Source organism: Pseudomonas sp. FA-1 (assembly GCF_056856075.1).
The window spans coordinates 57,672-172,449 of the sequence record NZ_JBWXTH010000009.1 but is presented as its reverse complement, the minus strand read 5'-3'; the positions used below and the strand labels follow the sequence as shown (position 1 = coordinate 172,449).

Below are 114,778 nucleotides of genomic sequence, written 5' to 3'. Positions count from 1 at the left end.
GGGTGGTGGACACATAGAGCTTGTCCAGCACGGCCTGGGGCGGGTAGACCTCGGGGTTGTTCACCAGCGCCGTGTCCATGTGCGCCTGGGCGTCGGGGTTGGCATTGGCGTAGCCTACGGTGGCACTGACCTTGGCGATCACCTGCGGGTCGAGCAGGTAGTTGATGAAGGCCAGGGCCTGTTCCGGGTTGGCCGCGTCCTTGGGGATCGCCAGCAGGTCGAACCACAGGTTGCTGCCTTCCTTGGGAATGCTGTAGGCGATCTTCACGCCATTGCCGGCCTCTTCGGCGCGCTGGGCGGCCTGGAACACATCGCCGGAGTAACCGAAGGCCACGCAAATGTTGCCGTTAGCCAGGTCCGAAACGTACTTGGACGAATGGAAGTAGGTCACGTAGGGGCGTACCGCCATCAGCTTGGCCTTGGCCTTGGCGTAGTCGCCAGGGGTTTCGCTGCGCGGGTCCAGGCCCATGTAGTTGAGCACGGCGGGGAACAGCTCGTCGGGCGAGTCCATGAAGGCGACGCCGCACTGCTTGAGCTTTTCGAGGTTCTGCGGCTCGAACAGGACCGCCCAGGAGTCGACATGGTCGATGCCCAGTGCCGCCTTGACCTTGTCGACGTTGTAGCCGATGCCGTTGGTACCCCACAGGTAGGGCACAGCGTACTGGTTACCGGGGTCGTTCTGCTCCAGTTGCTTGAGCAACGTCGGGTCCAGGTGCTTCCAGTTCGGCAGCTTGGCGCGGTCGAGCGGCATGAAGGCGCCGGCCTTGGCCTGGCGGGCGAGGAAATGGTTGGAGGGCACCACCACGTCGTAGCCGGTGCGCCCGGCGAGCAGCTTGCCCTCCAGGGTTTCGTTGGAGTCGAACACGTCGTACACCACCTTGATGCCGGTGCTGGCCTGGAAGTCGGCCAAGGTGGTGCTGCCGATGTAGTCGGTCCAGTTGTAGACCTTGACCTCGGGCTGGGCCTGGGCGGCCGCGCCGAACAGCAGGGTGAGCGCGGCGGGAATCAGGGTTTGCAGATGACGCATGTCGACACCTCGTTTGGCTTTGTTGTTTACGGTGTTGTTTCGGAGCTGGCGGGCAAAGACCCCGTGGGAGCGGGTTCTCTGGCGAATAGGCCGCTTATCGACCCATGCCTTGGCGGGTAGACCCGCTCCCACAGGCGCCCCGAAGCTCAGACGCTCAGCAGCAGGAATTCACGCTCCCATGAGCTGATCACGCGCTTGAAGTTCTCGTGTTCGGCGCGCTTGACCGCCACGTAGCCCTGGACGAACTGCCGGCCCAGGTACTGGTGCAGGATCTGGCAGTCTTCCATGTGCTGCAGCGCATCCTCGATGGTGATCGGCAGGCGCAGGTTGCGCCGCTCATAGGCGCGGCCCTGTACCGGCGCGCTCGGCTCGATCCGCTCGACCATGCCCAGGTAGCCACACAACAGGCTCGCGGCGATCGCCAGGTACGGGTTGGCGTCGGCGCCGGGCAGGCGGTTCTCCACGCGCATGGCCTCGGGGCTGGAGGTCGGCACGCGCAGGCCGGCGGTGCGGTTTTCCTCGCCCCACTCGACGTTCACCGGTGCCGAGGTGTCCGGCAGGAAGCGGCGGAACGAGTTGACGTTCGGTGCGAACATCGGCAGCACCTTGGGGATGTATTTCTGCAGGCCGCCGATGTGGTACAGGAACAGCTCGCTCTTGCTGCCGTCGTCGTTGACGAAGATCGGCTTGCCGGTGGCAATGTCGACCACGCTCTGGTGCAGGTGCATGGCGCTGCCCGGTTCGTCGGTAATCGGCTTGGCCATGAAGGTGGCCGTGACGTTGTGCTTGAGCGCCGCCTCGCGCAGGGTGCGCTTGAACACGGTGATCTGGTCGGCCAGGTCCAGGGCGTCACCGTGGCGGAAGTTGATCTCCATCTGCGCCGGGCCGTCTTCGTGGATCAACGTGTCCAGGTCCAGGCCCTGGAGTTCGCACCAGTCGTAGACGTCTTCGAACAGCGGGTCGAATTCGTTGGCCGCATCGATGGAGAACGACTGCCGGCCGCTCTCGGCACGGCCCGAGCGCCCCAGCGGCACCTGCAGGGGCAGGTCCGGGTCTTCGCAGCGCTGGGTCAGATAGAACTCCATTTCCGGGGCCACGATCGGCTGCCAGCCTTTGTCGGCATACAGCTTGAGCACCTTCTTGAGCACGTTGCGTGGCGACAGCTCGATCGGGTTGCCATGCTTGTCGAAGGTGTCGTGGATGACGATGGCGGTGGGCTCGATCGCCCAGGGAATCTGGTACACCGCCGCAGGGTCGGGGCGGCAGACCATATCGATGTCGGCGGCATCGAGCAGGTCGTAGTAAATGTCGTCGTCGACATAGTCGCCGGTGACTGTCTGCAGCAGCACGCTTTCCGGCAGACGCATGCCGCGCTCATGGAGGAACTTGGCGGTAGGGGCGATCTTGCCGCGGGCAATGCCGGTCAGGTCGCTGATCACACATTCGACTTCGGTGATCCGGTGTTCTTTCAGCCAGGCGGACAGCTGATCGAAGGGGGCGTTCATACAGACCTCTTGGTTGGGTTTTGTGGGCGAGTCCGCGTTGGAATCTTCCCAGGCGACGCGCTGAGGTCTATCTTGGTCGCAGCCCCTCGGGGCGATCTATCCACTTTCTTCGCGAACAAATGCACCAAAAGAGTGCATAAGGGGCGAGCGCGTGACAACGGCCAATGCCTTGCAGGTCCAGGCTTTCCATACTCATGACGTGACCGAACAGGTGCGCGCCACCCCGGGGTGGCAGCAACAATACCGGCAGATGTCCCCCGGGCATTTCAACGGCCAGCTGCGTTGTCTGGGGCTCGATGGGGTGGAGGTTTACGAAGAGAGCCTGAACACGCGGGTCGAACAGTTCTTCCGCGCGCCGAGCGGGTCGTTGGCGTTCTGCTTCGACCGCAGCGACAACAGCCTCTACCTGCTCAACGAAGACAGCCGCAATATCTGGATCACCCCGGAGAACTACCAGGAAGTGGCGGTGGTCTTCGACCAGGCGTTCATGGTGCGCCATGGGTTGAACCTGGAGCGGCTGGACGGGTTGTTCATGGTGCCCCTCGGCAGTGGGCAGAACGCCTTGTTCGGCAGCTGGCTGAGCGCGACCCTCACGCGGCTGGGCGATGCCGATTACCCGCTGGAGGGCAAGGCGCTGGCCGAGCAACTGTTGGAAGACTGCCTGTTCATCCTCGACAACGCCTGCCAGCGCCTGCAGGGCGATGCCCTGGGGCGGCGTGACGAAGCGCGGGCGATCATGCGCCGGGTCAGCGAATGGGCGGCCGATTGCCCAGAAGAAACCCTCAACTTGATGGAGCTGGCCGATGTGGCCGGGGTGTCGTTGCGTCAGTTGCAGCAGGCGTTCAAGGCGTTCACCGACATGCCGCCGGGGCAGTGGCTGCGGTTGCGCAGGCTCAATGGGGCCAGGCGTGACTTGCTGCGCCATGGCGCCGGGGACGTGACCGTGGCCGAGGTGGCGATGCGCTGGTCGTTCTGGCACCTGGGGCGGTTTTCCGAAAGCTATCGGGAGCTGTTCAAGGAGTTGCCGAGCGAGACCCTCAAGCGTTCGCCATAGCCGCTCCGCTGCCTATGAGATCGAACGCCGCGCGGGCGGCGCTCGATTCCACAGGCGCCAAAGCTACCCCGGCGAACCTATGCCGTACCCGCACAGAATCAGTTGCGATCCAGCCACACGGTCTGCACGTTGCAGAACTCTCGTACGCCGAAATGCGAAAGCTCCCGCCCGAAGCCGCTCTTCTTCACACCGCCAAAGGCCACACGGGGGTCGGAGGCGCAGTAGCCGTTGATGAACACGCCACCGGTATCCAGCGCCGCGGTCATGCGCTCGGCCAAAGCCAGGTCGGCGGTGTAGAGGGTCGAGGCCAGGCCGAACTCGCTGTCGTTGGCCAGTTCGACGGCATGGTCTGCATCCCGAGCGGTGATGATCGCCGCCACCGGGCCGAACAGTTCCTGCTTGAAGGCGGTCATGTGCGGGGTAACGTCGCCGAACACGGTGGGTTCGTAGTAGTTGCCCACGCCTTCGGCCTTCTTGCCGCCCAACAGCAGGGTCGCGCCTTCGGCCAGGGTTGCCTGGACCTGGCCGTCGAGTTCGTCGCGCAGGTCGAAACGGGCCATCGGGCCGATGTAGGTGTCGTCGTCCAGCGGGTTGCCGATCTTGAGCTGGCGGGTGGCTTCGACGAACTTTTGCGTGAACGCTTCGACGATGCCTTGCTCGACGATCATGCGCTTGGCGGCCGCGCAGACCTGGCCGGTGTTTTGGTAGCGACCGATGACCGCTGCCTTGACTGCAGCGTCGAGGTCAGCGTCAGCCAGGACGATGAACGGGTCGGAACCGCCCAGTTCGAGTACGCACTTTTTCAGCGCGGCACCGGCCTGGGCGCCGATGGCCATGCCGGCCCGCACGCTGCCGGTGAGGGTGACCGCGGCGATGCGCGGGTCATTGATGGCACGGGTGACCCCCTCCGGGGTGACATTGATCACCTCGAACACCCCTTCTGGTAGGCCGGCTTGCTTGAACAGCTCCAGCAGCAGGTAGGCGCTGCCCATCACGTTCGGTGCGTGCTTGAGCACATAGGTGTTGCCGGCCAGCAGCGCCGGTACGGCGCCCCTCAGCACCTGCCAGATCGGGAAGTTCCACGGCATCACGGCGAGGATCGGGCCCATCGGGCGGTACTCGATGCGGGCCTTTTCGATCTGGGTCGGCTCCGGCGCGAGCATGGCCGGGCCGTGTTCGGCGTACCACTGGCACAAGCCTACGCACTTGCTGACTTCGCCACGGGCCTGGGTGATCGGCTTGCCGATCTCGCGGCTGATCATCTGCGCGAAGGTTTCATGCCGGGCCTGCAGGGCAGAGGCCAGGGCGAGCAGGTATTCGCTGCGCTGACCCGGCGACACCTGACGCCAGTGGCCGAAGCCTGCCTTGGCGCGTTGCAGCGCCGCTTCCAGTGCGGCGTCGGTATCGAAGGGGTAGTGGCCGATCCGCTCGCCACTGTGTGGGTCGATGGAAATGGCGTGGGTCAGGCTGCTGATCTCGCTCATGGCGGGCTCCTCATTGTTGTGTCCAGCGAGCGCCCAGACTAGTGGCGTGCAGCGTTAATGAAAACTGAATAATAATGAGCGAAACATTCACGAATGGAGAAAGCCTGTGGACCTGGTGCAACTGGAAATCTTCAAGGCCGTCGCCGAGCACGGCAGCATCAGCGCCGCTGCCCAGCAGATCCACCGGGTGCCGTCGAACCTCACCACGCGGATCAAGCAATTGGAGGAAGACCTGGGCGTCGACCTGTTCATCCGCGAGAAAAGCCGCCTGCGCCTGTCACCGACCGGGTGGAACTTCCTCGAGTACACCCGGCGCATCCTCGACCTTGTGCACGAGGCGCGCCTGACCGTGGCGGGAGAGGACCCCCAGGGCACCTTCGCCCTGGGCTCGCTGGAAAGTACCGCGGCGGTGCGCATTCCCGGGCTGCTGGCGGCCTACAACCAGCGCTACCCCAAGGTCGACCTGGACCTGTCCACCGGGCCGTCGGGGACCATGCTCGAAGGCGTGTTGTCTGGGCGCTTGGTGGCAGCATTCGTCGATGGCCCGGTGTTGCACCCCACCCTGGAGGGCATGCCGGTTTTCCAGGAGGAAATGGTCATCATCGCACCGCTCAACCATGCCCCGGTGGGCCGTGCCCGCGATGTGAACGGCGAGAGCATCTATGCCTTTCGCGCCAACTGCTCCTACCGCCACCATTTCGAGAACTGGTTCGTCCAGGACCAGGCGGTGCCGGGCAAGATCCATGAAATGGAGTCCTACCACGGCATGCTGGCCTGCGTGAGCGCCGGTGCCGGCCTTGCCTTGATGCCACGCAGCATGCTCGACAGCATGCCCGGTTGCAGCACGGTGAGCGTTTGGCCGCTGTCGGAGGATTTTCGCTACCTCAGGACTTGGCTGGTCTGGCGCCGGGGCACGGTGTCGCGCAGCCTGAGCACGTTCATCAAGCTGCTCGAGGAACGCCGCGCGGCCTGACGGGCGGCCCTGTCTGGCTCGAACGCCACTGCTGGCACGGCGTCGAACATTGTGTAGACCATCCCTCGAGGGAGGAATGCACCATGCGCAACCATCATTTCGGCTTGTGCGCGGCGCTGCTGGTGGCCCTGGTCATGCCCTGGACCTTGGCCGCCGCGGCCGACCTGAACGCACCGATCGATCCGCAAGGCGTGCACCTGCAGCCGCAGGAACAGAACGGCGTGCGCTATCTGCAGGGTGGTATCGGCCAGGACGAAGCCAATGCCCTGCGTCGCACCCCGGGCTATGACCTGCACGTTACCCTGTCGATCGGCCCGGAAGGCAAGTTCCAGAGCGGCGCCGCCGTGGACATCCAGAATGCCCAGGGCCAGCCGGTACTGGCATTGCAGGATGTCGGCCCATTGCTGTTCGTGCAGTTGCCGCCGGGGCAGTACCGCGTGACCGGTACCGCCGATGGCGAAACCGTGCAGCAGCAAGTGACAGTGGACGGCAAGGCGCCGGCCAATGTGAACCTGCACTGGCGTTAGGGCTCGCCAGAAAAAGGCTGGAGTACACATGTACTCCATGGGTTCAGCAGCCAAGGCTCGGTCCGTCGTCACACGGCGCCACGGATCGGGCCTATATTTTTTGAACGATCCTGAATCCTCGCCCTTCTGATACTTCAGAGCGTGCCTGCCGGAGCATGGCCATGAACCTGGACGTCCAGTTGCAATCCCTGCATGACCGCGGATACATACTGATTCCGGGCGTACTCGACCCGCTGCGCATTGCCTTGCTGCGTTGCGCCATCGACGACCTGCAACCGCTGCACTGGGACTACCAGGGCTTGCTCGAACACTACAAGTGCGTATTCAACCGCGACCCGTTGTGGCTGTCGTTTCTCGACCTGCCACCGCTGATCGAGCTGGCTGAAGCGGTGCTGGGCGCCGATTGCCATGTGATCGGCCAGACAGCCTGGCGCAGCCATCCGGGGTACCCCGGCATGGGGCTGCACCTGGACTATCTGCCGATGGAGATGCCTGACTGGATACGTGCCCGTGAGGACTTCAGCCAACCGGCGCAGATCCTTACCGCCCAGGTGTACCTGTGCGATATCGACGATGCCGTGGGGCCGACCTGGATCGTGCCCGGCAGCCACCGGGCCGGCCGCCCGCCCCGTGATGGCGAGGATAGTTGGCTGGGGCAGGGCGCACGGGCGGTGCTGTGCCAGGCGGGTGACGCACTGGTATTTCGCAGCGATGTCTGGCATAGCGGCGGGGCCAACAGCAGTGGCGGGCGAGACCGCGACATGCTTCAGGTGCACTATGGCCGGCGCATGGTCGCGCAGAAGTTTTCGCCTTACTTGACGTGGCGGTTCAATCCCGAAGTCGTGGAAGAGGCGACACCGCGGCAACGAAGGTTGTTGGGAGAACACCAGGAATCGGTCTATGACTGAAAATGCATTGCTGACAAAACTGCAACAGTCTGTTGTCGACCTTAGTGGCAAATGAGTTTCAACTTTTTGTTTAACTGGTCGATAATCGAAAAAGTATTACGCCTTGTTACTTGGTTGGATGCACCAGGTTCGACAAGCAAGAACGAGGGGCACGAGCCCCCGACTGGCAACAAGCCGGCAGGCAATGCACCGGCTTGTCCGTGAAGACCATCAGGAGATGTCATTGATGAAAACCCGTCTCGCCGCTTCGCTGGCCGCCGCCGTCCTGGCCTTGGCCGGCGCCAACATGGCCCAGGCCGCACAAGTGTCCGGCGCCGTTGGTGCCACTGGCCAAGGCGACATGACCTACCGCATCGGCCTTTCGTTCGACTGGGACAAGAAGTGGTTCGAAAGCAACACGGGCCACCTGACTGGCTATTGGGATGCGGCCTATACGTACTGGGAGGGCGGTGAAGCCAGTGGTGCCCACTCGCTGTCGTTCAGCCCGGTGTTCGTCTATGAATTCAGCGGCTTCACCTATACCCCGTTCATCGAGGCGGGTATCGGCCTTGCCGCGTTCTCCAAGACCGATGTCGGCGACCAGCGCCTGGGCTCTTCGGTCAACTTCGAAGACCGCATCGGCTTTGGTCTCAAGTTGCCGCAAGAGCAGAAGATCGGTATTCGCGCGATGCACTATTCCAATGCCGGCCTGAAGCAACCCAACGACGGTATCGAATCCTACTCGCTGTACTACAGCAAAGGCTTCTGATCGCCAATACGGCCCAGGCTCCGCTTGTTTCGTGGGAGATTACCCAGCCCTTCGGGCTGCTGCGCTGTCGCGCAGAGAACAAGCGGCCAATGCAGCCCCTGTGGGAGCGGCGGTGCGGCGGTCCCACAGGGTGCCGCAAATCAAATGGTCATGCGTTGTTCTATGAGAGCGGGCTTGCCTCGCGCTTGGGCCCCATGCCTCACCGCACCGCCTTGATCGCCAGCACGTTGCACAGCGGGTGTTCCACCACATGGGCCGTGGTCCCGCCGAGGAAGGTACGCATCGCATCGTGCCGGTGGCTGCCCATGACGATCACGTCCGCCCGGCTGTGGCTGACGAACTGGGCGATTTCCCGTATGGCCGGCCCTTCGAGAAAATGCCTGCGCTCCAGGTCGATCTGGTGATGGTCGCCCAGGCGGTTGAAGGCTGCCCGCTGGGCGGTGCGCACGCTGCCATCGAAGCCTGGCATGGTCACGGTACCGGCACCGAAGTCGGCAATATGCGTCTTGGCCGCATCGCAGACGTGCAGCAGGTGCAGTTCGGCGTTGCACTGCAAGGCCAGGGCGTGGGCGCATCGGATTACCTGTTCGTCCAAATGCTCGGCACCTTCGTGGCAGTTCAGATCTACCGCAGCGGCGATCTGCCGGGGCAGCGGCAGGCGGATATCGCTGACCAGGTGCACGGCGATGGGGCTGTCCTTGAGCAGTTGCCAGTCCAGGGGCGTCACCAGCAGGCGCTTGAGCACCGGCTCATGCTGCACATCCTTGACCAGCAGGTCGCAGCCCAGGCGTTCGACCTGCTCCAGCACGCTGCCCAACGGGTCGCGGGTGAGCAGCAGCTCGGTGGACACATCCAGCCCGGCATTGCGTAGTTGCTCGGCCTCGTCGGCCAACCATTGGCGGTTGTGTTCGAGCAGGCGCTCACGTTCGCGACTGTCGCTCATCAGACCGAAGGTGTCGACATCGTCGACGAACACGTTGATATCCAGCAGTGCACCGCTGGACTCGGCCAGCGCCGCCGCCCGCTGCAGGGCAGGGGTGTGGCGCATCTGCGGTCCGAGCATGACGAACAATCGCTTGAACTGGCTCATCTCATACCTCCACGTGCGGCAGCCCCCATTCCTGCCAGCGCTGGTTGTCCGGGCCAAATGGCCGAATCCCTCATTCAGTCTAGACCCTACCGGCCGACCAGCCGACGCGCCGGACCTGGGGTATGATGCGAGCCCTTTCTCCACATCGAGGCCCGATCCATGTCCCTGAGCGTTGAACAGATTGGCGAATTCCGCGCCTTCGCCGAGCAGCTGGCCGATGTCGCCGCCGCGGCGATCCAGCCGTATTTCCGTGCAAGCCTGGACGTCGAGGACAAGGGCGGGCGCTTGTACGACCCGGTGACCGTGGCCGACAAGGCCGCCGAAGATGCCATGCGCGGGCAGATCCTGGCCCGTTACCCGGAGCATGGCATTCTCGGCGAGGAACACGGCGCGGCCGTCGGCAGCAGCCCGCTGACCTGGGTCCTGGACCCGATCGATGGCACCCGCGCCTTCATCACCGGCCTGCCGCTGTGGGGCACGCTGATCGCCCTGAATGACGGCACCCGCCCGGTCGTGGGGGTGATGAACCAGCCCTTCACCGGCGAACGTTTCGTCGGCACCCCCGGCGGCGCCTGGCGCAGCGGTACGCCGCTCAAGACCCGGGCCTGCGCTGACCTGGCCGCGGCCACATTGATGTGCACCACCCCTGACATGTTCGACACGCCCGAGCGCAAGGCAGCCTTCGAAGCCGTGGCGCAGAAGGCGCGGCTGATGCGCTACGGTGGCGACTGCTATGCGTACTGCATGCTGGCCTCGGGCTTCGTCGATGTGATCGTCGAGGCCAGCCTGCAGCCGTACGATGTGCAGGCGCTGATGCCGATCATCGAAGGCGCCGGCGGAGTGATCACTGCCTGGGATGGCAGCTCGGCGCAAAATGGCGGTTGCGTGGTGGCGTGTGGCGACCCGGCGCTGCATGCGCAGGTGGTGGAGATGTTGCGTCACGCCATGTAGCAGCGGGGGCGCTTTGCACCCCAATCGCGGGGCAAGCCCACTCCCACAGGGCCTGGAGGGCGTCTTGCGTCGCGATTGGGCCGCAATGCAGTCCCGGAGTGTTGCCCACCATCGCACTTTTTCGCATTTACGGGCTCTATCCATGGCCAGGCTGGGCCGATGTCCGCCCCAGCCGTTGACCTCAGATCCCGGTGCCGATGGTTGTATCACTGCTGAAATCTTCCTCGCGCCTGCTCTTGGCAGGCGCCACGCTCGCGCTGTGCGCCTGTACCCAGGAGCAGGGCCGCGACATCATCACCCAGTTCGGTGACGGCAAGCCCAGCGAGCTGTTCCAGACCAGCGTCGATCGCATGGCGACCCTGTCCATGCGTGACAACCTGCAGAGCTTGTATCTGCTGATGAACAAGCTCTACCAGCGCAACCCCAGCCAATGGAAACTGTCCGGCTACCTCGACGCCGCCACCGCCGAGCGGCAGATTCGTCTGGCCATCGAGCAGCGTCAGCCCTTGCCGCAATTGGGCAACCGTCGCGACCTTGCGGCCCTGAGCTACGCCTTGAGCCCGGAGTTTCGCGGCGACCGGGTCGGGGCGTTCATCTACGCCATCGGCAGCATGGTGATCACCGCCCATGGCGGGCGCACCGAGTTCTACATGACCGACACCATCGACCCGCTGTTCGTCAACAACGCTGCGCGCAACATCGAGAAGGCCACCTGGATGCTCAGCCAGCGCCAGGATGCCAACGGGGTGTTGCTGCTGTTCTCCAACGAGATATCCGAAGAAGGCAGCAACCTGAGCTTCGCCGTGGAGTTCGGCAAGATCGTGGCGCGGCTGGACCTGCTGGCCCAGATGCTCGACGAACGCTACCGGCGCATCGGCCTGAACTACGCCCAGAGCCTGTTGCTGATGAACTTCCTGCCGGTGCAGTAGCACCTTTGGACAATCGACGGTGATATCGGGCCCGGCCTGATCACGGGGCAAGCCGCTCCACAGTGCCCCGTTCTACAGATGACGCGGCCGTCCGATCATCGAACAGGTCTGATCGTCGATCGTTCGCTGTTCGCACAGCCTTTGCTTTGGTCCCATTGCCTGCTCGCCGGCTTTTTGCTTAGCCTGTGCCGGGCACCGCCGGTGGTCGCCTGCCCGTATCCTTGCACCACCGGCTCGATAGACTGACCGTGAGCGACCGTGGCCACGGGCCTTGAGTGCCCGTAGGGCGCGGCGACCAGAACAATAACGAAGCCGAGTGCCTTGCCTATGGAAAGCCGCCTGTTGAGCGAGCGCAGCAGCGTGTTCCACCACGCCGACCCCTATGCCGTGTCCGACTACGTCAACCGGCATGTGGGTCAGCATTGCATCGGTTTGTCCCGCACCACCCACCCCCAGGCCAGCCTGAGCCATCGCAAGTTCGCCGAGCTGGACCTGTGTCGTATCAGCTACGGCGGCAGCGTGCGGGTCACCTCACCGGCGCTGGAAACCATCTACCACCTGCAGATCCTGCTCAACGGCCATTGCCTGTGGCGTGGGCACCAGCGCGAACACTACCTGGTGCCAGGGGAGTTGTTGCTGATCAACCCCGACGACCCGGTGGACCTCACCTATTCCCAGGACTGCGAGAAATTCATCCTCAAGGTGCCCACGCGCCTGCTCGAGTCGATCTGCGACGAACAGCGCTGGCAACGGCCCAGCGGCGGTGTGCGCTTCTTGCGCAATCACTACCGGCTCGAAGAACTGGATGGTTTCGTCAACCTGCTGGCCATGGTCTGTCACGAAGCCGAGGTGAGCGATGCGTTACCGCGGGTGCAGGGGCACTACAGCCAGATCGTCGCCAGCAAGCTGTTGACGCTGATGCACACCAATGTCCTGCGTGAAGCCCTCGGCTCGCCAGGGGCGGGCCTGGAACGGATCCTCGAGCATATCGACCGCAACCTGAAGCTGGAGCTCTCGGCCGAAGGCCTGGCCGAGCAGGCCTGCATGAGCGTGCGCTCGCTCTATGCACTGTTCGACCGGCACCTGGGCATCACACCCAGGCAGTACATTCGCCAGCGCAAGCTCGAACAGGTGCACGCCTGCCTGAGCGATGCCAGTTGCCCGGTGCGCAATGTCACCGAGCTGGCCCTGGACTACGGCTTCCTGCACCTGGGCCGATTCTCGGACAGCTACCGGCAACAGTTCGGTGAGCTGCCCTCCGAGACGCTCAAGCGCCGCGTGTAGCGCTCTTTCGTGGGCGCGGCCCTGCGAACGTGAACCTGCACAATTCGGATAGCACTCTGCACGATCCGGATATTGCCCCTGCCGACCCCGCCCTAACCTGACATGGCCTGAACAATAACAAATGGAGACCCTGGCCATGTCCCTGGGATTCGACTACCTCAATGCCATGCTCGAGGACGATCGGGAAAAAGGTGTCTACCGCTGCAAGCGGGAGATGTTCACCGACCCGCGCCTGTTCGACCTGGAGATGAAACACATCTTCGAGGGCAACTGGATCTACCTGGCCCATGAAAGCCAGATCCCCGAGAAGAACGACTTCCTGACCCTGAACATGGGGCGTCAGCCGATCTTCATCGCGCGCAACAAGGACGGGGAACTCAACGCCTTCCTCAATGCCTGCAGCCACCGTGGCGCGATGCTCTGCCGCCACAAGCGCGGCAACCGTGCCAGCTACACCTGCCCGTTCCATGGCTGGACCTTCAACAACAGCGGCAAGCTGCTCAAGGTCAAGGACCCGGCCAATGCCGGCTACCCTGACAGCTTCAACTGCGATGGCTCCCATGACCTGACCAAGGTGGCACGCTTCGAGTCCTACCGTGGCTTCCTGTTCGGCAGCCTGAATGCCGACGTCAAGCCGCTGGTCGAGCACCTGGGCGAGTCGGCGAAGATCATCGACATGATCGTCGACCAGTCGCCCGAGGGCCTGGAGGTGCTGCGCGGTGCCAGTTCCTATATCTACGAAGGCAACTGGAAGCTCACCGCCGAGAACGGTGCAGACGGCTACCACGTCAGCTCCGTGCACTGGAACTACGCCGCCACCCAGAACCAACGCAAGCAGCGCGAGGCTGGCGACGAGATCAAGACCATGAGCGCCGGCGCCTGGGCCAAGCAGGGCGGGGGCTTCTATTCCTTCGACCATGGCCACCTGCTGCTCTGGACTCGCTGGGCCAACCCTGAGGACCGCCCGGCCTACGAGCGGCGCGACCAGCTGGCGGCCGATTTCGGCCAGGCCCGCGCCGACTGGATGATCGAGAACTCGCGCAACCTGTGCCTGTATCCCAACGTCTACCTGATGGATCAGTTCAGCTCGCAGATCCGTGTCGCCCGGCCGATCTCGGTGAACAAGACCGAAATCACCATCTATTGCATCGCACCCAAGGGCGAGAGCGCCGAGGCGCGGGCCAAGCGTATCCGCCAGTACGAGGACTTCTTCAACGTCAGCGGCATGGCCACCCCGGACGACCTTGAGGAGTTTCGCTCCTGCCAGACCGGTTACGGCGCAGGCAGCGGTTGGAACGACATGTCCCGTGGCGCTGCGCACTGGGTCGAGGGCGCCGACGATGCGGCGCGGCAGATCGAGCTCCGGCCACTGCTCTCGGGCGTGCGCACCGAGGACGAAGGCCTGTTCGTGCTGCAGCACAAGTACTGGCAGCAGACCCTGCTCCAGGCCCTGGAACAGGAACAGCGGTTGATTCCCGTGGAGGCCGTGCAATGAGTATCCATGACACCGTGCGGGACTTTCTCTACCGCGAAGCGCGTTACCTGGACGATGCCCAGTGGGACCAATGGCTGGAGCTGTACGCCGCCGATGCGACCTTCTGGATGCCGTCCTGGGACGATGACGACACCCTCACCGAAGACCCTCAGCGCGAGATCTCGCTGATCTGGTACGGCAACCGCGGTGGCCTGGAGGACCGGGTGTTCCGCATCAAGACCGAGCGCTCCAGCGCCACGGTGCCGGATACCCGCACCTCCCACAACATCAGCAACATCGAGATCGTCGAGCACGGCGAAGGGCAATGCCAGGTGCGCTTCAACTGGCACACCTTGAGCTTTCGCTACAAGACCACCGACAGCTACTTCGGTACCAGCTTCTATACCCTCGACCTGCGCGGCGAGCAGCCGCTGATCCTGGCCAAGAAGGTGGTGCTCAAGAACGACTACGTGCGTCAGGTCATCGACATCTACCACATCTGATCCGAGGTCACGCGAGCCGCTCGGTGTGCCAACGGGTGCACCGTGGCCAGGCTCGCCCGCGAGGTGCAACATGAGTTTCCAGATCGCGCTTAATTTCGAAGACGGAGTCACCCGCTTCATCGAGGCCAGCGGCCATGAAACCGTGGCCGACGCCGCCTACCGCCAGGGCATCAACATTCCGCTGGACTGCCGCGATGGCGCCTGTGGTACCTGCAAGTGCAAGGCCGAATCCGGGCGTTACGACCTGGGCGACAACTTCATCGAAGACGCCCTGAGCGAAGACGAAATTGCCGAGGGCTATGTGCTCACCTGCCAGATGCGCGCCGAGAGCGATTGCGTGGTACGTATCCCGGCCTCGTCGCAACTGTGCAAGACCGAACAGGCCAGTTTCGAAGCGGCCATCAGCGAGGTGCGCCAGCTTTCGGCCAGCACCATTGCCTTGTCGATCAAGGGGGAGGCACTGAGCCGCCTGGCGTTCCTGCCGGGGCAGTACGTCAACCTCAAGGTGCCGGGCAGCGACCAGAGCCGGGCCTACTCCTTCAGCTCGCTGCAGAAGGACGGCGAGGTCAGCTTCCTGATCCGCAACGTGCCAGGTGGCCTGATGAGCAGCTTCCTCACCAGCCTGGCCAAGGCCGGCGACAGCATGACCCTGGCAGGGCCCCTGGGCAGTTTCTACCTGCGCCCGATCCAGCGCCCTTTGCTGCTGCTGGCCGGCGGCACGGGCCTGGCACCGTTCACGGCGATGCTGGAAAAAATCGCCGAGCAGGGCAGCGAGCACCCTCTGCATTTGATCTACGGGGTGACCAACGACTTCGACCTGGTCGAACTCGACCGCCTCCAGGCCCTGGCCGCGCAGATTCCCAATTTCAGTTTCAGCGCCTGCGTGGCCAATCCCGACAGCCAATACCCGCACAAGGGCTATGTAACCCAGCACATCGAGCCACGCCACCTCAACGATGGCGATGTGGACGTTTATCTGTGCGGCCCGCCACCGATGGTCGAGGCGGTCAGCCAGTACATCCGCGAGCAGGGCATCACCCCGGCGAACTTCTATTACGAGAAGTTCGCGGCGGCGGCCTGATTCTTTTTATTGCCTGCCCCCGCCTCCTGTGGGGGCGGGGCAGCGGAGATTTGCATATGAACAACAGATTCCAAGGCAAGGTCGCCCTGGTCACCGGCGCCGCCCAGGGCATTGGCCGGGGCGTGTGCTGGCGGCTCAAGGCTGAAGGCGCACAGGTGGTGGCGGTGGACCGCTCTGAGCTGGTCCATGAACTGGCCGGGGAGGGCGTGCTGACCGTGATCGCTGACCTCGAGCAGCACACCGACTGCGCACGTGTCATGGCCACGGCCGTAGAAATCTTCGGCCACCTGGACATCCTGGTCAACAACGTCGGCGGCACCCTCTGGGCCAAGCCCTTCGAGCACTACGAAGTCGCGCAGATCGAGGCCGAAGTGCGCCGCTCGCTGTTCCCGACCCTGTGGTGTTGCCATGCCGCGCTGCCCTACATGCTCGAGCAGGGCCGTGGCGCCATCGTCAACGTCTCGTCCATCGCCACTCGCGGCGTCAACCGTGTGCCCTATGGCGCGGCCAAAGGCGGGGTGAATGCGCTGACCGCCTGCCTGGCCTTCGAAACCGCCGGGCGTGGGATCCGCGTCAACGCCACCGCGCCTGGTGGCACCGAGGCACCGCCTCGGCGCATCCCGCGCAATAGCAGCGAACAGAGTGAGCTGGAGAAAGGCTGGTACCAGCAGATCGTCGACCAGACCGTCTCCAGCAGCCTGATGAAACGCTACGGGACCATCGACGAACAGGTCGGCGCGATCCTTTTCCTGGCCAGCGACGAGGCCTCTTACATCACTGGCGTCACACTGCCGGTCGGTGGCGGCGACCTCGGCTGAGGCTGCTCAGGCATGACCCTTTCCAATGACCTGACTGGAGACCTGGCATGACAAGCCCAACCATCGACCGGCTGGACGCCCTCATCGTCGACCTGCCGACCATTCGCCCGCACAAGCTGGCGATGCATACCCTGCAGCAGCAAACCCTGGTGATCCTGCGCCTGCGTTGCAGCGACGGTGTCGAGGGCATCGGCGAAGCCACCACCATCGGTGGCCTGGCCTATGGCTATGAAAGCCCCGAGGGCATCAAAGCCAACATCGACGCGCACCTGGCCCCGGCCCTGGTCGGGATGGCGGCGGACAACATCAACGCCGCCATGCTCAGGCTCGACAAGCTGGCCAAAGGCAATACCTTCGCCAAGTCCGGCATCGAGAGCGCGCTGCTCGATGCCCAGGGCAAGCGCCTCGGCCTGCCGGTCAGTGAGTTGCTCGGCGGGCGGGTACGCGACAGCCTCAAAGTGGCCTGGACCTTGGCCAGCGGCGACACCGCCCGCGACATCGCCGAGGCCGAGCACATGCTCGAGGTACGTCGCCACCGGGTGTTCAAGCTCAAGATCGGCGCCAACCCACTGGCGCAGGACCTCAAGCATGTGCTGGCGATCAAGCGCGAACTTGGCGAGCGTGCCAGCGTGCGGGTCGACGTCAACCAGTACTGGGACGAATCCCAAGCCATCCGGGCCTGCCAGGTGCTGGGCGACAACGGCATCGACCTGGTCGAGCAGCCTATCTCGCGGATCAACCGTGCCGGCCAGGTGCGCCTGAACCAGCGCAGCCCGGCGCCGATCATGGCCGACGAGTCCATCGAAAGCGTCGAAGACGCCTTCAGCCTGGCGGCCGACGGCGCCGCCAGTATCTTCGCTCTGAAAATCGCCAAGAACGGCGGGCCTCGTGCTGTGCTTCGCACCGCGCAGATCGCCGAAGCCGCCGGTATCGCCCTGTACGGCGGGACCATGCTCGAAGGGTCGGTCGGCACCCTGGCCTCGGCCCATGCCTTCCTGACCTTGCGTCAACTGACCTGGGGCACCGAGCTGTTCGGCCCGTTGCTGCTGACCGAGGAAATCGTCACCGAGCCACCCCGTTACCACGACTTCCAGCTGCACGTGCCGCGTACGCCCGGGCTGGGCCTGACCCTGGACGAGACGCGCCTGGCGCGCTTCGCCCGCCGCTGAACCTGACTGCCTCTGAAGGAGAGCCCCCATGCTGTTCCACGTGAAGATGACGGTGAAACTGCCGCTGGATATGGACCCTGCCCAGGCCGAGCGCTTGAAGGCTGACGAAAAGGCACTGGCCCAGCGTCTGCAACGCGAGGGTTCCTGGCGCCACTTGTGGCGCATCGCCGGGCAGTACGCCAACTACAGCGTGTTCGACGTGCCCAGCGTCGAGGCCTTGCACGACATCCTGATGCAACTGCCGCTGTTCCCCTACATGGACATCGAGGTGCACGGCCTGTGTCGCCACCCCTCATCGATCCATGCCGACGACCGTTGATTCGAACCCTTGCACAAGAACAAGACGAGGTACGCCACCATGACCGTGAAGATCTCCCACACCGCCGATGTCCAGGCATTCTTCGAACAGGCCTCAGGCTTCGGTAACGACGAGGGCAACCCGCGCCTCAAGCGCGTCGTGCAGCGGGTCCTGCAGGATACCGCCAGGCTGATTGAGGACCTCGAGATCAGCGAAGACGAGTTCTGGCATGCCGTCGACTACCTGAACCGCCTGGGCGGTCGCGGCGAGGCTGGGCTGCTGGTGGCAGGGGTGGGCCTGGAGCATTTCCTCGACCTGCTGCAGGACGCCAAGGACGCCCAGGCCGGCCTCACCGGCGGCACCCCGCGCACCATCGAAGGCCCGCTGTACGTTGCCGGTGCACCGCTGGCCCAGGGCGAAACACGCATGGACGACGGCAGCGAGGACGGCGTCGCCACGGTGATGTTCCTCGAAGGGCAGGTGCTTGATCCCCAGGGCCGCCCCTTGGCCGGCGCTACGGTCGACCTGTGGCATGCCAATACCCGAGGCACCTATTCGTTCTTCGACCAGAGCCAGTCGGCCTACAACCTGCGTCGACGCATTGTTACCGACGCTGAAGGTCGCTACCGCGCCCGCACCATCGTGCCGTCGGGCTATGGCTGCGACCCGCAGGGACCCACCCAGGAATGCCTTGACCTGCTCGGCCGCCACGGCCAGCGCCCGGCCCATGTGCACTTCTTCATCTCGGCGCCGGGGCACCGACACCTGACCACCCAGATCAACCTCGCCGGCGACCGCTACCTGTGGGATGACTTCGCCTATGCCACCCGTGATGGCCTGGTGGGCGAGATCACCTTCCGTGAGGACGGCGCGCGGGGTGTTCAAGGGCGCTACGCGGAACTTGCATTCGATTTCCAACTGCAGAAGGCCACAGACAAGGAGGCCGAGCAGCGCAGCGGGCGACCACGGGCCTTGCAGCAAGCCTGACCGTCGGGTAAACCCGTTCCCACCGCCATGGCTGTGCTTTGCAGGATGTCGGAAAGCCTGTGGCAGCGGATTTGTCGGCGATAGGGTTTGCACTGCCCGCCAGGATGCAGGTAGCTTCCTGAAAACGACTTTTCATGGATTTCTACCTTGGACTCACTGACCCAAGCCGTCCTCGGCGCCGCGCTGCAAGGCGCGGTGCTGGGGCGCATCCAGGGCCGCCGCTCACTGCTGTATGGCGCAGCCCTCGGCACGCTTCCAGACCTGGACGTGGTCATCCGCTACGCCGACCCGGTGTCGCAGATGACCTTCCACCGAGGTTTTTCCCATTCGATCTTCGTCCTCACCGGCCTGGCCCTGCTGCTGGCCTGGCTGGTGAGCGCAATCGGCCGAAGGCGCTGGCCAGAGAAGGGCTACCGCTGGCCCAGGCTGTTCCTGGCGTTCTGGCTGGCCCTGGTGACCCACCCGATCCTCGATGCCTTCACGGTTTATGGCACCCAGCTGTTCTGGCCGTTGCACCTGACCCCGGAAAGCTGGGCGGCGGTGTTCATCATCGACCCGGTGTACACGGTGCCGCTGCTCGGCGCCGTGCTGTACGCGGCATTCAAGGGTATGCAGGGCAGGGCGATCCCGCTGTTGGCCTTGGCGCTGGTGTTCAGCACCGCCTACCTGGGCTTTGGCCTGGCCGGGCGCATGGCGGCCGAGCAGCGCTTCCAGTTCGCACTGGACCAGCAAGGCATCGCCGTCACCGAGGTGCGCGCTGTGCCGATCGCCTTCAACAGCCTGGTATGGCGCGTGCTGGCCAAGACCCCCGATGGGCATTACTACGAAGGCGTCAGCAGCCTGTTCGACCGCGAACCACCGGAGATGCAGCGCCAGTCGTTGAACCTGGAGGCGGCCAAGGTGCTCGACGGCGTGCCGCTGCACGAACGCCTGCGCTGGTTCACCGATGGCTGGCTGCGCTATGACGTGGTGGGCGATGCCCTGGTGGTGACCGACCTGCGCATGGGCATACCGGGCAACTACACCTTCCGCTTTACCATGGCCCGCCGTGACGACACAGGCCACTGGACCGCCGGCACTCCCATGCTGTGGCTGGGCGATGGCATGGGTTCGATGTTCAATGCCCAGGACCTGATGCTGATCTGGCGACGCATCGTCGAGCAGCAACCACCGCTGCCGCTGGCGGCCTGGACCCAGAAGTACCTAGGGCCGGCGCAGGCGGCCGAAGTCGGGCGCTGATGGGCGCAATATTCCTCGCCCGGCCCAGGCTCCGCTTGGCCAATGCAGCCCTGTGGGAGCGGCGGTGCGGCGGTCCGACTTGTCCCGCGATCAAGGGCGAAGCCCTTGCCAGGCGACGGTGATATCGGGCCCGGCCAGCCCGCTCCCACAGGGTGCCGCAAATCAAATGGCCATGCGTTGTTCTATGAGCGCAGGCTGTCGCCAGCTCCCACCGAGATCGCGCCGCTCTCAAGATCAGGCGCGTGGCAACCGCCCGGTAACGAAATGCGCCACATCGTTGAAGCCCGGTGTCGAGGCATGCCCCGGGGTCACCAGCGAATCGATGAAGGCTTCGTCCTCGGCGCTGATCTTCACATCCAGCGCACCCGCATAGGTGTCCCACTGGGCCTCGGTACGCGGGCCGACGATCGCCGAGCTGACCAGGCGGTTGTTCAGCACCCAGGCGATGGCGAATTCGACGATGCCCACACCCTTGGCGTCGGTATAGGCGTGGATCTTCTGGGCGATGGCCAGCGATTCCTGACGCCATTCGACCTCCATGATGCGCTTGTCCTGGCGCCCGGCGCGGCTGCCGGCATCGGGTGTGGAGCCTGGCGCATACTTGCCGCTGAGCACACCACGGGCCAGCGGGCTGAACGGCACTACGCCCAAGCCGTGGTAGGCCGCAGCGGTCAATTGTTCGGGCTCGGCCTGGCGATTGACGATGTTGTACAGCGGCTGGCTGACCACAGGCTTGGCCACGCCCAGGCGTTCGGCCAGGTTGCAGATCTCGGCGATGCGCCAGCCACGGAAATTGGACACCCCCCAATAGCGGATCTTGCCCTGCTGCAGCAGGTCGCCGACCGCGCGCACGGTCTCTTCCAGCGGCACGTTGTGGTCTTCGCGGTGCAGGTAGTAGATGTCCAGGTAGTCCAGGCCCATGCGCGTCAGCGAGGCGTCGAGGGCATTGAACAAGTGCTTGCGCGACAGCCCGCTGCGATTGGGCACGCCGTCCACCGGGCCATAGCCGGCCTTGGAAGCGACGATCCAGTCCTGGCGATGGCGCGCCACGGCTTCACCGACGATCTCTTCGGAACGGCCACCGTTGTAGACGTCGGCGGTGTCGATGAAGTTGATGCCCTGGTCCCAAGCCTTGTCGATGATGCGCAGCGAGTCCTCGGTGCTGGTCTGCTCGCCGAACATCATGCTGCCCAGGGTGAGCGCAGAGACCTGGAGGCCGCTATGGCCGAGGGGACGGTAGATCATTGCTGAAGGCCTTTTGTCTGGGAATGTTGGGCTGTTTTACACATATCCCCCGGGCATTGAAAGGCTTTGGCTGGCAACGATAAGGCGCTCTCGCAAGAATGTTGGGCGCTCGTGCGTAGGGCAAATCGGATTCTCAATCCGGCCAGGCATCGATCAATTCCCGCGCCTCGCGGCTGGTCAGGGGGCGCTTCATCCGCTGCGACAAGGCGGCCATGGCCCTGGAGTAACCTTTGGCGATCACCGCTTCGACCTGGTCGTTGACACACTGCAGGGCGATGAAGTTGCCTTGTTCTGGTTCGCCGACGTACTCGATGCGGTTCCAGTGACGCCCGTGGCCGAGCACTTCCAGGGTACGCCCATGCTGGTAGGTCCAGAAGAACGGTACGTCATCGTAGCGGCGCTGCTCGCCGAGCATATTGGCGGCAGCGATGACGCCATGCTGCTGGGCCAGGCGCCAATGCTCGATGCGCGTCGGGCGGCCGGTCAGCGGGAAGGTGGCGATGTCCCCGGCGGCCCACAGGCCTTCGGCAGCCTGCATCTGGGCGTTCACGGCCAGCGAATGGTCATCGGCCAGGTCCAGACCATGCACGAAGGCAGTCGCCGGTTTGACCCCGACGCCCAGCAGGACCAACGGGGTTTCCAGGCGCTCGCCGTTGGCCAGCAGCACTGCCTGGACCCTGTCCGTGCCTTCGAAGCGCAGCACCTCGGTGGGGCCATGGAACACCACGCCCTTGCGTTCGTGCAGCTCGCGTAGGCTGCGGCCGATGCGCTCGCCCAACTGCTTGGCCAGGGGGATGTCATGGCGGGCCACCACATGCACGTTCAAGCCCTGCTTGCGCAACGCCGAGGCGGCCTCCAGGCCGATGAATCCATCGCCGACGATGACCACCGATTGCCCCGGTTCGGCCGCGTCGAGCAGGTGGGCGGCGTCGTCCCGGGAGCGCAGCAGGCAGATGCCCGGCAATTGTGCCCCTGGGATGTCGAGGCGCCTGGGTTTGCCGCCGGTGGCCAGCAGGGCGGCGTCGTAGTCAAGGCGCTTGCCATCGGCCAGTACCACCTGGCGTTTGTCGACATCGAGGAGGCGCACCTTGCCGTGCACGCGTTCCAGGTGGCCGCGGCGCAGGGCGTCGGGCGCCAGCAGGGCGGGGACCTCGTCGGGCGGCATCTGCCCGGCGATGACGAATTTGCTCAGGGCGGTACGGTCGTAGGATGGCCGACGTTCCTGGTCCACCCACACCAGGCGACCACCGAAACCATGGGCCAACAACGTGGCCACGGCCGCAGTGCCTGCGGCGCCGGCACCGATCACCACGAAGCAGCGGGCGTCGCTGTGACGGGGTGGGTCGTCTACGGGCAGGGCCTGGTCATCGACCCAGATCTGCTCGTCTTTGATCTGCACCGGGTAGCGGCGCAGGTCCGCCAGGGCCGGGGGCTCGCATACCGCGCCTTCGTCCACGGCGAAGGCGGCTTTGTGCCAAGGACAGACCAGCAGGCCGCCGCACAAGGCGCCTTCTTCGAGTGGCGCGCCGGCATGGGGGCAGTTGCCCTGATAGGCGTGGACCTGGTCGCCTTGACGAATGAGGATGATTTCTTCGTTGCCGGCCTGGGCTCGTAGGGGCTTGTGTTCGTCGAGCTGGTCGAGGCGGGCCACGCTGTGCTGGGTCATGGGGCGTCTCCAAGGAACCGTTCAGGTCCATTTGACGCCCTTGTCGCACGAGGGATGCAGGCAACCGACGATCGGAGGGGCCAGTCAGTCGGCGCGCACGGCCTTCAGAGCACCGGCACGGGTCGCCCGCAGCGCTACCAGGCTGCCGAACACGATCAACGCCGCCAGCGAATACAGCGCGGCATCGGTCGAGCCGGTCTGGTCCTTGATGAATCCGACCAGGTAAGGGCTCAGGAAGCCCGCCATCTGGCCGACCGAGTTGATGATCGCCAGGCCCGCCACAGCGGCGCTGGCGCTGAGCAGGGCAGTCGGCATCGGCCAGAACATCGGCAGGCCGGTGAGTGCGCCCATGGTGGCGATGGACAGGCCGAGCAGAGCGATGGTCGGGTTCTGGGCGAAGTTCACTGCGATCAGCAGGCCGATGGCGCCCATCAGCATCGGTACCACCAGGTGCCAGCGGCGTTCGTTGCGCAGGTCTGCCGAGCGGCCGACGATGATCATGAACACCCCGGCCAGCAGGTATGGGATGGCGCTCAGCCAACCGATCAGCAGCGGGCTGTCGAAGCCCAGGTTCTTGATGATGGACGGCAGCCAGAAGTTGATCGCGTACACACCGCTCTGGATGCAGAAGTAGACGAAGCCAAAGGTCCAGATCAGTGGGTTACCCAGCACGGCGAGCACGCCATCACCGCGCGCGGCTGGCTTGGAGGCAGCGTCGGCCTTGAGGTCGACCTCGATCAGCTGGCGTTCGGCTGGGCTCAGCCAGGCCGCTTTCTGGTAGCCGTCGCTGAGCAGCATGATCGCCAGGATACCCAGGGCTACGGTGGGCAGGCCCTGGATCAGGAACATCCACTGCCAGCCGGCCAGGCCATGCTGGCCGGCGGCGAAGTGGTCGAGGATCCAGCCGGAGAATGGGCCACCGAGCAGGCCCGAGACCGGGATCGCCGACATGAACAGCGCCATGATGCGACCACGACGGTCGGCCGGGAACCAGCGCGAAAGGTACAGTACCACACCCGGGAAGAAGCCTGCCTCGGCGGCGCCGGTGAGCAGGCGCAGGGCGTAGAACTCGGTGGGGGTGGTGACGAACAGCAGGCAAGTCGAAAGGCTACCCCAGGCGATCATCATCACCGCGATCCAGCGCCGCGGGCCGAAGCGGTTGAGCGCCAGGTTGCTGGGCAGGCCGCACAGCACGTAGCCGATGAAGAAGATCCCGGCACCGAGGCCATAGACGGTTTCGCTGAACTGCAGCGCATCGAGCATCTGCAGTTTGGCGAAGCCGACGTTGACGCGGTCCAGGTAGTTGAATAGGTAGCAGATGAAAATGAACGGAATCAGCCGCAGGGTGATGCGCCGGTAGAGCGCATCGCGGGTGATGTCTTTGCCTTGGTCAGGGGCGGGGCTGTATGCCATGATCGGGTTCTCTTTTGTTATGGTTGTCGCCGCGTCGCCTGTTCCGGCGCTCGCCCTGACGAGTCTCGGTGAGCGCAGCGCGGCTGTCTTTGTGCTTTTGCACAGCCTCCGGCACGGCCTGCTGTGCCGGCGACCAAAGCCTACCAAGGATCCCTGCATGTTCGAACTGGACCACGACCTGGCACAGGACATCGTCGACCGGGCGATGGCCATCCTTCCGTGCAACGTCAATGTCATGGACAGCCAGGGCCTGATCCTCGGCAGTGGCGAGCCGGAGCGGATCAACACCCGCCACGAGGGCGCGCAACTGGTACTGGCCAACGGCCGGATCGTCGAGCTGGACGTGGACGCGGCCAAGTGCCTGAAGGGTGTGCAACCGGGGGTGAACCTGCCCTTGATGCTCGATGGCCGGTTGATCGGGGTGCTGGGCCTGACGGGTGACCCACAGCAGTTGCGCACCTATGGCGAACTGGTGCGCATGACCGCCGAGATGCTCCTGGCCCAGCGCCACCTGCAAGTGGAGCAGCAATGGCGGCGCCAGCGCTGCGATGATCTGCTGGCCTTGCTGTTGGGCAGCAGCGGCGACTCGCCACGTTTGCTCGACGAGGCCCAACAGCTGGGGCTCAAACCCCAGTTGGCACGGGTGCCTTGCCTGTTCGAACTCGAGTCTGGGCCACCGGCGGAAACCTTGGCCGGCTGGTTGATGAGCCGCTTCCCGGACAGCTGGTGCGTCAGCCCCGCACGGCATTCGCTGCTCTGGTGCCGCCCGGCGAGCGTGGCCTTGGACGAGCAGCGCCTGGTGGAGCGCCTGGCACGCCATGGCTGGAAGGTCGAACGCCTGGCCCTGGGTAACGTGGCCCACAGCCTGGAGCAGTTGCGCCGCGGCTATCGGCGGATTCGCGACTTGCTGGCCTATGGCCGCGAAGTGCTGCCAGGCGAGCGCCTGCTCAGCCTTGGCCGTTACCGGTTGCCGGCCTTGCTCTGGCGCCACCGCAACGATGACGCCCTGGACGAACTGCTCGAGCCGTTGCAGCGCATCCGCGCCAAGGACACCAGCGGGCAATTGCTGGCGACCCTGCGCGCCTGGTGCGCCCACGACGGGCAGAGCCAGGCCTGTGCCGACGCGCTGGGCATTCACCGCAACAGCCTGCGCTACCGCCTGGAACGCATTGCCGAAGTCGGCGAGGTGGACCCATTACGGCTGGAGGGCATGCTGAGCTTGTATCTGGGGTTGCAGTTGCTGCCGGCGGAATAGGCCTGGCTGTGTAGCGCTTGGTCCGGTCCTATCGCCGGCAAGCCGGCTCCCACAACGGTACCGCTCACCGACCCTGTGGGAGCCGTGCCCTTGGGAAGTCTGGCGCGAAGGCATTCGCCCAAACACCACCACCACGCTTTTGTGCATTCGCCAGAGGCCACCTTGCGCTACACCTGTCAGCATGCGGGCTATCTGGATCAGGAGAATCCCCATGAAAATCGTCATCGCCCCCGATTCGTTCAAGGACAGCCTCGACGCTGCCGGTGTCGCCCGTGCCATCGGCACCGGCCTGGCCGAAGTCTGGCCGGACGCGGAGCTGGTCGAATGCCCCATGGCTGACGGTGGCGAAGGCACCATGGAGGCGATCCTCGCCGCCAGCCAGGGCGAACTGCGCCGCCAGAGGGTGCGTGGCCCGCTGGGTGCGCCGGTCGAAGCCGGTTGGGGATGGCTGGCATCCAGCCGCACGGCGATCATCGAAATGGCCCAGGCCAGCGGCCTGCAACTGGTGCCCACCGGCCAGCGCGACGCCTGCCGCAGCAGCACCTGGGGCACCGGCGAGCTGATCGCCGCCGCCCTGGCCGCCGGTGCCACGCGTATCGTCCTGGCCATCGGCGGCAGCGCCACCAACGACGGCGGCAGCGGTATGCTGCGTGCGCTGGGCTTGCGCTTGCTGGATGCAAACGGCCAACCGCTGGCAGAAGGCGGGCAGGCCTTGGCCGGCTTGGCGCACATCGATGCCAGTGACCTGGACCCACGTTTGGCTGAAGTCCAGGTGGAAGTGGCTGCCGATGTCGACAACCCCCTGTGTGGCCCCCATGGCGCTTCGGCGATCTTTGGCCCGCAAAAAGGTGCAAGCCCAGAGCAGGTGCAGGCGCTGGACCAGGCCCTGGGCCATTTCGCCGACCATTGCGCGCAACTGCTGGGCGAAGATGTACGCGATTTCCCAGGCTGCGGTGCGGCGGGAGGTATGGGTTTTGCCGCCAAGGCGTTCATGGGCGCTCGCTTCCGCCCTGGCGTCGAGGTGGTCGCGGACCTTGCCGGCCTCGACGCGCTGGTGCAAGGCGCCGACCTGGTGATCACCGGGGAAGGGCGCTTCGACGCCCAGACCCTGCGCGGCAAGACGCCCATGGGCGTTGCTCGCGTCGCCAAGCGCCATGGCGTACCCGTGGTGGTGCTGGCCGGTACCCTCGGCGAGGGTTACCAGCAACTTTACGCCCACGGTATCGATGCCGCGTTTGCCCTGGCCAGCGGGCCGATGACCCTGGAGCGAGCCTGTGCCGAGGCCGGGGTACTGCTCAAGGCGCGGGCGACCGACATTGCCAGGCTTTGGCAGGTGGCGCGCCGCTGAGGCGCGAGGCATCCTCATCCAGTGCAACAGCACGAGCAGCTTGTCGCGGGGCTAGACTGCCTGGTTGGCGTCAACGGAATTGGGGGAAAACCCTCATTGTCGCCGGCCAACCAGGCACCTAGCATGGACTTCGCCAATCCAACCCAGCTGGAGAACACCATGACGAGCCCCCAGGACGACAAGCGCCCCACACCTGACCCAGCCGAAGATAACGCGTTCTTCCCTTCCCCTTATTCGCTCAGCCAGTTCACCGCGCCCAAGTCCGACCTCAGTGGCGCCGACTACCCCAAACCCTACACCGGCGGTCGCTGGAAGGTGCTGATGATCGGTGCCGACGAGCGCTATCTGCTGACCGACAACGGGACCATGTTCTCTACCGGCAACCATCCCGTGGAAACCCTGCTGCCGATGTATCACCTGGACAAGGCCGGTTTCACCTTCGACGTGGCGACCTTATCGGGCAACCCGGTGAAGTTCGAATTCTGGGCGATGCCTTCGCAGGACGTTGAGGTCAAGGGCCTGTATGCCCGCTACCGGGATGCGTTCAAGCAGCCGCTCAAGCTTGCCGATGTGATCGAGCGGGCACTGGGCCCGGATTCGGACTATATCGGTGTGTTCATCCCCGGCGGCCATGGTGCGTTGATCGGCCTGCCCGAAAGCCAGGACGTCAAGCGGGTGTTGCAATGGGCGGCCGCGCAGGACAAGTTTGTGATCTCCCTGTGCCACGGGCCTGCTGCGCTGCTGGCTGCGGGGCTCGATGAAAGCCGTGAAAGCTGCATCTACAACGGTTACCGTATTTGCGCATTCCCCGATGACCTGGACGCCAAGACCCCCGACATCGGCTACATGCCCGGCCACCTGACCTGGAAGTTCGGCGAGCGGCTCAAGGCCCTGGGCGTGGAAATCGTCAACCAGGACATCTCGGGTGCAACCCTGCGCGACCGCAAGCTGCTCACCGGTGACAGCCCATTGGCCGGCAACGCACTCGGCAAGCTGGCGGCGGCTGCGCTGCTCGAGGAGGTCGGCGCAGAATGAGCCGCCTTTGCGTCGAGCGTATGTTCGCCACCGCCTTGGCGATCGAGGGCGCCACGGCGCTCACGGTCGTTCAGGACGCCGTGCGTAGCTACGCCAGCCCACTGGGGTACGACCGCTTCGTGCTGTTCTCCGCTACAGCAGCGCGAGACGAGGTGGTCGAGCGCATCCACTGGGTGGAGGGCAACTGGTTCGGCGACCAGTCGCCGGTGGATGCCGAAAGCTATGTGCGCCATTGCCCGGTGACCCGCCATATCCTGCACGCACGTGCACCGTTCTACTGGAGCAAGGTGTCGGTGGACGGCAACGAACGCTATCGGGTGGTGCGCGCGCCCAGTGTCCCTGGCGTCCATGGCCTGCAGGTTCCGGTGTTCGGCCCGGCAGGGCTGGAGGGGGCGATGAGCCTGGGCGGTGAGCGGATCGCCGCGTCTGCGCGTGAGCGGCTGGCCTTGACCATGCTGGCGACAGCGGCGTTCTGGGCCGCCCGTCGTTTGCTGGAGGCGCCGGTCGACAGCGATGTGCGCCAGCTCTCCGAGCGTGAGCGGGAGGTGCTGGCCTGGACAGCTGCCGGGCGACGCCAGGCCGACATCGCCGCGACCCTTGGCCTGTCGCCGCGCACGGTGGAGAACCACCTGCGCTCGGCACGCCGTCGGCTTGGCGTCGATACGACCGCACAAGCGGTCAGGGTCGCCTTGCGCAACGGCGAGCTGGCGGACATGGGCGATTGAACTCAAGCGTCGACGGTGAGCACCACCTTGCCCATGTGCTGACCACTTTCCATCAAGGCATGGGCCTTGCCTGCCTCGGTGAGGTCGAAGGTACGGAAGATCAGGGGTTTGACTGCGCCGCTGCGAACATGAGGCCAGACCTGTTCTTGCAACTGGGCGATGATCTGCGCCTTGTCGTCGGCGCTGCGCGAGCGCAGGGTCGAGCCGACAAGGGTCAGGCGCTTGGTCAGCAACGGGAACAGGTCCAGCTGCGGCGCGGGGCCCTTGAGCACGCCGATCTGCACGATCCGGCCGTTCAAGGCGGCGGCCTGGAGGTTACGTGCCACGTAATCACCGGCGATGATGTCGACGATCACATCCACGCCTTGGCCGTCGGTATGGTGCAGCACTTCACGGGCAAAATCCTGGCGGTTGTAGTCGATCGCCACATCGGCGCCCAGGGCCCGGCTGGCCGCCTGCTGTTCAGGGTTGGCCACGGTGGTGAAGATCCGCGAGGCGCCGAGTGTCTTGGCCAGCATGGTCGCGGTGGTACCGATGCCGGAGACGCCACCATGGATCAGCACCGATTCGCCGGCCTTGAAGGCGCCACGCTGGAACAGGTTGACCCAGACGGTCATGAAGGTTTCCGGCAGGGCGGCGGCCTCCACCATTGTCAGGCCTTCCGGCAGGTGCAGGGTGGTGCGCTCATCGGCGACTGCGTACTCGGCGTAGCCCCCGCCGGTCACCAAGGCGATCACCGGGTCGCCAATGGCAAAATGCCGAACCTCGTGGCCCAAGGCGACGACCTCGCCGGCGATTTCCAGGCCGGGAATGTCCGAAGCGCCGGCGGGCGGGTCGTACAGGCCCTTGCGTTGAAGCAGGTCCGGGCCGTTGACGCCGGCTGCCCGTACCTTGATCAGCACCTCCCGTGCGCCAGGCCTGGGCACGGTCCGGCGAGTGGGCTTGAGGACATCGGGGGCGCCTGGTTGGCTGATTTCGATGGCCATCATGTCGAAGCGTTTGTTCATGGGTTCCAGCCTTTTCGTGTAGGAGACTGCATGAAAGGGTACGGAACTGCGTTGTTGAGGGCGCGCGGCGATTTTGCGGCGCCTTGTTGCAGATGTGCTGCGAGGAAGAACATCGATGAATTGGGATGACGCCAGGATCCTGCTGGCCCTGGGCCGCGAACTGACATTGCGCCGTGCCGCACGGGTGTTGCGGATCGACCAGGCCACCGTGGGGCGGCGTATTGCCGCGCTGGAGGCGGACCTGGGCTCGACCCTGTTCCTGCGAACCCCGGGGGGTTACCAGCTGACCAGCATCGGCGAAGAAGCATTCGCGCTTGCACAAAAGGTCGAAAGTGCCGCACTGGAGCTGACCCGACGTATCGGCGGGGTCGACAGTGAAGGCGCGGGCGAGGTACGGATCTCCACCACCGACTCGCTGGCCTGCGACTTCGTGTTGCCGGCGCTGCGCGCGCTTCCTGCGTCCGGACAACCCGGACCTGATCCTGCGCAAACTCGCCAGTTGGCCGATGGGGCTGTATGCCAGCGCCGAGTACCTGCAGCAGCATGGCGAGCCGGTGCCGGGCAGCGGTTTTGCCGGGCACGATCTGGTGATGTACGAGCCGTATTGGCGCGACCGGCCGGTACCGACATTGGTCGATGAAGCGATCGACCAGGGGCGGGTAGTGGCGGCTGTGAATTCGAGCCTGATGGTGCGCCGCGCCATTGCCGAAGGGCTGGGTATCGGCGAGATTCCCATCGACATGGGCGAGCGCGACGGCCTGGTACGCCTATGGCCGGAACGCCAGCGCAAGGATCTCTACGAGGTGTGGATGGTCACCCACAAGGACCTTCGCCACACGGCCCGGATACGCCTGATCATCGAGCAATTGGCCCGGGCCTTCGCGCGCTGAGGCTCAGTCCTTGATCAACGCCCGCAACGCAGCCTTCGCCTCGGCACTCTGCAACCGCTCGACGAACAACTGGTTTTCACGCTCCACCGTGGCCTCCAGCTGCGCACGGTAACCGTCCTTGAGCAGCCGCTTGCTGATGCGCAGGGCCTCCTGGGGCATGGCCTGCAGCTTGCGCGCCAGCTGCCGGGCGGCGGCCAGGCACTGCTCGCCATCCTCATGCAGCTCATTGGCCAGGCCCCAGGACACAGCCTGTTCACCCGTGAGCAGTTCGTTGGCCAGCAGCAACCGCGCGGCCCGGGCGTGGCCAAGCAGCCGGGGCAGCAACAGGCTCGAACCGAACTCCGGGCACACCCCCAACGGGGCGAAAGGCATGCGCAGCTTGGCCGAGCGGCTTACCAGCACCTGGTCGCAGTGCAGCAGCAGGGTGGTGCCGATGCCGATGGCCGGGCCATTGACGGCGGCGATCAGCGGCTTGGCCAAGCCCATGACCACCCGCATCAGGCGGAACACAGGGCTGTCGCGGTCGCGGGGCGGGTTGTCGAGGAAATCGCGCAGATCGTTGCCGGCGCTGAAGGCCTGCGCGCCGCCGGTGATCAGGATGACCTCGACCAGTGGGTCTTCGTCGGCTGCGCGCAGCAGGTCGCCCAGCTGGCGATACATGGCGACGTTCAGGGCGTTGAGCTTGTCGGGGCGGTTGAGGGTCAGGGTCAGCAGGCCCTGGTCCAGCGCGTAGGTGATCAGGTCGTTCATGGCAGCCGCTTTTGTTGTTGTGGTCGGGGCCCGGGGCATGGACGCCGGGCCGGTGGCAGGGAGGGTTTATCACGGTGCTCGGCTTGTTGTACAGTCGTTCAGCCAGACTAGTCCCGATGAGAACCACGATGAGCCAGGAAGCCCGCTACAACCGCATGCTGCCGGAACTGCGCAAGGCCAACCTGGTCGAGGCGACCCTTGCCTGCCTGAAACGGCACGGCTTCCAGGGCGCCTCGATCCGCAAGATCTCGGCCGAGGCCGGGGTGTCGGTGGGGCTGATCAGCCACCACTATTCGGGTAAGGACGAACTGGTCGCCGACGCCTACATGGCAGTGACCGGGCGGGTCATGGGCCTGCTGCGCGAAGCCATGGCCCAGGCAGCGCCCAATGCCCGCGAGCGGTTGTCGGCGTTCTTTCGCGCCTCGTTCTGTGCTGAGCTGCTCGACCCGCAACTGCTCGATGCCTGGCTGGCGTTCTGGGGCGCGGTGAAAACGGCTGACGCCATCAACCAGGTGCACGACCATTCCTACGGCGAATACCGCAACGAACTGAGCCGCCTGCTGGGCGCGCTGGCCAGCGAGGAAGGCTGGCAGGGCTTCGACGCGGACCTTGCCGCCATCAGCCTGAGCGCCTTGCTCGACGGCTTGTGGCTCGAATCCGGGCTCAACCCCGGAACCTTCTCGCCGGAGCAGGGGGTGTTGATCTGCGAAGCCTGGGTAGACGGCCTGCAGGCAGGGGGGCGGCGGCGCTTCAGTGTGACCGAGGGCTGTTGATCGCCTGTTCAGTAACGGGTACGCTGCCGTCGCGGGTTCGAAAAACAACACCAATAAGAAAAGAGACAACACGCAATGACGCCTCGGGTACTGGTCGTCGATGACGATCCGCTTATTCGCGACTTGCTGCATGCCTACCTGTCCCAGGAAGGCTACGACGTCCACAGCGCCGCCACCGCCGAGCAGGCCGATGCCTTCCTCACCAGCCAGGATGTCGACCTGGTGCTGCTGGACATCCGCCTGCCGGGCAAGGACGGCCTGACCCTGACCCGTGAACTGCGGGTGCGTTCGGAGGTCGGGATCATCCTCATCACCGGCCGCAACGACGACATCGACCGCATCGTCGGCCTGGAATGCGGCGCCGACGACTACGTGATCAAGCCGCTCAACCCCCGTGAACTGGTATCGCGCGCCAAGAACCTGATCCGCCGCGTGCGCCATGCCCGTGTCGCCCAGCCAGCACCGCCATGCACCCAATCGCTCAAGCAGTTCGCCGACTGGTCGCTCGATACCGACCGGCGCCGGCTGATCGACCCCGACGGCGGCGAAACCCTGCTCACCCATGGCGAATTCCAGCTGCTCAGCGTGTTCCTGCGCAACAGTGGCCATACCCTGACCCGCGACCAGTTAATGGACCAGATCCGCAACCGCGAATGGGTGCCCAACGATCGCTCCATCGACGTGCTGGTCGGCCGCCTGCGGCGCAAGCTGCACGACGACCCGGCCGAGCCGCACCTGATCATCACCATCCACGGCACCGGCTACCTGTTCACCGCCAGCGTGGCGGCCTGAACCCCATGGCCCGCCTGCTGGTGCTGGCCCTGGTGCTGCTGAGCCTGCAGGCCGGGGCCGGGGAGCGCATCCGTTATTGCGATTACCCGGTCTACCCGCCGATTTCCTGGAGCGACGGGCGCCAGGTACGTGGCCTGGCGCCGACCGTGGTACGTGAGCTGCTCGGGCGCCTGGGCTACGAGATGCAGATCGTGGTGCTGGGCAACTGGAAGCGCTGCCTGATGGACGCTGCTGCCGGGCGGGTCGACGTGGTGCTGGCCTACAACACCGACCAGCGTGACCAGAGCATGCGCTTTTCCACGGTGCCGGTGCTGCGCGAGGAAGTGGCAGTGTTCTATAACCGGCGTCGGCCGGTGCATTTCGAGCGCATCGAAGACCTGGCCGGCTATCGCGGCGGGCTGCTGTTCGGCGAGAGCTATGGTGCCGAGTTCGACCGTTTCGTGGCACGGCACCAGAACATCGAATGGGTGTCCTCCAGCCAGCAGAACTTCGGCAAGCTGATCCGGGGGCGCATCGATTTCGTCATCCAGGAGCGGCGCACCGGCGAGCTGTTCATCGAGCACCTGCCCGGTGCCGAGGACATCCAGGCCCTGCCCAAGGCCCTGAGCGTGGACTACTTGCGTGTCGCGGTGTCGCGCCACTCACCCCTGAGCCAGAAGATGGACGCCATCGACGCGCAACTGCAGCGCATGACCGACAGCGGCGAAATCGACGGCTGGCTGGGGCAGAGCGAGGTGACCTACCGCGACATGATCGACCTGCCGGCGAACGCACGATGATCCGCCTGCACACCGATGGCCTGCTGCGCCGCCTGCTGCTGTTCATCTTCCTGTTCAGCCTGTGCTTCACCGTGCTGGCAAGCTCCGTGCAGCTGTATTTCGAGTACCGCCGGGAAATGCGCGACATCGAGGCGCGCATGGACCTGATCCGCGCCGGCTACCTGGCCAGCCTGGAACGCAGCCTGTGGGACCTGGACGAGGCGCAGCTGGACGTGCAGTTACGCGGCCTGGTGGACTTTTCCGATGTGGCCCGGGTGCGCTTGCAGAGCGAGGACTTCCGATTGCTGCGCGGCGAGGCCGAGCCCAAGGGGCCGCTGCGCATCGAGCGCTTCCCGTTGAACTACCAGCCGCCTTCGGGGCCGTTGCGCCACCTGGGCGAGCTGGAAGTCAGCATCGACCTGGGAGCGGTGCACCGGCGCCTGTTCGCCACCGGGCTCACCAGCCTTTTATGGATGGGCGTGTTCCTGTGCGGCCTGGCGGTGGCGCTGTCGGGATTGTTCTACCGCCTGGTGACGCGCCACCTGCAGGTGATGGCCGAGTTTGCCCGGCGTATCGGCGCCGGGCAGTGGCAGGAGCCTCTGCGCCTGGGCCGGCGTCGCTCGGCGCGCCCTGACGAGATCGACACCGTGGCCCATGCCCTGGATGACATGCGCCGGGCGATTCTCAGCGACATCGAGCGCCGCGAGCTGGACCGGCTGGCCTTGCAGGACAAACGCGACGAGCTGCAGGCCATGGTCGAGCGGCGTACCGAGAGCCTGGCGCGGGCCAAGGACGAGGCCGAGGCGGCGAACCTGGCCAAGTCACGTTTTCTGGCCACCATGAGCCATGAGCTGCGCACGCCCCTGAACGGCATCCTCGGCATGGCTGAACTACTGCGCGGCGGGCACCTGGACGACCTCGACCGGCAACGCCTGGACGCGTTGTACAAGGCCGGGGAAGGGTTGCTCACGATCCTCAACGAAGTGCTGTATTTCGCACGCTTGGAGGAGGGTGAGAGCCGCCCGGACCGGGTCGACTTCTCCCTGCGTCAGCTGTGCGAGGAGGTCATGACCCTGCTCGAGCCCCGGGCCGTGGGTAACGGTAACAGCCTGCATTGCCAGGTCGACCCGCAACTGGCCCCCTTCCAGTACGGTGCCGAGCAGTACCTGCGCCAGGTGCTGAGCAACCTGCTGGCCAACGCCATCAAGTTCACCGAGCACGGGCAGGTCAGCGTCCAGGTCCAGGTGCTGGGCAACCAGGGCGCGGGCCAGTGGGTGAGGGTAGAAGTCAGTGATGACGGCATTGGCATCGCCCCGGCCATGCAATCCAGGATCTTCGAACGCTTCACCCAGGCCAGCGACGCCGTGGCCCGGCGCTATGGCGGCACGGGCCTGGGGCTGGCGATCTGCAAGCACCTGGTGGAAAAGCTGGGCGGTCGCATCGGCCTGGACAGCGCCGAGGGGCAGGGCAGTTGCTTCTGGTTCGAGCTGGAGCTTGCCCGCGGCCGGCAGCCACAGGCCCAGGCGCCCATTCGCCAGGCTTCCCAGGCGCTGGATATCCTGGTGGTCGAGGACGTGCCGCTCAACCGCGACGTGGCCGGCGGCCTGCTCACCCGCGATGGCCACCAGGTGAGCTTTGCCGAAGACGCAGGGCAAGCCCTGGCGATGTGCGCGCGCCACCGCTTCGACCTGATCCTGCTGGATGTGCACCTGCCGGGCATGAACGGCGTGGAGTTGTGCCGGCAATTGCGCGCCACGGCGGGGCCCAATCGCGATACCCGGATCCTGGCCTTGACCGCCGGTGTTCAGCCTGCACAGGTACCTGGCTACCTGGAAGCGGGCATGCAGGGCGTGCTGGCCAAGCCGCTGCGCCTGGACAGCCTGCGCCAGGCCCTGGCCGAGGCGGCGCCGACGATGCCGGCCAAGGCGCCGGAGCAAAGCCTGGACTGGGCATTGCTGCAGACCCACCGCACGCTGCTCGGCGAGCAGAAGGTGCAGGGCTTGCTGGTGGGCCTGCGCCAGGCCATCGAGCAGCACCAGGCGGCCCTGGCCCAGGCCCTGCAGGCCAGGGACTGCACCGAGGTCGCGCACCTGGCCCATCGCCTGGCGGGCAGCAGCGACTCCCTGGGCTTTCGTGGCCTGGCGGCGGTGCTGCGGCGCCTGGAGGATGCCGCCTCGGCCGATGACCTGGCGGCACTCGAAGACCTCGGGGATCCCTTGGCCGAGCAGCTTGCCGCAGCGCATGACACCCTGGAACGCCTGATCCAGGGCTGACGTACAAAAAAGTTACGACTTTTTACATCTTCGATCCTTTCGTACAACGGCACCTTACATCCGTTTCCAATAATCGATCGCAACCGTGCTCCACACGGTCCATGAGGCTTATTGGAGATAACAATAATGAACTGCCGTAAAGCTGATGCCCGCCTGAATCCACTGCTTTTGCAGCGTACCTGCCCAGCCGAGGTGCGCCATGTCTGACACCACCGAACGCAAAGGTATCCAGCTGACCCGCGCGCTCAAGAGCCGCCACATCTTCATGCTGTCGTTGGGCGGTGTGATCGGCACCGGCCTGTTCATGGGTTCGGGAGTCACCATCAACCAGGGCGGCCCGATGGGCGCGATCCTGGCCTACCTGGTGGCAGGTTTGCTGATGTACCTGGTGATGGTCTGCCTGGGCGAACTGTCGGTACAGATGCCGGTGTCCGGCTCGTTCCAGGCCCACGCCACGAAGTTCATCGGCCCGGCCACCGGCTTCATGATCGGCTGGGTGTACTGGATGAGCTGGGCCACCACCGTGGGCCTGGAGTTCACTGCCGCAGGCATGCTCATGACCCGCTGGTTCCCCGACGTGCCGATCTGGTACTGGTCGGCCCTGTTCGTCGGCGTGCTGTTCGGCCTCAACGCCCTGGCTACCCGGGCCTTCGGTGAGGCCGAGTACTGGTTCTCCGGCATCAAGGTGGCGACCATCCTGGGCTTCATCGTCATTGGCCTGCTGGTGATCTTCGGCGGCATCCCGCTGAACAACGGGGCACCGGCACCGATGCTGGACAACCTGGTCGGCGACGCGGTATTCCCCCATGGCCTGTCGGCGGTGTTCGCGGTGATGATGACCGTGGTCTATGCCTTCCAGGGCTGCGAGATCATGGGCGTGGCCGCCGGCGAGACCGAGCACCCGGAAAAGAGCATCCCGCGTGCCGTGCGCAACGTGGTGTTCCGCGTGCTGATCTTCTATGTCCTGGCGATCGCCGTGCTCTCGGCCATCGTGCCCCATGAGCAGGCCGGCCTGATGGAAAGCCCGTTCGTGCAGGTGTTCGACATGGTCGGCATCCCCTACGCGGCGGACTTGATGAACTTCGTCATCCTCACCGCCATTCTGTCGGTGGGTAACTCTGGGCTGTACGCCTCCACCCGCATCCTCTGGGCCATGTCCAAGACCGGCATGGCGCCCAGGAGCCTGTCGCCGTTGAGCAAGCGTGGCGTACCGCTGCGTGCCTTGAGCATCACCCTGTGCTTCGCGCTGGTGTCGCTGATGACCAGCTTCGTCGCCGCGGACACGCTGTTCATGGTGCTGATGGCGGTGAGCGGGATGTCCGGCACCGTGACCTGGATCGTCATCGCCCTGGCGCAGTACCGCTTCCGCAAGGCGTACCTGCGTGACGGCGGCAAGCTTGAGGACCTGAAGTACCGTGCACCGCTGTACCCTCTGGTGCCGCTGCTGTGCATCACCCTGTGCAGCTCGCTGTTCGTGTTCCTGGCCATGGACGAGACCCAGCGGCCGTCGTTGTACTGGGGCTTTGGCTTCATTGCCCTGTGCTATGCGGCGTATTTCCTGGTCAACCGTCGTCGCCAGGGTGCTTTCGCGCCGAGCGCCCCTGGGGTTTGAGCCGCGCCCTCAACTGAAGGCTCAAATCGCGGGACAAGCCCGCTCCTACAGGAAAAGAAGCACCTGTAGGGGCGGGCTTGTCCCGCGATTGCGTTGGGGCAGGCACTGCAAAAACCTCAGTTGTACAAAGTTGTAACAAGGCACCGATCGAATTCGTTTGTCGTCAATTCAAATCAATAAAAAACAATGAGTTATATGCGTAACTTCATTTGTTACACGCAATATAGCCTCGATTGCCGCCTTGCTGAACACTCGTTTAGTATCTCTTCAAACCAGATCCCTCATACCACTCAAACAACATCGAGGCCTCCCATGACTAGCCCGTCGCCACTGCTGAGCAAGGTCGAAGCCGGCGTTGCCTGGATCACCCTAAACCGCCCCGAGCAGCGCAACGCCCTGGACATCCCCAGCCTGAAACAACTGCACACGCTGCTGGAGGCCTTCAACACCGACCCTGTAGTACGGGTAGTGGTACTCACCGGCACCGGCCGCAGCTTCTGCGCAGGCGCAGACCTCGCCGAATGGGCCGAAGCCGAAGCGCGCGGCGCCCTGGAAAGCTACGGCTGGACCGAGACCGCCCACGCCCTGATGCAGCGCCTGCACAGCCTGGACAAGCCCACCATCGCCGCCATCAACGGCACCGCGGTCGGCGCCGGCATGGACCTGAGCCTGTGCTGCGACCTGCGCATCGCCGCTGCCTCGGCACGCTTCAAGGCCGGCTACACCAGCATGGCCTACAGCCCCGATGCCGGGGCCAGCTGGCACCTGCCACGGCTGATCGGCAGCGAACAGGCCAAGCGCCTGCTGTTCCTCGACGAGCTCTGGAGCGCCGAACGTGCCCTGGCCGCCGGGCTGGTGGGCGAGGTTTGCGCTGACGACCAGTTGCCTGCGGTAGCCGCCGAGCTGGCCGGACGCCTGGCCAATGGCCCGACCTTCGCCCATGCCCAGACCAAGCGCCTGATCCGCGACGGTGCCCAGCGCACCCTGGCCGAGCAGTTGCAGGCGGAGCTCGCTGCCGGCCTGCTGTGCGGGCGTAGCCAGGACGGCGCCGAGGCACTGCGTGCTTCGATCGAGAAACGTGCACCACATTTCGTTGGCAAATAACCACTTACACGACCTTCTTCAGGACCATTCCAGATGAATTTCCAACTGACCCAAGAACAAGAAATGTTGGTGGAAGCGGTACGCAGCTTCGTTAACAAGGAGCTGCTGCCCTACGAGGAAGAGGTGGACCGCGCCGATGCCGTGTCACCCGAGCTTGCCGCGCAGATCCGCGGCAAGGCGATCGCCGCCGGCTTCTACGCCTTCAACATGCCTGAGGAGGTCGGCGGTGGTGGCCTGGACTACCTGTCCCAGGCGCTGATCGAACGCGAGCTGTCCAAGGTGTCCTGGGCCCTGCATGTCTTTGTCGCACGCCCCTCGAAGATCCTCATGGCCTGTAAGGACGAGCAGATCAACGACTACCTGCTGCCGTGCGTGCAAGGCGAGAAGATCGACTGCTTCGCCCTCACCGAGCCAGGCGCCGGCTCCGACGCCAACGCCATCAAGACCCGCGCCGTGCGCGACGGTGATGACTTCGTGATCAACGGCAGCAAGCACTTCATCAGCCATGCCGGCCATGCCGACTTCGCCATCGTCTTCGCCGTCACCGACACCTACGAGCACAACGGGCGCAAGCGCAACGCCGTGACCGCCTTCCTGGTCGACCGCGGTACCCCTGGCATGACCGTGCGCCGTGGGCCCAAGTGCGTGAGCAACCGGGGCTACCACACCTACGAGCTGTTCTTCGACGACTGCCGCGTGCCGGCCAGCAAGGTGCTGGGCGAAGTGGACAAGGGCTGGGAAGTGGCCAACGCCTGGCTCACCGCCGGCCGGGTGATGGTCGCCGCCAACTGCGTCGGCCAGGCACAGCGTGCCTTGGACCTGTCGCTGCAGTGGTCGGCCGACCGCAAGCAGTTCGGCCAGGCGATCGGCAGCTACCAGGGGGTGTCGTTCAAGCTCGCCGACATGGCCACGCAGATCCGCGCCGCGGAGCTGCTGACCCTGCACACCGCCTGGAAGATGGACCAGGGCAGCATGACCGACGGTGAGGCCGGCATGGCCAAGCTGTTCGCCAGCGAAGTGCTGGGCAAGGTCGCCGACGAGGCGGTGCAGATCTTCGGCGGCATGGGCCTGATGGATGAAGGGCCGGTGGAACGCATCTGGCGCAACGCGCGCATCGAGCGGATCTGGGAGGGCACCTCGGAGATCCAGCGGCACATCATTTCCCGCGAACTGCTGCGCCCCTTGCTGCGCTGATCGGCCTGGAGAACCCCCATGTCGCATTCGATTCGTGACAACCTCAAGCGCCTATTGGCACCCAGGCACCTGGCCTTCGTCGGCGGCCGCAGCATGGCACGGGCGCTCAAGCGCTGCGCCGAAGGTGGCTTCGCCGGCCAGATGTGGCTGGTCAACCCGCAGCACGAAAGCCTGGACGGCGTGCCATGCGTGGCGAGCGTCGCCGACCTGCCGTGTGCACCGGACGCCGTGTTCATCGCCACCAACAAGGACCTGACCCTGCAATGCGTCCAGGCCCTGGCCGATCGTGGTGCCGGCGGTGCCATCTGCTACGCCTCGGGTTTCGCCGAGAGCGGCGAGCAAGGGCGTCTGTTGCAACAGCGCCTGCTCGAGGCCGCCGGCTCCATGGCCTTGCTTGGCCCCAACTGCTACGGCCTGCTCGACTACCTGCATGGCGCTGCCTTGTGGCCGGTCGCCCACGGCGGCAAGCAGGTGGAGAGGGGCGTAGCGATCCTGACCCAGAGCGGCAACTTCGCCTACAACCTGTCGATGAGCGACCGCTCGCTGCCGGTGGCCTACATGGCCTCGGTCGGCAACCAGGCACAGCTGGGCGTGGCCGAGCTGATGGACGTGCTGCTGGACGACCCACGGGTCACGGCCATCGGCCTGCACCTGGAAGGCCTGAAGAACGTGCCCGGCTTTGCCCGCGCCGCGCACAAGGCTCTGGAGCGCGGCATCCCGGTCATTGCCTTGAAGACAGGTGTCTCGCAGATCGGCGCGGAACTGGCGCTGAGCCACACCAGTTCGCTGTCGGGCTCCGACGCGCTGTACGACAGCCTGTTCCAGCGCCTGGGCGTGATCCGTGTGAGCGGCCCGGTGAGCTTCGTCGAAACCCTCAAGGCCGCTGCCTGCGGGCAACTGCCCAAGGATGGCCGCCTGATCGCCTTGGCATGTTCCGGTGGCGACGCCGGGCTGATCGCCGACTATGCCGAACGCAATCACCTGACCTTGCCCAAGCTCGAACCCGGGCAGGTGGATGAACTGGCCCAGGTGCTTCCGGCCTACGCCAACCTGGTCAACCCACTGGATTTCACCACGGCGATCTGGGGCGATGCCGCCGCGCTCGAGCGCATGCTCGACAGTGCCCTGCGCGGCGATGCCGACGCAGCCATGTTGGTGCTGGACTACCCGGCGCAGTTCACCGGCGAGCGCAAGGAGTGCGACCTGCTGTTGGGGCTTTACTGCGACGCCCTGGCGCGCCACGGCAAGGTCGGCTTCGTCACCTCGGCCTTCCCGGAGCTGCTGCCGGCCTATGCCCGCGAGCGCCTGCACGCCCATGGCATCGCCGCCTTGCAAGGCGTGGAGGACGGTCTGGCGGCCTGGGGGCGGATCGTCGCCTACCAACGTAACCGCCCGCGCTTGCTGGCACTGGGCGAGTCGGCCTTGGTGCCGCTGTGCCCTCAGGCGCTGGATGGCCAGGCGAACGTGCTCGACGAGTGGCAATCCAAGCAGGCGCTGCGTGCGTTCGGCCTGCCGGTACCAGCCGGTGTGCTGAGCACGCCCGGGCAGGCTGTCACGGATGCCGTCGGGGTGGGCTTCCCCCTGGTGCTCAAGGCAGTCAGTGCGCAGTTGCCGCACAAGACCGAAGCCGGCGCCGTGGCGCTCAATCTGCGTGATGCCAACGCCCTGGCGGCAGCGCTCGAGCAGATGCGCGAGCGTATTGCGGCCTACGCGCCGAATGTGCTGTTCGACCAGGTGCTGCTCGAGCCCATGGCCGAGGCGCCACTGGCCGAACTGATCGTTGGCATCAAGCGCGAGAACGACTTCGCCCTGGCCCTGGTGATCGGCGCCGGCGGGGTGCTGGTCGAGCTGCTCAAGGACAGCGTCAACCTGTTGTTGCCCACCACCGACGGTGCCATCCGTAATGCCGTGCTGGGCCTGCGTAGCGCCGGCCTGTTGCAAGGCTTCCGGGGGCGCCCGGCGGCCGATCTGGACGCCTTGGTGGCGGCGATCCGCGCCGTGGCCGACTACGCCTGCGAGAATGCAGGCCGCTTGCTGGAGTTGGACGTGAACCCATTGATGGTCGGTGCCCAGGGCACCACCGCGGTCGATGCGCTGATCCGCCTCGGCCAGCCGCAAGGAGAACGATAATGCGTGAACCCTCCATGACCGCCGGCCAGGCCTTGGTGCGGCTGCTGGGCAACTATGGCGTCGATACCGTGTTCGGCATCCCCGGGGTGCATACCCTGGAGTTGTATCGTGGGCTGCCGGGCAGTGGCATCCGCCATGTGCTGACCCGCCACGAGCAGGGCGCCGGCTTCATGGCCGACGGCTATGCCCGGGTCAGCGGCAAGCCGGGCGTGTGTTTCGTCATCACCGGCCCCGGCGTGACCAACGCGGCCACCGCCATCGGCCAGGCCTACGCCGACTCCATCCCGATGCTGGTGATCTCCAGCGTCAACCACACCGCAAGCCTGGGCAAAGGTTGGGGTTGCCTGCACGAGACCCAGGACCAGCGCGCCATGACCGCGCCGATCACCGCGTTCTCCGCCGTGGCCCTGTGCGCCGAAGACCTGCCAGAGCTGATCGCCCGCGCCTGGGCTGTGTTCGACAGCGAGCGCCCACGCCCGGTGCACATCTCCGTGCCGCTGGACGTGCTGGCGGCCCCGGTCGCTCGGGACTGGAGCGCCGAGGTGGTGCGCCGCCCCGGGCGAGGCCTGCCCGATCGCGACAGCCTGGACCAGGCGGCCTTGAAGCTCGCCACCGCCAAGCGGCCGATGATCATCGCCGGTGGCGGCGCCTTGCAGGCGGCCGACGAACTGCGCCAGCTCAGCGAGCGCCTGGCGGCGCCGGTGTTCACCAGCGTGGCCGGCAAGGGCCTGTTGCCGCCGGAGTCGCCTTTGAATGCCGGTGCCAGCCTGTGCGTGGAAGCTGGCTGGCAACTGATCGGCGAAGCCGACGTGGTGCTGGCGGTGGGCACGGAAATGGCCGACACCGATTTCTGGCGTGAGCGCCTGCCGCTTCGTGGCGAACTGTTGCGGGTGGACATCGACCCGCGCAAGTTCAATGACTTCTACCCCTGTGCCCTGGCCTTGCATGGCGATGCCCGGCAGACCCTCGCCGGCCTGCTGGAACACTTGCCGCACATCCAGCGCGACGCCGGCGCCGCCATCGAGGCGGTGGCCAACTTGCGTCAGGCGATCCGCGCAGGCCATGGCCCGCTGCAAGGCATCCACCAGGCGATCCTCGACCGTATAGCCGCCGTGCTGCCGGAAAACGCCTTCATCAGCAGCGACATGACCCAGCTGGCCTACACCGGCAACTATGCCTTCACCAGCCGCGCCCCACGCAGCTGGCTGCACCCCACCGGCTACGGCACCCTCGGCTATGGCCTGCCAGCGGGTATCGGCGGCATGTTCGCCAGCGATGACCGTCCGGGCCTGGTGCTGGTGGGCGATGGCGGCTTCCTCTATACCGCGCAGGAGCTGGCCACCGCGGTCGAGGAGCTGGACCGCCCGCTGGTGGTGCTGTTGTGGAACAACGACGCCCTGGGCCAGATCCGCGACGACATGCTCGGCCTGGACATCGAACCCATCGGCGTGTTGCCGCGCAACCCGGACTTCGCCGCGCTCGGCCGGGCGTTCGGCTGCACCGTGGCGCAACCGCGCAGCCTCGACGAGCTGCAACGGGCGCTGCAGGCGGGCTTTGCCCGCAACGGTGTGACCCTGGTCGAACTCAAGCACGCCTGTGCCCATTGACGGAGGATTGCCATGCGCTTTTCCAAGCTGACCCAACGCATCGCCGGCGACGGTGCCGCCGCCTGGGACATTCACTACCGCGCCCTGGCGATGCAGGCCGAGGGCAGGGACATCCTGTTGCTGTCGGTGGGCGACCCCGATTTCGACACACCGGCACCCATCGTCGAGGCAGCTATCGACAGCCTGCGCAACGGCCACACCCATTATTCGGACGTACGCGGCAAGCTGGCCCTGCGCCAGGCCATCGCCCGTCGCCACCAGCAACGCAGCGGCCAGAAGGTGGATGCCGACCAGGTCACCGTGTTGGCCGGCGCCCAGTGCGCGCTGTTCTGCGTGGCCCAGTGCGTGCTGGAACCGGGCGACGAGGTGATCGTCGCCGAGCCGATGTACGTCACCTACGAAGCCGTGTTCGGCGCCTGTGGGGCTACCGTGGTGCCGGTACCGGTCAAGCCGGAGAACGGTTTTCGCGTATGCCCCGCGGATGTGGCGGCACGCATCACCCCCCGTACCCGTGCCCTGGCCCTGAACAGCCCGCACAACCCTTCGGGGGCGAGCCTGCCACGCGCTACCTGGGAGGCCCTGGCCGAGCTGTGCATCGCCCATGACCTGTGGCTGATTTCCGACGAGGTCTACAGCGAGCTGCTGTACGACGGCGAGCACATCAGCCCCGGCAGCCTGCCGGGCATGGCCGAGCGCACCGCGACACTGAACAGCCTGTCCAAGTCCCATGCCATGACCGGCTGGCGAGTCGGTTGGGTGGTGGGTTCGGCCGAGCTGGCCGGCCATCTGGAGAACCTCGCCCTGTGCATGCTCTACGGCTCGCCCGACTTCATCCAGGATGCCGCGGTGGTGGCCTTGGAGCAGCCGTTGGCGGAGCTCGAGGCGATGCGCAACGCCTATCGTCAGCGACGCGACCTGGTCTGCGAGCGCCTGGCCGGCTGCCCGGGCATCAAGGCGCTCAAGCCCGATGGCGGGATGTTCGTGATGGTCGATATCCGTGAAACCGGCCTGAGCGCCCAGGCCTTCGCCGACCGCCTGCTGGACCGTGAAGGCGTCTCGGTGCTGGCAGGGGAGGCCTTCGGGCCTAGCGCTGCCGGGCATATCCGCCTGGGCCTGGTGCTCGGCGCCGAGGCGCTGGACGACGCCTGCCGGCGCATAGCCCGTTGTGCGCGGGCCCTGATGCAGGAGCAGGCCCATGCGTGAGTACCCGCGGCTGTATATCGACGGCGCCTGGCAATTGCCGAGCGGGCAGGGCATGGCCGAGGTCATCGACCCGGCCAGCGAGGCTGCCATCGGCCGTGTCCCGCTGGGCAACGAGCAGGATGTAGATCGGGCGGTGACTGCCGCCCGGCGTGCGTTCGGCGCCTGGTCGCGCACGCCCTCCAGTGTGCGGGCCGGGTACATTCGTGCCCTGGCCGGGCAACTGAAGGCCAAGGCCGGGGAAATGGCCGATGTGATCACCGCCGAGCTGGGCATGCCGGTGCAGTGGTGCCAGATGGTCCAGGTCGACGGCCCCATCGAAGGCCTGGAGCAGTACAGTGAGCTGGCCGGGCTGATGGACGAGGTGCGCGAGGTCGGCAATTCGCTGGTGTACCGCGAGGCGGTGGGGGTGTGCGCCTTCATCAACCCCTGGAACTACCCGCTGCACCAGATGATCGGCAAGTTGGCCCCGGCCTTGGCCGCCGGCTGCACGGTGGTGGTCAAGCCCAGTCAGGAGACACCCTTGCACGCCTTCCTGCTGGCCGAGATGATCGACGCCATCGGCCTGCCTGCGGGCGTGTTCAACCTGGTCAGCGGGCCGGGGGCGAAGGTGGGCGAGGCCCTGGCTCGGCACCCGCAGGTGGACATGGTGTCGTTCACCGGCTCCACCGGTGCCGGAGTACGGGTCTCCCAGGCCGCCGCGCCGACGGTCAAGCGCGTGTGCCTGGAGCTGGGCGGCAAGTCGCCGCTGTTGATCACCGCCGATGCCGACCTGGAAGCGGCCGTGCGCCATGGCGTGCAGGACGTGATGATCAACTCGGGGCAGACCTGCACGGCGCTCACCCGCATGCTGCTGCCGGCCGAGCGCTATGCGCAGGCCCTGGAAATCGCGGTGGCGCAAACCCAGGCGCTGGCCATGGGCGACCCGCGAAACCCACGCAGCTTCCTCGGCCCCATGTGCTCGGCCGGGCAGCGGCGCACCGTGCTGGACTATATTCGCCTGGGCCAGGAGGAGGGCGCGCGGCTGCTGTGCGGCGGCGACACCGCCACGGGCTTCGAGCGGGGCTACTATGTGGCGCCTACGTTGTTCGCCGACGTCGACAACCGCATGCGCATCGCCCAGGAGGAAATCTTCGGGCCGGTGCTGTGCCTGATCCCTTATGCCGACGAGGCCGAGGCAGTCGAAATGGCCAACGATTCGCCGTTCGGCCTGTCCAGCGCGGTCTGGGCCGGTAGCCGCGAGCGCGGCCTGGACCTGGCGCGACAGATGCGCGCCGGGCAGTGCTTCGTCAACGGGGCCGGGTTCAACTACCGGGCGCCGTTTGGCGGGTACAAGCAATCCGGCAATGGCCGGGAATGGGGCGAGGAGGGGCTGGGCGAGTTCGTCGAGGTCAAGGCGGTGCAGCTCTGAACGAGCAGGGCCATGATCTTGCACAACCCTGCGCTTGCTCCGCGATCCACGGCGCGGCCCTTGCCATGCAACCGCGATGGCAGGGCCGCGCCAATCGTCGGCGAACCGGGTTCATCCTGCGGCCGCATCGTCCACCGGCCTGTCGAACGCCACGAACAACTGGTCTGCGGTGATCGATCCCAGGTCCAGGCGCATGTTCGCCTCGAGCATGGCGAACAGCCGGGTGAACACTTCATACACCTTGCAGTGGTCTTCCATCCCGGAGAACGGGTTGTCGATCTTCTCGGCAATCAATGAACTCTCCTGCACGGCGTCATACACATCGCGCAGGGTGATCTCGCTGGGTGGGCGCGCCAGGGTCAGGCCGCCATGGGCGCCGCGCCAGGATTTGAGGATATTGGCCTTGACCAGCTGCGAGGCCAGGCTGCGCACCCGTGCAGGGTGAACCTTGACCCACTTGGAGATGGTGTCGGTGCGAAGCTTCTGCGGGGCGTTGGCGGCCACGAACGAGAGGATATAGGAGGCGGTGATCAGACGCGTCGACTGGCTCATCGGCGAAGGTTCCTGGGTCGAAAATCGAAGTCTACACCCCTGTGAAAATCCACTTGGCAGAGGCACGGCATAGAGTCTAATGTATTTATCACGATGACAATTACAATTATGAGTCATCGAAGTGCGCGACCTTTCTCTTAGCGGTTCAAAAAGGCGATGCCATGAGCGATAACAAGAACAAGATCACTCAAGCGATACCCGAAGCTGGCCTGCCGCGTCGGGATTTTCTCAAGTACGGGGCCGCTGCGACCGTCGCCGGCGCCTTCTCTCTGGGCCTGCCGTTGCCGAGCTGGGCCGGGCAGGCCACACCCAAGGCCGGCGGTATCCTGAGCTTAGGGCTGGCCGGCGGCAGCAGCACCGACTCTGGCGACCCTGGCTCGTGGAGCGACACCTTCACCTTTGTCGGCTTCTCGGCGGTGTATAACACCCTCAGCGAGATCGGCGTGGATGGCACGGCGATCCCTGAACTGGCAGAACGCTGGGAGTCCAGCCCCGATGCCAGGGTCTGGACCTTCTTCCTGCGCCAGGGCGTCACCTTTCACGACGGCAAGACCCTCGATGCCCAGGACGTGGTCGCCTCGATCCAGCACCACCTGGGCGAGAAGTCCACCTCGGCGGCCAAGGCCGTGCTGGGCGACGTAGCCCAGGTGCGCGCTCAGGGCAATGATACGGTCGTATTCGAGCTGCACGCGGGTAACGCCGACTTTGCCTATGTAGTCGCCGACTACCACCTGGTGATCATGCCGGCCAAGGACGGCGTGGCCGACTGGCGCCATAGCATCGGCACGGGTGGTTATCGCCTCAAGCGCTTCGAGCCGGGGGTGCGTATGGACCTGGAGCGCAACCCGGACTACTGGAAACCCGGCCGAGCACACTTCGCTGGCGCGCAGTTGCTGGCCATCTCCGATGGTACGGCGCGGGTCAACGCCCTGGTCACCGGCCAGGTGGACGTGATCAACAAGGTCGACCTCAAGATCGTGGCGCTGCTCAAGCGCAGCCCGCAGCTGGTCATCGAGGAAACCAAGGGCGCGCAGCACTACACCTTTCCCATGCTTTGCGACAGCCCTCAGTTTCGCAACAACGACGTGCGCCTGGCGCTCAAGTACGCCATCGATCGCAAGGCCCTGCTGGCTTCGGTGCTGCATGGCTACGGCCAGATCGGCAATGACCATCCGATCCAGCCCGGCAGCCGCTTCATCAACGCCGCCCTGGAACAGCGCAGCTACGACCCGGACAAGGCGCGCTTTCACCTGCGCCAGGCCGGCATGGACGGGCTCAAGGTACGCTTGCAGGCGTCGGAAGCTGCCTACACCGGCGCGGTCGATGCCTCGGTGTTGTTCAAGGAGCAGGCACGGCGTGCCGGTATCGACATCGAGGTCGTACGCGAGCCGGTCGATGGTTTTTTCACCAACGTGTGGATGAAACAGCCCTTCACCACCTCGTTCTGGTACAGCAGCTTGACCGCCGACCGCATGTTCAGCATCGGCTACGCCAAGGGCGCGGCCTGGAACGAGACGCATTGGGACAATGCCCGCTTCAACCAGTTGCTGGCCGCCGCCCGGGGAGAGATGAACGCACCGTTGCGCCAGGAGATGTACGACGAAATGCAGAGCCTGTGCCGCGATGATGGCGGGGCCATCGTGCCCTTGTTCGCCAGCTCCGTGGCGGCGCGTTCGCGCCGAGTCACCCATGGCGGCGTCACCGCACCCTATGGCGAGCTGGACGGCCTGCGCTTGATCGAGCGCTGGTGGTTGGCGTGACCCTTTGGTTGTTCCTGGAGAAGCTCAATGATGAATAGCCTTGGTTCATTGCTTGCACGGCGTCTGGCCTTGGGGCTGCTGTCGCTGCTGGCGGTTTCGGTCATCGTCTTCCTGGCCGTCGGCATGCTGCCCGGCGATGTCGCCCAGGCCATGCTCGGCCAGTCCGCCACCCCTGAAACCGTGGCCGCGCTGAGGGCCCAGCTGGGCCTGGACATGCCAGCGCCGAGCCGCTTCGGCCACTGGGCCTGGCAATTGCTGCACGGCGACCTGGGGGTGTCCCTGGCGAACCAGCGGCCTATCGCCGAACTGATCGGCGCGCGCCTGGGCAACACCTTCAGCCTGGCGTTGCTGGCCGCATTGGTATCAGTGCCCCTGGCGTTGCTGCTGGGTATGCTCGCGGCGCTGTACCGCAACAGTTGGTTCGACCGGTTGCTCAACACCAGTGCCCTGACCGCTGTTTCGTTTCCCGAGTTCTTCGTGGCCTACATTTTGATCTTGCTGTTCGCGGTGAGCCTGGGCTGGCTGCCGAGCATCTCGATTCTGCCACCGGACGCCTCCTTGGGCGAGGTTCTGCAGCGTTCGTTGCTACCGGTGCTGACGCTGGCCTTGGTGGTGATCGCGCAGATGATGCGCATGACCCGCGCCTCGTTGGTGAACCTGCTGGCCAGTCCCTACATTGAAATGGCCCGGCTCAAGGGCATTTCGCCGGGGCGGATCATCTTCCGCCATGCCTTGCCCAACGCTTTGGCTCCGATCATCAACGTAGTGGCGCTGAACCTGGCCTACCTGGTGGTCGGCGTTGTGGTGGTCGAAGTGGTGTTCGTCTACCCGGGGCTTGGCCAACTGCTGGTGGACTCGGTCGCCAAGCGCGACATCCCCGTGGTGCAGGCCTGCAGCCTGATCTTCGCCGCCACCTACGTCCTGCTCAATACCACTGCCGATGTGCTGTCGATCGCCAGCAATCCGCGCCTGATGCATCCCAAGGGGTAGCCGATGAGCTTGTTCAAGCAATTGCAACGTGCGCCGTTGAGCGCCAAGTTCGGTGTACTGGTGATCCTGCTCTACGTGCTGGTGGCGCTGTTCGCACCGGTGTTGGCGCCGTTCGGCGAGACCGAAGTGGTCGGCGAGGGTTTCGCGCCCTGGGGCGGGCAGTTCTTGCTGGGCACCGACAACCTGGGCCGTGACATGTTCAGCCGCCTGATCTACGGTGCGCGCAACACCCTGGGCATCGCCTTCCTGACCACCGCACTGGCCTTCGCGGTGGGCGGTTTCTGCGGCCTGATGGCGGCGGTCAAGGGCGGCTTGGTCGACCAGGGGTTATCGCGCCTGGTGGATATCTTGATGGCCATCCCGCAGTTGATCTTCGCCTTGTTGATCCTCAGCGTGGTCGGCACCACTGCGACTTCGCTGGTGCTGGTGATCGCGCTGCTCGATGCCACCCGGGTGTTCCGCCTGGCACGGGCGGTGGCGATGAACGTGGTGGTGCAGGACTTCGTCGAGGCCGCGCGCCTGCGTGGGGAAGGGTTGTGGTGGCTGGTCAGCCGCGAGGTGCTGCCCAATGCCGCAGCCCCCTTGATCGCCGAGTTCGGCCTGCGCTTCTGTTTCGTATTCCTGTTCATCAGTGCCTTGTCGTTCCTGGGCCTTGGCATTCAGCCACCGACCGCCGACTGGGGCAGCATGGTGCGCGACAATGCGGTGCTGATCACCTTCGGTGAACTCAGCCCGTTGCTGCCGGCGCTGGCCGTGGCGCTGATCACCGTCAGCGTGAATTTCGTCGTGGACTGGGTACTGCATACTTCCAGTGGCCTGAAGGAGTGCTGAGCATGAATACACCGTTGCTGGAAATACGGAACCTGCGCATCGACGGACACCATGACGACGCCTGGCACCCGTTGATCAAGGGCATCGACCTGACCCTCGCGCGAGGCGAGGTGCTGGGGCTGATCGGCGAGTCGGGGGCGGGCAAGTCGACCCTGGGCCTGGCGGCCATGGGCTATGTGCGTGACGGTTGCCGCATCAGCGGCGGCTCGGTGCGTTTCGACGGCCAAGAGTTGGTGGGCGCTGCGTCCGAGACTTTGCGCCGCCTGCGCGGCCTTCGCATTGCCTATGTAGCGCAAAGCGCCGCTGCCTCGTTCAACCCGGCCCATCGGCTGATCGACCAGCACATCGAGACCGCCGTGAAGAACGGCGGCATCGACCGTGTCCGCGCCGAGGCCGAGGCGGTGGAGCTGTACCGGATACTGCGCCTGCCGGATCCGGAACGCATCGGCCAACGCTACCCGCACCAGGTTTCCGGTGGCCAGTTGCAGCGGGTGATGACCGCCATGGCCATGGCGTGCCATCCAGATTTGATCGTCTTCGACGAGCCGACCACCGCTCTGGACGTCACCACCCAGATCGAAGTACTGACCGCCATTCGCGATGCGATACGCACCTACGGCAGCGCGGCCTTGTACATCAGTCATGACCTGGCGCTGGTGGCGCAGATCGCCGATCGCATCATGGTGCTGCGCCATGGCAGCCTGGTGGAGGAGGCCCATACCCGCACCATGCTGGAAAGCCCGCGCCAGGACTACACCCGGTCGCTGTGGGCCGTGCGCAGCTTCCATACCGAGGTCAAGCCGTGCCCGGCCCACGCCCGGCCCTTGCTGGAAGTCCGCCGGGCCAATGCCAGCTATGGCGCCCAGCCGGTGCTGCACGATGTCTCGCTCACGCTGCACCGTGGCCAGACCCTGGCGGTGATCGGCGAGTCCGGCAGCGGCAAGAGCACTACCGCACGCTTGATCACAGGCCTGTTGCCGGCCAGCAGCGGCCAGGTGCTGTACGACGGCGAGGCACTGCCGGCGGACTATCGTCAGCGCAGCAAGGAGCAGTTGCGGCGGATCCAGATGATCTACCAGATCCCCGATACCGCACTGAACCCACGCCAGCGTATCGTCGATATCATCGGTCGACCGCTGACCCTCTACCTGGGGCTCAAGGGCAAGGCGCTGCATCAACGTGTGGCCGAGTTGCTGGAGATGATAGAACTCGACCCGGGCAAGTACATGCACCGCCAGCCTCGCGAACTTTCCGGCGGCCAGAAGCAGCGCATCTGCATCGCTCGGGCGCTGGCCGCCGAGCCTGAGCTGATCATCTGCGACGAAGTCACCTCGGCCCTGGACCAACTGGTGGCCGAGGGCGTCCTCAAGCTGCTTGACCGTATTCAACGCCAGTTGGGCGTTTCCTACCTGTTCATCACCCACGACGTGGCCACGGTACGCGCCATCGCCGATGAAGTGATGGTGATGCAGCGCGGGCGAGTGGTCGACCATGGCAGCCGAGAAGCCATCTTCGCGCCGCCGTACCACGACTACACCGGGCTGCTGTTTTCCTCCGAACCGGAAATGGACCCCGACTGGCTCAACCGCCTGCTGGCCCGCCGGGCCGGGCAATCCAACCTGCAAACTGTGCAAGGACAACCTTCATGAACGTACTGATCGTCCACGCTCACCCCGAGCCGAAATCCTTCACCGCCGCCCTGCGCGACCAGGCGGTCGAGACCTTCACGGCCCAGGGGCACCAGGTGCAGGTCAGCGACCTGTACGCCATGGGCTGGAACCCGGTGGCCAGCGCCGAGGATTTCGGCACGCGTGAGAACCCTGACTACCTGGTGTATGCCCTGGAGCAGCGCCTGGGGGTCAAGAGCGGCTCCATCGCCGCGGATATCCAGGCCGAGCTGGACAAGCTGCTGTGGGCCGACCTGCTGGTACTCAACTTCCCGATCTTCTGGTTCTCCACCCCGGCCATGCTCAAGGGCTGGATCGACCGCGTACTCGTCTCCGGCGTGTGCTACGGCGGCAAGCGCTTCTACGACCAGGGCGGGTTGGTGGGCAAGAAGGCACTGGTGACCGTGACCCTGGGCGGACGCGAGCACATGTTCGGCGAGGGCGCGATCCATGGGCCACTGGAGGACATGCTGCGGCCGATCCTGCGCGGCACCCTGGCCTATGTCGGCTTCGAGGTGCTGCCGCCGTTCGTGGCCTGGCATGTGCCGTACATCAGCGATGAGGCGCGCAAAAGCTTCCTGCACGACTACCAGCAACGCCTGACCCACCTCTCGGACGACCTGCCACTGGAATTCCCCAAGCTGTCGCAGTTCGACGAGGCGCTGTACCCACTGCCCAGGTGATTGCGACCGATTGTCGCTCAGCAGACACCGGAACGGGCGCCAGACCGCGCCCGCCCGGGTTTGTTGCCCGAGGCGCAACACTTATTCTTCACGTCAAGACTGGTCAGTGGCGGCCCTACGACTTATGGTGGCGGGTAGCAAAACTTGTCTGGAGCTCCAATGTCGAACTTCCCCATCGTCCGCCCACGTCGCCTGCGCCAGAACCCGTCGTTGCGCAACCTGTTCCAAGAGACCGAATTCCGCCTCGACGACCTGATCCTGCCGATCTTCGTCGAAGAAGGCATCGACGATTTCGTGCCCATCACCAGCATGCCCGGGGTCAATCGCATCCCCGAGAAGAGGCTCGCCAGCGAAATCGAGCGCTACGCCCGCGCCGGCATCAAGTCGGTGATGACCTTCGGCGTCTCGCACAACCTGGACGCGACCGGTAGCGACACCTGGAACGAAAACGGCCTGGTGGCGCGCATGGCGCGTATCTGCAAGGACACCGTGCCGGAAATGGTGGTGATGTCCGACACCTGCTTCTGCGAGTACACCAGCCACGGCCATTGCGGCGTGCTGCACGACCATGGCGTGGACAACGACGCCACCCTGGCCAACCTGGGCAAGCAGGCCGTGGTGGCCGCTGCCGCCGGTGCCGACTTCATTGCCCCGTCGGCGGCGATGGACGGCCAGGTCCAGGCCATCCGCAGCGCCCTGGACGGTGCAGGCTTCCATGACACGGCGATCATGGCCTACTCGACCAAGTTCGCCTCTTCGCTCTACGGCCCGTTCCGCGAAGCCGGCGGCACCGCCCTCAAGGGCGACCGCAAGAGCTACCAGATGAACCCGATGAACCGCCGCGAAGCCGTGCGCGAGTCGCTGCTCGACGAGCAGGAAGGGGCCGATGTGCTGATGGTCAAGCCAGCCGGCGCCTACCTCGACGTGATCGCCGACATCCGCGCCGCCTCGCGCCTGCCGCTGGCGGCGTACCAGGTCAGTGGCGAGTACGCGATGATCAAGTTCGGTGGCCTGGCCGGCGCCATCGACGAGGCACGGGTGGTGCGCGAGAGCATCGGCTCGATCAAGCGTGCCGGCGCCGACCTGATCCTGACCTACTTCGCGATGGACCTGGCCCGCGACGGGATCTGATGGGTGCATAATGCAGCACCGCTGGCGCGGTGCACATCGCGAGCAGCGCGTTGCCGGACAAGCGCCTGTATCGGCGCCATCGTACTGAGATAGCGGCGGATTGGCCGCACTCAGCGTATCGGGGGCAGATGCCCGGTCTTGAGATACACGACGGCGCCGCGTTCCCCGGCCAACATGTCCGGGTACACGCCTTGCGGCAGGCGCATCCAGCTGCCTTGGTCAAATGCCCCGTCAGCGGTTTCCAGCCGGCCGGAGACGACCAGCCATTCGGCGCTTGCCACCCCTCCATCGAACAACGGTGCGCCTGGCCGCAGGCGTTGCAAACTCACGCGCTCGGTGTCGTTGGCAAACAAGGGGCAGACTTCTCGGCCGCCTTGCATTTGCCAATTGGCGGCGTCTCGGGTGTCGGTTCGCACGGGCGTTCTTTCATCCGGCTGCATCTGCCAGAGCTTGACGAAGATGATCGCGCCTTCGGCGCTGGAAGGTTGGTGGGCCGAACCTGGCGGGTTACGCAGGTAGTAGCCGGCAGGGTAGTGCACATCGCCTTCGGAAAAGGTGCCGGATAGGACCAGCACCTCTTCGCCTCCAGGGTGGCCATGGGGCGGGAAGCACGAGCCGGGGGCGTAACGCACGATACTGGTCGCCCGGGCCCGCTCGCCGCCGAGCCGGTCGAGCATCACCCGCTCGACGCCCTGTTGCGGCGAGGGCACCCATTGGTAGTCATCGGGTGAAACGGTGGCGCGGCGGGAGAAGTCTTCGTTGACGAGCATCTGCGTAATCCAGCTTTGGGCCGGCCCCTTCATGATCGATTGCCGCGACTCAGTTGCCACCGGCCATCACGCCGCCGTCCACGTCCCTGATCGCGCCGGTGACCCAGCAGGCCTTGGAAGCAAGAAGGTTATCACGTCAGCGACATCCTCTGATGTACCAACGCGACCGATCGGGTGGACGTCGTTGAAGCCTTGCAGGTCATGGCAAGAATAACGTCAGTGCATCTTTGGCTGCCCCGGGCTACGAGACTTGGCGAGCGACCCGGCAAACAGGTCGAGCATGGAGCAGAACAGAAAGTAGAGCAGGGCAACGAACAGGTAGATTTCCGTGGGATGCACCATCACCCGGTTGCTCACCTGGGTCGCCACGAACGACAGCTCGCCCACCCCGATCACGTAGGCCAGCGAGGTGTCCTTGATCAACGAGACCCATTGATTGAGGAACGACGGCAGCATGATCGGCAACGCCTGGGGCAATATCACCAGACGCAGTACCTGCCAAGGTCGCAGGCCCAAGGCTTTCGCCGCCGCCCATTGCCCGGCGGGCAGGCTGTGGATGCCCGCGTACACCGAGTGCGCAAGGTAGGCGCCGCCGATCAATGACAATGCGCAGACCACCGTGGCCAACGCCGGCACGTCGACCTTGAACACGATCGGCAGCAGGAAGTAGCTCCAGAAGATCAGCATCAGTACCGGGATGGCGCGAAAGAACCCCAGTACCGTCACCAATACCCAGCGTGGCCAGCCACGCAACACCGCCAGGGCGATACCCAGCCCCAGGCCCAGCACGGCTGAGGTCAGGCCAGAGAACAACGCCAGCAGGACGGTCAGCACGGCGCCACCGATCGGCCCGTCGGGATAGGCGCCCATCAATAGGTATTGCAGATTGTCGACAACCACCGAGAAGTCCATGGCTCACGCCCCTCCCTGACGGTAGCGGCGGCTGTGCTGCAGGGCTTGGCCCAGGGCTTCGATGAGCGCGATCGCACCGATGTAGAGGAGGGTGGCGACGCCGAAGGCCTGGAAGGTCTTGAAGGTCTCGGTCTCCACCTGGCGCGAGGCGTAGGACAGTTCGGCAAGGCCAATAGCCATGGCCAGGGAGGAGTTCTTCAGCGCATTCATGTACTGGCCCAGCAACGGCGGCAGCGCAGTACGCAGCGCCTGGGGCAACACCACCACCCGCCACACCTGTGCCGGCTGCAGCCCCAGCGCCAGGCCCGCCGCTCGCTGCTGCGGGCGTACCGAGGCGATGCCGGCGCGGATTTCCTCGGCAACGAAGGCCGCGGTATAGAGCGTCAGCCCCCAGGCCGCGGCGAGGAACTCGAACGAAGGCCACGGCAAGCCAAGCCATTGATGCGGCGTGTTGAGCCAGGCCACCAGAGTTTCCGGCAACAGCGCCGGCACACCGAAGTACCAGAAGAACAACTGCACCAGCAGCGGGGTATTGCGAAAGGCGGCCAGATAGGCACGCGCCGGCCAGGCACACCGCCGCCTGCGCGCAAGGCGGGCGATGGCCAATGGTGCGCCGATCAGCGTGGCGAGCACGCAACTAAGCAGGGCAAGGCCCAGGCTGATCAAGAAACCGTCGAGCAGCAGGAGCAGGTAACGCGGGGCGAGGAGGTCACCGAACATCGAGGGGGTTCCAGCGAACGAAACGAGTCGCGCGCCTTACGGGCGTGAGGCGCGCGGTTGCAGCGGCGCGATCAGCTCTTGTCGCCGATCTTGTACAGGCGCGCGAGCGGGGTCTTGGTCTGGGGGCCGAACCAGGTGTCGTAGATCTTCTGTGCCTGGCCGTTGGCTTCGAGGTCGCGCAGGCTCTGGTTGACGAAGTCGGCCAGGGCCGTCTCGCCCTTGGGGATGCCGACACCGATCAAGTCGTTGGAGATGGTGAAGGGCGGCACTTCGTACTTGTCCTTGTCCGGCACGTTGGCCAACAACCCGATCAGCTTCGGGCCGTCCTGGGTGATGGCCTGTACCTGGCCGTTGCGCAGCGCCGTGAAGGCAAACGGCGTGTCGTCGTAGGCGATGACCTTGGCGCCGGGGAACTTGTCGCGCAGCACCCCTTCGTTGACCGTGCCCTTGTCGACGCCGACGCGCCATTTGTTCAGATCGTCCGGGCTTTTCAGGCTGCCTTTCTTGACGATGAACTGCTGCCCTGAGGAGAAGTAGGGGATGCTGAAGTCCACCTGCTGTGCACGTTCCGGGGTGATGGTGAAGTTGGCCAGCACCAGGTCGACCTTGTTCGCCGTCAGCAGCGGCACACGGTTGGCCGGGTTGGTTGGCAGCACCTGGAGCTTGACGCCGAGCTTGTCGGCCAACGCTTTGGCGTAATCCACGTCGAGGCCTTCGATCTGCTTGCTCTTGGCATCGACGAAGCCGAACGGTGGGTTGCTGTCGAAGGCAGCGACACGCAGCACGCCGGCTTGCTTGATATCCGCCAGGCGATCGGCATGGGCCGCGCCGGAAAGGACGACCAGGGCGAGGGCGGTGAGGGCAGTGAGTTTCTTCATGAATATGCAGCTCCTGGGATGGGCGAGAGCGGGCGATTGCGGATAGGAAAGGCCCGTTGTAGAGCGGCGGTGGTAGACCGCTGGCGAGATGGATTCTGGCAGGGGAGCGGGAGGGAGAGGAAAGAATGAATGGGTCTATCTTATAACCAAACTTCTTGGTTTAGTTGATTAATGTGACCTGTTTTGGAATAGAAAAGTGACGCGATGTCGACTTGCTTGAGCTATAGCTTAATGCGCCAGATCATTTACAGAGGGCACCGAAATGACCGAAGCACTGCGTCCACCCTTGCCGCCGTTCACCTTGGAAACGGCCATCCAGAAAGTCCGTGGCGCTGAAGACGGTTGGAACTCACGCGACCCAGCCAAAGTGGCGCTGGCGTATACGGAGGATACCCATTGGCGCAACCGCGCCGAGTTCATCGAAGGCCGCGCCCAGGTGCAGGCATTTCTTGAACGCAAATGGCACAAGGAGCTCGACTACCGGTTGATCAAGGAGCTGTGGGCGTTTGCGGATAACCGTATCGCAGTCCGTTATGCGTACGAATGGCACGACGATTCGGGTAACTGGTTCCGCTCGTACGGCAACGAAAACTGGGAGTTCGCCGCGAACGGGCTGATGCAGCGGCGGTTCTCCAGTATCAATGACCTGCCGATCGCCGAAAGCGAGCGCAAGTACCATTGGCCGTTAGGGCGGCGACCGGACGATCACCCTGGGTTGAGTGAGCTCGGGCTTTGAATCGACCCCGCCGGGCCGGGAATCGCCAGAAAGCAGGGGAGAGCAGGACCTGCATCTCGAGCCGCCCGAGCCGCATCTCCATCGCTCAAGCCACTGTGGTTCGCTCTGTTCCTGCGCGAGCGTTGCGGCGTAGACGCAAGGCCCATTTGGCGGTCAGTTTGAAGGAGATCGCGCTGAACATCAGCGCGAACGCCAGTGGATACCAAGACCCCATGGGCACGCGCTTGTAAAAGGACAGCAGGAACACTCCGGCGATCACCCAGGTCCCCGTGCTGTGCAGCGCCTTCCATAAACGGGCACCGAGCAACTTGGCCACGGCGGGGAAGGAGGTGACTGTCAACAAAAGGATGAACACATAGCCGATCGAACCTGGAATATTCGTGACGGCGCTGCGCCCATGCCAGAACGATTCGGGAAACCCGTTCGCGTACAGGATGATCAGCACCGCATGCACGGCATGGGAGAACGCGAATGCCAGCCCTAAGAAGCGTCGCTCCCGCAGCAGACCTCGGGTCAATGGGCTGGGCACCAGGGCTGCCATCGACGAGGCGAGAAACGTCGCCAGGAACAGGGCAAAGGACGTGCGCGCGGTGACCCTGATGGCGCTACGCAGGGCATCCACCCATTGCGGCTGGGCCCATAGGGCCAGTGCGGCGGCGATGAGCACCAGCACGGACAACATGGAAAACAGGCGCCAACCATGCAGCTTGGCGGTGTCAGCGGTTCGGTTCATGGCAGGCTCCGGAGGGAATGCGGCGAGCGGGATGCCGCCGCGTGGTGGAGCCATGGTGCCAATGGCGTTTATCTGGGATGTGTCGAGCAAGGCCCATCGTGTATCGCACTGTAGCCAGCGTGTGGCTACAGGTGAAAATGTCCCGCAGTCTCCGGTTGGTAAAGCACTTTCCTGATCTCGATCCGGCGATTGCGTTCAGAAATTCGCCAGTCGATGGCGTCCCCCTCCTGGTAGCCCAGAATGGCCGCACCAATGTCGGAACACACGGAATGCTTCCCCGCGCCGCTGTCCGCGTCTTCAGGGTAGACCAAGGCGACCTCGATCTCTTCATCGTCCAGCTGCAGCAAGACCCTGGAGTTCATCGTGACAACGGTACTCGCCACCTTCTGCGGCTTGACGACAATGGCCCGCTCGAGTTCATGTTCGAGGTCGACAACGGCCGGGCCTTGCTCAAGCGCAATCAAGCGCTCGAGCCTGGCTTTGTCGATTTCAGTGATGTAGATCCCAGAGCAATCGCTGACGACACCGTCGCGCAATAACTGGCGATAGCGTGCCAGCGTCATGGAAAACGACTTCAATGTCGGCGTTTCGCTCTCCAGCACGAAGCCGCTGCGCAGGAAGGCTTGCAACGAACGCGTGTTGTCAGGGTGGATCTTGGCGATCAGTTTCGCCGCGCGCATGTCGAAGAAGGCCAGTTTCATGCCTTCGCGGATCGTGCGCAGACCAAGCCGCCGGCCCCATTTTTTGCGGTCTCCGATGGCCAGCACGATCTCGCAATCCGAACCGGTCTTGACGAGGCGGACAAAACCCACCGGGGCGTCATGCCGGTCATAGGCGATGAAGAATCGGCCGCCACGGTTGAACAGGTGGGTCAGGATCGGCAATTGCGTCCGATCGATGGCTTGCTCGATGGAGCGGGAGACGTGACGCGAATCGCTCAGAAAACAGGTGACTCGCTCATCCTGCAACCAATCCATCAGCATCAGCGCGTGTGCCCGAGTGATTTCAGGGCACAGCGAAATGAAAGGCTTGTTCATCTTCACCACTTTCGCTTGTAAAGGATGAAAGCCCTTCATGGCTAGGGCCATGACGGTTCTTTCGGCAACCGGCTACCTTACGACATAACGTGAGTAATGCCCAACAATGCCGCGCCCGAGCAGCGTGGCCACATACACTGTAAACGGAAGGCTGCGGTGTGCTATGGGAGAGTCGTGGAGGCTGTGATAATGGGGGAAATCAAAAGGGCCATGTCATGCTGACCATCTCCAATAGCGTGCATCTGCCGGATGCCGACATCGAACTGACATACATCCGCGCACAAGGCGCGGGCGGACAGAACGTCAACAAGGTGTCCAGCGCCGTGCATCTGCGCTTCGATATCCTGGCATCGTCGCTGCCTGAGTTTTACAAAGAGCGGCTGCTGGCGTTGCGTGACAGTCGCATCACCGGCGATGGCGTGTTGATTATCAAAGCCCAGCAATACCGCACCCAGGAGCAGAACCGCGCAGACGCGTTGGCACGTCTTGCCGAGTTGATCATCGCTGCCGGCAAGACCGAGAAGAAACGCCGTCCCACCAAGCCGACCCTTGGGTCCAAGACACGACGCCTCGAAGGAAAGGCCAGGCGGAGTGAGGTCAAGGCGGGTCGCGGAAAGGTGGATTTTTAATGGTGGAGGGGGAACGTGACGGTAAGTCTCAATGGCATCCAAGGCATTTCAACTTGAGGACTGCAAGCTCCTAATAATACAAGATTTAACATAATATACATTATGCGCATCTTAGTATGGAGTTACCGGGGCCGTGGGTGGACAGATTTGAAGCCAGGCCCCTGGCCTAGATAGTTCTCAGAACTAAATGAGCGAAAAAACGGTAAGTAATCGCGTAAATCATGCCTTCCGCCTCACGTTCATAGGTTTGCTTGCAGATCACTTTTCCGACGATCAACACTACGCTACTAGTCCTCGGAAGCAATTCTTAGGACGTTTTCGGAACTAATCCATGAACTGCGGTGTTTTCCCCCCGAGTTCAAAAATTACTTCCAGCCAGCGGGCCGTTCGTGTGACCGTCGCTCACGTGCTGGCGATTCTTCCCTCCTGATTCACGAGTTAGTTCCTGTTACCGCCGTATCCACCATCTGGTGTCCAAGCCGGCGCGATGCTGAACCGCGTCCGCACATGCGAAAATTCACTGTCCACGACGACGTTCACCACCAGTAATAGATGTCGCCAGTACATTGGTCTTTTGAGGTCGCAAGCAGATGTCTAGAACCTCGGGGATGCTGCGGAACGTGGGACCATGCTTTTGGCTGGCTGGGAGGCTCTGAGCATGTCTTCACCCGCGGCGGGATCTCATGAGCGCTAGATTTGATGGTGGACAGGTCCGTTCATTTGCGTCAGAGCGTTGTGCTCTCCGATGGGCGCGTTTCACAGTGAAATGCCGGTTTGAAGGCCTATCTACGGGGGTTGTAAACCACTTTTTTTACGTGTAAACCACTGTAGTTAACACGTAAAAAAAGTGGTTTACAGGGTGTATTTTTACGTCACCATGGCCACCAGGTACTTGCTCTCGTACGGGTTGTATTTTGAACGGTGCATGCATGGCGCGCTAACGTAGCTCTGGAGATTAGCCCCCACGCCTCCTGGCAGATTGTGGAGGTCTGTACTGCGCACCAGGGGGTGATTGTCAAGTGATTAGCTAAAATGACCGATCGCTTGAGGGAGTAAGTTAACCTCCTCCAGCCTCGTTTTCTCTTCATCTGGTTATAACTCCACTAAATGACTATTTAGTCGAGTTATAAGTAAGATATGCTCAACTGCCCCAATGCCCCCCTTGAATCCAGAGCTAGCACGCTCTACGTACCTGCCTGAGCGCTTCGCTCTGTTTAAGCGCAGCCCAGCATCTACCACTGAACAGGATCTGCCTGCCCTCGCCTATCGCCGCCAGCTGGCTTTTTTCGCAACATGCAGGCCGAAGAACTTGCCGCGAGCATGAGCCATGCAGCTGATTTCAGTCAGTAAGAAACTCCTGACGCTTCCCGCTCGCATGCATCAGTTCAACATGCAGATTCTGCCGCCCCACAATTACTGCTAGCAACGGGCGTCGATCAGATCGCCCTTTGGCCAAAATCGTCCATTCATCCAGATCGATACTCGAAGGTCTCGGTAACTCTTGCGGGTGGCTGTGCCACTCCCCAATGTACCTCACCAAACCGTTGCTCTCCTGCCAACGTCTGTCTGCCAAGCTCTTGTGACCATGGATCATTCGCTCGAAGAAATATCGCAGACGGAGATCCTGTCGAGTCGGCTCGCTGGCCTCCAATACTTCAAGATGCTTTCCACGCACATGCCCGAGCAGGATACCTCCGGCTTCCGTACCATCATCTTCTTGGACATGGCGCTGGAATACCTCGAGAACGCTTTGACTGAAGTACACAAACTGCTCATCTGCATGGTTTCGCCAGGTAGTCATGAACCGCATGCTGGACACCCTGGTCGCTTGAGAATGGTGCAGTCTTCAGTCGCAAGCTCGTGGGTTCTATTCAACACCCGGGTGGATAGGCCTGGCCAGTGCTTGCCGCCGACCCACGCCATGGCAGCATCGAAGCCCAGCGCAGCAGCCTGCATGGACACCGATGCGGGGAAGGGAACATAGGGCCCTTCGCAACCTTGCCCAGCGAAGATGGGTTCGACGCTGCCTTCAACTGCGTGGAAGTCGCCTCGATTCTCATAGTCACAAAGACAGCGATAGCAGCCTTCCGAGGCATGGATACCGATGAACGATCGGACGGCGACGCCTGCACCTTCGATCCATACGTGCAGCAGTGGAGTTATTTGTGAGTGATATGAAGCAAGCCACTGGCTCAATGACTGCTCACCTGTAGCATCGATCAACAGATCGAAACCCTCCAGGTTGACCTCCCTAGCATCGTGAGTAATAGCTCGAACATTCGAGGCTGGCATAACGCGCTTGATCTCATCTGCCATTGAGGTGGCCTTTGGCAGGAAGCACTTATCTGTGCCCAGCCGGTGTCGCCCCAGATTTCCCGGTTCGAGCCTTTGGTTGTCGACCAGCATGAGCTCACCACCCTGCGAGCCAGCCCCGGCTTTAGCTAGCATCTCAGCCAGATACCCGCCGATCGTTCCGCAGCCTACTATCGCGATTCGCTTACCGGCAAGTGTGGCTGAGCCAGGAATGTTGCGCTGAACCACATAGGCGTCATCAATGCGAACCAAACGAAGTCGGTCAATGCTTAAGTCATAGATCGGTAGACGCTGATCACGAGACGATCCGCGAGGGTTTTTCTGAAGATTAAACGTCGCAAATCCGTACGTCATCGATGGCGAGTCAACCACGACAATCGCAAACTCCGCCCCTTTTCGGTAAGCCTTGGCAATACGCGCTTCAATTTTGCGCCGACAGGCAGCATCAAGTTGCCCCTGCCAATCCAGCAACTCCCTGACGGTTTTCGGTGGCCAAGCATCAGGCGTAGGCCTCGGCACTGCTCTGGTCGTCACCCTATCAACTATGACATCCAACTCCCGCAGGTCACCAGGTCGATGTTTAAGCTTGGCTAATGTGCGTTCTGGATCATCGCTGATAGCGCAGTCTTTCCCTACTTGCAGCAGTTTGCCTTCACCGGTCTGCCGTGAGCTCACATCAACATACAACGGCTCGCCCGGCCAAAAAGCAAAAAACTCTTCAGCCAGATCATCTACCCGTTCACCCGCCATGATCTGATCAAGCACACGAGCTGCCTGCTCGAAGGCTGCCAGGGTCTGGCCAATAGGATCGAAAATGTCCACGACAGCTGTCGCGTCTGCGATATAGCACAAGAAGCCGTCCGCCCCAACGTGTGGTGCGATCGGACGCAAGCGCTCCGGTACCGGCGTTAATCGCACAAGCGGGAACGTCTGAAAAGATCGGTCGATCAATGCCATACATGGCACGTCGCCGAAACGCGTAGCAAGTACGCCTTCGAGCAGCAGCGTGGACGCGCCTAACTGTTCTTCGTAGCGCTTAAACCCAAGCGGCTTCAGCGCTGCGAGCAGTTCAGGGATAACGCTCATCGCGCTACCCCGCTTTGGTACGCTTGACGATTTCAGAGGGGCCGCGCTCAGGTGGGGTCGCAGCCATCACTGTCGGCATCGCCTGAACGGGCTGGTCTTTGATGAGATCGGGACGGTCAGGGAAGCGATCACCCAACATGTCACGCATCCACCGACACGCCATATCTTTTTGGGCGCTATCCGCAATCGACGCTTCCAGGTATGTCCCAAAGGTTGTGAATTTCTCAGCAGCCTCAGCGACTCCCTCCTCGCCTAGTGCATCAGTTAGGTAGACCTTGGAGTCGATAGGGCTCTTCACGCCATTGCGCAGCGCATCCGGCAGGCCTTTCACAACGTGGAGGAGAGCCAGGTCATCCCGCTTGTAGTGGAACTCGAAGAGCGGGCAGGCTGCAGCCATCAGCAGAATAGAGCTCGGCCCGCCCTTGTCCCACTGCTTGTCGCGAAACGCCTTGATGTAGCGGATCACCCGGCGCAGCTGCTCCTCTTTGTCCGAGATTTCCAGCTCGAACCACTCCTTCATTTTCAACGGATCAGAAACGATCCACTTGTCTTCGCAGGCGAGGAGGATCTTGTCGGAAGGCAGCTTCTTCCAGCAATCCTGCTGCGAGTCGGTTGCCAGTGCTTTGATCAGCGTGTAATTACGTTCCTCCATGCTGACGACGATCTTTTCATACTGATCATCCGGGATGGCGTAGAGAGGAAGGTCGATGTGCGCAAAAGTGGAGATTTCCACACGCAAGCACGTGGCTTTGGACAAAAGCTCCCAGCCTTTTTCATCGCACAGCGGTTTAAGAACATCCCACACCGCAGCACGGAAATCTTTGATTGCCATGGTGGGCCGGTTCTCCTCCGTCACGATGCTCATCGGCAAGTAAACGCCGTCGTCAACATCAGACTGCTGAGGCGGGGTTTGGCACGGGCGGTTGAGGGTCTTGTAGGCCCAGGAACCTTGAATGAAGAACTTGGGATTGCACTCCTTGCCTTCATAACCCCGGTCACGAAGGGCAGCCGGGAGCTTTGTGCGCAGTGCATCGCGCACATCTGATCTGGCGGAATTGATGTTCTGTCTCTCGGAATCCCCAAGATCCAGTTCCTTCAAAAACGTAGTGTGTTCGTTGGAGCTGTACAGCAGCGGGCTCAGGTTTGGCATAAGACGCCACTCCTTTTCGGTTAGGGCCTTCAATGGTCACTAGCATCATGCAGGCTTGCAGGCCGCCCGGCGTCCAGATGACGTCACGCCAAACTTAAACAAGCCCGCCCCACCGACCCGCCCAACCTAACGGTCATCGTTACTACACACAGTAAAGCGAAGCGGTCGAGGCTTGGATCCAATGATGCCACAGCGCAACATATAGATCAATAAACACAACAAAGTACAACATATAGTGTTATGACGCATTGCCATTACGCTTTTTCTTTAGCTCCCCAGAACCGCCACCAAGGGCGGCTTTTCTCTCGCTCAAATGCTATGTACCCCGCAGTATTCAAGCCCTGGTTCCAATTTCGATCTGTGAAATAGACCCCTTCCATGGATACATTCCAGTCCTCATCACTCACCTGTACCCGCGCTGCACCATTGTGCCGGCTGCAGTCGGAAATCTTTGGATTACTGGTCAGGTTCTCGTAGATGTAGTTGAGCTCAATCGTACCGTGTTGGCAGTCACGCTGAACGCTCACACAGACGGTACTGGATTTTGAATAGCGATCAACCGACTCAAACTGCATACGTACACGGAAAAAACGAGAAAAAATCTTTACCTTGCCTTGCGTAAAGATCTTCTCCTCAACTTCCTGATTTCCGCTCAGGCGCTGAATCGCCCCCCAGTTTGACTGCAGCGTGACATCCCATACGCCATCGATAGGCGGGAAGTACGTCCGGACAAATGGAAGCTTGCACAAGAGTGGAAAGATGAAGGTTTCACCGAGAATCAGAAAAACAAAGCCCGCCATGCTCGAAGCGCTGGACAGTGCCTTCAGAAGATTTAGCGGCTGGTCTAAAAGCGTGATGATATTGCCATGATTTATCAGGGCGAAGATCGCAAGGGTAACGACAAGGAAAGCCAACGCAGTGTTCTTGATTCCTATCACTTGATACATGCTTACCCCTTTTTGACTTAACGCTGACGATTTTTCATCGATACACCCTACCCTGCCGCACTAACCGAAAACTACCCTAGGTACGGTTCTTGCGCGAGGTCTTAACGCTTACGCTAGCTTGGAGAAATTAACTGGTCGGTATCCTCTAGCATCAGCATCTTATGGTTTCTCTATTCGACCCAATCTGACGTATCACCGCGCGCGTGCCGCGCCAGGGCGTCTTTAACCAGATTAAGTGTTTGCAAATCCATGGCCGCGAGCGGCGCTTCGTCGATTTGGGTCACCCATTGCGCACAGCGCTCCAATCCCATCACCTGCTCCAGCACCCGCGGAGAGACATAGTCCAGTCGGGTCATCGCGCCACCACTGTGCGAGGTCCGGCTGCTGAGGTGCCCGCGTGCGAACTGGAAAAATCGGCTGATGGAGTCGACGTGTTGATTCACCCAGCGTCGGCCTTCGTCCCCCTCTTCTCCGTATCGGTTCCAGTCCAGAAGATATGTAGCAACATCGGCATCTGCCAAAAACGCGTTCGGGTCGCGGTCAGCCCACTGGGAGAGTGAATGCAGGTAAGCGCTCTTCAAACGAGATAAACCCTCGTCGTCGAGATCCCCGACATCGCCCTTGCGCCGCAGCGCAGTTTCTGCTGCCAACAGCTGATTAACCGTGACCAGACCGATGCCTAAGGTGAAAGCCTGGATAACCAGCTGGCTGCGTTCGGCTGCCTGCTCATGGCGCCTGAGGAACAGTCGCAGCAAACGCGCGACCTGCAGGCGTGGTGACCAGTTGGTGAATGACATCCGCCGTCCCACTTGGTCACCGGCGTACAGTAGGGTTTGAACAACTGCTAATGAATGCTCAAGCGGGAATTCTTCCACCAAGCCGAGCAAGCGTTGCAGAATTTCCGCTTGGCGGTCTTCTTCGTGGGCAGTCAACAAGGTGGTGAAAAACTCGGGCTCAGTGATACGCCTGCCAAGCTCGTGCAGCAATGAGTTGGGAATATCCTGTTGCGGAATCGAAAATTCGAAGTAGCGGTCGAACACCTCGTCGCGGCAGACTCGCGAATCGATCAGCCAGCGCGCCTTCGTTAGTTCGTCGTGCTCACCGTTGCTGAACACCCAATCCAGGGTAGGGAACAGTGTCTGCAGTAATCGGCGCGTGTTCGACTGATGAAGCTCCGGGGCTAGGTCAACCAACTGATCGATCACCTGATTGATACGTTCCCGCTGTGTCTGGTCTTTGCGTGTGAACGGCTCGCTATCGGTCAAGAGCTCTTTGTGGTGCGGTAGTTGGGCGTGGGTCTGCGGAGCAAACACACGCAGACACTCCAGTGCGAACAAGTCGACCGCATTGACTTCTGCTACCTCCGTGCCACGCAAAAGGCGGCAATGAAACGCCAAGGTCGAGGCGTAGCGATAGACATGACGTAGGTTGCGAAAGAACGGCCGTATCCCACGTTCAAACACCTGCTGCCAATACTCTTGGTCAAAGCGCTGCTGCAGTTGCGGCTCTTCCGCCAAGATCGCGTCCAGCCGACTGAATAACACCGTCTGCAACTGACCTCCGGCCACGGTGGGAACGCTGAGCGGAGCCTGAATAATCTTTTCCAGGTAGGTTGCACCGTCGAAGCCAACCTTGGTCAGTCCTTGCTCCACGGTGTCGCGTTGAAACAGCAGCAGAAATACCACATTGGCGAAATCCATGTGGGCCTTGACCAGTTGGAACATTGCTTTCATTTGTTCGGCTGACAGCCGATCCAAATCATCCAGCACGATTACCAATGGCTTCTGCCGAGCGTTCAATAGTTGCTGCAGTTCGGTGCGAATCTCACTGAGCGTTAAGGCGTTCTCCTTGGCTTGTTGTTCCAGGCTCTTCGAGTGATTGGTCGCCCACAGGCCAAATTTCTTCAGCCACGGGCCAGCGGCGCCAAGCCAACTAGCCGCGCTGAGAATGCCAACTGCTACCTGCGCCGCATTGCCTTGAGCGACGCTGGCCAGGCCGGTCGTCACCAGCGCCGAACCGAGAAGGATCGGTGTCCATTTTGCAGTGGTAGTGACTACGCTGGCGCCGACATTCAGGTAGCGGCCATAGTGACGCAACAACTTCGCCAGTTTTTTGTCCTGCTCGCTAGCGTCCTTTCGCTGTATGGCACGCGAGATCTCCTCAAAAAAGGCTTTGCTCAAGCTATCCTGGCTGGCCCATTGCCAGGGATTGAACTCGATCAGCTGGCAGCCTTGGCTTGCCTTTAACTGTTCAATCGTCATGTTCTTGATCGAACTTTTACCACTGCCCCACCCGCCGGTCAGGCTAATCACCAGGCTTTCCTGGTGCTGCCACGAGTTGATCGCTAGCGCTAGGCGCTGTGCGAAGCCAGCGCGATCCAGTAGATCTTGCGCCTGCGTCGTGATCGGGCGGTCATCGGCAAACTTCAATTCATCATGAGCCATAGGCTGCATCCGGGCAGTCGAGATTTCAGGATTTGGTTATAGCGTTAGTGCGCCTGCGCGGTGGACTCTTTTGCAGAGCGTCGCGCAACTGTCCGAGTTGAAGCTCCAGGGTGTCGGCGCGCGCCTGCTGCATCACCTCGTTGCGCTGTGCCTCGACGAGCGTTGTCTGCAGCTGCTGCAGGTCGATCTGCTGGATATTACAACGTTCCTCTGCCTGTGCCGCTACTTGCCGCAATTGGACGAGGCTCTGGTTCAACACCGTACTGTGAGCCTCGGCGAGGACACGCTGCTCGTGCGCGGCATCACGTTTGTGCTGTTCCGCTTGCAGTGCTTGCTGTAGGGCATGAACGCGAGCATTGGCGTCTTTGAGCTGAACGCTCAGTCCCTTGCTCTCTTCCCGGGCTCGATCGATTTCGCGATAGGCGCGGTCCTCGACATCGCGGGTGTAGCGCTGCTGCTCGCTGCGCGTTTGCTCAGCCTGCTCACGGCTTCCCTGCAACTGCTGGCGGACCTCGGTTAATTGCATACGCAGCTCGTCACGTTGCGCCTGCAGTTCGTCGCGTTGGCTGCGAAGGTCGTCGATCTGCGCCTGGCGCTGGGTCAGCAGTTGCTCCAAGTCGGCCAAGCGGATTTCCGCACCCTGCCGCGCTGTCACTGCGTCCGCCGTCTGCTGCCGGGCTTGGGCAACGTCCAGGCGCGCGCGGGCCTCCAGCGCACCCAGCGCCTCGCGTTCTTCTATAAGTACCTGGCGCTGGCTGCTCAGTGACTGCTCAACCACGCCTTGAGCCAAGGTGGTCGCCTGCTGCCAAATGGCCACGAAAGCCTGCGCTACTTCCGCCGGCAGTCCGGGCAATCGCGTTTCGCCACGCAGGCGCCCAGCCAGCTGTTCCCACCATTGGTCGAGTAACGCACCGACCCGCGCCGGACTGCCGCGCCCCAGTTCAAGGCGCACCCGCTCCACCGTCGGCCGCTCACCGCGGGCTAGGACCGCATCCGCTGCAGCAAATACGTCGTTTTCCGGTACCCCTACCGCCATGCCCTGCCCTCCGCAATATTAGGTCTGATAATTAAATCTTATCCTACCTAATATGTCGGAAAGTTAAAAAATAATACATTTAACGTATGATTTATTACATGGATAACCAATAGTTTGCGAAGGTCCCGCTGGCGCCGGTTGTGTTGGCGCATAACCCCCATTCGGCCGCCGAGAGTTGGATGCCGGTTGGAGACACCTGTTACCGATGGATATGGTTACCGAGGGCGTCAAGGTCAAGCCCGATCCTTCGGCCTTCAGCACGGTCAGCCGCTTGTTTCGAGGCCCAATAAGGCCCAGACGCATCGGAAATTACAGTGAGGAAGAAAATCGCTATCGTGCCCGAACCACTGCAGGTCATGCCCGCTAGCTGCACCGGCTGCCTGTGAGGATTGCCTGATCGCGCCGCCCCTGCTGTTTGGAGTAACGGCAATCGGCGCTTTTCGGAACTGATCTACCAGCAGGTCGAGAATCTGCGCCGGCTGAACGTCGACACCTGGCTGTATACGCTGGGAGTCACGGTAAGTAGACAATGCGCACCCCGGGAGATGAGGGGGCTGGCGAGGTTGCGGATGTGGTGGCCTTCTCTGTCATTCGACGGTAGTTATCGCCCCTGTGAAAACGCAGATGGCGCCGTCACCGGCGCCATCGGAAAGCCTTTCGGCCAAGCCAGAGTCTGGACTCAGCGAATTGCTCAGGCCATGAAGCGCTCTTCCAGGGCCTCGCCGTGATCGGTCCAGAAGTCCACATCCATTTGCACCATGCTCTTCATGTTGGTCGGGTTGCGGTTCAGCTACTAGCACCTCATAAGTCAGCATTGCCAGACTATAGCCCCCGTCCGGGCGCTACATCTCAAGGCTGAGCGTCCCACTATTGCCTCACGACCGACTCTGAGCATTTAAATTGCTGGCTCGTAGGGCTCAAGACCGCTTCAGTTTGAGCGACTTAAGCAGCGTCCCTTTCGGACGGACTACCCCTAACTTATAGCCTGCCGACAGCAATGCCAGCCACCCGATACCTACATAGAGCGCCATGCGAGTTTCAGGGTACCAACCCAGTACACAGAAAATGAACACCATGAAAACAATTGCGCAGGCGGGCCCTACAGGCCAGAAAGGCACGGGAAAATGCAGGGCCTCAACCTCAGTTCGAGTCATTTGCCGGCGCATTGCTACCTGGGACAAAAGAATCATCAACCATACCCATACAATCGAAAACGTCACCACCGACGCCAAAATCATGAAGAGATTTTCCGGGAACAGATAATTGAGCAGAACACCCAACAGTAGGGCGGTCGCCATAACGATTACAGTCATCCAAGGCACACCGAATCGTGACAGGCGGGAAAAGCTGGCGGGTGCCTGGCCGCTCTGAGCCATGCCGTACATGATTCTCCCTGCGGCGAAAATATCGCTGTTAATGGCCGATAGCGCCGCAGAAATGACGACGATGTTCAGCAATGTAGCGGCCGACTTTATACCTAAGCCGCTGAATATCTGTACGAAAGGACTGCCCTCGCTGCCAATCTTGGGCCAAGGATAGATGGCCATCAGAACGAATAGTGTAAGCACGTAGAACATCAATATACGCAACGGCACGGAGTTAATCGCGCGCGGCAGGACCTGTTGCGGGTTTTTAGCTTCCCCCGCAGTGATTCCAATCATTTCTATGCCGCCAAAGGCAAACATTACGACGGTGAAGGAGGCTATCATTCCACTCACGCCATTGGGGAAAAAGCCACCGTGCTGCCACAAATTGCTTAAGCCGGTCGTTACTTCGCTGGCAGTGCCCAACTTAATACCGAAAATTAGAACTGCCAACCCGGCAACGATCATCGACGCAATAGCCGTGACTTTCAGCAATGACAACCAGAATTCCAACTCGCCGAATACCTTGACGCTGCACAGATTCAGAGCCCCGATGAAAAATACAATGCCCAGGACCCAGATCCATCGTGGTGTGTCTGGAAACCAGTAACTCATATAAACACCAAACGCGGTCACATCAGCCAGACATACCACCAGCATGGAAAATGCGTAGCTCCAGCCAGTCAGAAAACCTGGAAAGCTCCCCAAGTACTGAGTTGCGTACTGGGCAAAAGAACCCGATACAGGATTGCGGACGGCCATTTCACCCAAGGCTCGCATCATCATGTAAATGGCTATGCCACCGATGATGTAGGCCAGCAGCACCGACGGGCCAGCCAGCTTGATTGCCGAGGCGGACCCATAGAACAACCCGGTGCCAATAGCGGAACCGAGCGCCATGAAGCGAATATGGCGAGCACTAAGGCCTCGCCGCATGGAAGATGCGCTATCGCTCATTCCAGTTAGTCTCCACATTGTTTTTGTTTGAATGCCGAGGCATCGCGCGGACGTCTGGATTTTCAGGCCAGACAAGTCCCCAGGCCGGCCATCGGCACCTGTAGTGGTTAAGTGATTTGCGTGAGCGGGACCGGCGTTTTCATTGTCAATGAAAGCCCGTTCGCGAGGACTACAACCGCACAGTGGAAAGTCGCTTGATTTCGGACCAAGCGCGTTGTGCGTAGTGAGGATCGAAGAGTGAGTGATAGCCCCCCGTGTGCCAGAAAACCACTGGGCCTTCCAACTCCCTCCTTTTCGCGAGGTCGATCAACGCCGCGACTGCCTTGGCGCTGTAGACGGGGTCTACGAGTATCCCCTCGGTGGTGGCGAGCAGGTCGATGGCTTCCATCACGCCCGGTGCGGGCAGACCGTAGCCGTCTCCCAGATAGTTCTCCGTGAGGTCGATGTCCTCAAGTGTCAGGCTCACATCTGCGCCGATGAGGCGGGCACCACCTTGGGCATAAGCGAGGTACTGGCCGCGTACGTCATCATAGACATCACCGGCGACGACGATACCGCGGATCTTGCTTGGCGAACCGTGCAAGGCATTGCCCAACACTAGTCCGGAGTGCGTGCCCCCCGACGAACTGGCATGCACAATAGTGCCGATCGAACGCTCATGAGCGGCCATCTGCCCGCGAAGCTCGGAGTATGCCAGGGCAAATCCGAGCGAGCTTCTCTCGGAGGCACAGCCGATAGGTAGTCGATAGATACGCTCCCCTTTATATTCCAGTTCAGTGACCACGGCCTGGGCGTGGTCGGCGAGTTCGGCCCAGGTTGCATTGCCCACAAAGCGCAAGTTGGCACCAAAGAGTCCGTCCAACAGCAGGTTGCCAACCGGCTCCCGTGGCGCATCATGGCAAAGTACCAAGGTGCATTTCAGCCCTATCTGCGCCGCTGCCGCCGCCACCGCTCGCGCTGCATTGGACAGACGTGAGCCTTCCGCAACCAGATGAGTGGCGCCCTGGGCGATCGCATAAGCCAGCTCCACTTCGAGTTTGCGCACCTTGTTACCGGCCAGCCCCACCGTTCCGATATCGTCGCGTTTGCACCATACCTCGGCGCCGATTTCAGCACTGAACCGCTTTAGGTGTTGCACTGGTGAGGTAAAGCCTCGCAGATTCAGTCGAGGTAGTTTTTCAAGTGTTTCGAGAGCATTCATCGGGGTTATCCTTGTGACGAGCATCGTACGTAACAGGAGAATCGCCTGAGGAGGAGCCACCCGACTCAACCCAGACTTCCTGTCGACGGTGCAAGTATGATGTTGGCGCGATAAGCTCAAATAACGAAAACCAGACAACGCATACAAGGTTCCCGACAACATGGCCGTTGCACCTGTTTTACCCGCTATTAGCTCGCCTCTACCGCATTCCGTTCTGTTAAGGACCATGCGTCTAACGGAAGTAACGTCTTACCCTACCGAGCGCCATGACTGGGGCGAATTCGTCTACTCGTTCAGCGGCGTGATCGAGTTGACTGTGGACGACCGTGAGTACCTGACACCGCCACATTACGGCTTGTGGCTTCCGCCTCGAGCTGAGCATGGCGCCAGTACTCGGCCCCACGTGTGCTACTGCGTGCTAGACATTGCCCCGGAACGCTGTGTCAGACTGCCCTCCGAGGTCTGCACGCTGGCGGTCGGTCCCATCATCAAGGCAATCCTTGCCGACTTGGTCGAGCGCCAGGTTGATTACCCTCGAAACGATGACGACGCACGGTTGATGCAGGTGCTGGTAGACCAGATAAGCCTGGCACCGCGTCGAGATACGTATCTGCCGATCTCTAAAGATCGGGCACTGAGTCAGGTGCTCGAAGCACTGCATCTGGATCCAGGTGATAATCGTCCTCTGGAAGCATGGGCCAGTTTCGTACATAGCACCGAGCGCACGCTCTCGCGGCGTTGCCAGCGTGACCTGGGAATGTCATTTGTGGAGTGGCGGCAGCGTCTGCGGCTAGTTAGAGCACTCTCGATGCTGGAGGACGGCACCCCAGTGCAGACCGTCGCGCTGGAGTTGGGATACAGCACTTCGTCCGCTTTCATCGCAATGTTCCACCGAATGATCGGGTCAACTCCGGATGAGTTCCGCAAACGTGTCGTACAGTTATAGCCACGTCGCCCCGCCAGGTTTCAAGATCCCACCGTCGTATCATTCCCCTCGCAAAAGAGATGGAGCTGAGAAGATCGTCGCCATGGCAGGCGGAACGCAGAAGGTTTTGGACGGCGCAACGGTCAATGGAAACCAGGGGTTCCAATGGGCCGCCGAGTAAGCGCATTATATCCTTGCGCTGAAGCCAAATGAGCGAGCCACATCAATCAAGGCGCTTGCACTCAGGGAGTTTGGAGAGCGCCAGGTGAATGCAACCGCTAGGAATTACTACCTTACGGTAGCCCAGAACCTTGAAAAAACTATTCAGGTTTATGTTAAGAAGTAACAAGATGCGCTGAGTGAGGTTGCCGATCGCGTTCGATTTAACGGAGTATCGCGACATCCGAATTAGTTCAGTATTCGGACTAACATATACTGAACCAGTAACGAGTACAGATCAATTCGAAGGGTCCATATAACGCGCGGCCCATAGCCGGAAGTTCCCCGCCTCGTCCAGCCCGACAACCGGCTTGTTGAACTTTGGATAAACGCTAGACAGGCTGTGTAGCGCCGATGGTTCTTGCCTGCAGGGAAGATGTATTTGTCAAGCAACGCATCATAAGCACGCAATGGGGCGGCTTCAACCGCCCCATGCTTTTACTGACGGGCTGCCGGGCCTGCATCAGCGGGCCGTTTTTTCAATCACGCGGAAATTACTTTCGGACGTCGGCTCTCTCCCGATGCGTCCGCTGCATGAGCGCATGGCGTTGGCAATCTCACCGCATCCCCTTCTGGCGCCGTGGAGTTGCGGTGTGGCTTGGCGATGATCATGTAAAGCAACCCGGTAGCTACCACTACCAGCAGCCCCACAAGTGCGATCCAGCGGTCAATAAACCCTAGAGCAGGGTTATTGGAGGGCATCGACAAAATTACGCAGGCGAACACACCGTAGGCCAAAGCACCCAGGTTGATAATACACCCCCACCGCCCCAGCGAGAAAGTACCGGCAGGTTTCCATCCTTTTAGCCGCGCACGCAGTGCCGCGAGCACAACCATCTGGAACGCCACATAGCCTGCCAGCATTTGCCACCCGGTACAACGAGTCAGGCACCAGATAGACAAAGAGCAGCAACAGCGCCGAGAGCGCATTGACACCTACCAGGGCCCAAACTGGTACATGCCCCTTTTTAGAGAGTTTGGCGAAGAGATTGGCGCCGGGGAACATATTGTCGCGCGCAAACGAGTAGACCAGGCGACTGGAGGATGCTTGCTGGCCCATCACGCATGCCAGGAATGAAGTGAGGGCAATGACGAGGAAAATCTTAGTGCCGATGAAGCCGATCGAGTCGTTCAGGATGGCGGGGATAGGATCAGCGATGTGACCATTCACGATCTCCACCAGATTGGGGGCCGCCAGAACGTAGCCGGCGAAAGATAGCAACGCCGAACTGCAACCGACCACGACGGTGAGAATCATTGCGCGCGGAATCTGCCGACCTGGGTTGGGCATTTCTTCGGCCACTTCGCCGCAAGCTTCAAAACCGTAGACCATCAGGATGCCCACCAGCGCTGCGCCTATGAATGCTTTGGAATAATCGCCGTCGAGTGCCGTACCCATGGTGTCAAAGAATATCGAAAAATCGTTATGGCGCTCGAACATAAGGAGGTATAAGCCCACCGCCACTACCCCGACGAGCTCCGCCGCAAGGCCAGCACCCTCTCGGGGCGTTCTCAGATGTGCTACACAGCGTGGAATCAAGGGTGAGAAACAGGCGATGTCCGCCAGCCCAGCAGCATCGGAATAAAGTGCCGGATCAGCCTCATTGCATAGAAGGGACTGGTCCAGAACCGCCGAACCTGATCGCTCCGGGCGTGGCCATGAAGACACCAGTTGCAAAAGTGCTCACAATTGTTGGTGAGCAACTTGTAGCGACACTCACCTAGTCTAGCTCGCGCTCTACAAAGCACTTGTTGCCCGCGATAGTCGGAGTCAGGCTGTTCAAGGCTCCAGACAGCGTGACACGCCGCGAAGCGACTGAGGGGTACCTCCTCCACCGGGCCGTATTGGAAGGTTTCGCAAAGTCCCGCGTAATGAATAACCAGACCGTTACCCGCATAGATGCCATGATGCAGAAACCCAGCGCGGTCGGAGACCAAGTGCGTTCCCGGCGGCCACGTCGCTCCTTCAACGGATGCAGCTAAATTTGAAGTATTGAGACGTGTGTGGGCGCTGCGCATGCCAGACCTCCTGCCTACCGGGCTTTCCAGACTGTAGGGTGAGATTTCAGAAGGGTTCATGCAGGCATCACGCCAATCTTACAGCCCCCAAGAAAAGAACCTTGAAATGCAGAAACCCGGGAAGCGTCCCGGGTTTCTGGTGATGCAACAGCTTATTTAGCGTAGTGGTACTTGCTGCGGAGTTCGTTTTTTTTCGGCTGCCGTGTTTCACGCACCTTGAGCATGTAATCAATCAAAAAATACCCCGCCAGCGCCAGCGGTAGTATGGAAAACAGCTCGAACGAACGGGCAGCCGCATACACATTAGCAGCCAACCATTCGGGCGACTCGGTAGCCAGCGCCTGGAATGCCTCGCTGCCACCTGCCGCTGCAACCTTGAAGCCGTCATACAGCTCGCCCATCCAAGGCACCACGACGTACCCGGAGGCCATCCCCGCAGCGCACATCAGGCCGATCCCAAGCGAGCCTGTATTCGGGTAGCGCTCCGAAACGATTGCCAGCATGTTCGGCCACAACAATGCTGCGCCCGCGCCCAATAGTGCGGTGGCCGCCATGGTAACCACTGGATGGGAAGTCATGGCCAACCCGAGAACCGAAACAAAGATCGCCAGGCAAGCAAACAACAGGATAGTCACGGCATGCACATGTTTGAGCGCGAACTCCGCAAGGCCGCGCGCAAACAGGTAGGCGACAGCAACGTAAATCAGCAACCAAGTGCCCTTTATACCGGAGATCTGGCCAACCACTATGTCGAGCCAGTTCTGCGGCACAGTCTCGCAAGCCAGCGCAAAGAACATGATACCGATCAGCACAAAAATACCCGGTTTGACGAACAGTTCCTTGCACATGCCTAGGAAGCTCACGCCATTGGCCACTCGCTCGGTCGGTGGAAACTGCACAAAGAACAGCATGACCAAAGCAAAGCAAGCCGGCAGCAACGACAAGGCAAACATATAGCGCCAGTCGAAACTTGCGGACTCGAAGCTGATCGCCAAGAGGCCAGCCAACATCCAGCCCAGTGGCCAACTTGTATGCAGCCGGTTTAGCTTGCCTGCCTTGTCATCCGGGTAGAGTGACGGTACTACCGGGTTGACCACCGACTCGATGCAGCCCCAGCCTACGCCATGCAGCAAAGCACCCAGCCAGAGCGTGTCATAGGCTTCAGTTGTACCCGGCTCAGCCACGATCATGATGATGAAGCCGACATTGAAGATGACCAGGCCGGCAAACAGCACCCGTTTTATTTTCAGGGCGTCAATGAAGGGGGGCAACAATGTATTGCAGACGGTGAAGCCGAGATAGGTAATGCCCAGAATCCCCCCAATCAACGCTGCTGAATTCAGCGGCGAAGTGGTGTCGAAGAACGCTGCTTTCAGCGTCCCGGCGAACGAAAGCTTGAGCATCATGGCAAAGCCAGCTGCAAAAAGCGCAACCCAGCAGACCAGAAACGCCCGCGAAATGTTTTTTGGTGAGTGCACCGGGTCGTACGTCTTGTCGGTCATTTTTATTCTCACTAATACGCACAGCTGCAAAATACGCGTTCCGCTGAAGCCCTGCGGTGCCATTCTGCCGGAGATACCGCTGCCAGCTGGCTGCGGAATGAAACTGCCAGGCCTGACGACCCGGCAGCAGTGTCAAAAGCCTGCGCGGAACGATGCCCAAGCCTGCAACCAGTCGTCATAGGTGGCATACATCTCCGACTCGCGAGGCGGCTGCCCCTTGAGCGGCGATTGCTGCAACACCTGGTCGACACGGTCGTAATCGAACAGCGAACGAGTACTGGCATCCATGTATTGCACGGCCTTGCGATTAACCACGGCAGAGCTGACCGCCTTGCTCATCTCCGCCTGCACCCGTGGGTCCAGAGCCTGGTTGATGAACGCCAGCGCCGACTCGGTATTCACCGAGGTCGCCGGGATGAACCAGGCATCAGCCCACACCGCACCACCCTCTTTGGGGAACACGTACTCTGTCTTCACGCCTTGTTTAGCCGTCTGCAGGGTGGCCGCAGTCCAGGTGCAGAAGCACGCGGAAATCTCCTTGGCTACGAACAGGGAAGCCACGTCACCGTTGCTGGAGGCGAACGTGCGGCACTGTTCGCGGTAGGGGATCATTTGATCCCAGATCTCGGCCAGCTCCTGGCGCGAGACATTCGGGAACTTGTCGCCATACCCGGTCACCTTGGCGGCCAAAGGCCATACTGTGAGCGGGTTGTCGAGGAAGGTCAGACGACCCTTGAACTCAGGGCGTAGCAGGTCCTTGAAGCTGGTGACCGGCTCCTTGACCTCCTGTGGGTTGACAACGATGGTGTCCACGCCCCAAGTCCAGGGGATACCGAAACGCTGACCGTCCCAGAACCACATGTCACCGTCGTAGAAGCGGGTGATGATGTCTGTGGGGTTGTAGTTGGGTACCTGCGCTACATCGATCGGCTTGAGCAGACCCAGGCCTTTGTACAGCTCGTTGTAGCCGTTGGAGTACTCCGACAGGTCAAGCCGCACGCCGCCGCCCATGAGCTTGGCGGTAACGTCATCCTGGCTGCCCATGATGCTGGCGTTGACGCGCAGGTTGTTCTGTTTGATCCATTGCGCGGCTTCGTTCTGCAGCGTGTAGCCCTCCCACGTCATGATATCCAGTTGCCCGCCAACGGCAGCCTGGGCATTCGGAATCCAGCGCCCGAGCGTTGCGCCCGCGGCAACCGCCGCAGCGCCCAGCATCAGCATGCGCCGACTCAGATGGGGGTTGAGCAAAGACGCATCGGGGAGGCGCGTCGGGCCTGTGTTATCTGCTGACATTGGCGCATTCCTATCCTGAAGAATTGTTGTTGAATTGGGCAGGATTGAAGCTGTTCGTCACGCTATGGCGTCGGCGCACCTCTAGAGGGTGGTTCGAGCGCCAAAACTCACTCAGCAAGAGCGGTGCCAAAATCAAATCATCTTGTAACTTATTGAATTATGGTCACTTAAAGTTTGCCAAGAGCTATCAATGGCATTAAGTCTCAGCAATGAGATAGCTACTTTTCATTGCTGAGACACGCCGAAATAAATCCCCCTCATCATCCCCAAGCGGGGCCTGCAACAGGCCCCGTCAGTCAAGCTGTGCGCACCTGCTGATCGGCATGGTAGGACGAACGCACCAGCGGCCCTGCGGCCACGTTGGCGAAGCCCATCTGCCGGCCTATTTCCGCGAGGCGTGCAAACTGGTCAGGGTGAACATAGCGCTGCACGGGCAAATGGTTCCGACTAGGTTGCAGGTACTGGCCCAACGTCAGCATGTCGACCTGATGATCCCGCATGCGCACCATCACCTCGATCACCTCCTCGTCCGTTTCCCCCAGCCCGAGCATAAGCCCGGATTTGGTCGGAACATGCGGCACGCGCGCTTTGAATCCGGCCAGCAAGTCGAGCGACCATTCAAAATCCGCCCCCGGCCGCACTGCACGGTAAAGCCGTGGTACGGTTTCCAGGTTGTGATTAAACACATCGGGCGGCGTGTCGGCGGTCACCCCCAGCGCAACTTCCCTGCGCCCACGATAGTCCGGCACCAGTGTTTCAATGCGCACATCAGGGCAGCGGCTACGGATCTCACGTATGCAGGTGGCAAAATGAATCGAGCCACCATCGCGCAGGTCGTCCCGATCCACCGAGGTAATAACTACGTATTTGAGCCTCAACTCTTGGATGGCAATTGCCAGGTTGCGCGGCTCCTCAAGATCTAGCGGCTTTGGTCGACCATGGCCGACATCACAAAATGGGCACCTTCGTGTACAGATGTCACCCATGATCATGAAAGTTGCGGTGCCGCCGGTGAAGCATTCGCCGAGGTTGGGGCATGCGGCTTCTTCGCAGACACTGTGCAGTTTGTGCTTTCTGAGCAGTGCCTTGATCCGCGCCACTTCCGGTGAGGCGGCTATCTCGACTCGGATCCAGTCCGGTTTGCGCGGTATGTGCTCCGTCGGCAGGATCTTCACCGGAATGCGCGCCACCTTGTCGGCGCCGCGCATTTTTACTCCGGCCCTCATTGACTGCCCAGGTTCGGGGGCTACGGTAGGTCTGGTCATCGCAGCCTCGTCAGCCTCGGAAGTAACGCTGTTGCACGAAGGGGGTTTTGCTCACGCGCACGGGAATCGCCTTGCCGCGCACCTGCGCATAAATCACGCTATCAAGCCCGGCATACGGAGCAGCGACATAGCCCATCGCCAGCGGCCCTTCCAGACTCGGACCGAAGCCCCCGCTGGTAACCCGACCGATCAGCTCGCCATCTTCTCTGAACAGCTCCACCCCTTCACGTACCGGAATTCGGTCGAGTGGCAGCAGGCCAACACGCTTGCGGTACACCCCTTCGCGTTGCTGGGCAAATATATGCTGAGCACCTGGGAACCCCCCTGCCCGCACGCCACCTTCACGCCGCGCTTTGGAAATTGCCCAACCCAGGCTGGCCTCGATTGGCGTCACCGTGCAGTTCATATCATGCCCATACAAGCACAGGCCGGCTTCCAGGCGCAGCGAGTCACGTGCGCCCAAGCCGATTGGTTCGACCTCCGGCTGGTCGAGCAGCAAGCGCGCAAGGGCGTCGGCATGCTCCGCCGGCACGGAGATCTCGTAGCCGTCTTCACCGGTATAGCCCGAACGGCTGACGTGGCAGGCAATGCCGCAGATTTCAACGGCCGCAAACTGCATGAAAGTCATTTGCGCGACGCTCGGCGCCAGCCGCGCTAGTACCCGAGCTGCAAACGGCCCCTGCAGGGCCAGCAAGGCATGGCTTTCGAACAGTGACAGTACTTCGCATTGCCCCTGCAATTGCTGCAGGTGAGCGAGATCCTGCTCCTTGCAGCCGGCATTGACCACCAGTAACAGATGGTCACCGGCATTGGCCACCATCAGATCGTCAAGAATGCCGCCTTGATCGTTGGTGAACATCGCATAGCGCTGCATGCCTGCCGGAAGATCGACGATGTCCACCGGCACCAAGGACTCCAGAGCCTTTGCCGCCGACGCACCGACCAGACGGATCTGGCCCATGTGACTGACATCGAAGAGGCCTGCCAGAGCACGGGTATGCAGGTGTTCCTTGAGCACTCCCAGCGGGTATTGGACCGGCATCTGGTAGCCGGCAAAGGGCACCATTTTTGCGCCTAGTGAAAGGTGCAAGTCATGCAATGGGGTTTGTTTGAGCGTCATCACGTTCTCCTCCATTTCAAAGCCCGTAGACCGGAAATGCAGCGCACAGCTTTGCCACTTGGCTAGCTACATGTGCTTCTACATCGGCGTCGCCGAGGTGGTCGAGGATGTCGCAGATCCAGCCGGCAAGCGCCTGGCTCTCGGTAACACCCAGGCCACGGGTGGTGATCGCCGGCGTGCCGATACGGATGCCGGAGGTGACAAAGGGCGACTGCGGATCGTTGGGCACCGCGTTCTTGTTGACCGTGATGCGCGCCCGGCCGAGCGCCGCATCTGCGTCCTTGCCGGTGATCCCCTGGCGAATCAGGCTTACCAGGAACAGATGGTTGCGCGTACCATCCGAGATCACCTCGTAGCCACGCGCCTTGAACACGTCGGCCATGACGACCGCGTTGTCCAGCACCTGCTGTTGATAGGCCTTGAATGCCGGTGCCAGTGCTTCCCTGAAGCACACCGCCTTGGCCGCGATTACATGCATTAGCGGGCCGCCCTGGGCGCCGGGGAACACGGCCGAAGCCAGTTTCTTTTCAATCTCTGGGTTGCTGCGGGCGAGGATCAGTCCGCCGCGTGGACCACGCAGTGTCTTGTGAGTAGTAGTCGTAACTACGTCCGCCAGAGCAACCGGGTTGGGATACAGCCCCGCCGCTACCAAGCCGGCCACATGGGCCATGTCAACGAACAGGTACGCGCCCACCTGATCGGCAATCTGGCGGAAACGGGCAAAGTCGAGCACCTGCGAGTAGGCCGAAAAACCCGCGACGATCATCTTTGGCCGGTGCTCCAGCGCCAGGCGCTCGACTTCGTCGTAATCGATCAGCCCTTGGCCATCGATTCCATACTGCACGGCGTTGTACAGCTTGCCGGAAGAACTGACCTTTGCCCCATGGGTAAGGTGGCCGCCGTGAGCCAGGCTCATACCCAGGATGGTGTCGCCGACGTTGAGCAGGGCCAGGTACACCGCTGCGTTGGCCGACGAGCCCGAATGTGGCTGAACGTTGGCATAATCGGCGCCGAACAGCGCACAGGCGCGATCGATCGCCAGTTGTTCAACAACATCGACGTGCTCGCAGCCACCGTAGTAACGCTTCGCCGGGTAGCCTTCAGCATACTTGTTGGTCAGCGCCGTACCTTGCGCTGCCATGACCTGCGGGCTGGTATAGTTTTCAGATGCGATCAGTTCGATATGGTCTTCCTGGCGACGGGTCTCACTGTCGATTGCAGCAGCCAAGGCGGGATCAAAATCGGTAAGGGTCAGGCTTTTGTGGAACATGGGAGTTTTCCTGGTTCAATGGGCAGACCGCAACGGGCTGGTCCGTTGCGGCCTGCGAAAGCCAATTCAGACGTCCTGATAACTCACAATCGACGGGCAAGCGCACGCGAGATTGCGATCTCCGTATACGTTGTCGACGCGACCGACCGGTGGCCAATACTTGTCGTTGCTGTGTCCGGCAGGGAACACTGCCTGCTCGCGGCTGTAGCTGTGATTCCATTCACCGGTCAGTTCATGGGCGGTGTGCGGGGCATTGCGCAGCGGGTTGTCGTCGCGGTGCAATGCCCCGCTTTCGACGGCATGAATCTCCTGGCGAATGGCAATCATGGCGTCGCAGAAGCGGTCGAGTTCTTCACGCGACTCGCTCTCTGTCGGCTCCACCATCAGCGTCCCGGCCACCGGGAACGACATGGTTGGCGCATGGAAGCCGAAGTCGATCAAGCGTTTGGCGACGTCTTCCACACCAATGCCGCTGCTGTCCTTGAGCGGGCGCAGGTCGAGGATGCACTCGTGGGCCACCAGGCCGTTTTCACCGGTGTAGAGCACCGGGTAATGCTCCTCCAGGCGCCTGGCGATGTAGTTGGCATTGAGGATGGCTACTCTCGACGCCTCGCGCAGCCCGGTCCCGCCCATCATGCGGATGTACATCCAGGTGATCGGGAGAATGCTGGCACTGCCATAGGGCGCAGCACACACAGCCCCCTGCTTATGCTGGAGCTGAGCGTGGCCGGGCAGGAACGGTGCGAGATGCGCCTTGACCCCGATCGGGCCCACTCCTGGACCACCGCCGCCATGCGGAATGCAGAACGTCTTGTGCAGGTTCAAGTGCGACACGTCGCCACCGAACTGCCCTGGCGCGCACAGGCCGACCATGGCATTCATGTTCGCGCCGTCGATGTAAACCTGTCCGCCCGAGGCATGAACAATGTCGCAAATCTCGCCGATCCGGCTTTCGAACACCCCGTGGGTCGAAGGGTAGGTAATCATCAACGCAGCCAGCTTGTCGCTGTGCTGCAATGCCTTGCCCTGCAAGTCATCGACATCGACGTTGCCACGGCTGTCACAGGCGACAACGACCACGCGCATCCCTGCCATCTGCGCTGTGGCGGGGTTGGTGCCGTGGGCGGACGACGGAATAAGGCACACGTCGCGCCCCCCCTCACCGCGTGACTGGTGGTAGGCACGGATGGCCAGCAGCCCGGCGTATTCACCTTGAGAACCGGCATTGGGCTGCAGCGACACGGCGTCGTATCCAGTGGCTTGGCAGAGCATGACCTCCAACTCGTCGATCATCGCCTGATACCCCAACGCTTGGCCTGCCGGCGCAAACGGGTGCAGGTTGGCGAATTCCGGCCAGGTCACCGGGATCATCTCGCTGACGGCGTTGAGCTTCATGGTGCAAGAGCCCAGCGGGATCATCGTGCGGTCCAGCGCAAGGTCCTTGTCCGCCAGGCGGCGCAGGTAACGCATCAGCTCAGTTTCGCTGTGGTAGCGGTTGAACACCGTGTGCGCCAGAATCGCCGACTTGCGCTGCAACTGCTCAGGCAGACGCGCCACCGCAACATCCGCCACGTCATCAAACACCGGCACATGATGGGGCTGGCTGGCGAACAGCATCCACAACTGCACGACCGAGTCCGGGGTGCAGGTTTCGTCCAGCGAAATGCCCACGCGCTGGTGATCGATCACCCGCAGGTTGATGCCCGATTGGGCGGCACGCTGGTGCAACTCGCTGGCAGGCAGGGACGCGAACACGCTGATGGTGTCGAAGTAGTAATACTGCTCCACCTGCTGGCCCAAGTACTCAAGGCCCTTGGCCAGGATGGTGGTCAGCCGGTGGGTGCGCCGGGCGATGCTTTTCAGCCCTTCAGGCCCGTGATACACGGCATACATGCTGGCGATGTTGGCCAGCAGTACCTGGGCTGTACAGATGTTGCTGGTGGCCTTCTCGCGCCGGATATGCTGCTCGCGGGTTTGCATGGCCAGGCGCAGCGCCGGTGCCCCGTGGCGGTCGACCGAGATCCCCACCAAGCGTCCGGGCATGTCGCGCTTGAAGCTGTCCCGGGTGGCGAAGAACGCCGCATGCGGGCCGCCATAGCCCAATGGCACACCAAAGCGCTGAGCACTGCCGATCACCACATCGGCACCAAACTCTCCGGGCGGCGTCAACAGGGTCAGGGCCAGCAGGTCCGAGGCCACTGCAAGCAGCGCACCGGCGTCATGCACATGGGCTGCCAGGGCGGCGTAATCATGAATGGCACCGGTGCTGGCCGGGTACTGCAGCAGCACGCCGAAATAGGCGCCAACGTCTTCGGCCGCCAATTCGAACTCGTCCCCTACCACTACCTCGATGGCTAGCGGAGCAGCGCGTGTGCGCAGCACATCGATGGTCTGCGGATGGCAGTGAGAAGACACGAAGAACGCCGGCGCCTTGTTGCGCGCCAGGCGCTTGCAGAAGGTCATTGCCTCGGCACAGGCAGTCGCCTCGTCAAGCAACGAAGCATTGGCGATGTCCATACCGGTCAGGTCACTGACCAGCGTCTGGAAATTCAATAGCGCTTCCAGGCGCCCTTGTGAGATTTCCGGCTGATAAGGCGTGTAGGCGGTGTACCAAGCGGGGTTTTCCAGCAGGTTGCGCAGGATCGGGGCCGGGGTGATACAAGGATAGTAGCCCTGGCCGATGTGCTGGCTGAACAGCCGGTTGCGGTTGGCGATCTGCTTGAGGTCGGCCAGTGCCTCAGCCTCCCCTTGTCCTGTGCTCAGCGGTAGCACACTGGTGCCACTGATCGTCCCAGGCACCACGCTGGCGATGAGAGCATCCAGGTTGTCGTAGCCGACCACCTCCAGCATCGCCGCAATGGCCTGATCATCCGGCCCGATGTGGCGGTCAATGAACTCGTTGCGGGTGTCGAGTTGTATGCGTTTGCTCATGGGGTCTGTCACTCCTGCTGACGCAGATAGTCCTGATAACCCAGTTCGTCCATGAGCCCGGCCAGGCCATTGCCATCGGTTGGCACGAAGCGGAAGAACCAGCCTTGATCGAGCGGTGAGGCATTCACCAGTTCCGGCTCCTGGGCCACCGCGTCGTTTACTGCAACCACGTGCCCGGCCAGCGGCATGGTGATGTTACTGGCGGCCTTGACCGACTCCAGTACCACGACCTCCTGGCCTGTTGCGTAAGTCTTGAGGTCAGGCAGCTGGACAAACACCACGTCGCCCAAGGCCGATTGTGCATAATCGGTAATACCGACGGTCAGCTCGCCGTTTTCTTCAAGACGCAGCCATTCGTGATCGGGAGTAAAACGCACGCTCATGAGGTTCTTCCTGTTGGATTTTTTTTGGTGAGGTACTGGGTTTCAGAGGCTCAGCGCAGCACGCAGAGCAGGTAGTTCGGGCTGTTCGATCCTTGTGCCCATATCCATTTCCAGGCGGCATGCCACCAGTTCGGCAATTGTCAGGATCGGCAAATTGTATTGGGCTGCGTAGGCATCGATCGCCGCGCCACGCATCATGGTGCCGTCGGGGTTCATCAGTTCACACAGCACCGCCGCCGGGCGCATGCCGGCCAACACTGCGATCTCCACACTGCCCTCAGTGTGCCCGCGGCGCTCCAGTACCCCGCCACGCCTTGCGCGCAGCGGGAACATATGCCCAGGACTGACGATGCGTCGGCGCAAGGCAGTCGAAGACAGTGCCGCTTGCACGGTAGTCAGGCGGTCTTGGGCAGACACCCCCGTGGTGATGTTTTCCGCTGCCTCGATGCTTACGGTGAAGCCGGTGGCATAACGCGACTCGTTGTGCGGGACCATCGGCTTGAGGCGCAGCATGTCAACCGTGGCCTCGTCTAGGCATAGGCAGACGATGCCGCTGCCATCACGGATCATCATGGCCATGGTCTGCACCGACATGTTCTGGGCCGCGACCACCAGATCGGCCTCGTTCTCGCGATCATCGTCGTCGAGCAGAATCACGGGTTTGCCGCGGCGATAAGCGTCAACGGCGGCCTTGACGTTGCGGTGGCGAGAGAGGATCGGGCTGATCATTATGGTTATCTCCGAAAGTTGCATCGGCCGCTCGGGCCTCAATAGCCGCGCTCAAACTCGACCTGTCCATCGAGGGGCAGGCCAGACTGATACTTGCGCAGGTTGCACAGAAAGAAGTCGATCATCGCCGCAGCATCAGTGGGGCCGGCGATGTGGGGTGTGAGTACCAGATTGGGGGTGATCCAGAACTGGTGCGAAGGCGGCAACGGTTCTTTGCGGAACACGTCCAGCACGGCACCCGCCAGGTGCCCTTGCTCAAGGGCGCGAACCAATGCCTGGTCCACTACTGCATTGCCACGGCCGATATTGATGAACAAGGCCCTTGCCGGCAGTGCATTGAAGAAACGGCTGTCGAACAGATCGCGGGTCTGCGCAGTGTCAGGCAGCACGTTGATCACGTAATCGGCCTGTGCCGCCATGGGCAACAAAGCATCCAGACTGCCGACTTCCTGAACATTTGCCACCGGGCGTGGATTGCGCTGAATACCTGAAACGCGCATGCCCAGCGCGGCCAGCCCGGCTGCTATGTGCGCTCCGATGCTGCCCAAGCCTGTGATCAACACCCGCTTGCCCGTTAAACGCCCGGTGCTGGTCGGCTGCCAACTGAAGCGGCTCTGGGCGAACGGGTATTCGGCGCGCTGCCAGGCATGGCCCAACATGTGATGCAGAACGTACTCCAGCATCGATGCGCCAAACACGCCGCTGGCACGGGTGAGCTGGTAGCCGCGCGGCAGGGAGGGGTCAAGCATTGGGGTCACCCCCGCCCAGGTCAGTTGTACCCAACGCGGTCGTAAACCCTGCCTGAACAGTTGGATGACACTATCAGGCGCGCCCAACCAAACATCGCAACCCGGGTGTGCAGCGGTCTCATCCAGAGAATGCAGCGGCAAATCCGCATCCTCTTGACGGATCAGGGCACGCAATTCAGTGCTGTCTGGATCAGTCAGCAGTACCCTGGGCAGCGGTGCAGTGGACATTGCGCTCTACTCCGTTAGTGAACTCCAAATCACTAGAGCAAGCGCCGTGCCACACATGAAAACATCAACCAAATCATTAAGTTAATACAAAAAAACCTGCTGTCTTTCAGGATTGAGACAGCAGGCTCATTTTTGCAACTGCAGATTCTCTATAGGCGCAGGCCGTAGCGCTTGATCTTCCGGTACAGCGTCGCCTTGCTCATGCCCAGCGCCTTGCAGGCCAGTTCGACATTGCCTGCACTTGCTACCAGCGCTTGGCTGATAGCCTTAGCTTCCACCTGATCCAAGGTAGTACGCGCATTCACACCGGTGACATGTACCACCAGATCGGCGGCATCATCCAACGCTGCAGCGCGTTCGGCCGCATCGGTCTGGGGATAATCACTGGGCGCGACCGCTGGGGCTGAAGTCGGGGGCGGCGTAAATCGCTCGGCAAGGGGCCGGATACGGTTTTCGAACGGCAACACGATGTCCGTCGCGCGCACCTCTGCGCCCTCGGCGAACAATGCCGCGCGATGTAGTACATGACGCAGCTCGCGAACATTACCTGGCCAGGAATACTCAAGCAGCTTTTTCCACGCCGATGGCTTGAGCACCGGCACCGGTTCGTCGCCACATACTCCTTGCAGCACCATCTCGATCAGTTGTGCCTTGTCTTCGCGCTCGCGTAGCGGTGGCAGATCGATGATCATCCCGGATAGGCGGAAGAACAGGTCTTCTCGAAAAGCCCCCTCTGCAACCTTCTCGTGCAGGCGCTGATTGGTCGCTGCGATGATCTGCACGTCCACCTTCACAGCCTTGCCACCTCCCAACGGTGAGACTTCGCCGCTTTCCAATACCCGTAGCAGGCGGGTTTGCAGGGCTAATGGCATGTCCCCGATTTCGTCGAGGAACAACGTACCGCCATCTGCCTCCATGAAGCGACCTTGGCTGCCGTCCTTGTTAGCCCCCGTGAAGGCACCCTTGCTGTAGCCGAAAAGCTCGCTGTCGATCAATGACTCGGGTACCGCCGCGCAGTTGAACGCCACGAACGGCGCCATGCTGCGGTCACTTTCCTGGTGAATGGCTTTGGCCAGGGTGTCCTTACCAGCACCGGTTTCACCCAGCAGCAGCAAAGGCAGATTCTTGTTCATCACCTTGCGAATCAGCCGTACGTTGTCCTGCATTCGCGAATCCTGCCCAGCGCACCGCGCCAGCGAGCCAGCCACTTCCCGGGCCACCCGGGGGCGCGCCTTGGGCCGTTCCACTTCGACACTGCGGCTTTGCTGCACCGGGTCGGCGACCAACAACAAATCCAGGTGCTGTGCCGAGTGCAGAAGTTGGGCGCTGGTCGCGGTACGGAATATCTCCAGCGAAATGGCCGACTGGGGGCAATCGATGACCTCCCACAAGCGGCGCCGGCCCAGCTGGCGCTCGTCTAGGCCCAGCAGCCGACGGGCGCCATGGGTGGCGCCGATGATCAACCCGCCCCCCTCTACAGCGATCCACGCCGCCAAGGCGCCGATGCCGCAAACCTGGATGACGTAACAGTCTTCAAAACGCATGCGGAACAACCGTTGCTCCAGCTTGTTGGAGCTTTGGGTTGCCAGCTTGTAGGCAATGTGATGAGCATTGAGATCGACGTTGGGGTTGCAGGTAGTCAGATTGAGCACCCCTTGCAATTGGCCGTCCGGATTGTAGAACGGCGCAGCGACGCAGGCCTGCGAGGATAGGTCGTAGTAGAAATGATCGTCTCGAAACACCGCGACCGGACGCTGCTCGGCGATACAGGTACCGATACCGTTGGTACCACCCACCTCTTCGCGCCAGATCGAACCGATACGATCGCTCTCGCAATAAAATGCCTGGGCGGGTTTGACGCTTTCGGCGATGATCACCCCTTCAGCGTTGGCTAGGCTGGCGTGGTAGCCCACGTCGCTGAGCACATCCATCAACCCGTTGAGGGTATTCAGCGCATGCTGGAACGCCTGCTCACCAAACTCCAGTTGCAACCGGCGGACTTCACTAGCCTCGACCACGGGCACCAGGAGTTGTTGGTCGGGGCTCAGCCCGCCTTCCAGGCAACGCTTCCAGGAATCACTGCAGCGTTCCCGAATCCACACCGGGCTGACCTCGCCATGTGTGGGGTCGAACTCATGCGAATTGCTATCGGCGCCGGAGCGAATCCGAGCGAGGTGTTGCTGCACGCTAATCATTTTTATTTTTACCTGCTGAACAACCAGGGTTTACCGGCCCAATGTCCAGGCCGGCCATGCCAAACGGTAATGCAAGAATGACACCAGCACCTGCTCTACGTTACTAGCTCTGTTCCCTCCCTGGTTCAGCGCAACTCGATAGCCAAGGTTTGCTGTGAATCACGCCAGAGTATCAATCATTTTCCGTACGTGTGCGCCTGCAGCCCGTCGCCCCAGCCCGGCCTAGAGCGCGAAGCCATGGAACAGTTTATCCCGCAGGTAATTGACCAGAACATTCACCGCCCGAGGCACATGTGGCGAATACGGCCTCACCAGATAGATCTCACTAGCGAACGCCCCCGTCAACTGCCAGTCCCCTAGCACTCGCACCAGCGAGCCCTCGGCAAGCGCCGCATGGGCACTGAAATCGGGCAGTAGGGCAATGCCTAAATGATCCAGCGCAGCATCGCGCAATGCCTCACTGTTGTTGGTGGCAAACCCTCCGGTGATCGGCACGGTCACGCGGTGCGTACCGCGCTCGAACGTCCAGGCCGGATGCTCGTTGCCGCGCGGGTAATGCAGACAGCTGTGGCGGGTCAGGTCATCAGGCACCTGCGGTTTGCCCGCACGCTCCAAGTAAGTGCGCGTGGCCACCAACACCGAGGCGGTGGAGCAGAGTTTCCACGCCACATGAGTTTCCGGTATGCGGAAGCTGTGGCGTACCGCCAGGTCATAACCATCGGCGGCGATGGTGCTCAGTGCATCCGAGACATCCAGATGCACCCGTACCTGCGGATACAGTGCCAGGAACCCGGCCAGATGCGGCACCAGATGCTGCCTAGCGAATGCCACTGGGGCGGTCAATCGCACCAGTCCTTGCACGCTGCCGGCCGCGTCACACACCGAGGAAAAACTGCGCGCGATATGTGCGTAGGCGCTGCGCACGTCCCGGGTCAGCGATTTCCCCGCCTCGGTCAGGCGCACACTGCGGGTGGTACGTGTGACCAGTTGGATACCGGTGGCTTTCTCTAGATCGGCCAAGTGCTGACTGACTACCGACTTGCTCACTCCCAGGCGCGCCGCTGCAGCGGTATAGGTGCCCTGTTCCTCCAGCACCGACAGCCAGTGGATGTGCGCCCAGAGTTTTTCGACTTCATGGCTTTCCATATCGGGATTGTTCTCAGGTGCGGACAATGAGTTCTGAACTATGGCCTCGTTAGGCGCAAAACCCAAGGTTATCTTTATTCCGTCGCTGGCTGCCTGCCCAGCCCCTGCACGGAACATCTCGATGACCACGCTGATCCCGCATTACATCAATCACGCCCGCATCTCCCGCGACGAACGCCATCAGGAAGTGTTCAATCCCGCCACCGGCCACATCACCGGGCATGTTGGCTTGGCCAGCCGTTCAACCGTCGATGAAGCGGTGGCCGCCGCCCAGGCTGCGTTTGCCGGCTGGAGCGAAACACCAGCTATTCGCCGTGCACGGGTGCTGCAGCGCTACCTGCAGTTGTTGCAGGAGCGCAAGGACGACCTGGCCCGCATCATTACTGCCGAGCACGGAAAAGTGTTCAGCGACGCGCTGGGTGAAGTGGAACGCGGCATCGACATCCTCGAGTTCGCCTGCGGCATCCCGCAACTGCTCAAAGGTGACTACACCGACCAGGTGTCGCGTGGCATGGACAACTGGACGATGCGCCAGCCGCTGGGCGTGGTAGCGGGTGTCACACCGTTCAACTTCCCGGTGATGGTACCGATGTGGATGTACCCCATCGCCTTGGCGGCGGGTAACGCCTTCGTGCTCAAGCCCAGCCCGACCGATCCGAGCGCCTCGCTGTTCATGGCCGATCTGTTAGAGGAAGCGGGCCTGCCGGCTGGTGTGTTCAACGTGGTTCAGGGCGACAAGGAAGCGGTTGATGCACTGATCGAGCACCCGGACGTGAAGGCCGTGAGCTTCGTCGGCTCGACCCCGATTGCCCAGTCCATCTACGAGAGCGGTGCCCGCCATGGCAAACGGGTACAGGGGCTTGGCGGGGCGAAGAACCATCTGGTGGTGATGCCGGACGCAGATGTCGACAAGACCATCGACGCCCTGATCGGCGCCGCCTATGGCAGTGCGGGCGAACGCTGCATGGCGATTTCGGTGGCGGTGCTGGTAGGGGATGTCGCAGACCAGGTAGTCGCAGCGCTAGCCGTGCGCGCACGGGAGCTGCGCATTACCGATGGGCGCGACCTGAAGGCAGAAATGGGACCGATTGTCAGCCGCGCAGCGCTACAAAGGATCACCGGTTACATCGATCAGGGTGTCAAGGCTGGCGCCACACTGGTGGTGGACGGTCGCGACTTCGCGCCTGCCGAAGCCGGCCTGGAAAACGGCTATTGGCTTGGCGCTACGTTATTCGACAACGTCACTCCGGAAATGACCATCTATCGCGAGGAAATTTTCGGGCCGGTACTGGTCTGCGTGCGGGTAGCCGACTTCGGCGAAGCCGTCCATCTGATCAACAGCCACGAGTTCGGCAATGGTGTCAGTTGCTTCACCCGCGACGGCAATGTCGCACGCGAATTCGCCAGGCGTATCGAGGTCGGCATGGTCGGCATCAACGTGCCGTTGCCGGTGCCCATGGCCTGGCACGGGTTCGGGGGTTGGAAGAGGAGCCTGTTTGGCGATATGCACGCTTATGGCAACGAGGGGGTGCGTTTCTATACCAGACAGAAGTCGATCATGCAGCGCTGGCCGGAGAGCATCGAGAAGGGTGCGGAATTTGCCATGCCGGTCGCCCGTTAAGGAGGGCCAACAACATGGAACTGCAAACGGCAGTACCCGGGGCGAGCCGCGCGGACTGGTCGTGGTGGCGCGAAGACATCGAGCAGGCGCACGGCGCTGCGCAAAAGCCTGTGCAAGGCGAGGTGGCGCTGGACGTGGCAATCGTGGGTGGCGGGTTTGCCGGGCTGTGGACGGCCATCCTGCTCAAGGCCCGTGCTCCGCATCTGAAGGTCGGGCTGCTGGAGGCTTCGCGGGTCGGCGACGGCGCCAGCAGCCGCAACGGCGGTATTGTCCACGGCTACTGGCAATCGTTGCCCTCGAACATTCGTACGTTCGGCGTGGATACGGCACTGGAACTGGCACGTCTGGGCAGTGAGGCGCAACAAGCGTTCAAGGCTTTTGTCACCGCGCCAGGACGGGACGTGTGGTGGAAGGAGGAAGGCAACCTGCGCGTGGCCACCTGCCCGGCGCAGGAAGACGCCTTGCGCAAGTTCCTCGAGGGTTGCGCCGGGCTGGGGGTGGAGAACTATGTGCAACCACTGTCGGCCCCACAGGTGCGTGAACTGGTGGCCAGCCCGGCGTTCGGTTCGGGTATCTACTTCCCCGAGGCCGGCAATGTGCACCCCGGGCGTCTGGTGCTTGCCCTGAAGGCCGCTGCGCTGGAGGCCGGAGTGTTGATCCATGAGCATTCGCCGGTGTCGCGCATCGACGAGGGCAAGCCACACCGGGTAATTGCCAGCACCGGAGCGGTCAGCGCCCGGCAGGTGGTGCTAGCTACCAATGTCGGGCTTGCCGGCCTGCCCGGTGTAGGTAACCGCATGAGCCTGTTTTCCAGCTATGCAAGCATGTCCAATCCTAGCGAGGAAGCCCTGCATCAGTTGCGCTGGAGCAAGGCCATGGGCATGAACGATGCGCGCATGTTCCTTTACTACTTCCGCCGGACCCGTGACGGCCGCGTGCTGATGGGCTCCGGGTCCGGGCCGATCGGCTGGGGCAGCGCCGCTGGCGCCGAGCAACTGCGGCATGACCCGGCAAGCCTGGAGCGCCCGCGTGCCGGCCTGCAGCGGCTGCTGCCAGGCATGGCGCGTGCAGGCTTCGCCCAAAGCTGGGGCTGGCCTATCGATGTTTCCGCAGACCGGGTGCCGTTCTTCAAGACCTACAAACCAGGCATTCATTACGCCGCAGGTTTCTCTGGGCATGGCGTACAGGCTGGGTGGATCGCCGGGCAGTGCTTGTCCTCGCTGGTACTGGAACAGAAAGACAAGTGGTACCACTCCCCCTTCTGCCAGCGCCGGGTCCCTCGTTTGCCGCCCGAACCTTTCAAGTACCTAGGTGCCTGTGCCATCCGCGCGGCGATCCTTGCCTGCGAGGAGGCCGAGCAGCTCGAACAGCGTGCCTCGTACACCGCACAAACCGTTGCTGCACTCCCGGCTTTACTGGGCCTGCGCATTGGTGTGCGTTAACCCTTGTCAATCAACCAAAAAGAGAACCACATGATCCAGCGCTTCGAACCCAACGGAAAACGCCTCAGCCATGTATTGGTGCATAACGGTATTGCCTATGTCACCGGACAGACACCGGTCGACCGCAGCCAGGACATTACCGGGCAGACGCAGCAGATTCTCGCCCGTATCGATGAGTTGCTGGCTATTGCCAGTACCGACAAATCGAAGATCCTCTTCGCTCAGGTGTGGCTCAAGCATGTGGTGAAGGATTTTGCGGCAATGAATGCGGTATGGGAGCAGTGGATTCCCGCTGAGGCATTGCCTGCCCGTGCCACCGTAGAGGCTAACCTCGCGGCAGAAAACATTCTTGTTGAGATCGCCTTGCAGGCAGCGATCTGACCGACCAACACAACTACAGGGCCGGTAGCCCGGGTCACACGGCCCTTGCCAGCGATGCTACGGCTTTCTCATTTTCGAGAAGCCTGATTCAAGCGCTGTCTCAGCAATGCGGCAGCGCTTTAAAAACCCCCCTAAAGAAAAAAATAAATACATATAAATCAGCTAGTTAAGACATACAGCCACTCTTGGCACCGTTGTTGCTGAACCCCTGTACCGATGGCTGCCAGCGACCACGCATCGCCTGGTTGCCCTGACGTCGACACCACCAATAACAAGCGAAGCCAGGAGATACTATGGAACTCGGTCTGTTCATGATGCCGCTGCACGATCCGCGGCGTAACTACACCGAAATGCTGCAACAGGACCGCGAAGCCGCGATCCTCGCCGACCAACTGGGCTTTAGCGAAGTCTGGGTTGGCGAGCACTACAGTTGCAGCTCTGAACCCGTGGCCAACCCGCTGCAATTCTTCGCCACCCTGCTCGACGCCACCAAGAACATCAAGTTCGCTACTGGCGTACTCAACCTGCCTCAACACCACCCTGCTACCGTCGCCGGTGATGTTGCCCAGTTCGACCATCTCAGCGGCGGCCGCCTGATCATGGGCGTAGGCCCTGGCGGCCTGGTCTCGGACATGGAACTGTTCGGCACCCAGGAGCTCAACCGCGCCGAGATGACCACCGAGTCGGTCGACATCATCCACAAGATCTGGGCCTCTGATCCGCCCTACAACATCCAGGGCAAATACTGGAATGTGAAGCTGGAGAAAAACATCATCCCGTCGCTGGGCTTTGGGCCTATGCTTAAACCTTTCCAGCAGCCTCACCCGCCGTTGGCCATCTCTGTCATGAGCCCGTCATCGAGCAGCGCGCGCCAGGCCGGTGAGCGCGGCTGGGGCATCGTCAGCGCCAACTTCATCCCCGAAGTACACGTGAAATCGCATTGGGAGCAGTACGTCATTGGTTGCGAGAAGGTCGGTCGCCGGCCAGACCCTGCCATGTGGCGCATCGCCCGCTCGATCCTGGTGACCGACACCGATCAGGAAGCTGTTGATTACCTGGCCCGCCCGGACAGCTCCTACGGCTGGTACTACGACTACATCGTCGAAGACATGGCCGCGTTCAACATGAAGCGCATCCTCAAGCCTTCGGCCGACATCCCGGACAGCGATGTAACCCGCGATAACTGCCTGGACTGGATGGTCATGTCCGGCTCACCGAAAACCGTGCTGGACAAGCTGGTGGCCTTCGTCGACTACGTCGGTGTACCGTTCGGCACCCTCCTGACTACCCAAAAAGACTGGGAAAACCCAGCCCTGCACCAGAAGTCGCTGCGTCTGCTGAGTGACTCGGTCATGCCAAAACTGCGCGATTACTGCGCCACGCTCAAGCACGTAGCGTGACCTGCGCCGGGCCCTTGAGCCCGGCCATGGCGACCGGAGCAGTCGCCCGATCGGTTTCACCTTGAACTGCCGAAGAAGCACGGGGCTCCCCTTCGCCGGGGGGCACCCATTACAACAATGAGGTTTCGATCAAGCCGCCCACAAGGGCGTGGCTGCTGTGGCCTTGCGGCCGAGGAGTTGCCATGGGTCTGAACATTGCCCAACGCCAGACTGTACTGAGTTCGGTGCTTGCTGCACCGTCGATGGCGTTCATGCTGGTGTTTTTCGTCTTCCCCTGTTTACTGCTGTTGCTCTACAGCTTCTGGACGGCGCGATCATTCGTGATCGATCCTACATTCAACCTCGACAATTACGCCCGCACGCTGACTGCGGCAGGCTTCTGGCGCACAGGCATCACCGGCCTGAACAACGGCCTGTGGACCGCCATCGTCTCGGTAGTGCTGAGTTTTCCGGCGGCCTATTACATTGTCTACCGAGCCCGCGGTAACGCAGCGTTCTACCTTATCTTGCTGTCGTGGTTTTCCAGCTACCTGGTACGTGTCTATGCCTGGCGGACCATTCTTGGCACCAACGGGTTGATCAACAGCACATTGATGCAGTGGGGCTTAATCCGGCAACCGCTGGAGTTTCTGCTGTTCAGCCCTTTTGCCTCGATCATTACTCTGGTGCACATCATGTTCCCCTTCGCCCTGTTGTTGCTGGTATCGGCGCTGCGCGACGTGAAGCAAGACTATCTGGATGCGGCCCGCGATCTTGGCGCTACGCGTACTCAAGTACTGCTGCGGGTGATCATTCCGATGGCTTACAAGGGCATCGTTTCGGCATTCATGTTCACCTTCATCCTGGCCGCCGGGGACTACATCACCCCACAGTTGCTGGGCGGGCGTGACGGGGTAACCAACGGGCTGCTGATCGCCAACCAATTCCGCAGCGCCGGCAACTGGCCATTGGGCGCGGCGATGGCATTCCTCACCCTGGGGCTGTTCATCGGCATCTACCTTGCCTTTACCCAACTGCTGCGTGCACTGCGTCTGGCCCCTGGCCTGCGCTTCCATGAACAGGAGCACAAGCCATGCTAAGGCTCTATCTCTGGGTTTATCTGTTGTTTCTGTATGCACCGATCGTGATCATCGGCATGTTCAGCTTCCACAGCTCAGCATCGCTGGTGTTCCCATTCGAAGGCTGGAGCCTGCGCTGGTACGTGCAGATTTTCGAAAGCGAAACCTTCCGCAGCTCGCTGTACAACAGCTTGCTGGTAGCAAGCCTGGCATCGTTGGCCACCACCGTGCTTGGCGCTACCGTTGCATTGGCATTGATCCGCATGAAAGGCAAAGTTCGCGAGGCTGTTGCCACCCTTTGCGCCGCCCCCATCGCCTTGCCCGGGCTGTTTCTAGGCATCGCGCTACTCAGTGCGTTCGCGCAGATGGGCCTGAACCGCTCACTGCTTACCGTGACCATTGCCCACACGCTGTATGCCCTGCCGTTCTTCGTCGCCACCCTGCGCTCGCGCATCGACTACTTCGATCCGTCGCTGGAAGAGGCCGCTCGCGACCTAGGTGCCAGCCCGATCCAGGCGTTTCGTATGGTCACCCTGCCGATCCTACGGCCCAGCCTGATCGGCGCAGCAATCCTGGTGTTCGCCCTGTCATTCGATGAGCTGATCATCACCGTATTCGTCAGCGGCAACGACACCACGCTGCCGATGATGGTCTGGTCAATGATGCGGCGTACGGTCGACCCGACTATCAATGCTGCGTCCATGGTTGCCTTCACGCTTTCGCTGATCGTGATTCTCGCTGCTGGTGCCGCCTTCTGGTTGCAACAGCGCGCAAAAACTTCCTACCGAACCTCGCCCACTGGAGTCGATGCCCATGAACCGTCCGATCGTGCAACTGAAGAACGTGCACAAGTCGTTCGGCCCCTTCAAGGCCTTGAATGACATCAATCTCGACATCCGCCAGGGCGAGATCCTCACGCTGCTCGGCCCCAGCGGCTGCGGCAAGACGACACTGATGCGGATCATCGCCGGTTTCGAGGCGCCGACCAGCGGCAACCTGCTGATCGCCGGAAACGATGCGGTGGCCTTGCCACCGGAGAAGCGCAGCGTGAACATGGTATTCCAGCGTTATGCGCTTTTCCCGCATCTGGACGTATTCGACAACGTTGCCTTTGGCCTGCGCCTGCAGGGCGTGTCGAAAGCACAGATCAAAGAGCAGGTGAACGCCATGCTGCACCTGGTGCAACTGGACAGCTTTGCCAACCGCTGGATCAATGAACTCAGTGGCGGTCAATGCCAACGTGTGGCCCTCGCCCGGGCCCTGGTGAACCGGCCCGATGTGCTACTGCTCGACGAGCCGCTGGCGGCGCTTGACCTGAAGATCCGCCACCACATGCTCAAGGAACTCAAGCGCATTCATGAGGAAACTGGCACCACGTTCGTGTACGTCACCCACGATCAGGACGAAGCGATGATCCTCTCCGACCGAGTTGTGCTGATGAACAAGGGCGAAATCGAACAGCTCGGCTCGCCGCAAGACTTGTACGCCGCACCAGAGTCGCTGTTCTGCGCACGCTTCTTCGGCGACACCAATATCATCGAAGGGCACGTGGGTGCTGTAAACGGCGGTTTTGCTGACATCTCGACCTCAATGTTCGCGGCGCGCGGCGCGGTGCGCCGCGCAACTGAAGGCGCTAGCGTCTCGCTGTCGATCCGCCCTGAAGCAATACGCCTGAGCGCCGCCACACCCGGCCTTGCGGGCGGTGGTCACAACACCCTCGCTGGGGAGGTTCAGGATGTGGTGTTCATTGGCAACCGCGTGGTCTACCAGGTGAAACATGGCAACAACCTGTTCACCTGCCAGCAATCACGCCCAGTTACCGGAATCGAGCATGCTCCAGGCAGCCTTGTGCAGCTGTCCTGGCCCGATGAAGCCGTAGTCGTGCTCACCCATTGATCGCACGACGTCTTATAGCAATAAGAAGGAGTACCCAAGTTGGTTGATTACATCGTGGTAGGCGGAGGCCCGGCTGCTTGTGCAGTGGCGTCCAGGCTTACGGAAGATTCGAACGTTTCGGTCACCCTGCTCGAACAAGGTTCGCGGGACTGGAACCCCTATATCCACATGCCGGTGACCTACTTCAAAACGGCCAAGGGCAACTTACTGACCCGCTACAAGCTGGAGCCACAGCGCGAACAGAACGGCATCACCCCGGAAATGGTGCAGGGCCGTGTGCTAGGCGGCGGTAGCTCGGTCAACGCCATGGTCTACATGCGCGGCTGCCCGGAGGACTACGACAACTGGGAAGCCATGGGCTGCACCGGCTGGTCGTACAAGGAAGTGCTGCCATACTTCAAGCGCAGTGAAGACAATGAGCGCTTTGCCGGCGAAGCGCACGGTCAGGGCGGCCCATTGGGCGTGTCAGACCAACGCGCCACACATTACCTGACGAAAAGCTGGGTGAAGGCTGCGCAGCAGCTGGGTATCCCATTCAACGCCGACTTCAACTCCGGTAAACAGCAAGGCGTCGGTTTCTACCAAGTGAAGATGCGCAACGGCTTGCGTTGCAGTGCGGCGGTAGCGTATCTGAACCCCGCACGAAAGCGCTCCAATCTGAAGATTCGCACCGGCTGCCAGGTGCTGCGCGTGTTGGTCGAGAACGGTCGCGCCTATGGCGTGGAATATCGCGAAGGTGACAAGGTCAAGGTCTTGCGCGCCGAAAAGGAAGTGATCGTCAGTGCCGGCGCGGTGGGCTCGCCTACCCTGCTGCTGCGCTCCGGGATCGGCCCGGCCGACCATCTGCGCTCGGTCGGTGTGCCGGTTGTGCATGACCTGCCGGGCGTGGGCGAAAACTTCCAGGACCATGTGGATATGTTCCTGATCTACGAGCTGACTGGTCCACACAGCTACGACAAGTACAAGAAACTCCATTGGCAGGCCTGGGCGGGCCTGCAGTATCTGTTGTTCCGCAACGGGCCGATTACCTCGAACATCTGCGAGGGCGGGCTGGTGTGGTACGGCGACCAGAACGACCCTTTGCCTAACCTGCAGTTCCACTTCCTGCCAGGTGCAGGCGTTGAGGAAGGTGCGGAAACCACCCCTAGCGGCAACGGCTGCACAGTCAACGTCTACCAGACCCGCCCCCGCTCACGCGGCACGGTACGTCTGCGCGATGCCAATCCGGACACGCCGCCGCGGGTCGATCCCAACTACCTGTCCGACCCCTACGATGTCGAACAACTCGCCGAGGCCGTGCGCCTGGGCATGGAGATCATGGAACAGCCAGCACTCAAACCGTACGTGGCGCATGTGCATCGTCCTCGCCAGCCGCTGACGACCCATGAGGAACGGGTGCGCTTTGTACGTGAAACCGCGCAGGGGGCGTTACACCCGTCAGGCGCCTGCAAGATGGGCACTGATGCCATGGCCGTGGTCGACCCCGAATTCCGTGTGCATGGTCTGAAAGGCTTGAGGGTATGCGACACCTCGGCGATGCCGCAGTTGGTGTCGGGGAACACCAGTGCGCCATCAATGATGCTGGGTGAGCGCCTGGCAGATTTCATCAAGGGCCGTCGCTCGCTGCTGCCACAACCACTGCAGGGCACCGCCCAGCTGCAAACCAACCCAGTCCGTAAAGCCGAAGTCTGACTCTAGTGCGACTGACGAAGGCCACCCTCGGGTGGCCTTTTTTCTTCAAAGGAAACGCGCATGCAATCAATATTCGGAACACCCGCCTACCAGCGGGCAACCCGCCTTACGTTTTTCGCAGTAGGCTTCACCATGGCCGCTTGGGCACCACTGGTTGCTTACGCCAAGCAACGCCTGATGCTAGATGACGGCGTGTTCGGCAGCCTGCTGCTGTGCATTGGCTTCGGCTCGTTATTAAGCATGCCCTTCGCCGGCCGTATCGCTCGGTTCATGGGCCTGCGCCGTCTGATGCAGCTGTCGGGTATCTGTTTCAGTGTCGCGCTGGTCGCGCTTTCAGTCATTTCAGAGCCTTGGCAGTTCGCTGTGGCGCTGTTCGTTTTCGGCGCCTGCCTGGGCTTGGGTGACATCTGCGTCAACCTCCAGGGCGCCATGGTAGAAAAGGCCGCAGGGCAACCGCTGATGTCCGGCTTCCACGGGCTGTTCAGCGCCGGTACCTTTGCCGGTGCGGCAGGCGTCACGCTGATGCTTAACCAAGGCGCCTCGCCGTTGTCGGCTTCGTGCATTGCTGCGGGCACTGCCGCGGTGATCCTGCTGATTGCCCGCAGCCATCAGATCCGTCAACTGGACGCGCTGGATGACGCCTCGTTCCTCTGGCCGAAGGGCGTGGTGCTGCTGATTGCCGTCCTGGCCTTCATCTGCCTGTTGATCGAGGGCGCAATGCTCGACTGGAGCGCGCTCTATCTAAAGGGTGTGCACAACGTGCCGTTGGCGTCGGCGGGCATGGCCTATAGCGCCTTCACCTTGGCGATGACCTGTGCGCGACTGATTGGCGACCGGCTCGCCCGCTGTCTTGGCGACAGCGTGCTGCTGCTCGGCGGCGCCGCTGTTTCGCTGCTGGGCCTGGTACTGGCTCAAACCCTGTCCTTGAGCGGCGCACTGATCGGCTTCGCCCTCGCCGGGCTGGGCATGGCCAACGCGGTGCCGATCCTGTTCCGCGCCGCCCTCACTCAGAACCACATGCCAGCGGCAGCCAGCCTGAGCAGCGTGGCGACCATCGGCTACCTCGGCGTGCTGCTGGGCCCTGGTTTCATCGGTCACCTCTCTGAAATCACCTCATTGCATACCGCGTTCTGGTGCCTGACAGCGAGCTTGCTGGTGCTTTGCCTGTTTGCCAGACCCGCAGTGACGCGCGGCCTGAAATGCACGTGAGAATGCCTTCTCACTATTGAGAATTAGCCGAGGCACACTCATAAGCTTCTGAAATTAAAGATAAAAAAATTTGGCATAGCGATTGCTCATTACTGATCAAACAAGAGATCCCGTGATTTTCCGGGTTCAATGAACAGTCAGGAGATGTCATGAACTATCCAGAGGTGAAATTGCTGATCAACGGCCAATGGCGCAACGGCGGCGACGGCGTGCGGGGCGAGGTGGTCAACCCCGCCACCGGCGCCACCATCGGCAGCTTTGCCCATGCCAGCCGCGCCGACCTGGACGAAGCGTTGCAAGCCGCCCAGGTCGGGTTTAAGGCCTGGCAGGCAATCTCGGTGTTCGAACGTAGCAAGTTGATGCGCAAAGCCGCAGGTCTGATGCGCGAGCGCGCCGAAGCTATCGCCACGCTGATTACCGTTGAAGAAGGCAAACCGCTGGACGAAGCCCGTATGGAAGTGAACGGCGCTGCCGATCTGGTCGACTGGTTCGCCGAGGAGGCTCGTCGAACCTACGGGCGAGTGATTCCGTCCCGCGCCAACAACGTCACACAGCAGGCCATTCGCGTGCCAATCGGCCCCGCCATCGGCTTCACTCCCTGGAACTTCCCGGTCAGCCAGATCCTGCGCAAAATTGCCCCGGCGCTGGCTGCTGGCTGCTCGATGATCATTAAGGGCCCCGAGGAAACCCCTGCCGCTCCAGCGGCGATGTTCGCCTGCTTCACCGATGCCGGGGTACCGGCCGGTACACTGCAACTGGTGTATGGCGTGCCTTCCGAGATCTCCGATCACTGCATCCCGAGCCCGGTCATCCGCAAGGTTTCCTTCACCGGCTCCGTTCCCGTCGGCAAGCACTTGGCAGCCCTTGCCGGCCAATACATGAAACCTGCGACCATGGAGCTCGGCGGCCATGCGCCGGTCATCATCTGCAATGACGCAGACCTGGAAGCAGCCTGCTCTGCGCTGATCGCCTTCAAGTTCCGCAATGCCGGGCAGGTGTGTATTTCGCCAACCCGCTTCCTAGTTCAGGACGGCGTCTACGCCCGCTTTGTCGAGATGTTCAGCGACGCAGCGACAGCGCTGAAAGTGGGCGATGGCCTCGACCCTTCGACGCAGATGGGCCCGCTGATCAACGAGCGGCGCCTGCAGGCAGTCGAACGCCTGGTCGCGGACGCCGTAACTAAAGGCGCCCGGATAGAAACCGGCGGCGCGCGCCTGGATCGCCCGGGCCACTTCTACGCCCCAACAGTATTGAGCAATGTCACCCCCGAAATGGCCATCATGAACGAAGAACCGTTCGGCCCGGTGGCTCTGTTCAGTGCGTTCCATCACTTGGACGAAGCCATTGCCGAGGCCAACCGCCTGCCGTTTGGCCTTGCCTCGTACGCCTGGACCCGTCGTCAGGCCGATGTACACGCCCTGACCCAGGGCGTCGAGGCCGGCATGCTGACCATCAACCACCTGGGCCTGGCCCTGCCAGAAACCCCCTACGGCGGGATTAAAGATTCGGGCCACGGCTCCGAAGGTGGCAGCGAGGCCTTGGACGGTTACTTGCACACGCATTTCGTTTCCTGCATGCACGCCTGACCTACGGCCGGCCGCAGGTGCGGCCGGCACTTTTGAGGACATCGCCATGATCGAACAACAATTCAAAGAAGCCATGGGCCGCTTTGCCGGCGCCGTCACTGCTATCACCACCTTCGCCAATGAGCAACCGGCAGGTCTGATTGCTACTGCCGTGTGCAGCCTGTCGGCCGAACCGCCCTCGGTAATCGTGTGCATCAATAAGACGGCCTCTGCCCACGACCTGATCCTCAATAACGGCTACTTCGGTGTGAGCCTGCTGGCCCCGGCCCACGCCCATGTGGTCAACCGCTTCAACACCAGTAAGGGGGCCGAGCGTTTTGCCGTCGAGGACTGGGCGTTGGGCAACGGCAAGGCGCCGGTGCTGCGCAACGCTCCGGTCGGCATGGTGTGCCGTATCGGTAACTGCTTTGACGGCTTCTCCCACACCATTTTCGTTGGCCTTATCGAGTCCATCAGTCTGTGCGAACCGGAGCTTAACGAATGCCTGCTGTGGAAGGGGCGCGGCCTGCATCAGGCGATCGAGTATGTCGCCAATCGCTGAATGGCCGGGAGTGACCGAAATGAGCGTCATCGCTACACCATTACAGGGGTTGGTGCAGGAGCTGATGTCCAGCGTGAAGTTCGGCTGGCGCGCCGATCGCGACCGGCTGAACCTCTCTCCTACTGACGATCTGGCTAACACCCAGGTGGCTCATGAGCCGTTTCGCACGCCAGGCCAACCGATTTTGCATCAGAGGGCGGAGCCGATCGCACGCGGTCTGCAGAGTGTGGCCTTGCGCTTGTTCGCCGCCAGCCATGCCAGTTTTGACCCCTGTAGCGGCGGGCAAGCCAATCGCGCCGTATTCAAAGCGCTGCTGAGCCCGGGCGATGCAGTGCTGTGCCTACCGGATCCTGAGCTGGAACTGACTCTGGACACCCTCTACGTGTCCGCCAACACACCGCGACTGGTGCGCAGCCGGGCTGCCTGTTACGACAACGGGCTGGTGGATTACCAAGGGCTCCTGTGCCAAGCACGGGCGACGCAGCCCCGTTGTATCGTCGCGGGCTATTCAGCGTACACCCGACCCTTCGATTACCGGGCCCTCAAGACCATCGCCGATGAGGTGGGCGCACGCCTTGTCATCGATATTTCCCGCATTGCCGGGCTTGTTGCCGCTGGCATCCATCCCAGCCCACTGCACTGGGCCGATGTGATCACTGGGGCCACGCACAAGTCTCTGCAAGGCCCACGCGGCGGCTTTTTCATGACCCGCGATGCCAGGCTATTCCTGTGCATCCGGCAAGGGTTTCTGCACAGTCACCCGACCCGCATGCCGCCGCGCATGCAACGGGCATTGCTGCGCGGGTTGCAGCAGGCCGACGCCCCGTTGGAAGTGGCTCGGCATCAGCTGGCGCTGACCAACGCCCGTGTGATGAGCAAGGTTTTCCAGGCCCGCGGGTTGTCGGTGCTATTCGGTGGCAGCGACACCGCAATGCTCTTGCTCGATCTCACTCCCCTGCGACTGAATAACCGCCAAGCCAGCACGGCATTGGGGCGCTTGGGTATTCGACTGGAACGGCGCGGCGAGGCTGCCAGCCCCAACCTGCTGACACTCAGCACCTTGCCTATCAGCGTTCGCGGCATGGATGCCCAGGCGTGCGAATGCTTGGCTGAAACCCTCAGTAGCACCCTGAAACAGCGCCACGATCTGAAAACCCTGGCATTAGCACTCGCCAGCATTGACCGGTTATGCGCCGACCATCCTCCCTTGGGCAGCCCGATGGACTGCCTGCTTTTCCAATAACCCGTTGCAAGCCTGGCTTGCAGATCTATGCGACACACTGGAGCTCACATGAAAGTAATCGCGGCAAAAGTCTTTCTGGTTGAAAGCGGCTACGTCAAACCGATCATCGTTGAACTGACCACTGATGAAGGCATCACCGGAATCGGCGAAGCTGCTATCGCTTATGGACTAGGCGCCACTGCGGCAGCCGGCATGATCAAGGACCTGTGCGAGCGTGTAGTGATCGGTGCGGACCCATTCCGCATCGAGGAGCTTTACTCCAAGATGTACGACAATTCGTTCTGGGCCAAGGGTGGCGGCGCTATCGTTTTCGCCGGCATTAGCGCCATCGAGACCGCACTGTGGGACATCAAGGGCAAGGCCGCCAAGCTACCGGTTTACGAATTCTTCGGTGGCAAAGTGTTCGACGAGGTGCCGGTCTACGCCAACGGATGGAACTACCACTGCTTCGACGCCAATTCCTGGGCAAAGGCGGCCGAACGCCCGATGAAGGATGGCTACAAGGCGCTCAAGTGCTACCCGCTCGCCACCCAGGACGAAAAGGGGCGCCTGCAACACGTACAACGTCGTGCGCACGACCGCGAGTTCACCGAGTTGGCCTACCAGCGCGTCAAGCAATTGCTGGAAGTAACCGGCGATGCGGCCGAGGTCTACATCGACTTGAGCGGTGGCATGACCACTGCCGAAACCATCCGCCTGTGCAAGCGCTATGAAGACCTGGGTATCACTTGGATCGAAGAACCTTGCGATGCATTCGATGTGGGCGCCATGGAAAAAATTTCCAAGGCAACCCAGGCGTCGATGGCCGCGGGAGAGCGCCTCTACACCCGTCAGGGCTTCCGCCGACTGATCGAAAAACAAGTGGTCGATATCGTCCAGCCAGATGTGGGTAACACAGGCGGCCTGGGCGAAACCAAGAAGATCGCAGCCATGGCCGAGGCCTACAACATGCGCGTAGCGCCGCATAACTGCGCCAGCTCGCTGTGCACCGCAGCGACCATGCAGGTCGCAGTAACCCTGCCGAACTTTATGACCATGGAGATCTACCCGTACTTCAGCGACTCGCCGAAGTATGTGCAAGTCGTCGATAACGCTCCGGAAGCTCGGATTGCCGATGGCAAGTTGGCTATGCCCGCTGACGTCGGCCTCGGCGTCACGCTGAATCAGCAAGCCATTGCACCGTACCTGTGGGCTGACATCAAGGCTCAGTAAGACACCGGTGGTCGTAAATAAGGGTCGCGCAAGCGGCCCTTTTCGCATGGGTGTGTCCCAAATAACAACAATTGACGATGCTGTTCGTAGCAGGAAAAACCATGGACGTGTTCTCGAGAATCTCATTGAAATGGCGGATCTGCGTGCTAGCCGGGTCGTGCATGGCTGCTGCAGTTGGCGCTTTAGTCCTGACCTCTTTGCACCTTTCTGAACGTTCCGCTGAGCTGGTCAAACAGGCCAGTACCGACATGCTCCGCAAAGGTGCACAGACGTATTTGGGCGAAATAGCCGATGCACAAGCCCGCGAGGCCGCGGCGCTGTTCCAGCAAGCTTCAGAGTTTGGTCAGACACTAAGCCGCCAGCTGATGTTCGAACGTAGCGCCCTGAGCGACGAAGCGATGAGGCGCCAACGCACCAGTGCAGCATTGGCCAATCAGGTAAAGGAGAACCCCTTGCCTTTCGGGGTGGGCGTGGCCTTCGAACCAACCACCATGGACATGCCATTTGCCGGGCGCGCATTCGAAGGCAACGAAAAGGGCCGTTTCTCGGTGTACCACTCAACTCGAATCCCCAGTTACACCATCCCGGAAAAAGAGATCCTCGACGATGGCAGCAGCGCTACTTACTGGTACACATGCGCACGCAAGCATGGCCGTATCTGCTTGACCAACCCCTACAGCTACACCGACGGCAGCGGTGTTACCACCTTGATGGCTACCGTCGCTGTACCGCTACTTGCCGCCGACTTGGTCCAGGGCGTAATGAGTGTCGATATCAGTCTCGCCAGCCTCCAAGCGCGTGTCGTTGAGGCCACACACCACATCTACGGCGGCCGAGCGCGCATTCTCTTGATCAGTCCGGACCTGCAAGTGGCGGCTGACAGTCTGGCTGCGGGCAACCTGGGCAAATCACTGGTGCAGGTGGATGCAAGGTTTGAGAGCGTAGCCAATGCGCCGAATGCCCGCGTCCTCCAGCAGGGCTCTGACATGCTGGCCGCCACCCCGTTCGCCGCGCCGGATGGCACGCGTTGGATGGCAATTGTGGCCGTGCCTATGGTTGACCTGCTTGCTCCAGCGGAGGCGCTCGGACAACAGATGGATAACGTCACCCTGCACAGCATGCACACCCAGGTGCTCCTAGGCCTGACCGTAGGTCTGATCGGCCTGGGCCTGATCACCTGGCTCGGCCACGTCATCATCAAACCGATTGCCCGCGTAGCACGTACGTTAGATGAAATCGCTGACGGTGATGGCGACCTGACCTTGCGCCTTCAGCCGGCAGCCGACGACGAAATCGGCCAATTGGTGTCCGCCTTCAATCGGTTCCTTGACAAGCTGCATCCGGTCATCTGCGCGGTTAACCAATCAACCAATGCTACGCGGACGGCTGCAGATGAGTCAGCCTCACTTGCACGGGCAGGTTCGGTGGCTATGCAGCAACAGTTCCGCGAAATTGACCAGGTGGCCACAGCATCGCAAGAAATGACAGCAACGTCGCATGATGTTGCCAAAAATGCAGCACACGCCGCCGATGCAGCCACGAGGGTGGACGATGCGACCCGTGAAGGCTTACAGGCCATCCGCAACACCAATACGGCGATTAGCGAACTGGCACAGCATATCGACGGGACAATGACTGACGTAGGAGCATTAGCTGATAATGGCGAGAAAATCGGCGGAGTGCTGGAAGTGATCCGCTCGATTGCCGAGCAAACCAACCTGTTGGCGCTGAATGCTGCCATCGAAGCTGCACGTGCCGGCGAATCTGGGCGTGGTTTCGCAGTCGTCGCAGACGAGGTGCGACATCTTGCACGGCGTACCCAAGATTCGATAATCGAAATACGCGAAGTGATCGAGACGCTTCAGGCTGGTACGCTATCAGTAGTCGATGCCATGCGACATAGCCAATCGCAGGTGGCAAGCAGTGTCGATGAAGTGCAGCGTACCAGCCAGGTTTTGGACAGAATCGGCATTCAGGTGGAAATCATCGGCGAGATGACCTTGCAGATTGCCAGCGCTGCGGAAGAACAAAGCGTCGCGTCGGACGAAGTGAGCAGGACGATGGTCGCGATCAGAGATGTGACGCGCGGTTTAGCGGCGCAATCGGAACAGGCTGCACTGATTGGCCACAACCTGAATGAACTAGCCAATGAACAACAGCGAATAATGGGTAATTTCCGGGTCTGAATGCAGGTGGACTTGCGCCAGTCTGGAGTATCCACTCTTTGGGTCGGGATGGGCGCGGACCTAGCAACGCCTACACTCAGGAGCAATGACGTTTAGGAACGCTGTGAAACGAACGGTTGAAGGCATGGCATTGGCCGGCGAGCCATGCTGCGCGAGGCGTTGGAGGCCATTCGGGCCCTCCACCAGGCAGAAGACTCCGGCGCCTCGGCTGATGAGTTGAACCGGCTGCGCCTGCTTGCCGATTGCTTGTACCAAACGGTCGTGGATTACCAATTGCTGGTATCGGGTGAGTGGATTCAGTCCCTTCGCCCAGAGCCTCATGATGCCCGAACTCCTTCGTGTTCTTTTCCCCGATCATTCGGCGTACGCCGAAGCGGTTTAAGCAATGCGCCACTACCACGCGGCTGAAGCCTCAGACGCTACAGGCGAGGAGGTCTAGCGCTTGCGCTTGACAGCGGAAGCCGCATTTCAGGCCATGACGGATTATCAGCTTCGCGCTTTCGGCAAAACGAGCACGTCCGTTCACTGAGCAGACCATGCTTGCTTTGTACAGCGTCCCCCTGCTCCCTGATGCGATGCGTATCGCGACGGATTGCAAGAAGGGACGGCACGTGTAATCAAGCTCGGTCAAGAAGCCCTCGAAAAGTTGTTGGATGAATCGAGACGCAATCCGTGCCGAGGTCAAACTTGCATCAAGGCGACCTTCTAGATTCCGCCGTTAGACGCTGTATGGATTGGCTCACCCGATGAACTGATCTCTTACCGCTTGTATTTCACCCCAGGTATATTGGGTCTGATAAGCCACAGGTTATCCGAACCTATTGCAGCGTTGAGCGAGATGAAATTGACAGAGCCGGTACAGATGCCCTCCTCCCAGCCGCTCGTGTTAGCAGAGTTGGCCGACAGCACCCGCGCCGCTGCTGAGGCGTTCATCGCGGCAGGCACTGCAGCCAATACCGTGCGCAGCTACCAGAGCGCCCTCACCTACTGGTCCGCTTGGCTGCGGTTGCGTTATCGCCGCTCGCTCGGCGACAGTGCGTTGCCACCCGAGGTCGCCGTGCAATTCATCGTCGACCATTTGGCCAGGCCCGATGCTACTGGCGGCTGGACATACCTGCTGCCGCCGGCCGTCGACGCTGCACTAGTTGCAGCCAAGGTCAAGGGCAAGCCGGGGCCACTGTCGTTCAGCACAGTTAGCCATCGCTTGGCAGTTTTGGCTAAATGGCACCGCCTGCGAAGCTGGGATAACCCAAGTGAGGCTCCTGCGGTGAAGACGCTTCTTCGAGAGGCACGCAAGGCCCAGGCGCGCCAAGGCGTATCCGTGCGGAAGAAAACCGCAGTGGTGTTGGAACCGCTGCAGGCGATGCTCGCCACCTGCACTGACGGCGTGCGTGGCACGCGCGATCGCGCCCTGCTGTTGCTGGCCTGGAGCGGCGGTGGCCGGCGCCGCTCGGAAATCGTGGGTTTGCAGATCGGAGACCTGCGCCGTCTGGATGCCGACACCTGGCTGTACGCACTCGGGGCGACCAAAACCGACAGAAGCGGCGTGCGGCGGGAAAAGCCGCTGCAGGGACCGGCGGCTCAAGCGCTGAACGCCTGGCTCGCTGTAGCACCGGCCTGCGAGGGCCCGCTGTTTCGCCGCTTGTATAAAGGGGGCCGGGTCGCGGCTGCTGGGCTGTCCGGTGACCAGGTCGCGCGGATCGTCAAACGTCGCGCGGTACTGGCCGGCCTCGACGGCGACTGGGCGGCGCACAGCCTTCGCTCGGGCTTCGTCACCGAGGCCGGACGCCAGGGGGTGCCACTCGGCGAAGTCATGGCGATGACCGAGCACCGTAGCGTCGGCACCGTGATGGGCTACTTCCAAGCCGGTTCACTCCTGGGGAGTCGTGCCAGTCAGTTGCTGCCCATGGCCGCGCAGTTCGATGAACGCAGTATTGATGAGTCCGATCCACCCGATGACGCGAATGGAGAGGTGACTGCAAAGGCGACCTAGGGGCGCGGGCCGCTCTACCTGGACGAACCGCAAGCGCATTCGGACAGGCTCGCTTTCGCCTAGTCAGCCTGTTTCTACGGTAAGCTGGGCTTATTTCAACCTGCCTCGGAGACATCAATGGAGCATTCGGACATCAAACACGTGCAGTTGGAGAAACTCGAGAAACTGCGAAGCCAGCTGAAACTCCTTCCAGCGGGCGCCCGTGGCGAGGTAGTGGGTGAGCTGAATGGTCGCACTTAGCAGTTTTACGAACTCGGCATACTCACCCACCGGGAAAGCGATGATGAGTACGTGAAGAGCGACATTGGCAGCGGTCGTGCCAGCCCAAGCATCCTGGTGGACTGACATGGCAGCCCGCGCTGGCAGGCCACCGCATCGTCGGCGTCAGAGAGCACCGGAGTGACCAAGAACCCAACCGAACTGGCACTGCTGGCCAGGGGCATGGACACCCGCCTCGCCCAAGCCCTGCGGCTGATGGGCTGGACACTGAGCAAGTTGCAGCAATGCGATGTGGCCGCGCTGGAGGCGCTCAGCATCGATCAGCCGACCATTGCCCGCCTGCACAAGGGGAAGCGGCCGCCGATCCCGCCAGAGTCCTTGATCCAAGTGCTATTCGCCAGCCGTTGGCTGTGCTGTGTGTGTCGCGACCCCACCCGGCCGGTAGTGGTTCACCACATCCAGCCCTGGGCCAAGAGTCGCGATCACTCGCCGGCCAATCTCGCCGTGCTGTGTACGCTGCATCATGGCGAAGCTCACAGCCAGCGCGGCTTGGAGGTGGCACTGTCGGCAGAACGGCTGCTCGCTGCGAAGCTGGCGTGGGAGCGTCAAGCTGCTCAGATGGACCGACTCGCTATCCATCAATCGACGCAGGTGCAGGGATGCCACTGGTGGTATTTCAATCACCTGCGACTGTTCTAGCTGGCGAAGACCTGCGGGGTTGATCTGCAGCGCCTATCCGGCTTTGCAGAAGCTCGTCAGCACGGACTCTGTGCCGCCGCCGGCGTCGTTGAACTGGATGAACGTGGGCGCGCGCCCTATAACGCCAGGTCCGCTCACCACTTGTACCAGTACATGGTCCAGATGCTGTCCAGCGTGCTGGAGCACACCGTGCCGCGGAACATTTCCGATGACCTGGAGCGCGGCACCCTACCCGCCTTGATCACCAGCGGTGACATCATTTTTGTCCAGGGGCGGCATTTCTTCAGCAGCATTGACACGCCCGATCCGTGCGAGGATCTGGTCCGTGCGCGCCGCAGCGCCAATAAAGTGGACATCCAGTTCGTCTTCAATCGCCACGAAGGAACCTCGGGCTCGGCGCGAACGTTGTGGTTGTGCGGTACCCAAACCTTGTGCAGCGTATTGCAGGTCAACCGTATTGAGCGAGCTGACACCCACTATCAGATCGACGCCACAGTGCTGGCGATCCGCAGCGCTCACGGTGAGCTCAAAACGCGTCTGTACGAGGGAAACTTACTGAGATCCGGACTCGGCTTCGGTACCGTCGATGACTCGGGAGAATAGCGCCGGCGCTGAATGAGTCAACGCGATAAATTGCAGAACCGATTCTCGCAAGATCAACCAGGAGCGCGCGCTCGTAAAGCGGCGAGCGATCACCAGCAGGCCTGCACCCAAGCATTCCAGTGTCAACACTACGCAGACAGTTCGGCTTTGACGCGGGCCAGTAGCTCGTCCAAATTGCCCCCGGATTGCAGCACAAAACTTTCGGCCAAGATGCTCAGTGGGTGCACGCCCATCAGATCGGCGATTGACGTGAGCTTGTTGACGGTGACCGCTTTCATCCCGCGTTCCAGGGAACTGATATACGTTCGGCTGCTGATGCTGCCAAAATCCTCCTGGGTAAAACCTTTGCGGAGGCGTGCATTCCGTAATGCCCGACCTAGAGCATCATTCAGTTCCATTTGCGACTCCTGCAAAAGGAACGATGAAGCGACATTGAACACTAAAGGACTACAATCTATAGTGTTCATTTTCGGTACGAGGTGGCCTGCATGTTTGTGACTCATCCAGGCGCTGAGCTTCGAGGTAGCCTGCATTTCGCTGACGGAAGCAGGCAATGGGCAATCGTCGAGCAGGAGCTGGCCGTACCTTGGCTTTATGTATGCGTAACCCAATTGGATAACAGCTTCGACTTTCAGCGGATGATGCTGGTCTCCTGCGTGGAACATTTTCGGCAGCTCCTGCAGAGTCTGCCAGCCAACGCGACCGTGACTCGCGTCATGAGCGTTGTGCCCAGCCCCGATGGCTCGGGCATGTGGTCAATGGTGCCAGTACAAGCCATCAAATTGCGGGAAAATGGTGACCGATCCACATTCATGATTGATCTTGCCAACGGTACCCACTATGAGGAATCAGCCTGGAACGTGGCGCTCGTTCGCGATCAGTTGATACTCTATCGCGCGGACTGAGCGGTCTTTCAGCCAGCCACACAGTGGGTGCGTCGCGCCTGGCTTTGAGATGAGGCTATACCCGAAGCGTAAAGGGGTGCCGGATACGGTTGATACGCCTAGAATTGCTCCGTTTAACGCGCGCGGATGATCGATTGCCCAGCGGCGCTCGGCCGCTTTTGCACCCCTCAGTGGTCTGACTGACCAACCACTGCGGGTCGGCCAGGATCGCACGGAATTGCACACAGAGCAGGCAGCCTGTCAGCTAAGCGCGTGACGATCCCCGGCTGTGGGAGCAGCCAAAATTGACCTGATGTCATCTACCCGGCGCTAACGGGACGGCGCCAAGCGCCAGTTCTTGGCTGGTTTCCAACCCAATAGCGCATCCACACTTCAGGCCGTACGACATAAGCCCAGAACTGCACTGTTTCTCTCGATCGGTGGTTGACCATATCGCTATATTGTCTCCGTGTCGCACAACGCACCGAAGCAGCAGTCCGCAACCATGCTTCAGAGCAGTGCAATGCCAGTAACACGTCAGTGCATTTATCCTGAGAGTTGTAAATCACAACACTATCTTCACCCAGGCGTAACGGTGGCACGGAAGAAGCGAGTTCGACTGAAAACCGATCATGGTTACACTTGCAGCCCTGACAATTTCGTTCGATGCCACCCCAGATGGTATAAAAATGCAGTAGCCATAATGAAGCTACTTGGTGGACCTGTTCTGGCGCCGCTGCCCAGCCCGTGGACACCCTGTTTGGCGCATCCGCCCAGTCCCCCCCGTCCAGATATGAAATCGAACGCTCCCAGGCGAAAAAAGCCGAGGCAGCGCTGCATGCCCAAGTTGCATCCAGACAATGCAAGTCCTTCTGGGTAAAGGAAGAGAGCAATGAGTAACATTTCTTATGCGGGCGTACAAATTGTTTGAATAGGTGACGGCGGATGCTTTTCAGCACTATTTTAAGATCGACTGCTTGTGTATTGCCTCTATTTGCAGCGCCTAGATGCATTATCGAGAAATCGGCGCAAGGGTAGCTAAGCGCATCGAGCACTGATGGCCAAGGACACGCCAACCCAATGCTTAGCGCCCAACAATAGCACGGGTACATCATTTTTATAAGCCTTTCGTCAAGGTGCTTATCATAGGTTAGCTGTCCAAAAACATGTGCAAAGGGCGCACTCGAATGGGTGCAACGTTCCAACCATTCGGCACATAAAAACGCTTTCTCTAGATAGGCTTGAACCTGCTGATCAGTATTAAAATCAAATCGAGTGGTCGCTTTTGAGTTGAAGTAAAAATGACCACACTTCAAGCTAGCTTCGTAGTACCCCTCATGCAAGGTGAAGCGCATGCCCTGTTTCTGTGAGATGGCACGAGTGCACGAGGCACAAGAAATCAGTTTATGGCCATGCCATGGGCAAGTATCGAACAGCGCGAACTGGAACAGCACAGAGTGATAGCCCTGCGCAATGCACACAGGACAGTGACGGATGATTATCTGCTCCACACCTTGAACACATTTTGAATAGCGGTCCACGAACAGGGTATCCAACAAGCGCTCCGCTAGCCCTGTGCACTGCGCCAGATATGGAATATCGACAAATGTCGAGGTCCAGTAATATGGATCGACCCTTGAATTTACGCCGGGCCTCCTCATAATATTGACCAAATAGTTGGGTGACAAGTAGTTGATTGCTGCCGCTTTGACAAATAAAAGCCACGATGACGAAAGCGCCAGCGGCCTATTACAACCAAGCGTAATCTTCAGCGCTCTCCTGTGCATCCTATTTTATTCTCATGGACTCAAAAAAGTCTGTTAGAAAGGTCGCCTTCAACGATACGTCAATCATCTTGCTCGACAACCTAAAATCCAGAGAGTCTTTCGCCCTATTGACAATCAAGAGGTGATTCAGCAGGCGAATGATATAGGAAAATGGAATTCGTGGCAGCACGTCTTCACCGACTAACTGGACCAAAGCATCCCAAATATCGCCGTGCTGCGCTGCAAGACGATATTTGTTGGAGAAAGCAATCGGGAGAAAGAAATCGGTATAAGAGCACCCTGAGTTTGGCGGAAATTCAGTGACCTCATCAAAGTCGTAAAGAATTGATTGAAATACGTTGGCCGACAAGCACCCTTCAAACCGTACAGGCTCGCTTAAAAATCGGGC

General features: G+C 61.9%; 101 protein-coding genes and 3 pseudogenes (2 of these 104 only partly in view). 63 read left to right on the top strand and 41 right to left on the bottom strand.

The genetic code is table 11. The features are described 5' to 3' along the window. Both AC1MHZ_RS17310 and AC1MHZ_RS17305 read right to left on the bottom strand, forming a co-directional pair. Positions 1–1,027: the 5' portion of a polyamine ABC transporter substrate-binding protein gene (locus AC1MHZ_RS17310; RefSeq protein WP_324812287.1), read on the bottom strand. 62 nt of this gene lie to the left of the window's left edge; 1,027 of the gene's 1,089 nt are visible here — the first part of the coding sequence; it begins with the start codon at positions 1,025–1,027; its stop codon lies beyond the left edge, outside the window. 146 nt (positions 1,028–1,173) lie between these two features. After that, positions 1,174–2,532: a glutamine synthetase family protein gene (locus AC1MHZ_RS17305; RefSeq protein ID WP_368828981.1), complete on the bottom strand. Its 1,359-nt coding sequence runs from the start codon at positions 2,530–2,532 to the stop codon at positions 1,174–1,176. Between the two features lie 151 nt (positions 2,533–2,683). Between AC1MHZ_RS17305 and AC1MHZ_RS17300 the strand changes: the two genes are divergently transcribed. Continuing rightward, entirely contained in the window at positions 2,684–3,586 is a 903-nt protein-coding gene (locus AC1MHZ_RS17300) for a helix-turn-helix domain-containing protein (protein WP_084858924.1), read from the top strand. Positions 3,587–3,684: 98 nt separating this feature from the next. Here the strand turns inward: AC1MHZ_RS17300 and AC1MHZ_RS17295 are convergent, their stop codons facing one another. Continuing rightward, positions 3,685–5,070 (bottom strand): aldehyde dehydrogenase family protein, encoded by a 1,386-nt coding sequence (locus tag AC1MHZ_RS17295; protein WP_084858923.1) that lies wholly within the window; start codon positions 5,068–5,070, stop codon positions 3,685–3,687. Between the two features lie 106 nt (positions 5,071–5,176). On the opposite strand from AC1MHZ_RS17295, the gene ptrR reads away from it, so the two are divergent. The 4 genes from ptrR (at position 5,177) to AC1MHZ_RS17275 (ending at position 8,226) form a co-directional block, all read left to right on the top strand. Continuing rightward, entirely contained in the window at positions 5,177–6,043 is an 867-nt protein-coding gene (gene ptrR, locus AC1MHZ_RS17290; RefSeq protein WP_482966695.1) for a putrescine utilization regulator PtrR, read from the top strand. 83 nt (positions 6,044–6,126) lie between these two features. After that, positions 6,127–6,570, top strand: a complete 444-nt coding sequence (locus tag AC1MHZ_RS17285) for a hypothetical protein (protein ID WP_084858921.1) — start codon at positions 6,127–6,129, stop codon at positions 6,568–6,570. Positions 6,571–6,731: 161 nt separating this feature from the next. Further along, positions 6,732–7,478: a phytanoyl-CoA dioxygenase family protein gene (locus tag AC1MHZ_RS17280; protein ID WP_084858920.1), complete on the top strand. Its 747-nt coding sequence runs from the start codon at positions 6,732–6,734 to the stop codon at positions 7,476–7,478. A 286-nt stretch (positions 7,479–7,764) separates the two neighbouring features. After that, positions 7,765–8,226 carry an acyloxyacyl hydrolase gene (locus tag AC1MHZ_RS17275; protein ID WP_411969637.1) on the top strand — a complete coding sequence of 154 codons (462 nt, stop codon included), beginning with the start codon at positions 7,765–7,767 and terminating at the stop codon, positions 8,224–8,226. A 199-nt stretch (positions 8,227–8,425) separates the two neighbouring features. Here AC1MHZ_RS17275 and AC1MHZ_RS17270 read toward each other — a convergent pair whose 3' ends face one another. After that, positions 8,426–9,316, bottom strand: a complete 891-nt coding sequence (locus tag AC1MHZ_RS17270) for a universal stress protein (protein WP_368828978.1) — start codon at positions 9,314–9,316, stop codon at positions 8,426–8,428. 159 nt (positions 9,317–9,475) lie between these two features. Here AC1MHZ_RS17270 and hisN point away from each other — a divergent pair, with 159 nt between their 5' ends. The 11 genes from hisN (at position 9,476) to AC1MHZ_RS17215 (ending at position 20,049) form a co-directional block, all read left to right on the top strand. Further along, positions 9,476–10,267, top strand: a complete 792-nt coding sequence (gene hisN, locus AC1MHZ_RS17265; protein ID WP_084857911.1) for a histidinol-phosphatase — start codon at positions 9,476–9,478, stop codon at positions 10,265–10,267. Between the two features lie 197 nt (positions 10,268–10,464). Further along, complete coding sequence (locus AC1MHZ_RS17260; RefSeq protein WP_324818580.1) at positions 10,465–11,196, top strand: hypothetical protein; 732 nt, start codon at positions 10,465–10,467, stop codon at positions 11,194–11,196. 327 nt (positions 11,197–11,523) lie between these two features. After that, positions 11,524–12,480, top strand: coding sequence for an AraC family transcriptional regulator (locus AC1MHZ_RS17255; RefSeq protein WP_084857909.1), 957 nt, complete (start codon positions 11,524–11,526; stop codon positions 12,478–12,480). A 136-nt stretch (positions 12,481–12,616) separates the two neighbouring features. Beyond that, positions 12,617–13,975 carry a benzoate 1,2-dioxygenase large subunit gene (gene benA, locus AC1MHZ_RS17250; protein ID WP_465001074.1) on the top strand — a complete coding sequence of 453 codons (1,359 nt, stop codon included), beginning with the start codon at positions 12,617–12,619 and terminating at the stop codon, positions 13,973–13,975. Next, positions 13,972–14,457: a benzoate 1,2-dioxygenase small subunit gene (gene benB, locus AC1MHZ_RS17245; RefSeq protein WP_084857908.1), complete on the top strand. Its 486-nt coding sequence runs from the start codon at positions 13,972–13,974 to the stop codon at positions 14,455–14,457. Before benA ends, benB begins: the two co-directional genes overlap by 4 nt. Before the next feature lie 70 nt (positions 14,458–14,527). After that, positions 14,528–15,538: a benzoate 1,2-dioxygenase electron transfer component BenC gene (gene benC, locus AC1MHZ_RS17240; RefSeq protein ID WP_084857907.1), complete on the top strand. Its 1,011-nt coding sequence runs from the start codon at positions 14,528–14,530 to the stop codon at positions 15,536–15,538. A 56-nt stretch (positions 15,539–15,594) separates the two neighbouring features. Continuing rightward, the gene (locus tag AC1MHZ_RS17235) at positions 15,595–16,356 is read left to right on the top strand and encodes a 1,6-dihydroxycyclohexa-2,4-diene-1-carboxylate dehydrogenase (RefSeq protein ID WP_482966694.1); all 762 of its coding nucleotides are present in this window, start codon (positions 15,595–15,597) and stop codon (positions 16,354–16,356) included. Positions 16,357–16,403: 47 nt separating this feature from the next. After that, on the top strand, positions 16,404–17,525 hold the full coding sequence (locus AC1MHZ_RS17230) for a muconate cycloisomerase family protein (protein WP_482966693.1): 1,122 nt from the start codon (positions 16,404–16,406) through the stop codon (positions 17,523–17,525). Between the two features lie 28 nt (positions 17,526–17,553). Beyond that, positions 17,554–17,844, top strand: coding sequence for a muconolactone Delta-isomerase (gene catC, locus AC1MHZ_RS17225; protein WP_368828973.1), 291 nt, complete (start codon positions 17,554–17,556; stop codon positions 17,842–17,844). Between the two features lie 39 nt (positions 17,845–17,883). After that, positions 17,884–18,810, top strand: a complete 927-nt coding sequence (gene catA / locus AC1MHZ_RS17220) for a catechol 1,2-dioxygenase (RefSeq protein WP_482966692.1) — start codon at positions 17,884–17,886, stop codon at positions 18,808–18,810. A 147-nt stretch (positions 18,811–18,957) separates the two neighbouring features. Further along, the gene (locus tag AC1MHZ_RS17215) at positions 18,958–20,049 is read left to right on the top strand and encodes a metal-dependent hydrolase (protein WP_482966691.1); all 1,092 of its coding nucleotides are present in this window, start codon (positions 18,958–18,960) and stop codon (positions 20,047–20,049) included. A 234-nt stretch (positions 20,050–20,283) separates the two neighbouring features. Here the strand turns inward: AC1MHZ_RS17215 and AC1MHZ_RS17210 are convergent, their stop codons facing one another. The 3 genes from AC1MHZ_RS17210 to AC1MHZ_RS17200 form a co-directional block, all read right to left on the bottom strand. After that, positions 20,284–21,294, bottom strand: coding sequence for an aldo/keto reductase (locus AC1MHZ_RS17210; RefSeq protein WP_482966690.1), 1,011 nt, complete (start codon positions 21,292–21,294; stop codon positions 20,284–20,286). Between the two features lie 133 nt (positions 21,295–21,427). Then, entirely contained in the window at positions 21,428–22,960 is a 1,533-nt protein-coding gene (locus AC1MHZ_RS17205; RefSeq protein ID WP_482966689.1) for an FAD-dependent oxidoreductase, read from the bottom strand. Positions 22,961–23,044: 84 nt separating this feature from the next. Then, the gene (locus AC1MHZ_RS17200) at positions 23,045–24,373 is read right to left on the bottom strand and encodes an MFS transporter (protein ID WP_084857899.1); all 1,329 of its coding nucleotides are present in this window, start codon (positions 24,371–24,373) and stop codon (positions 23,045–23,047) included. Positions 24,374–24,530: 157 nt separating this feature from the next. Here AC1MHZ_RS17200 and AC1MHZ_RS17195 point away from each other — a divergent pair, with 157 nt between their 5' ends. From AC1MHZ_RS17195 to AC1MHZ_RS17180, 4 genes are all read left to right on the top strand, one after another. Next, the gene (locus AC1MHZ_RS17195; RefSeq protein ID WP_084857898.1) at positions 24,531–25,628 is read left to right on the top strand and encodes a sugar diacid recognition domain-containing protein; all 1,098 of its coding nucleotides are present in this window, start codon (positions 24,531–24,533) and stop codon (positions 25,626–25,628) included. Positions 25,629–25,839: 211 nt separating this feature from the next. Next, the gene (locus AC1MHZ_RS17190) at positions 25,840–26,976 is read left to right on the top strand and encodes a glycerate kinase (protein WP_465001077.1); all 1,137 of its coding nucleotides are present in this window, start codon (positions 25,840–25,842) and stop codon (positions 26,974–26,976) included. 159 nt (positions 26,977–27,135) lie between these two features. Next, a complete protein-coding gene (hchA, locus tag AC1MHZ_RS17185) occupies positions 27,136–28,011 on the top strand; it encodes a glyoxalase III HchA (RefSeq protein ID WP_324816668.1) in 876 nt (291 codons plus the stop codon). Continuing rightward, complete coding sequence (locus tag AC1MHZ_RS17180) at positions 28,008–28,736, top strand: PA1136 family autoinducer-binding transcriptional regulator (protein WP_482966688.1); 729 nt, start codon at positions 28,008–28,010, stop codon at positions 28,734–28,736. The genes hchA and AC1MHZ_RS17180 overlap by 4 nt, the downstream gene beginning before the upstream one ends. A gap of 2 nt (positions 28,737–28,738) precedes the next feature. Here the strand turns inward: AC1MHZ_RS17180 and AC1MHZ_RS17175 are convergent, their stop codons facing one another. Beyond that, positions 28,739–29,725 carry an NAD(P)H-quinone oxidoreductase gene (locus AC1MHZ_RS17175; RefSeq protein ID WP_084857920.1) on the bottom strand — a complete coding sequence of 329 codons (987 nt, stop codon included), beginning with the start codon at positions 29,723–29,725 and terminating at the stop codon, positions 28,739–28,741. 133 nt (positions 29,726–29,858) lie between these two features. On the opposite strand from AC1MHZ_RS17175, the pseudogene AC1MHZ_RS17170 reads away from it, so the two are divergent. After that, positions 29,859–30,633, top strand: a pseudogene (locus tag AC1MHZ_RS17170) (LysR family transcriptional regulator). Positions 30,634–30,636: 3 nt separating this feature from the next. On the opposite strand, the gene AC1MHZ_RS17165 reads toward AC1MHZ_RS17170, so the two are convergent. Beyond that, positions 30,637–31,383, bottom strand: a complete 747-nt coding sequence (locus tag AC1MHZ_RS17165; protein WP_084857894.1) for an enoyl-CoA hydratase — start codon at positions 31,381–31,383, stop codon at positions 30,637–30,639. Between the two features lie 128 nt (positions 31,384–31,511). Here AC1MHZ_RS17165 and AC1MHZ_RS17160 point away from each other — a divergent pair, with 128 nt between their 5' ends. From AC1MHZ_RS17160 to AC1MHZ_RS17110, 11 genes are all read left to right on the top strand, one after another. Then, entirely contained in the window at positions 31,512–32,156 is a 645-nt protein-coding gene (locus AC1MHZ_RS17160) for a TetR family transcriptional regulator C-terminal domain-containing protein (RefSeq protein WP_084857893.1), read from the top strand. 75 nt (positions 32,157–32,231) lie between these two features. Then, positions 32,232–32,948, top strand: a complete 717-nt coding sequence (locus tag AC1MHZ_RS17155) for a response regulator (RefSeq protein ID WP_084857892.1) — start codon at positions 32,232–32,234, stop codon at positions 32,946–32,948. A gap of 5 nt (positions 32,949–32,953) precedes the next feature. After that, a complete protein-coding gene (locus AC1MHZ_RS17150) occupies positions 32,954–33,727 on the top strand; it encodes a substrate-binding periplasmic protein (protein ID WP_143515224.1) in 774 nt (257 codons plus the stop codon). Next, a complete protein-coding gene (locus AC1MHZ_RS17145; protein WP_482966687.1) occupies positions 33,724–35,979 on the top strand; it encodes an ATP-binding protein in 2,256 nt (751 codons plus the stop codon). The genes AC1MHZ_RS17150 and AC1MHZ_RS17145 overlap by 4 nt, the downstream gene beginning before the upstream one ends. 199 nt (positions 35,980–36,178) lie before the next feature. Beyond that, entirely contained in the window at positions 36,179–37,591 is a 1,413-nt protein-coding gene (locus tag AC1MHZ_RS17140) for an amino acid permease (RefSeq protein ID WP_324816664.1), read from the top strand. 312 nt (positions 37,592–37,903) lie between these two features. After that, complete coding sequence (locus AC1MHZ_RS17135; RefSeq protein WP_482966686.1) at positions 37,904–38,695, top strand: enoyl-CoA hydratase/isomerase family protein; 792 nt, start codon at positions 37,904–37,906, stop codon at positions 38,693–38,695. 33 nt (positions 38,696–38,728) lie between these two features. Continuing rightward, complete coding sequence (locus tag AC1MHZ_RS17130) at positions 38,729–39,889, top strand: acyl-CoA dehydrogenase family protein (RefSeq protein ID WP_084857888.1); 1,161 nt, start codon at positions 38,729–38,731, stop codon at positions 39,887–39,889. 18 nt (positions 39,890–39,907) lie between these two features. Then, positions 39,908–42,019: an acetate--CoA ligase family protein gene (locus AC1MHZ_RS17125; protein WP_482966685.1), complete on the top strand. Its 2,112-nt coding sequence runs from the start codon at positions 39,908–39,910 to the stop codon at positions 42,017–42,019. Further along, entirely contained in the window at positions 42,019–43,626 is a 1,608-nt protein-coding gene (locus AC1MHZ_RS17120; protein WP_368828967.1) for a 5-guanidino-2-oxopentanoate decarboxylase, read from the top strand. Before AC1MHZ_RS17125 ends, AC1MHZ_RS17120 begins: the two co-directional genes overlap by 1 nt. Before the next feature lie 12 nt (positions 43,627–43,638). Next, entirely contained in the window at positions 43,639–44,829 is a 1,191-nt protein-coding gene (locus AC1MHZ_RS17115; RefSeq protein WP_482966684.1) for a pyridoxal phosphate-dependent aminotransferase, read from the top strand. Beyond that, the gene (locus AC1MHZ_RS17110; RefSeq protein WP_368828965.1) at positions 44,822–46,237 is read left to right on the top strand and encodes an aldehyde dehydrogenase family protein; all 1,416 of its coding nucleotides are present in this window, start codon (positions 44,822–44,824) and stop codon (positions 46,235–46,237) included. The genes AC1MHZ_RS17115 and AC1MHZ_RS17110 overlap by 8 nt, the downstream gene beginning before the upstream one ends. A gap of 111 nt (positions 46,238–46,348) precedes the next feature. On the opposite strand, the gene AC1MHZ_RS17105 is transcribed toward AC1MHZ_RS17110, so the two are convergent. Next, positions 46,349–46,789 (bottom strand): RrF2 family transcriptional regulator, encoded by a 441-nt coding sequence (locus AC1MHZ_RS17105; RefSeq protein ID WP_084857883.1) that lies wholly within the window; start codon positions 46,787–46,789, stop codon positions 46,349–46,351. Positions 46,790–46,950: 161 nt separating this feature from the next. Between AC1MHZ_RS17105 and AC1MHZ_RS17100 the strand changes: the two genes are divergently transcribed. The 6 genes from AC1MHZ_RS17100 (at position 46,951) to hemB (ending at position 53,851) form a co-directional block, all read left to right on the top strand. Beyond that, the gene (locus AC1MHZ_RS17100) at positions 46,951–48,549 is read left to right on the top strand and encodes an ABC transporter substrate-binding protein (protein WP_482966683.1); all 1,599 of its coding nucleotides are present in this window, start codon (positions 46,951–46,953) and stop codon (positions 48,547–48,549) included. A 30-nt stretch (positions 48,550–48,579) separates the two neighbouring features. After that, entirely contained in the window at positions 48,580–49,539 is a 960-nt protein-coding gene (locus AC1MHZ_RS17095; protein WP_172403029.1) for an ABC transporter permease, read from the top strand. A 3-nt stretch (positions 49,540–49,542) separates the two neighbouring features. Beyond that, entirely contained in the window at positions 49,543–50,370 is an 828-nt protein-coding gene (locus tag AC1MHZ_RS17090) for an ABC transporter permease (protein ID WP_172403028.1), read from the top strand. A 2-nt stretch (positions 50,371–50,372) separates the two neighbouring features. Next, positions 50,373–52,019: an ABC transporter ATP-binding protein gene (locus tag AC1MHZ_RS17085; RefSeq protein ID WP_482966682.1), complete on the top strand. Its 1,647-nt coding sequence runs from the start codon at positions 50,373–50,375 to the stop codon at positions 52,017–52,019. After that, entirely contained in the window at positions 52,016–52,720 is a 705-nt protein-coding gene (locus AC1MHZ_RS17080) for an NAD(P)H-dependent oxidoreductase (protein ID WP_084857880.1), read from the top strand. The genes AC1MHZ_RS17085 and AC1MHZ_RS17080 overlap by 4 nt, the downstream gene beginning before the upstream one ends. Before the next feature lie 159 nt (positions 52,721–52,879). Further along, positions 52,880–53,851: a porphobilinogen synthase gene (gene hemB, locus AC1MHZ_RS17075; protein ID WP_084857879.1), complete on the top strand. Its 972-nt coding sequence runs from the start codon at positions 52,880–52,882 to the stop codon at positions 53,849–53,851. Between the two features lie 110 nt (positions 53,852–53,961). On the opposite strand, the gene AC1MHZ_RS17070 is transcribed toward hemB, so the two are convergent. The 4 genes from AC1MHZ_RS17070 to AC1MHZ_RS17055 form a co-directional block, all read right to left on the bottom strand. Then, entirely contained in the window at positions 53,962–54,621 is a 660-nt protein-coding gene (locus AC1MHZ_RS17070; protein ID WP_482966681.1) for a cupin domain-containing protein, read from the bottom strand. A gap of 216 nt (positions 54,622–54,837) precedes the next feature. After that, positions 54,838–55,533: an amino acid ABC transporter permease gene (locus tag AC1MHZ_RS17065; protein WP_084857877.1), complete on the bottom strand. Its 696-nt coding sequence runs from the start codon at positions 55,531–55,533 to the stop codon at positions 54,838–54,840. A gap of 3 nt (positions 55,534–55,536) precedes the next feature. Then, on the bottom strand, positions 55,537–56,253 hold the full coding sequence (locus tag AC1MHZ_RS17060; protein ID WP_084857876.1) for an amino acid ABC transporter permease: 717 nt from the start codon (positions 56,251–56,253) through the stop codon (positions 55,537–55,539). Positions 56,254–56,324: 71 nt separating this feature from the next. Then, positions 56,325–57,131, bottom strand: coding sequence for an ABC transporter substrate-binding protein (locus tag AC1MHZ_RS17055; protein ID WP_324816450.1), 807 nt, complete (start codon positions 57,129–57,131; stop codon positions 56,325–56,327). Between the two features lie 262 nt (positions 57,132–57,393). Between AC1MHZ_RS17055 and AC1MHZ_RS17050 the strand changes: the two genes are divergently transcribed. After that, the gene (locus AC1MHZ_RS17050; protein ID WP_084857874.1) at positions 57,394–57,867 is read left to right on the top strand and encodes a nuclear transport factor 2 family protein; all 474 of its coding nucleotides are present in this window, start codon (positions 57,394–57,396) and stop codon (positions 57,865–57,867) included. Positions 57,868–57,952: 85 nt separating this feature from the next. Here AC1MHZ_RS17050 and AC1MHZ_RS17045 read toward each other — a convergent pair whose 3' ends face one another. Continuing rightward, on the bottom strand, positions 57,953–58,600 hold the full coding sequence (locus AC1MHZ_RS17045; RefSeq protein ID WP_482966735.1) for a hypothetical protein: 648 nt from the start codon (positions 58,598–58,600) through the stop codon (positions 57,953–57,955). Positions 58,601–58,725: 125 nt separating this feature from the next. Further along, positions 58,726–59,688, bottom strand: a complete 963-nt coding sequence (locus tag AC1MHZ_RS17040) for a bifunctional GNAT family N-acetyltransferase/nucleoside diphosphate kinase regulator (protein WP_324816452.1) — start codon at positions 59,686–59,688, stop codon at positions 58,726–58,728. 164 nt (positions 59,689–59,852) lie between these two features. Here AC1MHZ_RS17040 and arfB point away from each other — a divergent pair, with 164 nt between their 5' ends. Next, complete coding sequence (gene arfB, locus AC1MHZ_RS17035; RefSeq protein WP_084857871.1) at positions 59,853–60,266, top strand: alternative ribosome rescue aminoacyl-tRNA hydrolase ArfB; 414 nt, start codon at positions 59,853–59,855, stop codon at positions 60,264–60,266. A 1,339-nt stretch (positions 60,267–61,605) separates the two neighbouring features. On the opposite strand, the gene AC1MHZ_RS17030 is transcribed toward arfB, so the two are convergent. From AC1MHZ_RS17030 to AC1MHZ_RS16995, 8 genes are all read right to left on the bottom strand, one after another. Continuing rightward, complete coding sequence (locus AC1MHZ_RS17030; RefSeq protein ID WP_482966680.1) at positions 61,606–62,076, bottom strand: Mov34/MPN/PAD-1 family protein; 471 nt, start codon at positions 62,074–62,076, stop codon at positions 61,606–61,608. Then, positions 62,064–63,665, bottom strand: coding sequence for a ThiF family adenylyltransferase (locus AC1MHZ_RS17025; protein WP_482966679.1), 1,602 nt, complete (start codon positions 63,663–63,665; stop codon positions 62,064–62,066). Before AC1MHZ_RS17025 ends, AC1MHZ_RS17030 begins: the two co-directional genes overlap by 13 nt. A gap of 4 nt (positions 63,666–63,669) precedes the next feature. After that, positions 63,670–64,815 carry a CBASS cGAMP synthase gene (locus AC1MHZ_RS17020; protein ID WP_346640690.1) on the bottom strand — a complete coding sequence of 382 codons (1,146 nt, stop codon included), beginning with the start codon at positions 64,813–64,815 and terminating at the stop codon, positions 63,670–63,672. Positions 64,816–65,069: 254 nt separating this feature from the next. Further along, positions 65,070–65,762, bottom strand: a complete 693-nt coding sequence (locus tag AC1MHZ_RS17015; RefSeq protein WP_482966678.1) for a Cap15 family cyclic dinucleotide receptor domain-containing protein — start codon at positions 65,760–65,762, stop codon at positions 65,070–65,072. A gap of 170 nt (positions 65,763–65,932) precedes the next feature. Continuing rightward, entirely contained in the window at positions 65,933–68,206 is a 2,274-nt protein-coding gene (locus tag AC1MHZ_RS17010) for a KAP family P-loop NTPase fold protein (RefSeq protein WP_482966677.1), read from the bottom strand. 25 nt (positions 68,207–68,231) lie between these two features. Continuing rightward, positions 68,232–69,242, bottom strand: coding sequence for a DNA-binding protein (locus tag AC1MHZ_RS17005; protein WP_482966676.1), 1,011 nt, complete (start codon positions 69,240–69,242; stop codon positions 68,232–68,234). A 917-nt stretch (positions 69,243–70,159) separates the two neighbouring features. Further along, positions 70,160–71,563: an amino acid permease gene (locus AC1MHZ_RS17000; protein WP_442758449.1), complete on the bottom strand. Its 1,404-nt coding sequence runs from the start codon at positions 71,561–71,563 to the stop codon at positions 70,160–70,162. A gap of 169 nt (positions 71,564–71,732) precedes the next feature. Beyond that, on the bottom strand, positions 71,733–72,764 hold the full coding sequence (locus AC1MHZ_RS16995) for a 1-aminocyclopropane-1-carboxylate deaminase/D-cysteine desulfhydrase (protein ID WP_442758450.1): 1,032 nt from the start codon (positions 72,762–72,764) through the stop codon (positions 71,733–71,735). 160 nt (positions 72,765–72,924) lie between these two features. Here AC1MHZ_RS16995 and AC1MHZ_RS16990 point away from each other — a divergent pair, with 160 nt between their 5' ends. Next, the gene (locus AC1MHZ_RS16990) at positions 72,925–73,710 is read left to right on the top strand and encodes an AraC family transcriptional regulator (RefSeq protein ID WP_442758451.1); all 786 of its coding nucleotides are present in this window, start codon (positions 72,925–72,927) and stop codon (positions 73,708–73,710) included. A gap of 169 nt (positions 73,711–73,879) precedes the next feature. After that, a complete protein-coding gene (locus tag AC1MHZ_RS16985; RefSeq protein WP_482966734.1) occupies positions 73,880–74,035 on the top strand; it encodes an alkyl sulfatase dimerization domain-containing protein in 156 nt (51 codons plus the stop codon). 561 nt (positions 74,036–74,596) lie between these two features. Here the strand turns inward: AC1MHZ_RS16985 and AC1MHZ_RS16980 are convergent. The 12 genes from AC1MHZ_RS16980 to AC1MHZ_RS16925 all read right to left on the bottom strand — a co-directional run bounded on the left by AC1MHZ_RS16980 (position 74,597) and on the right by AC1MHZ_RS16925 (position 89,310). After that, entirely contained in the window at positions 74,597–75,373 is a 777-nt protein-coding gene (locus tag AC1MHZ_RS16980) for an APC family permease (protein ID WP_482966675.1), read from the bottom strand. Positions 75,374–75,444: 71 nt separating this feature from the next. Then, positions 75,445–75,927: a lecithin retinol acyltransferase family protein gene (locus AC1MHZ_RS16975; protein ID WP_482966674.1), complete on the bottom strand. Its 483-nt coding sequence runs from the start codon at positions 75,925–75,927 to the stop codon at positions 75,445–75,447. A 152-nt stretch (positions 75,928–76,079) separates the two neighbouring features. Further along, positions 76,080–77,429 carry an MFS transporter gene (locus AC1MHZ_RS16970; protein WP_482966673.1) on the bottom strand — a complete coding sequence of 450 codons (1,350 nt, stop codon included), beginning with the start codon at positions 77,427–77,429 and terminating at the stop codon, positions 76,080–76,082. 132 nt (positions 77,430–77,561) lie between these two features. After that, entirely contained in the window at positions 77,562–78,722 is a 1,161-nt protein-coding gene (locus AC1MHZ_RS16965) for an ABC transporter substrate-binding protein (protein WP_482966672.1), read from the bottom strand. A 296-nt stretch (positions 78,723–79,018) separates the two neighbouring features. Beyond that, positions 79,019–79,987, bottom strand: coding sequence for a lipoyl synthase (gene lipA / locus AC1MHZ_RS16960; RefSeq protein WP_482966671.1), 969 nt, complete (start codon positions 79,985–79,987; stop codon positions 79,019–79,021). A 10-nt stretch (positions 79,988–79,997) separates the two neighbouring features. Continuing rightward, on the bottom strand, positions 79,998–81,107 hold the full coding sequence (gene gcvT, locus AC1MHZ_RS16955; RefSeq protein WP_482966670.1) for a glycine cleavage system aminomethyltransferase GcvT: 1,110 nt from the start codon (positions 81,105–81,107) through the stop codon (positions 79,998–80,000). A gap of 16 nt (positions 81,108–81,123) precedes the next feature. Beyond that, entirely contained in the window at positions 81,124–82,377 is a 1,254-nt protein-coding gene (gene glyA, locus AC1MHZ_RS16950; RefSeq protein WP_482966669.1) for a serine hydroxymethyltransferase, read from the bottom strand. A gap of 66 nt (positions 82,378–82,443) precedes the next feature. Beyond that, positions 82,444–85,308 carry an aminomethyl-transferring glycine dehydrogenase gene (gcvP, locus tag AC1MHZ_RS16945; RefSeq protein WP_482966668.1) on the bottom strand — a complete coding sequence of 955 codons (2,865 nt, stop codon included), beginning with the start codon at positions 85,306–85,308 and terminating at the stop codon, positions 82,444–82,446. Positions 85,309–85,316: 8 nt separating this feature from the next. Further along, on the bottom strand, positions 85,317–85,691 hold the full coding sequence (locus tag AC1MHZ_RS16940; protein WP_482966667.1) for a glycine cleavage system protein H: 375 nt from the start codon (positions 85,689–85,691) through the stop codon (positions 85,317–85,319). Positions 85,692–85,733: 42 nt separating this feature from the next. After that, a complete protein-coding gene (gene ribB / locus AC1MHZ_RS16935; protein ID WP_482966666.1) occupies positions 85,734–86,420 on the bottom strand; it encodes a 3,4-dihydroxy-2-butanone-4-phosphate synthase in 687 nt (228 codons plus the stop codon). A gap of 38 nt (positions 86,421–86,458) precedes the next feature. Further along, entirely contained in the window at positions 86,459–87,397 is a 939-nt protein-coding gene (locus AC1MHZ_RS16930) for a D-2-hydroxyacid dehydrogenase (RefSeq protein ID WP_482966665.1), read from the bottom strand. Positions 87,398–87,546: 149 nt separating this feature from the next. Next, the gene (locus AC1MHZ_RS16925; protein ID WP_482966664.1) at positions 87,547–89,310 is read right to left on the bottom strand and encodes a sigma-54-dependent Fis family transcriptional regulator; all 1,764 of its coding nucleotides are present in this window, start codon (positions 89,308–89,310) and stop codon (positions 87,547–87,549) included. 42 nt (positions 89,311–89,352) lie between these two features. On the opposite strand from AC1MHZ_RS16925, the gene AC1MHZ_RS16920 reads away from it, so the two are divergent. Next, a complete protein-coding gene (locus tag AC1MHZ_RS16920; protein ID WP_482966663.1) occupies positions 89,353–89,673 on the top strand; it encodes a hypothetical protein in 321 nt (106 codons plus the stop codon). Between the two features lie 141 nt (positions 89,674–89,814). Here the strand turns inward: AC1MHZ_RS16920 and AC1MHZ_RS16915 are convergent, their stop codons facing one another. Then, complete coding sequence (locus AC1MHZ_RS16915; protein WP_482966733.1) at positions 89,815–90,738, bottom strand: LysR family transcriptional regulator; 924 nt, start codon at positions 90,736–90,738, stop codon at positions 89,815–89,817. Between the two features lie 121 nt (positions 90,739–90,859). Between AC1MHZ_RS16915 and AC1MHZ_RS16910 the strand changes: the two genes are divergently transcribed. The 17 genes and pseudogenes from AC1MHZ_RS16910 to AC1MHZ_RS16830 all read left to right on the top strand — a co-directional run bounded on the left by AC1MHZ_RS16910 (position 90,860) and on the right by AC1MHZ_RS16830 (position 110,198). Further along, the gene (locus AC1MHZ_RS16910; protein ID WP_482966662.1) at positions 90,860–92,359 is read left to right on the top strand and encodes a CoA-acylating methylmalonate-semialdehyde dehydrogenase; all 1,500 of its coding nucleotides are present in this window, start codon (positions 90,860–90,862) and stop codon (positions 92,357–92,359) included. Positions 92,360–92,373: 14 nt separating this feature from the next. Continuing rightward, positions 92,374–93,801, top strand: coding sequence for an NAD(P)/FAD-dependent oxidoreductase (locus tag AC1MHZ_RS16905; protein ID WP_482966661.1), 1,428 nt, complete (start codon positions 92,374–92,376; stop codon positions 93,799–93,801). Positions 93,802–93,831: 30 nt separating this feature from the next. Further along, the gene (locus tag AC1MHZ_RS16900; RefSeq protein WP_482966660.1) at positions 93,832–94,182 is read left to right on the top strand and encodes a RidA family protein; all 351 of its coding nucleotides are present in this window, start codon (positions 93,832–93,834) and stop codon (positions 94,180–94,182) included. A gap of 293 nt (positions 94,183–94,475) precedes the next feature. Further along, positions 94,476–95,582 (top strand): LLM class flavin-dependent oxidoreductase, encoded by a 1,107-nt coding sequence (locus tag AC1MHZ_RS16895; protein WP_482966659.1) that lies wholly within the window; start codon positions 94,476–94,478, stop codon positions 95,580–95,582. 182 nt (positions 95,583–95,764) lie between these two features. Further along, positions 95,765–96,661 (top strand): ABC transporter permease, encoded by an 897-nt coding sequence (locus tag AC1MHZ_RS16890; protein ID WP_482966658.1) that lies wholly within the window; start codon positions 95,765–95,767, stop codon positions 96,659–96,661. After that, positions 96,655–97,521 (top strand): ABC transporter permease, encoded by an 867-nt coding sequence (locus AC1MHZ_RS16885; RefSeq protein WP_482966657.1) that lies wholly within the window; start codon positions 96,655–96,657, stop codon positions 97,519–97,521. The genes AC1MHZ_RS16890 and AC1MHZ_RS16885 overlap by 7 nt, the downstream gene beginning before the upstream one ends. After that, positions 97,484–98,536, top strand: a complete 1,053-nt coding sequence (locus AC1MHZ_RS16880) for an ABC transporter ATP-binding protein (protein ID WP_482966656.1) — start codon at positions 97,484–97,486, stop codon at positions 98,534–98,536. Before AC1MHZ_RS16885 ends, AC1MHZ_RS16880 begins: the two co-directional genes overlap by 38 nt. A gap of 39 nt (positions 98,537–98,575) precedes the next feature. Next, on the top strand, positions 98,576–100,228 hold the full coding sequence (locus AC1MHZ_RS16875) for a GMC family oxidoreductase (RefSeq protein ID WP_482966655.1): 1,653 nt from the start codon (positions 98,576–98,578) through the stop codon (positions 100,226–100,228). A 60-nt stretch (positions 100,229–100,288) separates the two neighbouring features. Beyond that, a complete protein-coding gene (locus AC1MHZ_RS16870) occupies positions 100,289–101,437 on the top strand; it encodes an MFS transporter (RefSeq protein WP_482966654.1) in 1,149 nt (382 codons plus the stop codon). A 149-nt stretch (positions 101,438–101,586) separates the two neighbouring features. After that, a complete protein-coding gene (locus AC1MHZ_RS16865; protein WP_482966653.1) occupies positions 101,587–103,023 on the top strand; it encodes an NAD-dependent succinate-semialdehyde dehydrogenase in 1,437 nt (478 codons plus the stop codon). A 46-nt stretch (positions 103,024–103,069) separates the two neighbouring features. Beyond that, a complete protein-coding gene (locus tag AC1MHZ_RS16860; protein WP_482966652.1) occupies positions 103,070–103,564 on the top strand; it encodes a flavin reductase family protein in 495 nt (164 codons plus the stop codon). A 19-nt stretch (positions 103,565–103,583) separates the two neighbouring features. Continuing rightward, positions 103,584–104,807, top strand: a complete 1,224-nt coding sequence (locus AC1MHZ_RS16855) for a PLP-dependent aminotransferase family protein (protein ID WP_482966651.1) — start codon at positions 103,584–103,586, stop codon at positions 104,805–104,807. 48 nt (positions 104,808–104,855) lie between these two features. Continuing rightward, positions 104,856–106,019: a mandelate racemase/muconate lactonizing enzyme family protein gene (locus tag AC1MHZ_RS16850; protein WP_482966650.1), complete on the top strand. Its 1,164-nt coding sequence runs from the start codon at positions 104,856–104,858 to the stop codon at positions 106,017–106,019. A gap of 77 nt (positions 106,020–106,096) precedes the next feature. Beyond that, a pseudogene (locus tag AC1MHZ_RS16845) lies at positions 106,097–107,347 on the top strand (methyl-accepting chemotaxis protein); the annotation flags it as partial. Positions 107,348–107,449: 102 nt separating this feature from the next. Next, positions 107,450–108,205, top strand: coding sequence for a methyl-accepting chemotaxis protein (locus AC1MHZ_RS16840; protein WP_482966732.1), 756 nt, complete (start codon positions 107,450–107,452; stop codon positions 108,203–108,205). Between the two features lie 103 nt (positions 108,206–108,308). Continuing rightward, positions 108,309–108,496 (top strand): annotated as a pseudogene (locus AC1MHZ_RS16835) (hypothetical protein); the annotation flags it as partial. Between the two features lie 571 nt (positions 108,497–109,067). Further along, positions 109,068–110,198 carry a site-specific integrase gene (locus tag AC1MHZ_RS16830; protein ID WP_482966731.1) on the top strand — a complete coding sequence of 377 codons (1,131 nt, stop codon included), beginning with the start codon at positions 109,068–109,070 and terminating at the stop codon, positions 110,196–110,198. Between the two features lie 114 nt (positions 110,199–110,312). On the opposite strand, the gene AC1MHZ_RS16825 is transcribed toward AC1MHZ_RS16830, so the two are convergent. Next, a complete protein-coding gene (locus AC1MHZ_RS16825) occupies positions 110,313–110,546 on the bottom strand; it encodes a hypothetical protein (RefSeq protein WP_482966649.1) in 234 nt (77 codons plus the stop codon). Positions 110,547–110,597: 51 nt separating this feature from the next. Here AC1MHZ_RS16825 and AC1MHZ_RS16820 point away from each other — a divergent pair, with 51 nt between their 5' ends. Continuing rightward, entirely contained in the window at positions 110,598–111,116 is a 519-nt protein-coding gene (locus AC1MHZ_RS16820) for an HNH endonuclease signature motif containing protein (RefSeq protein WP_482966648.1), read from the top strand. Between the two features lie 153 nt (positions 111,117–111,269). Then, on the top strand, positions 111,270–111,719 hold the full coding sequence (locus AC1MHZ_RS16815; RefSeq protein ID WP_482966647.1) for a hypothetical protein: 450 nt from the start codon (positions 111,270–111,272) through the stop codon (positions 111,717–111,719). A 128-nt stretch (positions 111,720–111,847) separates the two neighbouring features. Here the strand turns inward: AC1MHZ_RS16815 and AC1MHZ_RS16810 are convergent, their stop codons facing one another. Beyond that, entirely contained in the window at positions 111,848–112,117 is a 270-nt protein-coding gene (locus tag AC1MHZ_RS16810) for a helix-turn-helix domain-containing protein (RefSeq protein WP_371058895.1), read from the bottom strand. 90 nt (positions 112,118–112,207) lie between these two features. On the opposite strand from AC1MHZ_RS16810, the gene AC1MHZ_RS16805 reads away from it, so the two are divergent. Continuing rightward, positions 112,208–112,624, top strand: a complete 417-nt coding sequence (locus AC1MHZ_RS16805) for a hypothetical protein (protein WP_482966646.1) — start codon at positions 112,208–112,210, stop codon at positions 112,622–112,624. Positions 112,625–112,923: 299 nt separating this feature from the next. Here AC1MHZ_RS16805 and AC1MHZ_RS16800 read toward each other — a convergent pair whose 3' ends face one another. Beyond that, positions 112,924–114,159, bottom strand: coding sequence for a hypothetical protein (locus tag AC1MHZ_RS16800; RefSeq protein ID WP_482966645.1), 1,236 nt, complete (start codon positions 114,157–114,159; stop codon positions 112,924–112,926). 232 nt (positions 114,160–114,391) lie between these two features. Then, positions 114,392–114,778: the final stretch of an ATP-binding protein gene (locus AC1MHZ_RS16795; RefSeq protein ID WP_482966644.1), read on the bottom strand. It continues 570 nt past the right edge of the window; only the last 387 of its 957 coding nucleotides appear in the window; its start codon lies off the right edge, out of view; its stop codon occupies positions 114,392–114,394.

Bases quoted from the DNA above. Each gene is read 5' to 3' on its own strand.
- AC1MHZ_RS17305 (WP_368828981.1), bottom strand. From the start codon at position 2,532: ATGAACGCCCCCTTCGATCAGCTGTCCGCCTGGCTGAAAGAACACCGG.
- AC1MHZ_RS17295 (WP_084858923.1), bottom strand. From the start codon at position 5,070: ATGAGCGAGATCAGCAGCCTGACCCACGCCATTTCCATCGACCCACAC.
- AC1MHZ_RS17285 (WP_084858921.1), top strand. From the start codon at position 6,127: ATGCGCAACCATCATTTCGGCTTGTGCGCGGCGCTGCTGGTGGCCCTG.
- AC1MHZ_RS17280 (WP_084858920.1), top strand. From the start codon at position 6,732: ATGAACCTGGACGTCCAGTTGCAATCCCTGCATGACCGCGGATACATA.
- AC1MHZ_RS17275 (WP_411969637.1), top strand. From the start codon at position 7,765: ATGGCCCAGGCCGCACAAGTGTCCGGCGCCGTTGGTGCCACTGGCCAA.
- AC1MHZ_RS17270 (WP_368828978.1), bottom strand. From the start codon at position 9,316: ATGAGCCAGTTCAAGCGATTGTTCGTCATGCTCGGACCGCAGATGCGC.
- hisN (WP_084857911.1), top strand. From the start codon at position 9,476: ATGTCCCTGAGCGTTGAACAGATTGGCGAATTCCGCGCCTTCGCCGAG.
- AC1MHZ_RS17260 (WP_324818580.1), top strand. From the start codon at position 10,465: ATGGTTGTATCACTGCTGAAATCTTCCTCGCGCCTGCTCTTGGCAGGC.
- AC1MHZ_RS17255 (WP_084857909.1), top strand. From the start codon at position 11,524: ATGGAAAGCCGCCTGTTGAGCGAGCGCAGCAGCGTGTTCCACCACGCC.
- benA (WP_465001074.1), top strand. From the start codon at position 12,617: ATGTCCCTGGGATTCGACTACCTCAATGCCATGCTCGAGGACGATCGG.
- benB (WP_084857908.1), top strand. From the start codon at position 13,972: ATGAGTATCCATGACACCGTGCGGGACTTTCTCTACCGCGAAGCGCGT.
- benC (WP_084857907.1), top strand. From the start codon at position 14,528: ATGAGTTTCCAGATCGCGCTTAATTTCGAAGACGGAGTCACCCGCTTC.
- AC1MHZ_RS17235 (WP_482966694.1), top strand. From the start codon at position 15,595: ATGAACAACAGATTCCAAGGCAAGGTCGCCCTGGTCACCGGCGCCGCC.
- AC1MHZ_RS17230 (WP_482966693.1), top strand. From the start codon at position 16,404: ATGACAAGCCCAACCATCGACCGGCTGGACGCCCTCATCGTCGACCTG.
- catC (WP_368828973.1), top strand. From the start codon at position 17,554: ATGCTGTTCCACGTGAAGATGACGGTGAAACTGCCGCTGGATATGGAC.
- catA (WP_482966692.1), top strand. From the start codon at position 17,884: ATGACCGTGAAGATCTCCCACACCGCCGATGTCCAGGCATTCTTCGAA.
- AC1MHZ_RS17210 (WP_482966690.1), bottom strand. From the start codon at position 21,294: ATGATCTACCGTCCCCTCGGCCATAGCGGCCTCCAGGTCTCTGCGCTC.
- AC1MHZ_RS17205 (WP_482966689.1), bottom strand. From the start codon at position 22,960: ATGACCCAGCACAGCGTGGCCCGCCTCGACCAGCTCGACGAACACAAG.
- AC1MHZ_RS17200 (WP_084857899.1), bottom strand. From the start codon at position 24,373: ATGGCATACAGCCCCGCCCCTGACCAAGGCAAAGACATCACCCGCGAT.
- AC1MHZ_RS17195 (WP_084857898.1), top strand. From the start codon at position 24,531: ATGTTCGAACTGGACCACGACCTGGCACAGGACATCGTCGACCGGGCG.
- AC1MHZ_RS17190 (WP_465001077.1), top strand. From the start codon at position 25,840: ATGAAAATCGTCATCGCCCCCGATTCGTTCAAGGACAGCCTCGACGCT.
- hchA (WP_324816668.1), top strand. From the start codon at position 27,136: ATGACGAGCCCCCAGGACGACAAGCGCCCCACACCTGACCCAGCCGAA.
- AC1MHZ_RS17180 (WP_482966688.1), top strand. From the start codon at position 28,008: ATGAGCCGCCTTTGCGTCGAGCGTATGTTCGCCACCGCCTTGGCGATC.
- AC1MHZ_RS17175 (WP_084857920.1), bottom strand. From the start codon at position 29,725: ATGATGGCCATCGAAATCAGCCAACCAGGCGCCCCCGATGTCCTCAAG.
- AC1MHZ_RS17165 (WP_084857894.1), bottom strand. From the start codon at position 31,383: ATGAACGACCTGATCACCTACGCGCTGGACCAGGGCCTGCTGACCCTG.
- AC1MHZ_RS17160 (WP_084857893.1), top strand. From the start codon at position 31,512: ATGAGCCAGGAAGCCCGCTACAACCGCATGCTGCCGGAACTGCGCAAG.
- AC1MHZ_RS17155 (WP_084857892.1), top strand. From the start codon at position 32,232: ATGACGCCTCGGGTACTGGTCGTCGATGACGATCCGCTTATTCGCGAC.
- AC1MHZ_RS17150 (WP_143515224.1), top strand. From the start codon at position 32,954: ATGGCCCGCCTGCTGGTGCTGGCCCTGGTGCTGCTGAGCCTGCAGGCC.
- AC1MHZ_RS17145 (WP_482966687.1), top strand. From the start codon at position 33,724: ATGATCCGCCTGCACACCGATGGCCTGCTGCGCCGCCTGCTGCTGTTC.
- AC1MHZ_RS17140 (WP_324816664.1), top strand. From the start codon at position 36,179: ATGTCTGACACCACCGAACGCAAAGGTATCCAGCTGACCCGCGCGCTC.
- AC1MHZ_RS17135 (WP_482966686.1), top strand. From the start codon at position 37,904: ATGACTAGCCCGTCGCCACTGCTGAGCAAGGTCGAAGCCGGCGTTGCC.
- AC1MHZ_RS17130 (WP_084857888.1), top strand. From the start codon at position 38,729: ATGAATTTCCAACTGACCCAAGAACAAGAAATGTTGGTGGAAGCGGTA.
- AC1MHZ_RS17125 (WP_482966685.1), top strand. From the start codon at position 39,908: ATGTCGCATTCGATTCGTGACAACCTCAAGCGCCTATTGGCACCCAGG.
- AC1MHZ_RS17120 (WP_368828967.1), top strand. From the start codon at position 42,019: ATGCGTGAACCCTCCATGACCGCCGGCCAGGCCTTGGTGCGGCTGCTG.
- AC1MHZ_RS17115 (WP_482966684.1), top strand. From the start codon at position 43,639: ATGCGCTTTTCCAAGCTGACCCAACGCATCGCCGGCGACGGTGCCGCC.
- AC1MHZ_RS17110 (WP_368828965.1), top strand. From the start codon at position 44,822: ATGCGTGAGTACCCGCGGCTGTATATCGACGGCGCCTGGCAATTGCCG.
- AC1MHZ_RS17105 (WP_084857883.1), bottom strand. From the start codon at position 46,789: ATGAGCCAGTCGACGCGTCTGATCACCGCCTCCTATATCCTCTCGTTC.
- AC1MHZ_RS17100 (WP_482966683.1), top strand. From the start codon at position 46,951: ATGAGCGATAACAAGAACAAGATCACTCAAGCGATACCCGAAGCTGGC.
- AC1MHZ_RS17095 (WP_172403029.1), top strand. From the start codon at position 48,580: ATGAATAGCCTTGGTTCATTGCTTGCACGGCGTCTGGCCTTGGGGCTG.
- AC1MHZ_RS17090 (WP_172403028.1), top strand. From the start codon at position 49,543: ATGAGCTTGTTCAAGCAATTGCAACGTGCGCCGTTGAGCGCCAAGTTC.
- AC1MHZ_RS17085 (WP_482966682.1), top strand. From the start codon at position 50,373: ATGAATACACCGTTGCTGGAAATACGGAACCTGCGCATCGACGGACAC.
- AC1MHZ_RS17080 (WP_084857880.1), top strand. From the start codon at position 52,016: ATGAACGTACTGATCGTCCACGCTCACCCCGAGCCGAAATCCTTCACC.
- hemB (WP_084857879.1), top strand. From the start codon at position 52,880: ATGTCGAACTTCCCCATCGTCCGCCCACGTCGCCTGCGCCAGAACCCG.
- AC1MHZ_RS17070 (WP_482966681.1), bottom strand. From the start codon at position 54,621: ATGCTCGTCAACGAAGACTTCTCCCGCCGCGCCACCGTTTCACCCGAT.
- AC1MHZ_RS17065 (WP_084857877.1), bottom strand. From the start codon at position 55,533: ATGGACTTCTCGGTGGTTGTCGACAATCTGCAATACCTATTGATGGGC.
- AC1MHZ_RS17060 (WP_084857876.1), bottom strand. From the start codon at position 56,253: ATGTTCGGTGACCTCCTCGCCCCGCGTTACCTGCTCCTGCTGCTCGAC.
- AC1MHZ_RS17055 (WP_324816450.1), bottom strand. From the start codon at position 57,131: ATGAAGAAACTCACTGCCCTCACCGCCCTCGCCCTGGTCGTCCTTTCC.
- AC1MHZ_RS17050 (WP_084857874.1), top strand. From the start codon at position 57,394: ATGACCGAAGCACTGCGTCCACCCTTGCCGCCGTTCACCTTGGAAACG.
- AC1MHZ_RS17045 (WP_482966735.1), bottom strand. From the start codon at position 58,600: ATGAACCGAACCGCTGACACCGCCAAGCTGCATGGTTGGCGCCTGTTT.
- AC1MHZ_RS17040 (WP_324816452.1), bottom strand. From the start codon at position 59,688: ATGGCCCTAGCCATGAAGGGCTTTCATCCTTTACAAGCGAAAGTGGTG.
- arfB (WP_084857871.1), top strand. From the start codon at position 59,853: ATGCTGACCATCTCCAATAGCGTGCATCTGCCGGATGCCGACATCGAA.
- AC1MHZ_RS17030 (WP_482966680.1), bottom strand. From the start codon at position 62,076: ATGCGGTTCATGACTACCTGGCGAAACCATGCAGATGAGCAGTTTGTG.
- AC1MHZ_RS17025 (WP_482966679.1), bottom strand. From the start codon at position 63,665: ATGAGCGTTATCCCTGAACTGCTCGCAGCGCTGAAGCCGCTTGGGTTT.
- AC1MHZ_RS17020 (WP_346640690.1), bottom strand. From the start codon at position 64,815: ATGCCAAACCTGAGCCCGCTGCTGTACAGCTCCAACGAACACACTACG.
- AC1MHZ_RS17015 (WP_482966678.1), bottom strand. From the start codon at position 65,762: ATGTATCAAGTGATAGGAATCAAGAACACTGCGTTGGCTTTCCTTGTC.
- AC1MHZ_RS17010 (WP_482966677.1), bottom strand. From the start codon at position 68,206: ATGGCTCATGATGAATTGAAGTTTGCCGATGACCGCCCGATCACGACG.
- AC1MHZ_RS17005 (WP_482966676.1), bottom strand. From the start codon at position 69,242: ATGGCGGTAGGGGTACCGGAAAACGACGTATTTGCTGCAGCGGATGCG.
- AC1MHZ_RS17000 (WP_442758449.1), bottom strand. From the start codon at position 71,563: ATGAGCGATAGCGCATCTTCCATGCGGCGAGGCCTTAGTGCTCGCCAT.
- AC1MHZ_RS16995 (WP_442758450.1), bottom strand. From the start codon at position 72,764: ATGAATGCTCTCGAAACACTTGAAAAACTACCTCGACTGAATCTGCGA.
- AC1MHZ_RS16990 (WP_442758451.1), top strand. From the start codon at position 72,925: ATGGCCGTTGCACCTGTTTTACCCGCTATTAGCTCGCCTCTACCGCAT.
- AC1MHZ_RS16975 (WP_482966674.1), bottom strand. From the start codon at position 75,927: ATGCGCAGCGCCCACACACGTCTCAATACTTCAAATTTAGCTGCATCC.
- AC1MHZ_RS16970 (WP_482966673.1), bottom strand. From the start codon at position 77,429: ATGACCGACAAGACGTACGACCCGGTGCACTCACCAAAAAACATTTCG.
- AC1MHZ_RS16965 (WP_482966672.1), bottom strand. From the start codon at position 78,722: ATGTCAGCAGATAACACAGGCCCGACGCGCCTCCCCGATGCGTCTTTG.
- lipA (WP_482966671.1), bottom strand. From the start codon at position 79,987: ATGACCAGACCTACCGTAGCCCCCGAACCTGGGCAGTCAATGAGGGCC.
- gcvT (WP_482966670.1), bottom strand. From the start codon at position 81,107: ATGACGCTCAAACAAACCCCATTGCATGACTTGCACCTTTCACTAGGC.
- glyA (WP_482966669.1), bottom strand. From the start codon at position 82,377: ATGTTCCACAAAAGCCTGACCCTTACCGATTTTGATCCCGCCTTGGCT.
- gcvP (WP_482966668.1), bottom strand. From the start codon at position 85,308: ATGAGCAAACGCATACAACTCGACACCCGCAACGAGTTCATTGACCGC.
- AC1MHZ_RS16940 (WP_482966667.1), bottom strand. From the start codon at position 85,691: ATGAGCGTGCGTTTTACTCCCGATCACGAATGGCTGCGTCTTGAAGAA.
- ribB (WP_482966666.1), bottom strand. From the start codon at position 86,420: ATGATCAGCCCGATCCTCTCTCGCCACCGCAACGTCAAGGCCGCCGTT.
- AC1MHZ_RS16930 (WP_482966665.1), bottom strand. From the start codon at position 87,397: ATGTCCACTGCACCGCTGCCCAGGGTACTGCTGACTGATCCAGACAGC.
- AC1MHZ_RS16920 (WP_482966663.1), top strand. From the start codon at position 89,353: ATGCTGGAACGCCTGCTCACCAAACTCCAGTTGCAACCGGCGGACTTC.
- AC1MHZ_RS16915 (WP_482966733.1), bottom strand. From the start codon at position 90,738: ATGGAAAGCCATGAAGTCGAAAAACTCTGGGCGCACATCCACTGGCTG.
- AC1MHZ_RS16910 (WP_482966662.1), top strand. From the start codon at position 90,860: ATGACCACGCTGATCCCGCATTACATCAATCACGCCCGCATCTCCCGC.
- AC1MHZ_RS16905 (WP_482966661.1), top strand. From the start codon at position 92,374: ATGGAACTGCAAACGGCAGTACCCGGGGCGAGCCGCGCGGACTGGTCG.
- AC1MHZ_RS16900 (WP_482966660.1), top strand. From the start codon at position 93,832: ATGATCCAGCGCTTCGAACCCAACGGAAAACGCCTCAGCCATGTATTG.
- AC1MHZ_RS16895 (WP_482966659.1), top strand. From the start codon at position 94,476: ATGGAACTCGGTCTGTTCATGATGCCGCTGCACGATCCGCGGCGTAAC.
- AC1MHZ_RS16890 (WP_482966658.1), top strand. From the start codon at position 95,765: ATGGGTCTGAACATTGCCCAACGCCAGACTGTACTGAGTTCGGTGCTT.
- AC1MHZ_RS16885 (WP_482966657.1), top strand. From the start codon at position 96,655: ATGCTAAGGCTCTATCTCTGGGTTTATCTGTTGTTTCTGTATGCACCG.
- AC1MHZ_RS16870 (WP_482966654.1), top strand. From the start codon at position 100,289: ATGCAATCAATATTCGGAACACCCGCCTACCAGCGGGCAACCCGCCTT.
- AC1MHZ_RS16865 (WP_482966653.1), top strand. From the start codon at position 101,587: ATGAACTATCCAGAGGTGAAATTGCTGATCAACGGCCAATGGCGCAAC.
- AC1MHZ_RS16860 (WP_482966652.1), top strand. From the start codon at position 103,070: ATGATCGAACAACAATTCAAAGAAGCCATGGGCCGCTTTGCCGGCGCC.
- AC1MHZ_RS16855 (WP_482966651.1), top strand. From the start codon at position 103,584: ATGAGCGTCATCGCTACACCATTACAGGGGTTGGTGCAGGAGCTGATG.
- AC1MHZ_RS16850 (WP_482966650.1), top strand. From the start codon at position 104,856: ATGAAAGTAATCGCGGCAAAAGTCTTTCTGGTTGAAAGCGGCTACGTC.
- AC1MHZ_RS16840 (WP_482966732.1), top strand. From the start codon at position 107,450: ATGCAGCAACAGTTCCGCGAAATTGACCAGGTGGCCACAGCATCGCAA.
- AC1MHZ_RS16830 (WP_482966731.1), top strand. From the start codon at position 109,068: ATGCCCTCCTCCCAGCCGCTCGTGTTAGCAGAGTTGGCCGACAGCACC.
- AC1MHZ_RS16825 (WP_482966649.1), bottom strand. From the start codon at position 110,546: ATGTCAGTCCACCAGGATGCTTGGGCTGGCACGACCGCTGCCAATGTC.
- AC1MHZ_RS16815 (WP_482966647.1), top strand. From the start codon at position 111,270: ATGGTCCAGATGCTGTCCAGCGTGCTGGAGCACACCGTGCCGCGGAAC.
- AC1MHZ_RS16810 (WP_371058895.1), bottom strand. From the start codon at position 112,117: ATGGAACTGAATGATGCTCTAGGTCGGGCATTACGGAATGCACGCCTC.
- AC1MHZ_RS16805 (WP_482966646.1), top strand. From the start codon at position 112,208: ATGTTTGTGACTCATCCAGGCGCTGAGCTTCGAGGTAGCCTGCATTTC.